Source organism: Kitasatospora sp. NPDC048239 (assembly GCF_043202015.1).
Lineage (GTDB): Bacteria > Actinomycetota > Actinomycetes > Streptomycetales > Streptomycetaceae > Kitasatospora.
Genome location: NZ_JBICZP010000012.1, coordinates 197,240 through 282,977, shown reverse-complemented (window position 1 = coordinate 282,977; position 85,738 = coordinate 197,240). Strand labels below are relative to the sequence as shown.

Below are 85,738 nucleotides of genomic sequence, written 5' to 3'. Positions count from 1 at the left end.
AGGTTTAGGCACGTCAGGGTGCTGTTACCGGTGGTATGGATCAAGTAAATGGCATGATTTGAAGCCAAATGTCCGCTTTTTCAAGATCGAACCGGTCGGGAAAGTGGCCCGGGCCACAGCGGGAGTGCTGTGAGGCCGCGCACATCGTCGACAGCGCGTGACGGCCCCCCTGCCGCGCGTGCCGCAACCGCCTCACGGTCACCCGCTCCCGGGTGGCCCGCACCACAACCCCCACCCACCGTGGCCCGTCCGCTCACCCACCGTGTCGGGCATAGCCTCTGGCCATGAGCAACGAGAGCGATGCAGAGGCCGTCGGCGGTGCCGAGGAGCCCGGGGCGGCGGTCGCGCCGGCGGGGTTCGAGCTGGGGACCGACGGGCCCAAGGTGATCCTGGCGGGGTTGGACGGTTCCGAGTCCTCCTGGCGGGCGACCGCCTACGCGGCGGGTCTCGCCCGGCGGCAGAAGGCGACCCTCGCCGTGGCCTACGTCCAGCCCGTCCTCGGGGCGGCCACCGCGCTCGCGGGCGCGGTCGTCGAGGAGACCACCCAGGAGATCGCCGACGAGCTGCTGGCCGCACTGCGCGAGGCGGAGCAGCGGACGAGCGACGTGTGGCAGCTGGCATGGCGATTCCTGACCGTCCGCGGCGACCCGTACACGGGGCTCGCCAGGATGGCGGACGACCTGCGCGCCGACGCCGTCGTCGTCGGCGCCTCCGAGCAGGCCGGGCACCGGGTCATCGGCTCGGTCGCCGTCCGGCTGGTGAAGGCCGGCCGCTGGCCGGTCACCGTCGTTCCCTAGGCCCTCTCCTTCCCCAGGGCCCTCCTCCAGGCGGAACCGGACCGGGACACGGCGCGGGGCCGGAACGGGACGCCGGCCCCGTGCCCCCGGGACATCCGCCGCCCGATCCTCGGTGTACGGGCCGGGAGCAACGGCCCGCAGCCCGCGGACGAAAGGGACACGCGGATGTACGTGCACTGGGGAACCTTCACCAAGAACGACACCCTCGGCTACTGCCTCGGCCTGGCGCAGACCGCGCTGACGGATCGGGGCTTCCAGGTCTGGGACCTCGCCGGCGACGGCGACTACCAGGTGATCGGCGGGAACAACGACGTGATCACCAACATCGTCTGCGTCCCCCAGGGCGGGAACACCTGGATGACGGTGAGCGCCTACTCGACGGACTCGACGCTCGCCGAGCGCACCCGCAACGAGGTGCGCACCTACATCGTGAACTCGATCCGCATCGACTGAGGCACGAAGGGACGGGGGTCGACCGCCGGCCGGGCCGCGGCCCGTCCGAGGCGCGGCCGCGCGATCCGAAGGCCCCGGGGCAACCGGCACAGCCCGCCCCGGGGCCGCGGCGCGCCCGGCGATAGAGTGCGTGATCATGACGGACTCCCCGGTCGCACAGGCCCGGTCGACCGGCAGCGACCTGCACCTCGAACTGCCCGCCACCGGCGGCCGCCGCGCCGCACTGATGAGCGCCCTGCGTGAGGCGATCCGCAGCGGACGGCTCGCCCCCGGCACCCGGCTGCCGCCCTACCGCTCGCTCGCCACCGACCTGGGCATCGCCCGCAACACCGCCGCCGACGCCTATGCCGAACTCGTGGCCGAGGGCTGGCTCACCGCCCGCCAGGGCTCCGGCACCACCGTCGCCGAACGGGCCCAGCCCGCCGGCCCGGTCCGCTCCCGCCGGCCCTCCGTGCCGCCCCGCCCCGCCCACGACCTGCGCCAGGGCCAGCCCGACGCCGCCTCCTTCCCCCGCACCGCCTGGCTGGCCGCCGGCCGCCGGGCGCTCACCGCCGCGCCCAACGAGGCCTTCGGGCCCGGCGACCCGCAGGGCCGCCGGGAGCTGCGCACCGTCCTCGCCGACTACCTGGCCCGCGCGCGCGGGGTGCGCACCGACCCGGACCGGATCGTCGTCTGCTCCGGCTTCGCGCACGCGCTGCGGCTGCTCTTCGACGGTGCGGCCGCCGTGCTGCCCGGCCCGCTGGCCGTCGAGGGCTACGGGCTGGCCTTCCACCGGTCGCTGCTGGCCCGGGCCGGGGTGCCGACCGTGCCGCTGTCACTGGACGAGGACGGCGCACGGGTCCGGGAGCTGGCCGCCCACCCGGAGGTGCGGACGGTGCTGCTCACCCCGGCCCACCAGTTCCCGACCGGCGGCCCGCTGCACGCCGCCCGGCGCTCGGCCGTGGTCGACTGGGCCCGGGGGAGCGACGGACTGGTCCTGGAGGACGACTACGACGGGGAGTTCCGCTACGACCGGCAGCCCGTCGGGGCCGTGCAGGGCCTGGACCCGGACCGGGTGGTCTACCTCGGCTCCACCAGCAAGAGCCTGACGCCCGCGCTGCGGCTCGGCTGGATGGTCCTGCCGGAGCACCTGGTGGACCGGGTGCTCGCCGTCAAGGGCGAGCGGGAGGCCTGGGCCAGCGTCCTCGACCAGCTCACCCTCGCGGACTTCATCGACTCGGGCGGCTACGACCGGCACCTGCGCCGGATGCGCCGCCGCTACCGGGACCGCCGGGACCAGCTGGTCGCCGCCCTGGAGCAGCGGGCGCCGCACCTCGGGGTGTCGGGCGTCTCGGCCGGCCTGCACGCCGTGCTGCGCCTCCCGTCCGGCACCGAGCGGTCCGTCCTGAAGGCCGCCGCCTACCGGGGCGTGGCCGTGGACGGCCTCGCGGACTACCGGCACCCACTCGCCACCGGGACGGCGATGCCCGCGGCCGACGGCCTGGTGGTCGGCTACGCCACCCCGTCCGACCACGCCTACCCGGCGGCGCTGGCCGCCCTGTGCGACGTCCTGCCCGCACCGGAGTGAGCCCGGGCCCGGCGGCGGGTGGAGCGTAGAGAAGGACGGCGGAGCGTAGGAAGGGTGAAGGGCGCAGCCTAGGACGCCGGGCCGCCCGGCGGGCGGCGGGTGCGGGCACAATGGCCCGCCGCGTCCGCTCCGCTGTCATATGCCAATACCGGTCCAGGCGGAGCCGCGCACCGCGGGCTCGGCCGCCCCCTACGCTCACTGGTCATGCGCAGAACACAGGTGAGCCGTCTCGGCCCGTCCGCGAGCACGGCCCTCGTCGTCGCTCTGCTCTGCTCCGTCGCCCCTGCCCCCGTCCCCGCCGGCGTCCCGCTGCTCACCGCGGGCTCCGGCTGACCCTCCCCCGAACACCCGTCAGGTGCCGGCCGCCCCCGTACCGGCACCTGACGGGCCGAACCGGCGCCCGAACCGGCGCCCGCACCGGCCGGTCAGGTCACCCTGGCCGGGGGTGCGACGCCGGGCATCCCGGCCGGATCGGACCTAGGCTGCTGGGAGACGCCGGGGCACCCCGGCCCACGGCGGCCAAGGCGCGCGGTGCACGGTGGGACGGACATGGCAGCAGAGGGACCCGACGGACCGGAGGCCCCGGTCAGGGAGCTGGTGCGCTCGCTCCGGGCGCGCCCCTCCCGACTGGCCGAGGTGCTCGCCGTCTTCGCGGTCCGCCACCGCGGCCCCCGTGCCGCCCGCCGGATCGCCAGGCTGCGCGAGACACACCCCGAGGCCACCCCCGCCGAGCTGGTGGACCGGGCGGTCGCCCACGCCAAGCGGGTGAGCGAGAGCGAGGGCGCGTTCGTCGGCGGGCCCTTCCTGGTGCTCGTCCCGTTCGCGTTCTGCACCGCGCTGCTGGCGCAGGCGCAGCTCCTGCTCGAACTCGCCGCCCTGTCCGGGAAGGACCCGACCGATCCCGCCCGGGCCGCCGAGCTGATGGTGCTCCAGGGCGCGTACCCCGATGTCGCGAGCGCCGAGCGTGCGATCGGCCGGGCCGCCGCGGCGGGTCCGGTGACGGGCCCCGGGGTGGGCCGCTGGCGCGGCTTCTGGTCGCTGATCTCCCGGATGGCGCGGCTGCTCGGGCTGACCGGGGCGGACGCCGACCCGCCGCCCTCCCGCTGGCGGACGGCCGCCGGGTGGGGGCTGGTGGGCGTCGTCTTCCTGGTCGGGACGGTCGCGCCGCTGGTGTGGCTGCCCTACATGGGGATGTCGTACGCCCGTGCGACCGACCGGATCGCGGCCAGGGCCGCCACCTTCCACTTCGGCGATGCCGCCGACTGGCGGGCCGGGCCGTCCCGGGTCGACCCCGGGATGGCCGCCGGCGGCCTGCGGGCGCTGGTGTCCCTGCTCCTGCCGCTGGTGGCGATCGTCGTTCTGGTGGGCGCCGACGTCAGGCTGGTCGGCAGCCGGTGGCCCGTCCTCGGGCTCGTCCTGATCGGTCTCTCCAGCCTGGTGGGCTGGCGCTGGCACCGCGGCCAAAGCCGGCGCGACCGCTCCCCGGAGCCCGGCCCGGGAGAGCGCGCGGAGTGACTGCGCGGGGCGCCGGCACCCCGTCGACCGCCACTCGAACCCCTTGTTCGATCAGGCGAACACCTGTGCCCACCGGGCAGGGGTGGTGCGCCGGTCCGGCGCACTCCGGTTCGTCGGGTCCGCAGGGGGGTGGGCGTTCCCCCGCGCGGGCTATTCGCATGCGCAGTGATTCGAAGATGTGTCCGGAGGTGGTTGAGGGATGCCAACCACTCCATCGTTGAGATTCACCCTATCGGGGGGCAGGGGGTGCGCTGAGCGGCCCGGTCTGGCGCTGGTGATCTAGGGTTCCGGATGGGCCAACCGAGTGGACGCGTACGCCCCTCGCAAGTTCGTCAAATCCCATGCTGATAAGCCTATCTGACGGTCCGTCATGGCCTCTGCCGAGACGGGTCGGCGTGACCTGACCAGATGAAGGAGAACCCTGCCGATGCCCGTGGACACGAATCCGGAGACGCAGCAGGTACCCCAGCAGTCGAGCCTGACCACGGCCGCTGCCCGCAATCTCGCCACCACCACCAAGTCCGCACCGCAGATGCAGGAGATCACCTCCCGCTGGCTGCTCAAGGTGCTGCCCTGGGTACAGGCCGCCGGTGGTGCCTATCGGGTGAACCGCCGTCTCACGTACACCGTCGGTGACGGCCGGATCGAGTTCATCAAGACCGGTTCGGAGGTCCGGGTCATCCCGCGCGAGCTCGGCGAACTCGCCCTGCTGCGCGGCTTCGACGACGACGACGTGCTCACCGCCCTCGCCGACCGCTGCGAGCAGCGCGACTTCGGCCCGGGTGAGCTGCTGGCCGAGAAGGGCGCCCAGGCGGACCGGATCTTCCTGATCGCCCACGGCAAGATCAACCAGATCGGCACCGGCAAGTACGGCGACGAGACCGTCGTCGGCACCCTCGGTGACGGCGACCGCTTCGGCGAGCAGGCCGTTCTCGACCCGGACGCGGTCTGGGAGTTCACGGCCAAGGCCGTCACCGCCGGTACCGTACTGTCCCTGCCCCGGCGGGACTTCGAGGGCATCCGGGACGGCTCGCCCGCCCTCCAGGCGCACCTGCGCGACTTCCTGGCGCTGCCGCTCCAGCGCCAGAACGAGCGCGGCGAGGCCGAGATCGCGATGTCCGCGGGCCACCACGGCGAGTTCGAGCTGCCCGGTGCCTTCGTGGACTACCAGCTGAAGCCGCGCGAGTACGAGTTGAGCGTCGCGCAGACCGTGCTCAAGGTGCACACCCGGGTCGCCGACCTCTACAACCAGCCGATGAACCAGACCGAGCACCAGCTCCGGCTGACCATCGAGGCGCTGCGCGAGCGCCAGGAGTTCGAGCTGATCAACAACCCGGAGTTCGGCCTGCTCAACAACGCCGACTTCGACCAGCGGATCCAGACCCACTCCGGCCCGCCCACCCCGGACGACCTGGACGAGCTGCTCAGCCGCCGCCGCGACCCCGACTACCTGCTCGCGCACCCGCGCACCATCGCGGCCATCGGCCGTGAGCTGAACGCGCGCGGACTCTACCCCCACCACGTCGACCTCGGCGGGCAGCAGGTGCCGGCGTGGCGCGGAGTGCCGATCCTGCCGTGCAGCAAGATCCCGATCACCAAGGAGAACACCAGCTCGATCCTGGTGATCCGGACGGGCGAGGACAACCAGGGCGTCATCGGCCTGCACCAGACCGGCATCCCGGACGAGTACCAGCCGGGGCTCTCGGTCCGCTTCATGGGGATCAGCGAGAAGGCGATCATCTCCTACCTGGTCAGCGCCTACTACTCGGCGGCGATCCTGGTGCCGGACGCCGTCGGTGTCCTGGAGAACGTCGAGATCGCGCACGGCCGCCACTGATCCCCGGGCGTCGCCGGGTCCCGGGCGTCGCCGAGCCCGGGCCGTCCTGGGGCCCGGGCCGTCGCTCCCGAGCACGGGACCCGGCCGCCACCACTGAGGCCGGTTGCCGAAGGCGTCGCGTCGAGTGCCGCCGGGCCGTAACCGGTCGCCAGCATGATCGTTTCACCTGATGTCGGACGGCCCGCCCCCGCAGGCGGGCCGTCCGCTGTCGGCCCCCACTCCCGGTGTCGACCGCCCCCGACCGGACGACGCGAAAGGTGCGTGACACGCATGCCGCAAGCCCAGCCGATACCGCTGGACGGGCTGTTATGAGGGCAGAGCCGATCATCGCGGGCGGCGGCACCGGCCGTGGGCGCCGGACCAGGCTGGCCGGCGCGGCGGCCGCCGTGGCAGCGCTCTGCGCGCTGCTGGGCGGCGCGGCCGACGCGCCCCTGGCGAAGGCCTCCGGATCGTACGGCGGTCACGGCCATGGCCGCGGGCCGGTGGTGGACACCTGCGTCTGCACCGAGACGGAGGTCTCGGTCTCGGTCGGTCACGGCGGAGTGGACGTCGATGTGGACGTCGACGTCGACGTGGATGTCCTCGTGGACCCGCACCACCCCAAACCCACGCCGACGCCCAAGCCCAGCCACTCGAAACCAGGCCACCCGCCGACCCATCACCCTTGCCCCAGTCCGACCCCGACCCCGACCCCGTCGCCGTCGCCCAAGCCGACTCGGAGTCCGAGTCCGACCCCCAGTCCGACTCCGACCCGGACGCCGACGCCGACGCCGAGTCCGACCCCGGCCCCGAGCCCGAGTCCGACCCCGCCGGTGACCGCGACACCCAAGCCGACACCGGCGCCCACCCCGCCACCGGCCCCCGCGCCGGTGCCGCCTCCGGCGCCCGCTCCGGCACCGCGGCCCACCCCGCCGCCTGCGCCGCCCACGCCGCGGCCCACCCCGCCGCCGCGACCCGCGCCGACCGTGCAGCCCGCGGACCCGCCGTCGCCGGCCGCCGAGCCCTCGCCGCCGGCGCCGACCGTACGGCCCACCCCGGTGAAGCCGGCGCCGAAGCCCGTCCGGCTGCCCGCGGCCCTTCCGCCGCCCGTCGCCCAGCGCCACCACGGCGGTTCGCCCACCACCACGATGCTGCTGGTCACCGTGCCGGCCGTGCTCGCCGCCGCGGCCCTGCGCCCGCGTGGCCGGGCCGGACGCGGTGGTTCCGGGCGCGGTGGCTCCGGACGGTCCTGAACCGGGTCCTACCGGCTCGGTCGCTCTTCACCCCACCCCTAAAACAACTGGAAAGGAGTCCTGATGTCCGAGTGGTTGGCGCTTGCCATCGCCATGTCGGCGGCCTGTGCCGTCGTGGTGGCGGTGGTGGTGCTGAGGCACCGCCGGGTCAGCGAGGACGAGGACACGGACGAGACACCCGACGTCATCGAGTACATGACGATGATGATCGGCGTGGTCTACGCGATCGTGCTCGGCCTCGCCATCGCGGGCGTCTGGGAGGCGCGCGGCGCCGCCCAGGACGATGTGGTGCGCGAGGCGCAGTCGCTGCACGAGGTCAGCGCACGCGCGCAGGTCTACCCCGTCGAGTTCCGCGACAAGATCCGGGCCGACGTCGACGGCTATGTCTCGTACGTGGTCGACGTCGAGTGGGCCTACATGCGCGAGCAGGGTGAGATCTCCGACCGGGGCACCGAACTCCTGGAGAAGCTGCGCCAGGACTTCGCCAACCGCACCCCGGCGAGCGACCTGGAGGCTCAGGCCTACCAGCCGATCATGGATCGGATCAGCAGCGCCGACGACGCCCGCACCGCGCGCGGCCAGAACGTCGGGCCGACCATCCCGGGAGTGGTCTGGTTCGGTCTGATCGTGGGGGCGCTGATCACCGTCGGCATGGTGTTCGCGCTGCAGATCCGCCGCTCCCCAAGGGAGTTGCTGCTGGCAGGCGCGTTCAGCGCGCTGATCGCCTTCCTGCTGTTCCTGATCTGGGACTTCGACGACCCGTTCGGTCGGAGCGTCTCGGTGACCACCCAGCCGTTCCTCGACCTCTTCCCGACGCTGGGTGGCGGCCAGGACTGAGGTCCGCCGGGGCGCTGGAGCTCCTCCGATAGTCTGACCGGACCTCCGGGCGGACCCGGAGGCCGCGTCGAAGGGATCGTCAGCCGTGTCCTACCCGCCGCCCGGCCAGGGCGTCTCGTATCCGCCGCAGCGCCCCCAGCGGGCCTGGTGGTGGCTGCCCGAGCAGGAGCGTCGGCGCCGCCGGGAGCAGCGGCGGGCCTGGGCGGAGCACCAGCGCCGCAACGGCAAGAGGAAGCGCGACAACGACTGCTCCGACGCCTGCGACTGCTGCGACCTGGGTGATCCCTGCCTGATCGCCCTGATCCCGGTGATGATGGCCTCGGGCGTCCGCTTCGCCCTCGGCGCGGGCCGGAGCCGTGCGAACGAACGCGTGCACGGGCGCGGAAGCGGCCACGGCAACGGCAACAGGAACGGGCACCGACACGGGCACGGCCGCGGGGCGGACCCGGCGGCGCCCGTGCCGGGCGGGTTCGCGGCCGGCGTGCTGTACGGCGCGGTGCGGTACTACCGCGCCGAGGTCAGTCCGAAGCGCCCGGCGTGCTGCCCGTACACGCCGACCTGCTCGACCTACGCCGTCCAGGCACTGCACCGGCACGGCGCCCTGCGGGGTGCGCGGTTGACGGTCGGCAGGCTGCTGCGCTGCCGCCCGGGTGTGGCCCGGCGCGGCGGTGTGGACCGGGTGCCGGAGTAGCCGGTCACCGCCGGGGCCTGCCCGGCACGGCGGGGGCCGCGCGGATCACTGTGATCCGCGCGGCCCCTTTCGCTTTTGCTGACGAATCGTCAGTGCAGGCTGCTGTTCATGGCGTTGAGCAGCGTGCCGGAGGCGTCGTCGTTCTCCAGCGAGAAGGCGAACATGCCGGCCAGGCCCTTGCTCTTGACGTACGCCCCGCGCGCCTGGATGGCCTGCGGGGTGTCACCCGTCCAGAAGTTGGTGCCGTCGTAGACCCACGAGGTCTCCGTCACCGGGTCCCAGTGGGTGGTGGCGGCGGTGGCGTTGAGCTCCTTCCAGGCGGCCAGTCCGGCCTCCGCGCTGAGCGGCTTGGCCGGGGTGGGGCCGGTCGCGGTCTGGTACAGGCCGAAGTTGGAACCGGCCGGCACGCCGGTCCAGCCGCGCCAGTAGAACGGGACGCCCAGCACCAGCTTGCTCACCGGGAACCCGCCGGTGATGCCGTACTCCGGCAGGCCGGTGGTGTACGCGGCGAGCGTGGTGTCCACGTTGTACTTGCGGGTGCCCGGGGTGATCGGCGTGGTCGGGTCGGCCGGGCTGTCGTGCAGCGGGTCCTGGTGGTTGGTCGGGCCCTTGGCGTCCCAGGCGCCGTGCATGTCGTACGTCATGATGTCGGCGTAGTCCAGGTAGGCGCCGATCTTGTCGGTCTCCAGCAGCGCGATCTTGTCCTGGCCGCTGGGCAGGGCCGCCGTCAGCAGGAAGCGCTTGCCCTGGGCGTTGCCGAGGGCGTCCAGCTGGGTGCGGAACTCCTTGAGCAGCAGGGTGAAGTTCTGCTTGTCGGCGGGGGAGTAGTGGTTGCCGGTGTGGCCGCCGGCCGAGCCCGGGTACTCCCAGTCGAGGTCGACGCCGTCGAAGAGGCCGGCCGCGGTGGCGGCGCCGCCGGAGGCGTCACCGGCGATCCCGGTCGGCAGGTTCCCCTTGAGGAACATGTCCAGGCAGGAGGAGACGAAGGCCTTGCGGGAGCTGTCCGTGGCGGCCGCGTCCGAGAAGTACTTGGAGTACGTCCAGCCGCCGATGGAGATGGTGTACCGCAGGTTCGGGTACTTGGCCTTGAGCTGGCGCAGCTGGTTGAAGTTGCCCTTGAGCGGCTGCTCCCAGGTGTCGCTGCTGCCGTCCACGCTGGTGGCGCCGTTGTAGTCGGCCTGGTAGTCGGCGTAGGCGTCGCCCGCGCCGTCACCGGCGTTGGGGTTGGACTCGTTGGCCGAGTCGGAGGCCTTCACCGCCTGGAAGCAGGTGTGCGAGGTGGGGTGGATGTTGGCGAAGGCGTAGTTGATGACGTCCAGCTTGCCGGCCGCGCCGCTGGTGTCGACGTTCTTCGCGTTGTAGGCGTTCTCGTAGACGCCCCACTGGTCGAAGTAGGCGGAGCGGAACGGGCTCGCGGCCGGCGCGGCGGAGGTGGTGGTGCCGACCCGTGCCGACTGGGCGGAGCCGTGGCTGCCCGAGTAGCCCTGCACGGTGAAGGAGTAGGCGGTGCTCGGCAGCAGCGAGCTGACGGCCACCGAGGTGCCCATCGAGGTCGCCACCAACTGGTTGCCCGCGTACACCTTGTAGGCGATCGGGCCGTCGCCGCTGGTCAGCGTGGAGGGCTGCCAGGTGAGGACCACGGCGTTGTGGGTGACCTTGCTGACGGTCACCCCGGCGGGCGTGGTGACCTTGCCGTCGCCGGCCGGGCCGGTGGCCGTGGAGGTGGCGGTGGCCGTGGCGGTCGGACTGGTCGACGCCGTGGGGCTGTTGCTGGCGGTCGGGCTGTTGCTCGCGGTGGGGCTGTTGCTCGCCGTCGGGCTGTTGCTGGCGGTCGGGCTGGTCGAGGCCGTCGGACTGCCGGACGCCGTGGGGCTGGTGGAGGCGGTCGGGCTGGTGCTGCTGGTCGGCCCGGCCGGCCCGGTCAGGGTGAGGTCGTCCGCGCGGTAGGTGCCGGTGCCGTACCAGCCGTGCGTGAACACCGTCACCGAGGTGGTGGCCGCGCCGGTGGTGAAGGTGGTGCTCAGCTGGGTCCAGCCGGTCGCGTTCGGCGCCCAGGTCGAGGCGTTGACGCCGGTACCGGTCGCGCCGAGGTAGACGTAGCTGCCCTGGACCCAACCGGCCAGGGTGTACGTGGTGTTCGGCTTGACGACCACCGTCTGCTGGCACTGCGCGGTGTCGGAGGCCGAGGCGGCGCCGCTGAGCGCGTAACCGCCGCCGTGCACCGGGGTGGTGACGACCGAGCCGTTGGCGCAGCTCCAGCCGGCCAGCGAGCCTGCCTCGAAGTCCGCGTTGGTCAGCAGGTTGACCGCCGCCGCGGAGGCCGTGTCGAGCGAGAGGGCGAGGGCGGCGCTGCCGGTGGTGAGTGTGGCCGCCAGGGCCAGTGCGGCTGCCCGTCGGCGTGGCGCGGCGGCCCGGCGCTCGGTGGGGAGCGCGGGCGTGACTCTGTCGTGCATGAGCTGTCCTCCGGATGGGTGGGGGATTCCGGCGGTGCAGTGACCCGGGATTGGGTCGAAGGGAGCCGACCCGAGCGCTGTGGGGGCGCGCGGGCGGTGGGAACCGGTGCGAGCGACGCGGCGGTTCCACTGTCCCGGCCACGTCACGACACCACAGATTGGACTGGACCAATATTCGCCGTCAAGAGTGTCCGGTCACTGGACTGTTGGCACCCGCTCCGACGGGCACCCCGGCGGTACGGTGAAGATCCGCAGAACGGAGGAGACGCGATGGACAGCCAGGACTGGGACGACCGGTACGCCGCGAGCGCGTTGGTCTGGGGCGCCGAACCCAACCGCTGGGTGGTCCGCGAGCTGGCCGGCCTGCGAGGAGCCGCCGAGCCCGCGGACGGCCCCGATGAGGGGCCCGGGGAGGGCCCCGCCCGCGGCCGCGCCCTGGACCTCGCCGCCGGGGAGGGCCGGAACAGCATCTGGCTCGCCCGTCAGGGCTGGCAGGTCACCGGACTCGACTTCTCCGCCGTCGCCCTCGACCGGGCCGCCCGGCTCGCCGAGGCCCTGCCCGCCGCGATCGCCGCCCGACTGACCTGGCGGCAGGCCGACGCCCGGACCTTCGACGCCCCGGCCGGCGGCTACGACCTGATCGTGGTCGCCTACCTCCAGGTCCCGGCCGGGGACCGCCGGGCCGCGCTGCGCCGGGCCGCCGCCGCGCTGGCCCCCGGCGGCACTCTGCTGGTGGTCGGCCACGACTCCACCAACCTGACCGAGGGGGTCGGCGGTCCGCAGGATCCGCGCGTCCTCTTCACCCCCGAGGACGTGCTCGCCGACCTCGTGGACGCCGGTCTGCACACCGTCCGGGCGGAACGGGTCCGCCGTCCGGTCGGCGCGGAGGCCGCGCACAACCGGTCGGGGGACGGCCGGGCGGTCGAGGGCCGGGCGGGGGACGGCCGGGCGGTCGAGGCCGTCGACGCCCTGGTGCGGCTGGAGCGGCGGTAGCCCGGCCCGCCCGCAGCCCCCCGTCTGCTCGGTCCTCTCGCCTCAGTCCGCGGCCGGCTCCAGGGCGCCCGTCAGGTGGTCCCAGGCGACATGGGCGTGCAGCCGCACACCCGTCACCAGGGTGTCGTCGTCGGCGTAGAAGCCGGGGTTGTGGTTGACCGCCACCCCGCGCCCGCCCGGCACCGGGACGACCGTGCCCTCCGCGGTCCGCTCGGTGTCCTGGACGCCCAGCATCACGTAGAGCCCGCCGAAGGCGTTGACGAACTCCGAGACGTCGTCGCACCCGAGTGAGGGCTGCACCTGGTCGACCCGCTGCGCCCCGGCCACCCGTTCGAAGGTCGGCAGCGCGGCGGACACCCACTCCGGCCGGTTGTGCAGGGCCGGAACCGGCTTCAGGTAGTCCACCTTCGCCGTGCAGTTGTACGCCAGCGCGGTGTGCTCCGCCAGGGTGGCCAGGCTGCGTTCCACCTCCGCCATGTCCGCCTCGATCGCGCAGCGGATGGTGCCCCAGAGGGTGACGTGCTCGCCGATGATGTTGAACCGGCCGACGTCCTCCAGATGGCCGATGGAGACGGCGACCGGGTCGAAGGCCGAGCGCTGCCGGTAGAGCTGGCCGATCCCGGTGAGCACGGCACCCGCCGCGGGCATCGGGTCGATACCGCGCCAGGGCGAGGAGCCGTGCGTCTGCTGCCCGGTGATGACGATCCTCACCAGGCGGGAGGCGCTCATCTGGTAGCCCGCGTGGTAGCCGACGTGGCCCTTCGGATCCGGGGTCACGTGCAGGCCGAACACCATGGTCGGCGCCGGGTCCGCGAGCGCGCCCTCGGCGAGCATCTCGCGGGCGCCGCCCGGCTCGTCCACCGGCGGCCCCTCCTCGGCGGGCTGGAAGACGAACAGGACGGTGCCGGGCAGCCGATCCCGCACCCCGGCGAGGACGGTGGCCGCGCCGAGCAGGATCGCCGTGTGGCAGTCGTGGCCGCAGGCGTGCGACACGGCGAACGGACCGCCGGGGTAGTCGGAGTCCACGACCCCCGAGGCGAAGTCGGTGCCGCAGCGGTCCGGCACGGGCAGCGCGTCGGTGTCGGCGCGCAGGGCGACCACCCGCCCGCCGGGGCGCCCGCCGCGCAGGACGCCGACCACACCGTGTCCGGCGATGCCGGTGCGCACCTCGTCCAGGCCGAGTGAGCGGAGGTGGTCGGCGATCAGTGCGGCGGTGCCGGCCTCGCGGTTGGAGAGCTCCGGGTGGGCGTGCAGGTGGCGGCGCCACCGGATGACCTGCTCGGCCACCTCGTCGGCGCGGCGGTCCAGTTCGGCGTGGAGCGTGTCACTCATCGCGTGGCTCTCCCTGTCCTCGGATCATGTGGTGATGATCGTAGAAGCGGGTACGAGCTAGGAGGGGAACACGCTGGACCCGCAATCTTTCTACAGTGCTGTAGATTCAAGGCGCGCCCGCAGCGGCGCCGACGCAAGCACCGGCGTGGCGCCGGCGGAGGGACGAGGAGGACGCGATGAGCGTTTCGCTGGCCAAGGGACAGAAGCTGAGCCTGGAGAAGCCGGGCGGGGGACAGTTGGGCCTGGTGCGGATGGGCCTGGGGTGGCGCGCCGCGCAGCGCAAGGGGTTCCTCGCCAAGTTGCTGGCCTCGCAGGAGATCGACCTGGACGCCTCCGCCGTGCTCTTCGCGGGTGAGCGCCCGGTGGACGTGGTCTTCTTCCAGCACCTCACCAGCAACGACGGCTCGGTGCGGCACAGCGGGGACAACCTGACCGGCGGCGCGGGCGACGCCACCGACGACGAGTCGATCACGGTGGATCTGGCGCGGGTGCCGGCGGAGGTGGACCAGATCCTGTTCACCGTCAACTCCTTCACCGGGCAGACCTTCCAGGAGGTCGAGAACGCGTTCTGCCGACTGGTCGACGCACAGACCGGCGCCGAGCTGGCCCGCTACACACTCACCGGCGGCGGCCCCTACACCGCCCAGATCATGGCCAAGGTGCAGCGCACGGCGGCCGGTTGGCAGATGGCCGCAATCGGCCAGCCGGCCACCGGCCGGACCTTCCAGGACCTGATGCCGGAGCTGGTCAGGCACCTCTAGGACGTGCCCGACCGCCGGAGCCATCACGCGGCGGCACACGAACCCCACGGCCTTCGTCCGATCCCGCGCATCCCTGGCCGGAGCACTGGATCGGACGAAGGCCGTTCTGCTGTACGGAAGTTACCGAAACGAGCGGCCGGGTTCGTTCTGGCCGGTTCCGGCTCCGGCGGCCCTATGGCTTGTCTGACAGTTCCCGCCGCGCGCTGACGCGACGCGAACTGTCAGAAAAGCCCTAGCGGGCGGCCGCCGCGGACGGCGAGGGCGACGGCGAGGCGGCCGCGGACGGGCTCGCCGCCGCGGAGGGCGAGGACGAGGCCGGAGCGGACGGTGCGGCCGACGCGGTGGCACCGGCGGTGGCCGGGGCGCAGCCGGGGCCGGTGGGGGTCGCCGTGGCCGACGGCGTACCGGACGGAGCCGCGCTCGGCGTGCTGCTCGGCGTGCTGCTCGGCGAACCGCTCGGCGTGGCGGCGGCGGTGGCCGTCGCCGTCGGCGAGGGGCAGGCGGTCGGCGTGCCGGTGGGCGTGGCGCTCGGGGTCGGGGTCGCGCTGGGCGTCCCGGTCGGCTCGGCGGAGGGCGACGACGAACCCGTCGGCGTGGGAGCCGCCGTGGGCGCCGCGGTGGCCGTCGCCGTGGGCGACGGACTCGGGCCCGCGGAGGGCGAGGCGGACGGCGAGGCGGACGGCGTGGTCGAGGGCTGCGCGCTCGGCGAGGCCGTGACCGGCTCAGGGGTGACCGGCTCGGGCGTGACCGGCGCCTGGGTGGGCGCCGTCGGCTGGGCGGACGTCGGGGCCGCCGCCGCGCCCGGGGCCGCCGGGCGGTCCGGGGTGGTGGTCGGGGTGCCGCTGCCGAAGTGGGCCATCCAGTTTCTGACGGTCCGCAGGTACTCGCCCGAGTTGTTGTAGCCGAGGACGGCGCGGTCCAGCTGCGCCGGGTCGGACAGGTTGCGGCCGCCCGCGCACAGGTCGCGCCCGGCGCCCTCGGCGGCGTCGAAGATGTTGTTGGGGTCCGCCTGGCCGTCGCCGTTGGCGTCGACGCCCCAGTAGGCCCAGGTCGAGGGGATGAACTGCATCGGTCCGACCGCGCGGTCCCAGACCCGGTCGCCGTCGAAGCGGCCGCCGTCGGTGTCGGCGATGGCCGCGAAGCCCTTGCCGTCCAGGACCGGGCCGAGGATGGCCCGGTAGGTCGTCCCCGCGGTGTCCACCCGGCCCCGGTCGGCCTGGCCGGACTCGACCTCGCCGATCGCGGCCAGCAGCTGCCAGGGCAGGTGGCAGCCGGGCGAGCGCAGGGACAGGGCGGTCTCGGCCTTGCGGTAGGCGGCGAAGACCGTCTCCGGCAGGGCCGGCCCGGTACGGAACGGGGCCGCCGAGGGCTCGCCGGGGAGGGTGCCGGGCGGCTGCGGCAGCGGGAGGGTGCCGCCGCCGTCCACCGGTCCGGCGCCGGGCGCCGCGGGGTCGGGCGTGTTGGGCAGGAGGGCGGCGGTCCGGCGGGGGTCGGGCTGGGTGCCGGAGGCGGTCACCACGGATGCGGTGGTGGCGTTGTCCAGCGCCGCCGGGTCCGCGGCCGCCACCGGGACGAGGCCGAGGCCCGTCACCTGGGATCCGGTCAGCGCAGCCAGCGCGGTGAACGCCGCGGCCGCGCCGGTCACCCGCTTGCCCAGCCGTATCCGCCGACCGCCCTGCCCGGTACCGAACTTCGCGCTCACGCCGTGCCCTCCCCGTCGTCGTCCCGGCCCTCGGGGAACGGACGGGATGTCATGAACGTGCCCGTACTGCCCCCGCAAGAATGTCGTACCGGAATGATTAGTATCACGACGATCTGAGCCGCCTCCGGTGGCCGGAGCCGGACCGGGGCCTCACAACTCGATGAACATCCCGTCGTCGGCGACGGCCGCGCCGGCCGCCGCCAGGGCCCCGGCGAGGGCGGCGGACCCGGGGGAGCCGGGGTGGGCGAGCGGGTTGGTGTTGTTGAGGTGGGTGTAGAGGTAGCGCGGTCCGGGGCGGCGGGCCAGCTCGGGCAGCGAGTCCTCGACGGCCAGGTGCCCCATGCCACGGGAGGTGCGCGAGCCGCCGGTGTGCCCGGCGAGTTCGCCGTCGGTGGCGAACGTGCCGTCCAGGAGCACCAGATCGGCGCCCGCCACCGCCCGGTCGAAGGCGGGCGTCCACGCGGCCAGACCCGGCGCGTACACCGCAGCCGCCCGGCCCGCCGCGTCGGTGAAGCGGTAGCCGGTCACCCAGTCCGTCCGCTCCGCCCCCTCCTCGCCCGCCTGGTCGGCGGCGTAGCGCGGCCGCTTGCCGCCGAGCGCGAGCGGCTCGGCACGCAGCCCGCCGTCCAGTTCGAGCACGGTGCCCGGGACGGCGGTGTGCCAGCGGGCCTTGGTGTACGGCGCGAGCAGCGGGCCCACCGGGAAGGCCTCGTGCAGCGCCCGGCGCACCGGCAGGGCGGCGTGCACGGTCAGCGCGGCGGCCTCCCGCAGGGTCACCAGGCCCAGGGTGTGGTCGAGCTCCCCGCTGGTGAGCAGGACGCCGCGCAGCGGGGTGTCCCGGGTGCCCGGCGCGGGGGCGAGCTCGGAGGCGGCGAGCAGCTGGCCGCGCAGGTCCGGCGAGGCGTTGACCAGGTACCAGGCGGCGCCGTCGGCGCTGATCGCCAGGCAGTCCTGGGTGCGGGCGGCGCCGGTGGCGCGGGCGGTGGCGCAGCCGGGGCAGCCGCAGTTCCACTGCGGCAGGCCGCCCCCGGCGGCGGTGCCGAGGATCCGGATCTTCAGCGCGGCCTCCGGGGGACGGGCGCCGGGGTGTCCGGGAGGGCCGGCGCGGTGAGCAGGTGGTGGTGCGGGGAGAGCCGGCAGGCCGGGTCGGTGGCGCCGGCGTCGCCGGTGAGCTGGAACGCCTGGCACCGGCAGCCGCCGTGGTCCACCTCGCGCAGCTCGCAGCCGCGGCAGGGCTCGGGCATCCAGTCGGTGCCCCGGTAGCGGTTGAACGCCTGCGAGTCGTGCCAGATCGCCGCCAGGCCGTCCCGGCGGGCGTTGGGGACGGCCAGGCCGGGCAGCTGGGCGGCGGCCAGGCAGGGCAGGACGTCGCCGGTGGGGGCGACCACCAGCTGGCGGCTGCCCCAGCCGTCCATACAGGGCTTGGCGGTGCCGCCGTGCAGGTCGGCGGCGACGTGCACGATCTCGATCCGCCCGGCGTGCCGCTCCCGGGCTGCGGCGACGTCCCGTTCGGCCTGCCGGACCTGCTCCTCGTTCGGGGCGAGGTGGGCCCGGTTGCGCCAGGCCCAGCCGTAGAACTGGGTGTGCGCCAGCTCGACCCGGTCGGCGCCGAGTGCCACCGCCAGGTCGGCGAGAGCACCGAGCCGGGCCAGATTGCCCCGGTGCAGGACGGCGTTGACGGTCAGCGGCAGGCCCTGTCCGGTGAGCAGGGCGGCCGCGGCCAGCTTGCGCTCGTGCGCGGCCCGCCCGGCGATGGCGTCCGCGCTGCGCAGGTCGGCGTCCTGGACGGAGAGCTGGACGTGGTCCAGGCCCGCCGCGGCGAGTTCGGCGGCCCGCGGGGCGTCCAGCGGGAGGCCGCTGGTGACCAGGTTGGTGTAGAGGCCCAACCCGTGGGCGTGGCCGATGATCCGGGCCAGGTCGCGGCGCAACAGCGGTTCGCCGCCGGTGAGATGGACCTGGAGGACGCCCAGGCCCCGGGCCTGGTCCAGGATCCGCAGCCAGTGCCCGGTGTCGAGCTCGTCGCGGTAGCGGGCCAGCTCCACCGGGTTGGCGCAGTAGGTGCACTGCAGCGGGCAGCGGTAGGTGAGTTCGGCGATCAGTCCGAGCGGTACCGGCCCCCGTACGGCGGCCGCGGGCAGGCCGCCGGCCCGCAGCGGGCGGACGGGCGATCCGGTGCCGTCCAGGCTGAGCAGCCGGCGCCCGGCCAGTTCGGCGAGCAGTTCGTCCACCTGGGCGCCGTCCACCCCGTCGTACTCGGCGGCGAGTTCGGCGGTCACCAGCGCGCCGTCGCGCCGTCCGTCGCAGTGCCGCAGCACGGCGGCGGCGGTGTCGTTGAGCAGCAGCACGCCCTCCGGGTAGAGCAGCGCGGACCGCTCCCGGACCGGGTCGTAGACCAGCCGGACGCCGGGCCGCAGCCCGGGCACCCGGCCGGCCAGGGCGGTGGTCACCGGTCGCCTCCGTAGTCGACGGCGTCCAGCATCGCCCGCAGGACCTCGCACTTGAAGGCGAGCGCGTCCACGGCGGCCTGCTGCTGGGCGGCGCTCACACAGTGGTCCAGGACCAGCTCCAGGGTGCGGGCGCTGTCCCGGCGGGCGGTCGGGATGCGGTGCTCGAAGTACGCGTACCCGCCCGGGTCGATCCACTCGTAGTGGGTGCGCCAGGCGGTGACCCGCTGGGCCATGTGGTCGGGCGAGAACATCTCGGTGAGGGCCGCCGCGACACCCTCCGTCCACGGCCTGGTCTGGCAGAAGTGCAGGTAGCCGTCCACGGCGAAGCGCACTCCGCGGGCGACGTGCCGCTCGTCGGTGACCTCGGCGCGGTCCAGTCCGACCGCCTCGGCGAGCACCAGCCAGTCGGCCAGCCCGCCCTCGCCGGGCTGCTCGGGGCGGTCCGGGCCGGCGGCGTCCGGGCTCGGCCCGTCCTGGTAGCCGAGCCGTTCTACCCAGGAGCGGCGGACCTCCGGCAGCGGGCAGTTGGCGATGATCGCGGCGTTCTTGCGGGTCAGGCAGAGCTGGTAGTACCAGCGGTTGGCGACCCAGCGCCGCAACTCCGGTGGCGTGCAGCCACCGGAGTGCAGGCGCAGGTGGAACGGGTGGGTGTCCCAGTACCGCTCGCGCAGGTCGTACAGCCTGGCCGCGAACCGCTCGCGGGTCAGCGGTTGAGCCACTGGGCGGCCCGTCCGGCGTACGCGGTGACCTCGGCGCCGGTCTGGTGGCACTCCACGGCGGGGGCGGACCAGGCGGGCTTGGCGCGGGCCGCCGTGCCGGACTCGGGGCGGGCGGGCGCGGCCGCGGGTGCGGCGGCCGGGTGGGTGGGGGCGGTGGTACTCATGGAGGTCCTCCTGATGAGGGATTGCGGGTGTTGCATGGGATTTCTGGGGATTTCGGGGGACTTGCCGGGGCGGGGCCCGCGGGCCCCGTGGTCAGGACGCTACGAGCCATCGGGTCGGGCCGCCGGTCCGAACCGCGCGATGCGCGGACAATCGCGCTCGAACGAGTGACGGACCGGCGCCCGGGCCCCGCGGCGGCGGTCAGGCGCCCGCGCGTCCGAAGGCGACCAGATGGCCGTCCTTGGTGCCGACGAACACCTTGCCGCCGTCCGTCGCCGGGACGGAGAACCTGCTCACCGTGCCCAGCGCGAAGCTGCGGCGCATCTTCAGCGTGCCGTTGACCGGCACCGGGTCGTACACCCGCAGCTCGCCGTTCTGCCCGCCGGGGCCGGTGCCCGAGTAGACGGTCCAGACGAGCGCGGAACCGGAGACCGTGCCGTTGGAGGTCACGACGGGGGAGCCGGAGGCGTAGCCGAAGCCCTCGGCGCTCGTCCCGGCGCTGGTCAGCTGCGGGTTGCCGGAGCCGTTCACCGAGTACTTGAGGGCGCGCAGCGAGCCGTAGTTCTCGACCAGGTACACATAGCCGCCGTCGCCGCCCCAGACCCCCGGGTGGCCCCAGACGCCCTTGTACGGGCCGGTCATGCCGACCGCGGCGTCCGTGCCGTTCGGGCCCTGCCCCATGCCGCCCAGGCTGTCGCGGTCCAGCAGGAAGATCCGTCCGTCCTTGCCGACCTGCACCAGCAGGTGCGGGTGCGCGCTGGTGCCGAAGCCGGCCGGGAGCGCGGCCGGGCCGCCGGAGCCGAGGTCGACGTCGCCGTGGTCCATGTCCCGGTTGTTGGTCGGGCTGAAGAAGTCCTTGGGGGCGAGGCTGCCGTCGCCGTTGACGCCCAGCCGGACGACCGACTCGGCGAAGTGGCCCTGCGGCTTGTCGCCCGGCCCCTTGAGCGGCGAGGAGCCCGAACCCGCGCCGTTGCCGGTGGCGACGATGATCCGCCCGGCGCCGTCCGAGACCAGGCCGCCGCCGCTCATCCAGACGCCCGCGTTCTGCGACGCGGAGCCGGACTCGGTGGACCAGAGGGTCAGCTTGCGGCTGCTGGTGTTCACGCCCGCGACATGGCCGACGTAGGTGCCGACCCCGCAGTCCGAGGCGAAGCCGAAGTACACCGCGCCGTCCAGCAGCAGCAGGCCGGCGCGCTGGGCCGAGGTGGCCGGGTTGAACGGGACGCCGGGGCTGTTCACCGGGTCGCCCTGGACCGGTACCGGCCAGCCGCTGCGCTCGGCGCCGGTGACGGCGTCCAGGGCGTGCACGGAGAACCGGCCCCCGCCGTCGTTGGTCTTGGCCACCAGGTAGACGGTGCCGCCGGCCTTGTCGTACACGGGCGTCGAGGTGATGCCGGTGCCCGGGGAGAGGCAGGCGGTGGAGGACGGCGAGGGGGTGCCCAGGGCGCGCTGCCACAGGATCCGGCCGTCGTTCGCGCCGATGCCGTAGACGTGGTTGGTCTCGGTGGCGACCACCACGGTCGAGCCGGCCACCAGCGGCTGCGCGAACACGGCGCCGTCGACGGCGGTCGACCAGCGTCGGCCGAAGTCCGAGGCGGAGACCTTCGCGGGGCCGAGGTCGGGCTCGGCCGCGTCCCAGGCGGTGCGCAGGTTGTTCACCGAGACGGTCGGGTTGTCGGCCCGGGCGGGTATCGCGGTGGCCAGCGAGCCGGCCGCGGCCGGGACCACCAGGGCCAGGCCGGCGAACAGGGCTGCGGGGCGGCGCCTGCCGCGGCGACGGGGGACGGCCTCGGCCGGGGCGTGCGGGGGTGGGTGAAGTCGGCTCATACGATCCGCCTTGGCTGTGAGGGGAGTACGGGTACGGCGCCGTGGCGTCATTGTGTGAGCGTTCCCGCCGTACCCGCATCCGCCCGCAGCGCCGGGCCCGCCCCCGTTCACGCCCCTGGGGGAACGGGCTGCGCCGCCCGGCGCCCTCCGCCGGCCCCGGACGGCGCCCGCTCAGGCGGTGAGCGCCTTGGCGAGCAGCGTCGCGAGGATTCCCTCGGCCATCACCTCGGCAGGGGCGTTGACGCCGTCGCCCGGTGCACGGGACTTCACCACCTCGACGGAGTAGGTGTGCCCGTCGGCCGTGAAGTACACGACCGGCCGGGTGCTGTCCTTCTTCCACACCGAGAGCACCGCGTCCTGGCCGACCTGGCGCATCGGGGTGACCTCCAGCTCGGGGTTGGCCCGGACCGAGGCGAGGACGGTGGCCGACACCTCGTGGATGGCGGCGTACGACTCGCGGGAGCCCCAGGTGCAGCCCCACACCGGGCTGCCGTCGCTCGCCGGGGAGAGCCGGGTGCCGCGGAACGGGCCGGAGGTGCCGACGATGGTGACGATCTGTTCGGACGTCAGCATCGGGCAGGCCTCGGCGGGCCGCTTGCCGGGCGGGGCGGCGGGCGTTCCGGTGGGGGCGGTTCCGCTGGTCGGCTCGGCGGGCGAGGTCGCGGTGGGTGAGGGCGCGGTGGGTGAGGGCGCGGCGGTGACGGGCGCCGAGGACGGCGGCGCGGCGGTGGGTGCGCCCGCCGCGGCGTTGCCGCCGCCGGACGAGGAGCACCCGGCCAACGCGGCCGCGGTCAGGGCCAGTACGGGCAGCCACCCGTACCGGCGCCCGGTCCGGATCGGCGAATCGACCTGCATGGGGAGCCCCCTCCACTGGTGCCCGCCGGTCGGCGGGCTGCGATGTGGCAGGATCATACGGGGCGCCACCGACGCCTAACCGCTTTATCGGCCACGGGAGTTGCGCGATCGCGCGGCGGACGTGAACCGGGTGTGCCACCGGGGCGAACGGGCGGTTCGGAGCGCGGGGCGGCGCGCCTCCACCGGCCCGGGCTCGCGGCGGCTCCCGGTCGCACCCGCCTGAGCTGGGTCGATGCGCGGCCGGTGGGCGCGGCCGGTAGCAGGACGGGCGGATCGGCGTCCGGGCTGTACACCATCACGTCCCCGGACGGGTGACGTTCTGGTGAAAGTGGTCATGCCAGGAATCGCGGCCCGGCATCCTGGGGCCGTTGCTCAGCGGATAGGGAGGGTGTGGCGTGAGCGCGAACCTGCCGGAGACCATCGCCGAGGCGTCGGTCGTGCTGCCGGCCCCGCCCCGGGTGGTCGATGACCTGGCCCGGGATCTGACCCAGGCCGCGGCCGCCGTCCGGGCGGTGTCGCGCGTCGGACGCGGCGGCGGCGATGTGGCCGTCGCCGCCTACACCGCAGTGGTCTGTACCGGCCGGTCGGCGGCCCGGGCCCTGGAGGAGGCCGCCGCCTGGTGCCGGCAGGCGGCGGAGGCGGAGGTCCACTCGCTCGCCTGGGCGCGGGTGCCGGGCCACCGGGAGGACGTCTTCGAGTACCGGGTCACCCTGGCCGTCAGCTTCCCCGACCACGAGACCGGCGAGCACACCGGGGACACCCACCACGCGCCGCGCTGAGCCCGGCGCGAATCGTCTGGACACGGCTTAGGATCGCTCCCATGGACAGTGGGGGTGCGGACGGTATGGCGTCCGAGGAGCAGAGGATCTCCGGTGCGGTGGCGGTCGTTGTGGCGATCGCGGCCGGGCTGTGTGCGGCGGTGGTCCTGATGGTGGTGGCCCACTGGCTGGGCTGGACGACTCCGGGGGTCGGCTGGCTCCTGGCCAAGGGTGCGGTCAAGGCCGGGGTGGCCGGTGCGGCGGGCCTGGTCGGCGGCGTCGCCTGGTTGCGGCAGCAGCGCGGCCGGCGTGCGAAGCGCGAGGGCGTGCAGCACGCGGGCGTGGACGGGCCGGAGGGCGACTGAGCGGACCGGCCGTGGCCGCCCGGGTGCGGGCGGCCACGGCCGGTCCGACAGGCATGGCTGATGAGCCGTCAGGCTGCCTGCTGTGAAGCGCAGATGATGTCACGCGCCGGGGCGCGACCGGTCAGCAGGTAGTCCTCGACCGCGGTGCGCACGCAGGTGTCGGGACCTGGGTACTGGCCGTGGTCGCCGTTGCCGGTGACGGTCACCAGGCGGGAGCCGCGCAGCGCCCGGTGGGCGCCGAGCGCGGCCTCGTAGTAGGTGGCCGGGTCGTGGACCGAGTTGAGCATCAGGGTGGGCGGCAGGCCGGCGCCGGTCACCCGGACCCGGGGTGCGGTGGGCGCGGGCCAGCTCGCGCAGACCGCGGCGAAGGCGAGTGTGCGGGCGCCGGCCAGGGGCCAGCGCGCCGTGTTCGCGGCACCCCGGGCGATCCAGCCGTCCAGGTTCCTGCTCCACGCCGTGTCGTTGCACGTGACCGCGAAGAACTCGGCGAGGAACTCCGGGCTCAGGTACCGGCCGAAGACCAGGGCGGCCGTCTCACGGGCCTTCGGGTCCGCGTTCGGCCAGTCGTCCACCGCGGTGAGCGCGGTGGCCAGCGCGGGGAAGCCGCCGGCCGCCTGGTAGATCGCCTGGATGGTGCCGTTGTCCAGCTGGTTGGGCCCGATGGTGAGGGCCCCTTCGACCAGCGGGTGGTCGTGCAGCACGGCCCGTCGCGCCTCCCAGCGGGCCTTGGCCTCGGCGGCGGTGGCACCGTAGTGGTACGTGCTGTCGCGTGCGGCGAGCCAGGGCAGGAAGTCCTCCTCGAAGCGCCGCTGGAAGCTCATCGGCTGGCCGAGCTGGAACGCCTCCCAGGTGTCCTCGAAGCCGATGTTGCTGTCCAGCACCATCCGTTCGACCCGCTGCGGGAAGAGCGTCGCGTAGTACGCGCCGATCATGGTGGCGTAGGACGGCCCGTAGTAGCCGATCCTGCGCTCGCCGAGCAGGGAGCGGAACAGGTCGATGTCCCGGGCGGTCTGCTCGGTGGTCAGGTAGGGCAGCAGGCCGCCGCTGCGCTGTTCGCAGTCGGCCGCGAGCCTGCGGGAGTTGTCCACCACCCGGGCGGTCGCGGCGGGGGAGTCGTCCCGGAAGTCCCCGGCGAAGAAGTCCTGGAACTCCTGCGGGGTCTGGCAGTGCGCTTGGGTGCTGTGGCCGACCCCGCGCTGGTCGAAGCCCACGACGTCGTACGCCGCGCCCACGGCGGGCGCGCTCCGGACGAAGTCGGCCGGGCGCAGCAGGCCCTTGCCGCCGGGGCCGCCGGCCGCCATCAGCAGGGTGCCGATCTGCTTGGCGGGGCCGGTGGCGCGGTGGCGGGAGACGGCGATGGTGAGGTCCGGTCCGGCCGCGGGGTGGTGCCAGTCGCGGGGGACGGCCATCGTGGCGCAGTCCAGCGACGGCGCCTCTGCGCAGGCCTGCCAGGCGAGTTGCTGCTGGGCGTAGCGTGCCGGGACGGGGGGCGTGCGGGTCTCGGCGGTGGTGGCGCCGACGGCGGTGGCCGGGAGGGCGACGGCCGCGAGCAGGGCGGAGGTCAGGGCGGCGAGCGGGGCGCGCCGCCGGCGGGTGCTGCGTTCGCATGTGGTCACGGTGGTGATCCTGGCCGCCGGGGCGCCGACGGGTCGATCCAGCACGCACCAGTTACGGGGGTGGTGCTGGGGACACCCCCCGGACGGCGGGGACTGCCCTTGGGGGCCGGTCGTTGGGGCCGGTCGTGGGCGCCGGTCGTGGGGGCCTGTCGAGCAACCGCGCGTGCCCCGGTGGGGGCCGGGGCACTGGGCGGTGAGGGGAGGTCAGTAGGCGGCGGTGAACCGGGTGCGGTGGTGGACCGGGGTCTCGGCCTCGTCGAGCAGGGCGACGGCGAGGTCCTCCATGGAGATGGCCGAGGTGCCGTCGGCGTCGACCAGGAGCTCGTCGCGGCCCAGGCGGTAGCGGCCGGTGCGCTCGCCTGGTTCGAGCAGGGCGGCGGGGCTGAGGTAGGCCCAGTCGACCTCGGTGTCGAGGCGGTGGAGGTCGAGCTGCTCGTTGCAGGCGAGGGCGATGGGGAGCCAGGCGGGCGGGAAGTCCGGGTCGTCGACGACGGTGGCGCCGTCCCCGCCGGGCAGGGTGAGGCTGCCCGCGCCCCCGACGACCAGGAGGCGGACGCCCGTCCCGGCCAGACCGGCCAGCAGGCCCTTGGTGGCCGCGGCCAGTTCGGCCTCGCTGCCGGGTGCCGGGCGGGTCGCGCTGATCACCGCGTCCTGGCCGGCGGCGAGGCGGGCGACGTCCTCCGGGTGGCGGGCGTCGCCGACCGCGATCGCGGCCGCCGCCGGGAGGCCGTGCGGCTTGGCCGGGTTGCGGACCACGGCGGTGACGCGGTGGCCGCGGGCGAGCGCCTCGGCGACCACGCGGCTGCCGACGTTCCCGGTTGCTCCGAAGACGGTGATGTTCATGGTGTTCTCCTTGACGGCTGTGACTGCGGTTGTGACTGCGGTGCGGGTGCGGGTGTGAGGTCAGGAGGCGTGCGGGCGTCCCGCCACCGGGCCCGCGGTCGGCTCGGGCTGGGCGCGTTGGGCGGGCGGTGCGGACGGTGCGGGCTGTACGCCGCGCGGCTTCTGGGTCTGGGCGGCGACCAGCGAGCCGAGCACGATCAGCGCCCCGAGCCCCTGGACGGGCGAGAGGTCCTGGCCGAGGGCGAGCCAGCCGAGGGCGGTGGCGACCACCGGGCTGAGCAGGCCGAGGAAGGCGACGGAGGTCGGCGGCAGCGCGCGGATCCCCCGGAACCAGAGCGCGTACGCGATGGCGGCGCCGATCAGTGCGAGGTAGCCGTAGCCGAGCAGGTTGGCGCCGGTGAGGTGGGACGGCGGGGCGCCCTCGACGAGCAGGGCGACCGGGAGCAGCAGCAGGCCGCCCGCGGTGAGCTGCCAGCCGGTGGTGGCGAGCAGCGGGGCGGGGGAGGCCCAGCGCTTGGAGAGGACGACGCCGGTGGCCATCACCACCGCGCCGCCGAGCGCGGCGGCGACCCCGATGGCGTCCAACTCGGCGTTGGACCGCAGGACCAGGAGGCTGACGCCGGCGATCCCGGCGATGCCGGACAGCACCGTCCGCAGCGTGAGCCGGTCGCCGAGCAGTCCGGCGGAGAGCCCGGCGGCGAGCAGCGGCTGGACGGCGCCGACGGTGGCCGCGACCCCGCCGGGGAGGCGGTAGGCGGCGATGAAGAGCAGGGCGAAGAAGGCACCGATGTTGAGCGCGCCGAGGACGAGCGAGCGCCACCACCAGCTGCCCTGCGGCAGGCGCCGGGTGACGGCGATGAGGAGGAGCCCGGCGGGCAGGGCCCGGATCACCCCGGCGAGCAGCGGGCGGTCGGGCGGGAGCAGTTCCGTGGTGACGAGGTAGGTCGAGCCCCAGATGGCGGGGGCGAGAGCGGTCACCAGCACGATGGCGGTTCGATTCCTTAGCACTAAGCCAATGTATCTCAGCGCTAAGATATCTCGCCCGTTCGAGTGCTGTGATGTATCTCACCGCTAAGTAATCCTCTAGGCTGAAGCGGTGGCAGACCATGTGGACCGACTGGTGAAGCAGTGGGGCGCCGAGCGCCCCGACCTGGACGTCTCCCCGATGGAGGTGATCGGACGCCTCAAGCGGCTCTCCCGGCTGGTCGAGGCCGAGCTGAAGCAGAACTTCGCCGGGCACGACCTGGACGCCCCCTCCTTCGACGTCCTCGCGACCCTGCGCCGCAGCGGCCCGCCCTACCGGCTCACGCCCACCGGGCTGATGCGCTCCGCGATGGTCACCTCCGGTGCCATCACCCAGCGGCTCGACCGGCTGGAGGCGCGGGGGCTGGTCACCCGCACCGCCAGCGGCTCCGACGGCCGCAGCCGGGAGGTAGCCCTCACCCCCGAGGGCTACGCCCTGGTCGACCGCGCCCTGCCCGACCACCTCGCCACCGAACGCCGCCTCCTGGCCGGTATCGACGAGGCGCAGACCGAGGCGCTGGTCGAGGTCCTGCGCACCCTGCTCGCCTCGCTCGGCGACAGCCCGGACTGAGCCCGGACGAGCCCGGCAGCCCGGACGGGTCCGGACTGAGCCCGGACGGCCCGGCAGCCCGGACGGGCCCGGACTGAGCCCGGACAGTCCGGCCGGGCACCGGGTCGGGAAGCGGGCGCCCGCTACGGGTTGACCGCGACCGCCTTGAAGAAGGTGTAGTGGAACGTCCCGCCCTCCTGCGCCGTGCGCCGCAGCTCGTCGATGCCCCGGTCGAACTCGTCCGCCGTGGCGAGCCCGGCGGCGAGCGCGTCCGCGCGCACGGACTCGACCATGGTGATGAAGGTGCGCCGGGTGAAGCCCTCGACCAGCGCAGGGCGGCCGCCGTCCGCGTAGACGGTGCGCGGGCGGACCGCGACGTCCCCGAAGCCGGCCTCCACCAGCAGCGGGTAGAGCCGCCGGCCGACCAGGCTGTCGCCGCCGGCCCCGGCCTGGAGCCGGACCAGGTGGCCGACGGCCGCCCGGGCGGCCGCGCTGTCCGGGTGGAAGAAGGCGGACCCGTGGTCGCCCTCGATCACCGTGATCGTGCCGCCCGGCCGCAGCACCCGCCGCAGGGCGGCCAGCGCCGCCGCGGGGTCCGCCAGGTGCTCCAGCACGAAGCAGACGAAGACGTGGTCGAAGGAGTCGTCGGCGAACGGCAGCTCGTGCAGGTCCCCGTGGTGCCAGACCGGCTGCGCGCCGGGCATCTGCGCCGCGACCCGGGCCCGCGCCTGGGCGAGCGAGTCGGCGGAGATGTCGGCCGCCGTGAGGCGCACCCCGGGACTGGAGGCCAGCAGGTGCACCGTCTGCGCGCCGACACCGCAGCCGGCCTCCAGCACCCGGCTGCCCGCCGGGTAGGAGGTGTCGGCGTGCAGCAGCTCCGCGAGGGTGTCCGCCTGGTCGCCGAGCCGCCGGGCCTCGGTGTCCGAGTAGCCGTGGACGTAGTCGTGGCCGGGGTCGTGCGCGGTCGTGGGAGAAGTGGTCTGCGTGGTGGTCATATCCCCACCCTGGCCCCGACAATGGACCGGTGAACAGGTCCAATCAGCAGCCCGACGACAGGTCCAAAACGGCGGGCGCCGACTTCCTCCAGCTCGACACCGCCGAGGCCCCGCCCGGCGGGCTCGCCGACTGGCTCGCCCGGCGGCTGCGGGAGGCGATCGCGGACGGCCGACTGCCCGCGGGGGGCCGACTGCCCGCCACCCGGGTCCTGGCCGACGAGCTGCGGGTCTCCCGAGGGGTCGTCACCGACGCCTACCGGCGGCTCACCGAGGAGGGCCAGATCGCCGGGCGCGGTCGGGGCGGCACCGTCGTGGTCGCCCAGCCGGCCCAGCCCGTGCAGCCGGTCCAGCCCGAGAGGTCGGCCCAGGAGGCGCAGCAGGCCCAGCAGCCTCGGCCCGCCGCCGCGACCGTCGCGCGGCCACCCCGTCCGGCCGACCGGTCCCTGTTCGACACCGACCCCGTCCCCGAGAGCTTCGACGCACTGCGCGCCGCCCCCGCCCGGATCGACCTCTCCCCCGGCCGGCCCGACCTTGCGGCCTTCCCCCGTGCCGCCTGGCTGCGCGCCGAACGCGCCGTCCTCGACGGCCTGTCCCCGCACGACCTCGGCTACGGGGACCCGCGCGGCACACCCGCGCTGCGCCTGGCCGTCACCCACTGGCTGGCCCGATACCGGGGCATCCGGGTCGACCCGCAGGACGTCCTGATCGTCGCCGGCACCGCCCAGGCCCTCGCCCTGCTCGGCCAGGCGTTCGGCCAGGACGGCATCTCCGAGGTCGCGGTCGAGGACCCGGGCTCGCTCGGGGTCCGCCAGCACCTCGGCCACTGGCTCGCCGCCACCCCGCCCGTCCCGGTCGACGCCGAGGGCATCCGGGTCGACGCGCTGCGCGCCACCGGGGCCCCGGCGGTGCTGCTCACCCCCGCCCACCAGTTCCCGACCGGCGTGGTGCTCGGCGGCGGCCGGCGCCGCGAGCTGCTCCGCTGGGCCGCCGAGGGCGGTCTGGTCATCGAGGACGACTACGACGCCGAACACCGCTACGACCGGCCCCCGGTGCCCGCACTGCACTCCGCCGTCCCCGACCAGGTCTGCTACACGGGCAGCATCTCCAAGCTGCTCGCCCCGGCCCTGCGGACCGGCTGGCTGCTCGTCCCGCCCCGCTACCGGGAGGCCGTCCTCGCGGCCAAGCGCTTCGCCGACCTGGGCAACGCGGTGCTGCCGCAGCTGGTCCTGGCCCGGCTGATGGAGTCCGGAGAGCTGGAGCGGCACCTGCGGCTGCTGCGCCGCCGCCACCGGCGCCGCCGGGACGCGATGATCACCGCGATCGGCGCCGAGCTGCCGGGCGCGGCCGTGCACGGCGCGGCCGCCGGGCTGCACCTGATGGTCACCTTCCCGGGCGGTCTGCGCTGCTCCGACACCGAACTCGCCACGGCCGCACTGGCCGGCGGGGTGAAGGTGCAGCCGCTCTCCTGGCATGCCCGGCTGCCACACCCGCCGGGCCTGGTCCTCGGGTACGCGGCGGGTGCGCCGGGCGAGATCGCCGAGGGGGTGGCGGTGCTCGGCCGACTGGTGCGCGGAGCGGGGTGAGCAGGCCTGGGCCGGCGACGGGGTGAGCAGGGCGGCCGCTGGGACGGGTTTCGGCGGCGGGCCGAGTTGGGCCCTTCGGGCTGCCGGGGAGCGCGGGCCCCGATAGCCTGGCGCAGCGAACCCGACCCCGCCCTCCGGGAGGCCCCGTGCTCTGGCTTCGGCGGATCGCCCCTGTCGCGGCGCTCGGCCTGCTGCTGGCCGCCCTGTGCACGTCGCCGCCCGACGCGGTGCGCACGCCCCTGCAGCCGCCGACCTCCGCGGAGAGGACACCGCCCGTGACCACACCGGAGTCGATACCGGGCGGCACCCCGGACACCGCGCCGGGTACCACCCCGGACACCATCCCGGACTCCCGGCTGCTCGCCGGCCGGCGGATCGTCTACTCCTACCCGGGCCCGACCCCGCCGCCCGAACTGCTCCAGGTCATCCGTGAGGGCCGCGCCGCCGGGGTGATCCTGTTCGGCGAGAACGTCACCGGCCCGGACCAGATCCTGGCCGCCGTGGCGCAGTTGCGCGAGGCGGCGGCGCAGTCCCCGACCGGGGCGCCGCTGCTGCTGATGACCGACCAGGAGGGCGGCAAGGTCCGTCGGCTGCCCGGCGCGCCCGACCTCTCGGCCCGCCGGACCGGCCGGTCCGCGCACCCGGTCGCCGAGGCGGCCCGGTCGGGTGCCGAAGCCGGCCGCACCCTCGCGGACATCGGGCTGAACGTCAACCTCGCTCCCGTCCTCGACGTCTACGACAGCGCCGACAACTTCATCGACCACCACGAGCGCTCCTACGGCCAGGACCCTGCCACCGTCGCCGAGTTGGGCGCCGGCTTCCTCGCCGCGCAGCAGGACCTCCGGGTCGCGGCGACGGCCAAGCACTTCCCCGGTCTCGGCAGCGCCGCCCGCGACCAGAACACCGACGAGCAGCCGGTCACCCTGCCGGTGCCGCTCGCCGAGCTCCGCGCCCGCGGTGAGGAGCCGTACCGGGCCGCGATCGGTGCCGGTGTCCGGCTGGTGATGGCCTCGTGGGCGGTCTACCCGGCGCTCGACGCGGCGAGTCCGGCGGGCCTGTCGCCCGTGGTGGTGCAGGGCGAGCTGCGTGAGCGCCTCGGCTTCCAGGGCGTCACCGTCACCGACGCGCTGGAGGCGAAGGCCCTGGCCTCGTACGGGGGGACGGGACCGCGCGCACTCGCCGCCGCCGCGGCCGGGATGGACCTGCTGCTTTGCTCGGCCCGCGACGTCCAGCAGGGCGAGGAGGCCGCCGCCGCCCTTGCCGAGGCCCTGGACAGCGGCCGCCTGGACCGCGCGGCCTTCACCGAGGCCCTCCAGCGGGTCGACGAACTCCGTGACGGGCTGCGGTAGTTCGCGCCGAAATGCGTCAGAGCACGTCAGAGCACGTCAGAGCGGGTCAGAGCGGGTCAGAGCGGGTCAGGACGGGCCAGGACGTGGCCGGGACCGGGTCAGCGGGCGGTCGCGCCGTCGAGCAGGGTGCGCAGGTCCAGGATCCGGTAGCCGCGGGCGCGCGCGGCGTCGAGGATCAGCGGCAGGGCCTGCGCGTCCAGGCACGGCCCCTCCCGGTCGGACACGCCGACGTGGAGCTGGAGGATCCCGCCGGGGACGAGGGCGGCGAGGGCCCGGTCGACGGCCTTCCGGACGGTCATGCCGCCCTCCTCGCCGAGGTAGCCGTTGGTGTCCGCGGTGAACTCGATGTCGGCGAAGCCCAGGGCGTTGACGTCCGCGATGCCCTGCGGGGTGGTCTCGCTGTACGGGAAGCGGAAGAACGGCAGCGGCTCGGCGCCGGAGGCCGTACGGATCGCCGCGTCCGCGCGCAGCACCTCGGCGCGGGCCTGCTGCGGGCCGAGCCCGTCGAACCGCGGGTGGCTGTAGGAGTGGTTGCCGAGCCCGTGGCCCGCGGCGGCCATCGCCCGCACCGCGTCCGGGTGCTGCTCGGCGTACTGCCCGGTGGGGAAGAAGGTGGCCGGGGCCGACCGCTCCCGCAGCACCGCCAGGACGGTGTCCAGCCCGGTCTCGTCCCAGGCCGCGTTGAAGGTCAGCGCCATCACCCGGTCGTCCGTCGGGATCCGCCGGATCTCGGCGCCGAGCAGGTACGGGGGCGGCGCGGCGGCGGCCAGCAGGGCCAGGACGGCGGCGGCGACGGCGAGGATGCGCTTCACACCGCGTCCAACGCGCCCGCCCGCGCGGCGGATACCGGCCGACCGGGGGAGCGCGGGCCGACCTGGGCGCGAGCCGGGCGGTGGCGGGCGCGGCACCGGGGGTGTCCGCCGGCGGACGGTCGGGGGAGCCGCGTGCTGCTCCGCCGGTATCGAGCGGACAGGACCTAGACTGGCGCCCGGGGAGACCAGGGGGAGTGGTGACGGGTGGGCAGGTTTCAGGACTGGCGTGAGCGGCGGGCGAGGGCAAGGGCCGATCGGGTGCCGTTGGCTCCGTTTCTCGTCGAGGAGCCGGTCGACGGCATCGCCGTGGAGGTCAGAGCGCACCGCGCGGGCGGCCCGGCGCTCGCCACCGCCGAAGGCGTCCGGCTGCTACGGCTGCTGGTGCGGGCCGCGTTCGACGACCACGGGCTGCCGGTGACCGTAACGGGCGACTCCGCCACCGACGGGCAGGGCCGGCAGTACAGCCTGCTCACGGTGATGGAGGCGGCCCGCGCGGCCGATCTCGCGGGCGAGGACTGGGGGGCCGTGGTCACCGCCGAGGTGGCCGAGCTGGTGCGGGAGGTGACCGGCCCGTCGGCGCTGGAGCGGCTCCCGACGGAGGAACTCCTCGGCCGGATCCACCCGTTGGTGGTCGACGCCGCGAACCTGCCGGTTCTGGAGGCCGCCGTCCACGCGCCGTTCGTGGCGCCCGGGTTCCACGAGTTCCTGGCGGTGGAGGCCCCGCAGGGCATGCAGACCCTCTCCCGGGCGGACGAGGAGCGGCTCGGGGATCCGGTCGGGCTGCGCTTCCAGGCGCGCAACAACCTGCGCGGCCTGCTGATCGAGCGCCACGAGGTGGTCCGGGACCAGGACGGCACCCGCTTCGACGTGGTGTCCGGCAGTTCGATGTTCACCGCCGGCCGGATGACCTACCTGGACGACCTGGTCGACGAGTTGACGGGCCTGCCGCTCGGCCCGGAGGGGGCGGTGTTCGCCTTCCCGTCCCGATACGAGCTCGCCTTCCACGCGATCCGCGGCCGCAGCCTCTACCCCAGCCTCGCCGCCCTGGCCCGCTGGGCCCGGACCAGGTACGCCGAGGTCCCGGACGGTCTGAGCCCGCATCTGCACTGGTGGCTGCCCGGCGAGGTGATCCGGTTGACGGACTATCAGGACGGTGAGTACGTGCTGCGGATCGCCCATGAGTTCAAGGCCGTCCTGGAGGGGCTGGAGACCACCCCCGGACGCTGAGGGGCGGCGGGGCAGGGCGTTGACCGGCGCGGGTCGCGGGCCTGGTGGCAGGCCTGTCGGCGGCCGTTTACCTGGTGCGGGTCGGGGACCTGACGGAGGGTCGGATCGCGCCATCGAAGGTCGATTTCCGGTCCGCTGAGGGATTCGGGCGGAGATCGTCGCCTGGGCATTCGAATCGCATGACAGAGTTCGTGGTGCCACATGTGAAATTTCACATGTGGCGTTACATTGACGAGTGAAGGAGTATTCCGATGAACCGAATCGCCCTGATCGCGGCGGGCGCCGCCGGCGCCGCCGCCCTGTTCGCCGTCCCCGTCGAGGCCGGTGCCGCCACCACCACCGCCACCACCACCGTGACCTGCGGTGCCTCCGGCCTGCAGGCCGGCCTGATGACCAAGGTCTGTGCCGAGGTCACCGGTGACAGCGTCCAGCTGTACGGCCAGATCAGCCTGGCCGGCCCGCCGAGCCCGGGCACCCCGTGGCCGCAGACCCAGGAGCTCCTCACCGGCCTCTCCGGCCAGGTGGTCGGTGGCGCCTCGCTCGGTTCGGTCAACGGGCGCACGCTGTTCACGGCCTCGACCGTGCGCGTCGGCGGCGTCGGCGGCACCGTGCCGTGCGGCTCCACCGTGCACGGCAGCTTCAGCGTCGCCACCTACCCGTGGGGCCCGGTGCCGGTGACCGTCGACGTGCCGGTGGTCTGCTGACCTCTGTCCACGGGACCGGCCTGGTCCGGGAGTTGCGCGCGAAACTCCCGGGCCGGCTGAGGCGGCCCGCGCGGCGGCCGCCTGGTCGCCCGCCCTGTCCGTCCCGCCCGGCGTGACCCGGCCGGGACGGGCAGGGCGGTGCGCGTGCCGGCCCGGCCGCCACCGGGGCCGGTGAGGCCGCCCCGGCGCGTCCGCGGCCGGCGCCCCGGGTACGGTTGACCGGCACGCGACCGTACCGGGGGGTAACGATGATCATGCATGTGCGCACCCGCAAGCGCGCCGCCGGGGCCCTGGCCCTGCTGGCGGCCCTGCTGCTCACCGCCTGCGGCAGCCGCGCCGCGCCCTCGGGGGGCGCCGGCAGGCCCGACGGGGACGGCTCCGCGGTCACCGACACCGCCGAGATCCCCTGGACCACCGTCAGCCCCGCGACCATCACCGCGGTCCGCACCACCGACGGCGGCCGCGGCCTGGTCGTGGACTTCCCCGTGGCCTCCGGCGCGCCGAACTGCGCGCGCGGACTGAAGGGCGAGGTCCGGTCGGTCGAGCGCGGCACCGTCTTCGTCCAGATCACCTACGAGACCCGCTCCATGGACCGCCGCTCCGGCTGCACCCAGTCCGAGCCCAGCAACATCGGCGTCCCGCTGCCCGGGCCGCTCGGCGACCAGCTGGTCAGCGTCGACAACAGCCGGGTCTACACCGCCAGGGGCGCCACCCCGCCGGCCCTGCGGGAGTGCGGCCAGGGCGGCTGCGACCCGGCTCCCACCGGCTGTACCGACGAGGCTTACAGCAGGGCCGCGGCCGGCGCCGACACGCCGAAGCACAGCACCTGGCGGGCACGCGGCTGCGACGGGCGCTGGCTCGTCCTGGACATCTCCTTCCCCACCGGGCCGGTCTGCGGCGACGCCGGTCCGGGCTGCGACAGCCACTCGCGCGGCCAGCGCTGGTTCTACCGCTACCAGACCACCGGCTGGTCGGTGATCACCACCTCCGGTGAGCCCGGCTGCGCGGCGGTCCAGCGGGCCGAGCCGCAGTTCCCCACCGCCCTGTGCGGCAGGCTCCCGGCGCCCGGCGCCCCGGACCCGACCTCCTCGGCCGGCCCGAAGCCGTGACGGCCCCCCGGGCGGGGGGTGTGGGCCGGGGCGGGTCGTGACGACTTGAAGAATTCTTCATCTGCATGGATGATGCTCCCCGGCCGCGCGGGCGCGACCACAGGCCGGCAGGTGCGGACGGGCCCGCACCGGAGCGGCGGAGAAACCAGGAAGAGGGCGGATGATGGCGGTCCCGCTGTACCAGGCCAAGGCGGAGTTCTTCCGCACCCTCGGGCACCCGGTGCGGATCCGCGTCCTGGAGCTGCTCCAGGACGGGCCCCGGCCGGTGCGCGAGCTGCTGGCGGCGATCGAGATCGAGCCGTCCAGCCTCTCCCAGCAGCTCGCCGTGCTGCGCCGCACCCGGCTGGTCACCGCCACCCGCGAGGGGAACACCGTGGTGTACGCGCTGAGCACGCCCGACGTCGCCGAGCTGCTGCGCGCCGCCCGCCGCATCCTCACCGAGCTGATCACCGACCAGGGCGCCCTGCTCACCGAGCTGCGGGCGCCCGGTGCCCAGACGGCAAGCGCATGAGCACCGGGCGCCCCGCCGAGCCCGGTTCCACCGAAGGAGTCCCGACCGTGACCGACGGCATCAGCGACGAGAGGAGCAGGCGCAGGGCCATGCTCGTCCGCGCGGGCATCTACATCTTCGCCACGCACCTGTTCGCGGGCTTCGTCATCCTGCTGTTCACCCTCGGGGACCGGCGCTGAGGTAGCGGTTGGTGGTGCTGGTCCACGCCAGGACGCCGTCGACCAGCTCCCTGGTCCCGTCGAGGTACCACTGCCCGGCCGGGTGGTCGAGCAGCAGTCGGCGGCGCAGGGTCCCGCTCTCCTCGCGCAGGCGGGCGATCTGGTCGCGGACCGTCCGGGCCGCCTGGCGGCGGGTGCAGCCGCGGACGCGCTGGACGGTCAGCACGGTGTTGAAGGCCGTCGCGGGCTGCAACTCCTCGCGCTCCAGCGAGTAGAGGTCGTTGATCAGCGTCGCGGCGTCGGCGGTGTGCGCGCGGAGCCGGTGCAGCGCGGGCTCGGCGTGCAGCCGGGCCGGGGCGTCCCCGCCGTGGACCCGCTCCAGTATGTTCATGAACGGGTAGAGGCAGCTGGCGTGGCGCCGCAGCCGCATGGTCTCGGCGAGACCGGGGGTGGTGCCCTCGGCCCGGTGGGTGCTCTCGGTGAGGAAGGTCTCCAGACAGGCGCGCCACTCGCGGGTGGCCCGGGCGCGCCAGGCGGGGGACATCGGTTCGGCCTGGCGGTGCCAGAGCTCCTGCCAGGCGTCGAGCAGGCCGGGGGCGGGCGGGGCCTGCGCCGGTAGGGCCCTCGGGACCGTCGGGGAGTGCGGGGCCTGCCGGTCCAGGACGGCGAGCAGCGGGTCGACGATGGCGCGGGCCTGGGCGGGGCGGTGTCCGGGCGGGCCGTCGAAGCGGTCGTCGAGGATGGTGAACCAGCCCAGGACGTCGACCAGCAGGTCGAGTTCGGCACCACGGGCCCGGGGGTAGGCGTGGCCGATCAGCTTGGGCAGGGCGTAGGCCTGGTAGCGGGGCAGCTCGGCGGCGGTGAGCAGGTCGTGACCGAGGACCCAGCCGGCGTGCCGGGCGGTGGCGGTGCGCAGTTCGTCCGGCCGGCGGGCGGCCGTCGGGGCCGGCGGTACGGACCCGGGCGCGGCGGCTCCGCCCGGCACTGGGCAGGCAGGCCGGGCGGTGGCGGTGGCGCGGTTCGTCGCGGTGGCGCGGACGGGCGCGGGGGAGGTCGGCGGCCTGGTGTCGCTCCCGCGCGGGGCGAGCCGCACGTGCAGGCCCTGGGCCTGCACGGTGGTCCAGACCACCTCGCGGGCTCGGGCGCCGCGGACGGCCGTCGGCCGCCAGCGGCGCAGGATCGCGGCGGCCGCCACGGTCAGCTCCGCCCAGGCGAAGGCCTCGCCGATGCACTTGTGCTTGCCCGCCCCGAAGGGCAGGAACGACTGCCGCCCGGCGGTGGCCGCCTCGCCGTCCTCGCGCCAGCGGTCGGGGTCGAAGCGCAGCGGTTCGGGGTGCAGCGCCGGGTCGCGGTGCAGCGCGGTGAGGCTGTACAGCAGCTCGGTGCCGGCCGGGATCCGGTACCGGCCGAGCTCGACGGGCACGCTCGCGGTCCGCATCAGGAAGGCGTTCGGCGCGTGTAGCCGCAGCACCTCCCGGGTGACGCTGCGGGTGTAGCCGAGCCTGGCGAGAGCCTCCGGGGTGGGCACCGTCCCGGCCGGGAGGTGCTCGTCCAGTTCGGCGAGGATGCGGGCCTCCACCTGCGGGTGGCGCAGCAGCTCGTCGAACAGCCAGGTGAGGGTGGTGGAGACGGTCTCGGTGCCGGCGCCGAACATGGTGATCGCCTCGGAGCGGACGTCCGCCGCGTTCAGCGCCCGTCCGGTGGCCGGGTCGGTGGCGGCGCGCAGCAGCGCGGGCAGGGTGCCGGTGGAGGCGCCCGACCGGGCGCCGCCCCTGACCGCCTGGTCGACCACCCGGTTGAGCACCCGGACGGCGGCGTCGAAGCGCCGGTTGACCGGGAGGGGCAGCCGGGCGAGCGCGGGGTGCGGGTAGAGCGACTGGACGATCTGGCCCTTCACCAGGTCGGGAAGGGCCCGGTGGAAGGCCAGGGCGGCGTCCTCGCCGAGCCGGGCGTCGAACAGTGCGCGGGTGACGATCTCCAGCGCGAGGTGGTTCATCTCCTTGGCCACGTCGAGGACCTGACCGGGCCGCCAGTGCCCGGCGCGCTCCTCGGTGACCTGGTGCATCACCGCGAGGTACTCGGCCATCCGGTCCGGGCCGAAGGCGGGTTGGAGGATCCGGCGGCGGTCGCGGTGGGCCACGCCCTCGGACATCAGCAGGCCGTCGCCGAACGCCGTCTTCAGGGTGTCCTGGACGGCGCCGCGCGGGCAGTCGTGGGCGAGCGCGACGAGCAGGGTGTGCACCAGGGCCGGGTCCGTCACCACGCAGACGGTGCGGGGCCCGAGCCGGATCCGTACCACGCCGCCGTACCGGGCGAGCGAGCCGAGGAAGCCCAGCGGGTCGCGCAGCAGTGCGGGGGCGTGGCCGAGGCCGGGCAGTGCCCCCGGCGCGAGCGGGGGGACGGCGGACGGGGTGCCCGGGGAGGGGGCCCCGGGCGGGGTGCTTCGCGGCGCGGCGGTTCTCGGCGCAGCGGCTTTCGGAGGAGTGGTTCTCGGCAGTGCGGTTCTGGGCATGGCGCTTCTCGGCGGGGCGGTTCTGGGTGGAGTGGTTCCGGGTGGAGTGGCTCGGGGGCAGACGGTGCCCGGGGAAACGGTTGGTCTACGCGTCTCGGTCGTCAGGACCATGACATCACCTCTCACCAGATGGGACGGCGCGGCGGTACCGCCGGATGCGCCGTCGCGGCAGCCGGAAGGCGGTACTCCGTCAGCGCGGAGCCCCGCGCGCGCCGCTGCCGGAGGGCGCACGCCTTGGGAAACGCGCCGGTCCGGCGAGCGTTCCGCCGCACTCGGACGGATCACCCCATCGGTGGATCGGTCGCGGGCGGGTGGCGGTAGCGCGGGTGGCGGTAAGGGCGCGGGTGGCGGTCGGCGGGGTGGTGGGCAGGGCGGCCGGGGTGGCGGCGGGTCAGGCGCTCTGACGGGTCGGAGGGTCTTTCGGCCCTCGGCCGCAAGGCCCGACCGGGTCCAGCATGGTGCGGAACCAAGGAGGATCCCGATGCCCCGTCCGCAGTACCGGTCCGCCCCCGAGCCGCGCGCGGCCACGAGCCGGCGCCGGTGCGGGCGGACCCTCGTGCGGTCCGGCGCCGGTGCGGCCCGGGCCGGTTCGCGGCCACCGGGCCGGTGGCCACTACGGCTTGATCACGCCGGTAGCCGAAGCCCGTTGATGGGCAGGAATCGAGCAGCGGCACCGGACGGGGGACACCACCCGTGCACGACCTGTTCACGACCTGACGACGGGCACACGCACAAGACGGGAACTGGGACCATGGACTGCGAAGAAGTCATGCTGACCGTCCGGATCACCGCCGCCGAGCGGGCGCTGCTGCGCGCACTGGCGCGTGGTCACAACAGCGACGTGTCCGACGTGGCGGCGGACGGCCTGCTGGACGTGATCCCCGCGCTGTACGCCGACGCGGGCGCGCTGCGCCTGTCGCGGGTCCTCGCCCGGCCGGCGCCGTGCGCCGTCACGCTGTGGCTGCCCGAGCCGGTGGCCGAACTGCTGCCGCTGGTCGGCGATCGGGTCACCCGGACGAGCGGCCTGCCGACCGGTCCCGCCAGTGGTGCGCTCGCCGCCGCACTGCGGCTCTGGCTGGCCGGGGACCCTGCTCGGCTGGCGGCCTCGCTCGCGCGGCTGCACGGCCCGCTCGCCGGGGCGGGTGCCGCGGTGGCCCAGACCGCCCCGGCCGTCGGGGTGGCGGCCTGACACCGGCGGTCGCCGGCGGTCCCAGTGGTCGCCGGCGGTCCCGTTGGTCCTGTTGGTCCGTGGACCAACGGCCGCGGCAGGGCGGGTGACGCGGCGTCGCCCACCGGCGGTAGGGGCCTGAGTCGCCGTGTCATGGCCCGGGGGGAGCGGGCTGCGGGCCGTGCCCGCGACGGTGCCGACGGAGGCGTCCACGGACCCGGCCGCCGGCGCGCTGCGCACACCGCCACGAGCGCGCCGGGAACGCCGTCACGAGCAAGCTGACGATTTTCGCAAGAGGTTTCTGTTATTGCCTCCGGTCGGATTCGGTCTCCGGGGTGTCGGAAGGCCTGGCCGCCACGCTGTGTGGCGCTCGGGCCGTCGCACTCGGAGAGGAATAGCGCATGGGACACCGGAGTGCAGAGCGCCGAAAGCGGCGCGGGAGGACGGGACGCCGGACGGCGCTCCTGGCGGTCGCCGTGGCGGCCGGACTGGTCGCCGGTGCGCTGGGCATCGAGACGGCGCTCGACCCGGCCGCCGACCGGACCAGTTCCACGGCGGCGGTGGCCGGTTCGGCCGACCGGGCGGAGGCGGGCACGGTCGGAGCGGCCACCGATGACGGCGATCCCGGTGAGACCGGGACGGCCGAGGGTGCGACGAGGGCGCCCGCGCCGCAGCGGGAGAAGAAGGCCGCGCCGCTGAAGGAGATACCCAAGGACCAGCCGGAGCGCGGCCTGGTCTACGCCGGTCTGACGCTGCCGACCGGCGACCGCTGCGCGGGTTCGCTGGAGGTGCCGGGCGGGGAGCTGTGCAGCCACGGCCCGGACGCGCCGCCCAAGGACGTGGACATCCACAAGGACGTTGCACCGGTGGCGGCCGCGGCCGCCCAGGTGCCCGCTCTGACGCCTCCCGCCGACGCCCAACCGCCCGCCGCCGCCGACCTGTTGAAGGGTGCGGCGCCGGTCCTGGACGCGGCGCAGAAGGCGCTGCTCGGGGACGCCGGGGCAGCCGCCGGATCGCCCGCGGCGCCCGCCGCCGCGCCCGCCGCCGGGTCCGGGGTGGTCTGCGAGGGCGACGGCACCAGCGGGAACCGGGTCCAGGTGGTGTACGTCCACGGGCCCGGCAACGACCGGTTCGCCCAGTACCTCGCCTCGTTCAAGAAGTGGGCGGCGGACGTCGACGTCATCTACAACGCCAGCGCCCAGGAGACCGGCGGCGTCCGGCACGTCCGGTTCGTGACCGAACCCGACTGCTCCGCCTCCGTGTTGAACGTGCAGGTCTCCGACTCCGAGATCCAGGACTTCAACGCGAGCAACCGCGCGGTGGCCGCCCAGGGGTTCAACCGCAAGGACCGCAAGTACATGATGTTCACCGATGCCAAGGTGTACTGCGGCATCGGGACCTTCGCCGGTGACGAGCGGCCCGGCCAGGACAACCTGAGCAACTTCGGCCCCTCGTACGGCCGTACCGACTCCGGCTGCTGGGGCGGGCACACCGCCGCGCACGAACTCGGCCACAACCTGGGCGCGGTGAGCAACAGCGCGCCCAACTCCAGCAAGGGCGGCCACTGCGTCGACGAGTGGGACCTGATGTGCTACTCGGACACCCCCTACTACCCGGCGATGAAGACGGTCTGCCCGGACAACGCGAGTGACGCCCGGCTCGACTGCCACCACGACGACTACTACAACACCTCGCCCGCGGCCGGTAGTTACCTGGCCACGCACTGGAACGTCGCCAGCAACCGCTTCCTGATCGCGGGCGGCGGCACCGGGCCGAACCCGAGCCCCACGCCGACCGCGAGCCCGACGCCGACGAACACCCCCTCGCCGACGGCCTCGCCCACCCGCACCCCGTCGCCGACCGCCTCGCCGACGGCCTCCCCCAGCCCGACCGCGACCTCCAGCGCCTCGCCGACGGCCTCGCCGACCGCCTCGCCCACCGCGACGACGAGCCCGACCGCGACCCCCACCGGCTCGCCGAGCCCCACCTCCGGCACCGGGACCACCGGACCTGATGTGACGGCCAGTCAGGTCACCCCGAACTCCGTCGTGCTGAGCTGGCCGGCCGTCCCCGCGGCCACCGGCTACGACGTGCTGCTGAACGGCCAGGCCATCGGGACGGTGCGCGCCACCACCGTCGGCGTGGTCCGGCTGGCCCCCGGCACCGCCTACACCGTCGCGATCGCCGTCCGTGACGCCGCCGGCGCGGTGTCCAAGCCCGGCCGCCCGGCGACCTTCCACACCCTGGCCGACGCGGGCCGCCCGCAGGCCGGCTCCCGCTACACGATGGTGAACGGCCTCACCGGCCAGGCCGCCGACCTGTGGGGCAGCTCGCTCAACAACGGCACCGTGGCGATCGCCTACCAGCGCACCGGGTACGCCAACCAGAAGTGGAGCTTCGAGGACGCGGGCAACGGCGCGCTGCGGATCAAGTCCGTGCGCTCCGACAAGTGCCTCCAGCTGGGCGGCGACCCGGTGGCCGGCCAGTACGTCGCGCAGCAGCCCTGCTCCGGTTCGGCCGCCCAGAAGTGGCAGCTGACCTCGTCGGGCGGCGGGTTCACCGTCACCGCCGAGGGCTCGACCCTGGTCCTGGGCGCCAGCAGCCGCTGGTACTACGGCGGTTGGCTGCTGGAGCTGCAGAAGCCCAACGGCCAGGCCTACCAGTCCTGGTCGCTGCAGAAGACCTCCTGACCCACCGCGGCACCCGAAGGTGCGGGCCGCCGTCGCATACTGCGGCGGCGGCCCGCACCCGCTGACCCCCCACGAGGAGCCCCCACCATGCGTACCCGTCCGTTCGGCACCCTGGCCGTCCTCGCTCTGGCGGGGGCGGCCGTCCTGGCGCCCGTCGTGCCCGCCGCCGCCCACGGCGACACCGTCCACCTGGAGGTGGCCGGCCAGGACGGCGGGCACATCACCACCGTGGCCACCTGGGAGAACGACCACGACCCCGTCACCGAGGAGTTCGCCGGGACGCTCGCCGCCGCCTCCGCGGACGGTCGCTCGGCCGGCCCGTGGCGACTGGTCGCCGTCCCCGGCCGACCCGGGGCGTACACCACCCGGGAGATCCTGCCGGCCGGTCACTGGCGGATCACGGTGGACTGCGCGTTCCCCTCGCTGGGCCACGGCGAGCGCGAACTCGACGTCGAGGCGACCGCGATCTCGGACCCGACGCTGCCGGTGCCCGGCTCGGCCGCCACACCGACCCTCGGCCCGACCCTCGCCCCGACGCCGGCGCCGTCCGCCACGCCTGCCGCCTCGCCGTCCGCGTCCCTGTCCACCTCACCGTCCGTGGCCGCCGCCGGAAAGCCCTCGGGGCCGTCGGCCGGGCCCGCCACGGCGACGCTCGCGGGCGGGCCCGCCGACGGGTCCGACAGCGGGTCCGACGCGGCCACCTGGGCCGCCGTCGCCACCGCGGTCGCAGCCGTGCTCCTGGTCGCCGCCGGCTACTGGCTCCGCCGCGGCACCCGCCCCCGCACCGGCGCCCGCCTGCGCTGATTCGCCCCGGGGGGGAACCGTCGGGCCCGAACCACCGTCCCCACTGTCACCGGACGCCACCCGGGCGTCCGGCCGACCGCAAGGGAGCACGCGCGTATGAAGAAGGTCCTGATCACCGGTGGCGCGGGATTCATCGGCAGCACCGTCGCGTCGGCACTGCTGGACCAGGGCATCACGCCGGTCGTCCTCGACGACCTCTCCAAGGGCCGTGCCGAGTTCGTCGAGGACCGGATCTTCTACCAGGGCGACATCGCCGACCCGGCGCTCCTCGACCGCGTCTTCGCCGAACACCCCGACATCGACGCCACCGTGCACTGCGCCGCGAAGATCGTCGTACCGGAGTCCGTCGCCAGGCCGCTGTACTACTACCGCGAGAACGTGGCCAAGACCGTCGACCTGCTGGACTCCCTCCAGCGCAACGGCTGCACCCGCGTCGTCTTCAGCAGCTCCGCCTCCATCTACGCCCCCACCCCGGACGCCCGGGTCGACGAGACCTGCCCGGTCGACGCCAACAGCCCCTACGCCCGCACCAAGCAGATGATGGAGCAGGTCCTCCAGGACTGGACCCGCGCCGAGGGCGCCGAGGCGATCCGCGTCATCGCGCTGCGCTACTTCAACCCCATCGGCGCCGACCCGCAGCTGCGCACCGGCCTCCAGGACCTCAACCCCACCCACGCCCTGGGCAAGCTGATCGAGGCCCACACCACCGGTACGCCGTTCACCGTCACCGGCGTCGACTGGGCGACCCGGGACGGCTCCGGCATCCGCGACTACATCCACGTCCAGGACCTCGCCGAGGCGCACGTCGCCGCGCTGACCCGCTTCGACCAGGTCGTCGAGCCCGCCGCCGAGGACCGCTACCGCGTGATCAACGTCGGCACCGGCGAGGGCACCACCGTCCGCGAACTCGTCGCCGCCTTCGAACAGGCCGTCGGCGCCCGCCTCGACGTCCGCGAGGCCGCCCCTCGCCCGGGCGACGTCATCGGCTGCTACACCTCCGTCGACACCGCCCGCGACCTCCTCGGCTGGACCGCCCGCCGCACCATCGCCGAAGGCGTCACCGACGCCCTCACCTGGCGCGCCAAGTGGGCCGCCCACCTCGGCGCCACCATCTGACCCCCCGGCCCCACCCCACCCCGGTGGGCCCGCGAGCCCCGCACTCGCAGACCCACCGGGGTGGGACCGGCCCGGGGTGGTCAGTCGCAGACCATCCGGTTCATCGAGCGGCCGGGCACCATGCCGAAGCCGGTGCCGCGTTCGCGCTGGCGCCGGACCACATAGCGGCCGGGAGCGATGCCGGTGGCGCCGTGTTCGGGGTGGATCAGATAGGCGACGGCGGTCGCGTCGATCAGGCCGAGCGCCAGGCCGGTCGGATCGTGGATGGCGTCGGTCCACCGGCAGGCGCCCGGATCGGCGACCAGCGAGTGGGGGTTGCCGCCCCCGGCGCTGCGCAGCAGTTCGAGGCCGGCGGCGGGCACGTCGAGCCAGCGGCTGTAGCCGAACGGGGTGGGGGTGACGGTCTCCAGGAAGGACTGCGGGACGACGATCAGATCGCCCTGGGCCTGGAGCCCGGCCACCACGGGGACGGCCACCTCGCGTTCCAGGTGATCGAGGACGTCCAGCCCGGTGAGGGCGGTGAGGTCGGCGAGGGTCAGGACGGCGTCGGTGCTGATGGGCATGCGAATCACCTCGGGATGTGAAGGGCCGGAAGGGCCGGAAGGCGTGAAGGAAGGAGCGGCACGGGCGCTCAGGTGCGACGGACCAGTTGCGCGTACTGCCGGCCGCTCAGGCCGTAGGACCAGCCGGCCGCCGCCAGCGGGTCGTCGAGGTACGGGGGCACGCTCAGGCCGTAGCGCCGCCGCCGCCCGTCTGGCTCGACCGAGCCGTTGACGGCCAGCAGGACCCGCGCGGGCACGCCCCAGGACTGCTGCGGCAGGTGGTAGAGCCGCAGCTCGGACCCGGGGTTGCCCGGATCGGGCGCGGTGGAGACCAACTCCAGCCCGGCCTGCTCGATGTACGCCTCCCAGCCGACGCGCTCGATGGCGCAGCGGCGCACCTCGATGTTCGGCTCGGCGTGGATGCGTTCCACCGTGGGGTCGTTCACCACCCAGGCCGGGACGAGCGTCCCGTGCAGGGAGTGGACCTCGGCGCCGTCGGCGAAGCGGACCGCGGGGCCGTCCTCCCGGTGCAGCCGCCGCTGACCGTGGTGGCCGTGCGGGAGCGCCTCGGTGTGGAGGGCGACCGGCCGTTCGGCCAGGATGCAGCGACCCTCGGCGGGCCACCACCAGCCGGTCGACCGGGCCAGCGCCGCCCAGAGGGCGAGTTGGCGGTCGTCCTCGCGCCCGTAGACCGCCAGGCCGGCCCGGCGGCGGGTGTCGTAGTGGCCGACCCAGTCCGCGTCCTGCTGGCCGTACCAGGTCAGGCCGAGTGCGCTGCCGGCGCCGGCGAGGAGGGCGGTGCGCACGGGAGCACAGAGCGCGTCGCGCAGGGTGCCCGCGAGCGAGGCCTCCACGGTGATGTCGGTGATGGCGTCGATGGGGAGCCCGGCCGCGAGCGCCGTCTGGGGCGGCAGGGTGTGGGCGTCCCGGTGGATGTGGCCCGGCCGGTTCCAGGAGAACGGGTGCGACCTGGCGATCCGGTGGTCCAGGCGGGCGCGGAGGTCGGACAGCAGCGAGGCCAGCCGGGCCGCGACCGGCCAGGCCCCACCCCGGGTCGGGAGGGTGCCGCCGACCCGCCAGGTGGGTGCGTCGGTCCGCCGTGCGGCGATCAACTCCCGTGCAGCGGCGGGTGAGTCGACCCAGTGGAAGTGCGGCGGCGGTTCGCCGATCAGCCCGTACAGCCGGGAGACGGCCTCCTCGGCCACCGCCCGGTCGGCGGGGAGTGTGCAGAGCCCGTGCCGGAGCCATTCGTCGCGCAGCGCGCAGATCAGCGCGAGCTGCTCGCGGGGCCCGGCATTGGAGTCGGAGAATGGTGCGTCGGATACCCGCCCTGCGGGTGGCGTCGCTCCGCTCATCGCATGATGGCGGAGACCGCCTCTCGGTTCGTCATGTGCCGCAGATTGGCAGGCCCCGCGCATCGCCCGCAAGCGAATATCCGCCGCGGGTGCGGACGACCGGTGTGCGCTCCTTCGGGGCCCGGAGGAGCCGGTGGGTGTGGTGGCACGTGTTCTCCCGGAGTCGAGGACGGAAGTGGCGGGTGGGGGAGGGCAGGCCGCAGCGGGTGGACGTGCCGGCCGTCGGGGAGCACGCCGCACCCGGCGCCGGCCACCGTGGGGTGGTCGCCGAACTCGCCGCCACCGGTTGAGGGTCGGGGCGTCGGGCGCGCGGTAGCGTTGCGCAGCGCAAGCTGTGGACTCGAAGGCCGCCCGCACAGCCCGGTCGGTGAGAGGTGGGACCAGTGCCGAAGCGCACCACGCACGAGGACTCGGTCTGTCCGCTCGCCCGCCCGCTCGACGTGGTCGGTGACGGCTGGACACTGTTGATCGTCCGGGACGCCTTCGACGGGCTGCGCCGGTTCGGGCAGTTCCAGCGGAACCTCGGCCTGGCGAAGAACATCCTCTCCGCACGGCTCGCCAACCTCGTCGCGACGGGGGTGTTCGAACCGGTGCCGGCCGCCGACGGCAGCCCGTACCAGGAGTACGTGCTCACCGAGAAGGGACGCGCGCTCTTCCCCGTCGTCACGGCGCTGCGCCAGTGGGGCGACGCCTGGTTCTTCGAGGACGGCGAGCCGCGCGCGCGGCTGGTGGACCGGTCGGCCGGGGAGCCGGTCGCGGCGCTGGAGGTCCGCTCCTCGGACGGACGGGTGCTCGCACCGGAGGACGCCGAGGTGCTGCTGCCCTGAAGGGCTGCGCCGCGGGCCGGGAAGCAGCGGGGTGGTCGCCGCCCCCAGCCCCCAGCCGCCGGTGGGCGGCGGGTGGTGGCGGCGACCGTTCAGTGCCGTACGGGGTCGGGCGCCGAGAGCGTCGGCGCGTCCGCGCGTTCGGCGGGTGCGGGGAGGTGGGGCGCCGGGGTGGGCGGGCGGCGGCGGGCGAGGGCCAGCAGGCCTGTGGCCGCCGCCGTTGCGGCGAGCAGGGCCACCGTGCCGACCGAGGCCGCGTGGCCGACGGACTCCGTGAAGGCCTGGGCGACGTCCTGGGGGCGCGGTCGGCCGAGCCCGCCGAGGTGCTCCTCGAACCGGGTGGTCGTCAGGGTGCCGAGGATGCTGGTGCCGAGCACCGCCCCCACCTGGCGGGCGGCGTTGACCGTGCCGGCCGCCGCGCCCTCCTTGCCGCGCGGCACGTGTCCGACGGCGAGGGCCGTGGACGGGGCGTTTGCCAGGCCGCAGCCGAACCCGAAGACCACCAGCGAGAGGGCGTAGCCGGCGAAGGCGTCCGTGGGCTCGACGGTGGCGAACAGCGCGGCGCCCGCCGCGGCCAGCAGCAGCCCGGTGACGATCAGCGGCGCGGCGCCGAACCGCCGCCCGAGCAGCCCGGCCGCCACCGAGGCGAGGATGAAGGTGCCGAACTCCGCGAGGAGTTGGAAGCCGACCTGGAGGGCGGTCAGCCCGCGGACCTGTTGCAGCCAGAGCACCTGGAGCAGCGACAGGCCGACGAAGCCGAACAGTACGGTCGCGGCCAGCAGCAGCGCGGCGCTGTACGACGGGTCGCGCATCAGCCGCAGGTCCAACAGGGGTCGGTGCACCCGTAGTTCGACCACGGCGAAGGCGGCCAGCAGGACGGCGGCGGCCACCGCGGCGGCGAGCGGGCGGCCGTCGAGGTAGCCGTGCCGGCCGCCGTCGATCAGCCAGTAGACGAGCAGTGCGAGCCCTGTGGTGGCGAGGAGTTGGCCGGGCCAGTCCAGTCGGCCGCCCTCGGCCCGGGACTCGGTGACGCCGAGCAGTGCGGCGGTGGCGGCGAGGGCGGCGACCGCGGGGCCGAGCCAGAAGGCGGTCTGCCAGGTCGACCAGCGCAGTGCGAGCCCGGCGGTGATCGGGCCGATGGCCAGGCCGAGGCCGGAGGCGGCGGCCCAGGCGGAGATCGCACCGGCCCGGCGGCGCGGATCGGGGAAGGCGTTGGTGATCAGCGCGAGGGAGCTGGGGGTGATCAGCGCGCCGCCGAGGCCGGCGACCGCCTGGCCCGCGAGGACGGCCGGCAGGGCGTCGGCGCACACCAGGACCAGGCCGCCGGCGGCCATCGCGAGGGTGCCGGCCAGGAAGATCCGCCGCCGCCCCCAGCGGTCGGCGAAGGCGCCCGCGCCGAGCACGAAGGAGGCCACCACGAGGGTGTACATGCTCGGCACCCAGACCAGGTCCGCGGAGTCGAGGCCGAGGTCCGCACGGACCGCGCCGAGGGTGCCGATGGTCTGCGTGGTCTGCACGAACACCGTGAACAGGCCGAGGCAGGCGGCGAGCAGGACGAGCCCGGCGCGGTCAGCGCGCTGCATCGGGTACCTCCGGGGACGGGTGGTTCACGGCGCTCTCCAGGGTGAGTTGGAATGTGGGACTCACCCTAGCGGTGTGAGTTTGATAATCCAACTCACAGGGTGGGGCGGCGCCGACACGCCTCGGCCCCGCCGAAGCGGGGCCGAGACGGGGCCGAGACGGGGCCGAGAGAAGCGGCGGGGGAGCGGCCGCGGTCAGGTCACTCGGAGGACCCGGCCGAGACGGTCGGGCAGGGCGGGAGCGTTGACGGGGCGGTGGTGGCACAGGTCGCCGTGGCGATGCTCTGGGAGGGCGGCGGCGAGGACGTCGTCGTCGTGGTGGTCGTGGTCGCCGCCGCGGCGGTCGTCTTGGTCGTGGTGGTCGTGCTCGCGGTCGTGGCCACGCTGGTGGTGGGCTTGGCCGCGGTGGTCGTCGGCCCTGACGATCCGGTGGCCGTCGACGCGGAGGTCGTGGGGCCGCCCGAGGAGGTGGTGGAGCCCGAGGACGGCCCGGACGGCGAACCCGAGGTGGTCGAGGCGGAGGCGGACCCGGAGGTCGGACCGCCGGAGGAGGTGGTCGCGCCGGAGGTCGAGGGCGAGCCGGAGCCCGAGGTCGAGCCGGACGCGGAGGTGGAGCGGGAGACGGAGGCCGACGGCGAGATCGGCGTCATCGGAGCGGGCGCCGGAATACCGGGCGCGAGCGGCCCCTTGGGCGCCGGCACGGTCTTGTCGATCACCTCGATCCGCCCGGTCACCCGGACGAAGAAGCCGCCGGTGACCACGTTCACCAGCACGAGCTCCTTCACCGGCGCGGGCGCCGGCGTCACGACGACCAGCGAGGTCGGCTGGAAGCCCTGCCAGTGCTTGCCGGTGTACTTGGCGTTCGAGACCAGCGCCGGGGGCTTCAGCGGGTTGCCGCAGCTGCACCGCACACGCGGCACGCCCTGCGAGTCGACCAGGACGGCGGTGCCGGCCTGCAGAACGGACTGGTAGGCGACCGCGGCGCCGCCCTTGTAGCCGTGGTTGGTCACCCGGGTGTCGACCCGCAGGTAGGTGGAGGTGAGCGAGCGCAGGTAGCTCGGGATGGCCGACTGCTGGATGCCCTGGGCGGAGGCCCAGGCCCGGCCGTTGTCCCCGGCGGACACCATGCCGATCAGCCGTTCGGTGTCACAGCTCGGCTTGGACATCTCGCCCGCGTAGAGCCCGCTGCTCGTCCCCTCCACGGCGTGCAGGCCCGACGGCGAGGTCGTCCCGGCGGTGGCGGTCGTGCCCGTCGTCCCCCCGCCCGGAGTCCCGGTGGGCTGGGCGGACGACGGCGCCGGGGCCGACACGGCGGTCGTCTCCACCGACTCGGTGAACGGTGCCGCACCCGGGTCGGAGGGGGTCTGCAGGGCGACCTCGTTGGCCGCCGGGATGGCGTCGCTGGGCTTGCTGCCGTTGTTGTTGACGATCAGAACCGTCGCCACGACCGCCAGCACCGCGGTGCCGGCGGCCAGCGCCAGCTTCTTCCCCGACCGCCACCAGGGCGTCGGGCGCCCGCCGGGACCGCCAGGACCGGAGGGCCCGCCGGGCCCGCTGGCCGGCCCGCTCGGCGGTCCGCCGGGGCCGGAGGGCGGCGGGGGCGTGGAATTCGGTCCCGAGCCGCCGCCCGACGGCGGCCCGGCGAGCGGGCCCGAGGGAGGGCCGGACGGCGGGCCGAACGGGGGACCGGAAGGGGGCGGTTGGGAACTCATCGGGGCTCCGTTTCGCAGGCGGTCGGCGAAAGCCGCCGACGCGAGAGGCTCCTGCCACTGGCTTTCTATTTCTGCCCCGGCTTTCCGGAACCCGCAACAGCAGGTGACCCGGCCGTCGCCGTGCGCAGCGCGCGGGCGGCCGACCTGGGTGAACCTGGAGGCAGACCCGAGGGGGGCACCCGAGTCGAACCAGGAGCCCGCATGCACCAGGAGCCCCTCAGCACGGCGGCCCGGCCGGCCGGCCCGCCCGGCGCCCTGCGCGGCTGGCTGGACGCCCTGGCGGTGGTGCTCGCCGGGGTCGCCGCGATGGCGGCGGTGGCCGCCCTCGGCCTCTGGCTGGCCGGCGCCGACGACCTCCCGGGCGGCGGCTTCCCGTCCGTCCTGGCCGCCACCCTGGCCCTCGCCGTCGGCGGGACGGTCCGGATGGACGGCGGCGCCGGCTTCTTCGCCCAGGTGGACGCCGGGATCACCGCGATGCCGCTCTCCGTCAGCCTGGTCGGCGCCCTGGTGACGGCCGAGGTGTTCCTGCGGCAGCTGCGCTTCCGCGCGGTGGCCGGCGGCGGAGAGCTGCTGGGCCGGGTGGCCCGGACCGTGGTGGTCTGGCTGGCGGCCCTGGCGCTGCTCACCGTCGGCGCCCGGCACACCTTCGTCGTCCCGCTCGGCGGGGACCTCGTGCAGGAGCTCTCCGGCGCCCTCGGGCTGACCCCGGAGATCGGCTTCCACGCGGACGCGGTGAGCACGCTCGGGTTCGGCCTGCTCTGGCTGCTGGTGGTGCTGGCGGTGCTGTTCGCCGTCTCCCGCCGGGCGCCGCTGCCGCGCGGCCTGGTGCCGTTCCAACGGGTGGTGCGGCCCGCCGCCTTCGCCATGCTGCTGGTGCTGCTGGTGTACGTGGTCATCGGGGTGGCGGCCGGGGTCGTCACCGCCCTGGTGCACGGCAACGGCCGCGAGACGATGGCGGTCGTGCTGCTGGCCATGCCCAACCTGGCCTGGCTGGGGTTCGGGGTGGGGCTCGGCGGGCGGTGGCAGGGCCACCTGGAGGGCGGGATCGGGCTGCCGATGCCGCCCGTCCTCGCCGATGTGCTGCGGGCGCCGGACGGCCAGGAGGCCACCGTGGACCTGGGCGCGCTGGCCGACTACGACGCCCGGGCCTGGTGGCTGCTGCCGGTGGCCGCGGTGCTGATGCTCGCGGCCGGGGTGCTGGCCGCCTACCGCTCACCGCGCGGCGTCCGGCTCTGGCAGCACGCCGTCCGGCTCGGTGTGGCGGCGGCGGTCACCATGCTGCTGGTGGGCGTCTGGTCGCGGGTGTCGGCCGCCTACGGCCTCTCGGTGCTCGGCGTCGGCGTCGGCCAGGGCGGGCTGGGCGACCTGCTCGGCTCCGTGCTGGGCGACAACCCGGTCGCCGACCTGGGCGGCGGCAAGCTGGTGCTGGACCCGGTGCTGTGGGTGACCGTGCCGCTGGCGGCGGCCTGGGGACTGGTCGCGGGGTGGCTGGGCGGCCTGCTGGCCGCCCGCTTCGGGCGGCGCGGCGAGGTGCCGGTGGAGGGGGCCGCGGCCGGACCGCCCCCGGCGGCGCCTCCTGCCGCCGGTCCGCCGCCCGCCGGTCCGCCCCCGGCAGGACCGCCGCCCGCGCGGCGGTAGCCGGAGGTTCACCCGGTGGCATACCGCCGGACGGGTGGCAGCGGCGGAGTCGGAGGGGGCCGGCGCCCCGGTCAGAGCGGCGCAGGCCGGGCCGGGTAGACCACCGGGGTGGCCCAGGCGGGCGGCTGCGGGACTTCGGTCGGCACCGGCGTGCCGAAGGCCGGGACCACCTGGGTGGGCGGTCCGGCGGACTCCCAGGGCCCGGGGACGGGCGTGGCGGCGGCGCGCAGCTCGGCGACGAACTGCAGGCAGCTGGCCCAGCGGTCCTCCGGCGCCTTGGCGAGGGAGCGGGCCACCACGGCGTCCACCGCCTCGGACAGGTCGGGACGCAGGGCCCGCAGGGTGGGCGGCGGATCGTTGAGCTGCGCCCAGAGCAGCGCGAGGTCGCTCTCCCGGCGGAACGGCGGCGCCCCGGCCAGCATCTCGAAGACCACGCAGCCCAGGCTGTACTGGTCGCAGCGGCCGTCCAGCGGCCGCCCGGAGATCTGCTCGGGCGCCGCGTAGTCCAGGGTGCCGACGATCTGGCCGACGCTGGTCAGCCCGCTCAGCGAGAGCGACTTCTTGGTGAGGCCGAAGTCGGCCAGGTAGAGGTGCTCGGGGTGCTCGTCGTCCGTCCCGGCGGCGACCAGGATGTTGCCGGGCTTGACGTCCCGGTGGACCAGGTCGCGGTCGTGCGCGGCGTCCAGCGCGGAGCCGATCTGCAGGGCGAGCCGGGCGGCGCGGTCGACCGGGAACGGCCCGCTGCGGGTGATCAGGCCGCGCAGGTCGCCGCCCTCGACGAAGCGCATCGCGATGAACAGGATGCCGTCCGTCTCGCCGGCCTCGAACACCGGGATGATGTGCGGGTGGTCGATCGCGGCGGCGGCCTCGGACTCGCGGCTGAAGCGCTGGCGGAACATCTCGTTGCGGGCCAGTTCGGGCGCCAGCAGCTTGACCGCGACCGTCCTGCGGAGCCGCAGGTCCTTGGCCCGGTAGACGACCGCCATGCCGCCCCGCCCGATCTCCGCCTCCAGCCGGTAGCCGGCCACCTGCCGTCCCACCATGCCGGAGGGCAGGCTCGGCGAGGCCCGGGTGGCGGCCTCCTCGGCCGGCTCCCCGCCGCCCTGCCGCTCCGGGGGGATCACGGTTCACCCGCCCGGGTGGGCTCGTACTCGCCGGGCGGCTCCGGCGGCACCCGCGGCACCGGGGTGGAGGGTGTCGCGGGCGGGGTGTCGGTCGGCCGTACGGCGGCGGCGTAGGTCTGCAGCTGGAGCCCGTCGCAGTAGCACCAGCGGTCGTGCACCGGGTCGAAGACCCAGAGCGCGTCGCCGTCGATGACCAGGCCGGTCCGCAGCCCCCGGGTGCGCTGCTGGAAGGTCTCCAGGTCGGCGCCCCCGGCGGCGAGGTCCTCCAGCAGCGACCGGTAGCGGGCCAGTGCGCCCTCCGCCTGGGCGAGCACCGGCCGGGGGTCGGCGGTCCGGCTGGGCGGGCCGGTGGCGGCGGGCGGCGCGTCCGGGAGGCTGATCAGCAGCCGGCCGTCCACCCAGGTGGCCCACCCGTTGGAGCACAGGACGTGTCCCCAGTCGCCCTCGCGGCCGATCAGCTGGACCGGCAGCAGCGGGTCCAGCCGGGTCGAGGGCCGGGCCGGGTCGGGCGCGGTCCAGGTGGCCATGCCGTCCGGCGGGGCGACGTGGGTCGGGTGGAAGGCGAATTCGTCCATGGGCTCCGTGGGCTCCGTCCATCGGCGGCCGCTTCACTTGCGCATGATCGCGGGCTCCTGGCGGCGCAGCAGCGCGAGCACGGCGAGCCCGAACACCGCCGACAGCCCCACCAGCAGGGCCATCGCGCGCAGCCACACGCTCCGGTCGGGGCGGAACAGCGGGTCGGCCGTGATGGCGGTGGGCAGGATCGCGTGCAGGTCGATGGTCTGGGCCATCGCGGCCAGGCCCCAGCGGGAGGGGATGAACCAGGCGAACTGTTCGAGGCCCGGAACCCCGTGCAGCTTCAGCATGGCCCCGCTGAACACGATCTGCACCACCGAGAGCAGGACGAGCAGCGGCATTGTGGCCTCCTCCTTGCGGACCAGCGCGGAGACCAGCAGGCCCAGCATCATCGCGGAGAAGGACAGCAGCGCCACGGCCAGGATGAGTTCGGCCAGCGGTGGCAGCACCACCCCGGTGGGGACCTGGCCGCCGCCCGGCAGCGGCGGGCTGAGGTCCACCCCGCCCAGGCCGACGACCGTCAGCACGGCGGCCTGGACGACCGTGATCGTGCCGAGCACCACCACCTTGGAGACCAGGTACGCGGATCTGGACAGCCCGACCACCCGTTCGCGCTGGTAGATCGGCCGTTCCTTGACGATCTCGCGCACCGCGTTCGCGGAGCCGGTGAGCAGGCCGCCGATGCAGAGGGTGAGCAGGCAGTTGAGGGCGTTGTCCGAGCTCAGCCGGGATCCGGCCATGGCCCGGCACATGATGCCGATGATGAACGGCAGCGCGATCATCACGGTGAGGAAGAGCCGGTCGGCGGCCAGCACGGAGGTGTAGCGGCGGATCAGGGTGCTGAGCTGGGAGGCCCAGCTCTGCGGCTTCTCCGGTCCGATCGGGGAGGCGGGGGGCGGCGCCCGCAGCGCCGGGGGCAGCGCGTTGGCGGCCACGTACCGGTCGTACTGCGGGGACTCGCGGAAGCGGCGCTGCCAGGCGGCGTGGTCCTCGTTCTCGAAGGCCTCGAAGGCCTCCGGCCACTCGGTGAAGCCGAAGAACGGCAGGGCCTCGTCGGGCGGGCCGTAGTAGGCGGTGCGGCCGCCGGGGGCGAGCACCAGGAGGCGGTCGCAGACGTCCAGGCTCAGCACGCTGTGGGTGACCACCACGACCGTGCGGCCGTCGTCGGCCAGGCTGCGCAGCATCTGCATCACCGAGCGCTCCATCCCGGGGTCGAGGCCGGAGGTCGGCTCGTCCAGGAAGAGCAGCGAGGGCTTGGTGAGGAGCTCCAGGGCGACGCTGACGCGCTTGCGCTGGCCGCCGGAGAGGCTGGAGATGACCAGGTCGGCGCGGCTGTCCAGGCCGAGCTCGTGGATCACCTCGTCGACCCGGGCCTGGCGTTCGTGGCGCTCGGTGTCGCCGGGGAAGCGTAATTCGGCCGCGTAGGACAGCGCGCGGCGGACGGTGAGCTGGGTGTGCAGGATGTCGTCCTGCGGGACGAGGCCGATCCGGCGGCGCAGCTCGGCGTAGTCGCGGTAGAGGTCGCGGCCGTCGTACAGGACGGTTCCCTCGTCGGCGGGGCGCAGGCCGGTGAGGGCGTTGAGCAGGGTGGACTTGCCCGCGCCGGAGGGTCCGGCCACGGCGAGCAGGGCCTTCTCGGCGAGCGGGAAGCTGACGCCGTCCAGCAGCACCCGGTGGTCCGAGCCGACCCGGACCACCAGGCCCTGCACGTTCAGCGAGATCTCGCCGGTGTCGGTGTACTCGACCAGCTCGCCGTCGGCCAGGCAGAGCGCCGCGTGGCCGATGCCGATGATGTCGGTGGGGCCCACGGCCGCCTGCTGGATCGCCCGGCCGTTGAGGTAGGTGCCGTTGTGGCTGGACAGGTCGACGATCTCGTGGCCGCCGTCGGGCAGGGTGCGCAGTTCGGCGTGGTGGCGGGAGACCACCAGGTCGTTCAGGACGAGGTCGTTGTCGCCGGCCCGGCCGATCCGGACGGTGCGGCCGGGCAGCCGCAGCACCGAGGTCGGCTGCCGGAAGATGCCGGAGGCCTGTGGGGCGACCAGCGAGGGCCGCTCCCCGGCGGGCGGCTGGGGCAGGCCCGCGAAGGTGGCGGAGGGGCCGTCGGCGGCGTTGCCGAAGCGCAGCCGGGTGCCCGGGCCGATGTCCTCCTGTTGGATCCGGCGGCCGTCGGTGAAGGTGCCGTTGGTGCTGCCGACGTCCTCCAGCAGCCAGTGCCCGGCGCTCGCCCGCAGCACGGCGTGGTGCCAGGACACCCGGGGGTCGTCCAGCACGATCTCGCTCGTCGGGTCGCGGCCGACGTGGTACGCCCGGCTCGGGTCGATCAGCTGCGAGTCGGTGTCGGTGACGAGCATCAGTGGCGGCGCGGCGGGCGCGCCTGCGCGCTCTCCCATACCGGGGATTCTATCGCCGGTGGGCCGGATCGCGTCCTGCGGGAGTCCGCCGGACGGCGGCCCGGAGCGGCTCGCGGAGCGTCCCCGGGCTGGTCGAGACCCTGTCAATTGGACTGGACCACTGGATCCGTACCGGGCGCCTGCCCTATGGTTCGGAGTGATCCGCACGACTCCGCGCGAGCCCCCGGGATGGAACATGAGTGTCTGGCCGCAGCTGCGGGAGTCCCGGGTCGTCCGGGCGGGCCGGGCGCAGGGGGCCGTGCTCCGTTGCGGGTTGATGGACACCATGCTCGCCGACCTGTCGGTGTCGGTGGTCTTCTTCTTCGAACAGGCCCTGGACGAGGACCGGTTGGCCGCCGGACTGGCGATCGCCCTGGAGCGGGTACCGGTGTTCGCCGGGCGGCTGCGCACGGTGGGCGACGTGCTGGAGGTGGTCTGCGACGACTCCGGCGTGCCGCTGGACGGCTACGAGGTCGACGGCACGCTCGTCGAGGCGATGGGCCGGGTCACCGCGGCCGGCGCGCAGCTCGTGGACCCGGTGGACGCCCCCGCCGCCCGGCTGGGCGGGGTGCCGCTGCTGACCGTCCGGGTCACCCGGCCGTCCGGCGGCGGCACGGTGCTGGGCTGCTCCTGGCACCATGCGATCGGCGACCTGCAGAGCTTCGCGCTGCTGATGCGCGCCTGGTCCGCGGCGGTGGAGGGGGAGGAGCTCCCCGAGGCCGAACTCGTCGAGGACCAGGACGTGTTGCTGGACAAGGTGCTGCCCGAGGAGGACTGCGGGCGGCCCGGCTTCCGGCTTCCCGAGGCGGCCGAGGCGGCACTGCTGGCCCGCGAGGTCGCGCTCGGGCCGCGGGCCAACCGGACCGTGCAGATGTACCTCGGCGACGCCGAACTCGCCCGGATGCGTGAGGAGTTCGAGGCGACGGCCGGGAGGCGGCTCTCCTCGGGCGATGTGTTCTGCGCCCATCTGGTGAGCGTGCTGCGGGAGTTGGACGGCGACGCGGAGACCCGCATGGTCACCGTGCCGGTCAACGTGCGCCGCTCGCTCGGCCTGCCGGCCTCCCTGGTGGGCAACCTGCTGAGCGACATCCACCTGCCGTACGCACCGCAGGACGGCCCGGCGGCGCTCGCCGCCGGCCTGCGGGAGGCGCTGGAGGGATTCGCCGACGACCACCTCAACATGCGGGCCAACCTCGGCTTCCTGGAGGCGATCGGGCGCTCCCGGCTGCGGGACTGCGTGCCGCTCGGCTTCGACCCGGAGCGGCGGCGGTTCAGCTTCTCCAACTGGAGCCGCTTCGGCCTGTACGAGCTGCGGTTCCAGGGGCAGCGCCCGGTGTTCTTCAGTCCGGCCGCCAACTACCCGCTGCCGTGGGTGTCCTGGACGGTCGAGGGCTTCCACGGCACGGGGCTGCTGAGCACGGTGGTCCTCCCGGCGAGGGTCGTCGCCCGCCTGCGCGGCGCCGAGGGCCGGGCACTGCTGCACCGCTTCCGCGACCCGGCCGACGTGCTGCCGGCGCTGGCCTCCGCCGTGTCCAAGGTCCTCTGACTCCCGAGGTTCGCTGATCCCTGGGGCCGGCGCGGTCGGGCCGAATGCGGGCCGGACCGCGCCGCTTCTCGCTTGCACCGTGCCCGCCGTCGCCTGCGCCTGCACCGTGCCCGCCGTCGCCTGCACCGTGCCCGCCGTTGCGTGGATCGTGCCCGCCGTTGCGTGGATCGGAGCCGACCCGCCGTGCGCCCGGCGGGCGGGTCCCGAGGCGTGCCCGCTCCGCCTTCCCCCTGTGCGCCGGCGGATGTGCACCGGCAGACCTCCCCGGTGGGCTGTCGAGCCGTGAGCTGACGAGCCGTGCGCCGATGAACCGTACGCAGATCAACCGTGTGCGCCCCGTTTGAAACGGGCTGTTGAGGTGCAGTTACGGGAGTGGCGGTTGATGTGTCTGTGTCAGGAGACCCCTTGGCATGACATGGCGCATGTGACATTGTATTCCCGCCCCCGTGATCAACCTCACGCCGGACGGGACCCACCGGACCCGCTCGGCGATCTCCGCACACCCCGCCCCACCGGGCGCCTTCAGCGAGAGGTGACGGCCTTGCCGGTTCGTGGTACCCCAGCGGTCCTCTTCTGCATCCCCCACGCCGGCGGGACGGTGGCGGCCTTCCAGGAGTGGCAGCAACTGCTCGGCGGCGAACTGCTGGTCCGCCCGGTCGAGTCCGCCGGCCGCGGCACCCGCTCGGCCGAGCGCGGATACCAGGGCATCCCGGAGGCCGCCGAGGACCTCGCCCGGGTGATCGCCGCCGAGGCGGACGGCGCCGACTGGGTGCTGCTCGGCCACAGCATGGGCGCCCTGATCGCCTACGAGGCCGCCCGCCTGCTCCAGGAGCGCGGCTTCCCGCCCGCCCGGCGCCTGGTGGTCTCCGCCTGCCCGCCGCCACAGCGCGGCTTCGGCCCGAAGTGGGACGCCGACACCCCGGACTCCGAGGTCGAGGCCTTCCTGCTCCGGCTCGGCAGCGTCCCCGCCGAGATCGCCCGGGACCGCGACGCGATGGCCTACTACGCCGGCCTGGTCCGCGAGGACGCCAGGCTGACCGACGCCTACCACTACCGCCCCCCGCGCCGACCCCTGAACAGCCCGGTCACCGTCCTGTGGGGCGACGCCGACCCGGTCACCGCGCCGTACCGGGCGCAGGACTGGCAGGAGGCGGTCGGCCGGCCCGTCGAGATCCGCACCGCGACCGGGGCGGGGCACTTCCTCCTCACCGAACAGGCCTCCCGGGCCGTCGCCCTGCTCCGGGGCGACCTGCTCGGCGACCCCCCGACCGGCACCCCGCCCGGCGGTGCGACCGGAGTCACCACAGCCGGCACACCGGGCGGTACGACAGGAAAGGCGGCTGCCGTGGACACCGGCACCGAGCTGTATCTGGACCTGCTGAAGAAGACCCTCACCAACGTCATCTACGAGGACCCGCCACTGCCCAGCGACTGGGCCCCCGACAGCTCCTACGACCCGATCAGCCGCCACGCCGGGCTCGACTGGCCGAGCAAGGCGCACACCATGGTCGGCCTGCGCCGCCTGGACAACGTCCAGTACTGCGTCGAGCGGATCCTGCGCGACGGCGTCCCCGGCGACTTCATCGAGACCGGGGTCTGGCGCGGCGGCACCTCCATCTTCCTGCGCGCCCTGCTGCGCGCCCACGGGGTGACGGACCGCCGGGTCTGGGCCGCCGACTCCTTCCGCGGCATGCCCGAGGTCGGCGCCGAGGGCCACCCCGGCGACGCCGAGTTGGAGACCCACCTGCTCAACGACGTGATGGGCGTCCCGCTGGAGCAGGTCCGCAGCAACTTCGAGGCGTACGGGCTGCTGGACGACCAGGTGCGCTTCCTGCCGGGCTGGTTCAAGGACACCCTGCCCAAGGCCCCGATCCGCAGCCTGGCCCTGATGCGGCTCGACGGCGACCTCTACGAGTCGACCATGGACGCGCTCACCAACCTCTACCCGAAGCTCTCCGTCGGGGGCTTCGTGATCGTGGACGACTACCTGATCACGGTGTGCCAGGAGGCCGTCCACGACTTCCGCCGCAGCCACGGCATCGACGACGAGATCAAGGACATCGACGGCTACGGCGCCTACTGGCGCCGGACCCGCTGACCGGGGGGACGGACGGATGACCCAGCAGGACGAGCGCACACCGCAGCGGCCGGAACCCGCGATCTGCCACGGGCCGGACGTGCTCCGGGCGGCGGACGAACCGGCCACCCTGGCCGCCGTACTGGCCCGGGCGGCCGCCGACCGGCCGGACCAGGGCGTCGTGGTGATCGACGCGGCCGGCCAGGCCACCCGGATGCCCTACCCGGACCTGCTCGCCCAGGCCCGTACGGTCCTCGCCGGACTGCGCCGCGGCGGCTGCCGGCCCGGTGACGTGCTCGTCCTGTACGGCCTCGAACTCGCCGACTACTTCCCGGCGTTCTGGGCCTGCGTGCTCGGCGGGATCGTCCCGCTGCCGGTCGACGTGCGCCGCGACGCCTCGGCCCGGCAGCGCTCGGTGGAACGGCTCGCGGGCGCCTGCTCGCTGCTCGACGGCCCCCGCGTGCTGACCGACGCCGCCGGCACCGCCGACCTGGCGGGACACCCGGAGGGCGCTGCGCTGGAGGCACTGGACATCGCCGACTGCCGCGCGGGCGGCGGCGAGCACGGCCAGGACGGCCAAGAGGGTCAGGACGGTCAGGACGGCGAGCACGGCCAGGACGGCCAGGGGGAGTTCGTCCCCGCCGGGAGCGACCCGGCCCTGCTGATGCTCTCCTCCGGCAGCACCGGTCTGCCCAAGGTCATCCCGCTCACCCACGAGGCGCTGCTGGACTTCCTCCCCGGCAGCCGGCAGGCGCTCGGCTGGGGCGAGGACGACTCCACCCTCAGCTGGCTGCCCGTCGACGCCAGCGCCGCGCTGCTGCTCTACCACGTACTGCCGGTCTACCTGGGCAGCGACAACGTGCAGGTCCCGACCGAGCTGGTGCTCGCCGAGCCGCTGCGCTGGTTCGACCTGGTCACCGAGCACCGCTCCCGGCACACCTGGGCGCCGTCCTTCGGCTTCCGCATGGTCTGGTCCGCACTCCAGGACGCCCCCGCCCCCGACTGGGACCTCGCCCACGTCCGCACCCTGGTCAGCGGCGGCGAGCAGATCCCCCCGCGGGTGGTGGACGGCTTCCTCGCCGCCACCGCCCCCTACGGCGTCGACCCCGACTGCTTCGTGCCCTGCTGGGGCATGACCGAGACCACCACGGCGATCAGCTGGAGCCGCTACCGGGCCCCCGGCAGCCTGCACCGGCTGCGCACCGACAGCCTCGGCGGCGCCACCGTCGCCGCCGGCGCGGACGTGCCGGACGAACTGTGCACCACCTTCGTCGCCGTCGGCGCCCCCGCCCCCGGCGCCGGCCTGCGGGTGGTCGACGAGGACGGCGCGGTGGTGCCGGTGGGGACGGTCGGGCGCCTGCAGGTCCGCTCGATCCGCAACACCCCCGGCTACCTCGCCAACCCCGAGGCCAACGCGAAGACCTTCGTCGACGTCGGCGAGGAGCTGCCCTGGCTGGACACCGGGGACCTGGCGTTCATCCGGGACGGCCAGGCCGTGATGATCGGCCGCCAGAAGGACATCGTCATCATCAACGGCGAGAACCACCCCTGCCACGCCGTCGAGACGGTGGTCGAGTCCGTGCCGGGCGTGGCCGCCGGCGGCGCGGCGGCCTGCGGGGTGCCGGACGAGGAGCTCGGCAGCGAGACCCTCGCCCTGTTCTTCGCCCCCACGGGCGACCGGCCGGTGGAGGAGACCCGGGCCGAGATCGGCCGCGTGGTGCTGCGCAGGCTCGGACTGTTCCCCCGGCACGTCGTGCCGCTGGCCGCCGAGGACTTCCCCAGGACCTCCAGCGGCAAGGTCCGCCGCGGCGAACTGGTGAAGCTGCTCGCGCCGGCGCCGGCCCCCGCGCCCGACGCGGAGCAGGACGCCCCGCGTGGCGGCGGGCTGGGCGGGGCGGAACTGCGCGTCCTGCTGCGCGCCGAGGTGGCGGCCCTGTCCGGCACCCGGGTCGACCGGGACGGCGGTGACGACCGGGCCCCCTTCTACGAGCTCGGCCTCGGCTCGGTCACCATGGTCCGGCTGCACCGCGCCCTCGCTCTGCGGTTCGGCGCCGAACTGGCCGTCTCCGCGCTCTTCGAGCACCCCTCGATCGCCGAACTCGCCGACCACCTCGGCTCCCTGGGGGTGCGGGAGGTCAGGAAGCCCCGGCCGGAGTCGGAGCCGGTGCCGGTGCCGGTGCCGGAGCCTGTCGTCCAAGCCGATGTCCCGGTGCCGGTGTCGATCCCGGTCGAGGTCCCGGTGCCAGCACCTGTGCCTGTGCCTGTGGCCGTGGACGCGCCGATCGCCGTGATCGGCCTGGGCCTGCGCTTCCCCGGCGCCGAAACGCCCGAGGAGTACTGGGAGAACCTCCGCACCGGCCGCGACTGCCTCACCGCCTTCACCCCGGCCGACCTCCAGGCCGCCGGACTCTCCGAGGCGCAACGTGCCGCACCCGACCGGGTGCCGGTCGGCGGCGTCCTGACCGGCGTCGACACGTTCGACCCCGGCTTCTTCGGCATGAGCCCGCGCGAGGCCGAACTCACCCACCCCGCCCACCGGTTGTTCCTGCAGACCAGCTACCACGCGCTGGAGACGGCCGGCTACGCGAACCCCGCCCCCGGCCTGCGGATCGGCGTCTACGCGGGCGAGGGAGCCAATCTGACGGGCTATCAGTCCGACAGCTCCGCACCCGACCCGGACCTCGCCGACGGCATGCAGGCCGCCCTCGGCAGCCTGCCCGACTACCTGGCCTCCCGGGTCTCCTACCGGCTCGGCCTCTCCGGGCCCGCGATCGGCATCCGCACCGCCTGCTCCACCTCCCTGGTCGCCGTGCACCTCGCCGTCCAGGCGCTGCGCAACGGCGAGGCCGACCTCGCGCTGGCCGGCGCGGCCGCCCTCCAGCTGCCGCAGGGCGCCGGCTACCGCTACCACCCGGAGTCCGTCCTCTCGCCCACTGGCGGCTGCCGCCCCTTCGACGCGGCCGCCGACGGCACCGTCGGCGGCAACGGCATCGGCGTGGTGCTGCTCAAGCCCCTCGACCGGGCGCTCGCCGACGGCGACCCCGTCCTCGCCGTCATCACCGGCACGGCCGTCAACAACGACGGCGCCCGCAAGGTCGGCTTCACCGCCCCCAGCGTGCAGGGCCAGGTCGACGTGGTCCGCGAGGCTCTGCGCCGGGCCGGCGTGCGCGGCGAGGACCTCAGCTACGTCGAGGCCCACGGGACGGGCACGCCGATCGGCGACCCGGTCGAGTTCAAGGCCCTGAGCCTGGGCCTCGGCTCACCGGACGGCCCGGAGGGTTTCTGCGCCGTCGGCTCGGCGAAGGCCGCCATCGGCCACCTCGACAGCTGTGCCGGCATGGCCGGGCTGATCAAGGTGGTGCTGATGCTCCAGCACCGCGAGCTCGTACCGACCCGCAACCTGAACCGCCCCAATCCCGAACTCTCCCTGAACGGAAGTCCGTTGACCCTGGCGACCAAGCACGGCCCGATGCCGCAGGCGCCCGGCGGCTCGCCGGTGCTGCGGGCCGGCGTCAACGCGCTGGGCGTCGGCGGCACCAACGCCTTCGCCGTCCTGGAGGAGGCCCCGCCGCGCCCGGCCGCCACCGCGGCGGCGGCCGGGGGCGCCCGCCTCGTCCCGCTGAGCGGGCGCGACGAGGCGGCGGTGCGCGAACTGGCCGCCGAACTCGCCGACCGGCTGCGCCGCGACCCGGACACGGCCGTGGCGGATGTCGCCGCAAGCCTGGCCACCCGGCCGGGGCTGGCCGTGCGGGCCGCCGTCGTCGGCAGCGACACCGACGAACTCGCCCGCGAACTGGACCGGTTGGCCTCCGGAGCCGAGCCCGACGCGGCCACCGCGTTCCGGCTGGGCACTCCCCGCCCGGGCACCCCGGAGGCGGCCGCCTTCGCGTACAGCGGGCAGGGCTCGGCGTCCCGGGGCATGGCGAGTGAGCTGTACCCGGCGCTGCCGGTGGTCCGGGACGTCCTCGACCGCTGCGAACAGGCCTACCGGGAGGCCGTCGGCACCCCCGGCCTGCTGGCCGCGCTGCTGGACTCCGGCCGGTCGGGCGAACCGCTGGCCACCGGCCTCGCCCAGCCCGCGCTGTTCGCACTCCAGGCGGCGCTGACCGCCCAGTGGCGCGCCTGGGGGATCGAGCCCGGCCAGGTCCTCGGCCACAGCCTCGGCGAGCTCTCCGCACTCTGCGCGGCCGGCGCGCTCTCCCTGGAGGACGGGATCCGGCTGACCGCACGGCGCGGCGAGCTGATGGAGACGGCGATGGCGGAGGGCGGAATGCTCTCGCTGCGCACCGACCCGGCCATCGCCGAGCGGGTCGCGCGGGAGAGCGGACTGGAGATCGCCGCCCGCAACGGCGCCGGGACCTTCGTGCTCTCCGGCACCCCGCTGGCCCTGCGGACGGCGGAGGAACTGCTCGACGGGATGGGGATCGAGGCGCGCCGGCTGCCGGTCGACCGCGCCTTCCACAGCGGGATGCTGGACGTCGTCCTGCAGCCGCTGGCGCAGGCCGTCGAGGCCTGCGTGCTGGCCCCGCTGCGGGTGCCGCTGATCACCGCCGCGGACGGCATGGCACTGCCGGCCGGCGAGGTGCCGCCCGCCGACTACCTGGTGCGCCAGGCCCGCCGCCCGGTCCGCTTCGACCTGGCGCTGGCCGCGCTGCACGCGACCGGCTGCGAGACGGTGGTGGAGATCGGCCCCCGCGAGGAGCTGACGCTGCTCGGCCGGCGGGCCGTGCCCGACCTCGCCTGGACCGCCTCCCAGCTGCGCGACGGCGGTCAGTCGGCGGCGCTGCAGCTGGCCGCGGGCGAGCTGTACTGCGCCGGGTTCGCGCTGGACTGGGACCGGCTGACGGATGGCGGGCACCGGGTGCCGCTGCCCGGGTACCCGTTCCGGCGGACCGTCCTCGGGCGGCGGGTGCCGTCCGGCGGTGGGGGCCCGGCGGCGGGTGCGCTCCCGGCGAGTGCGATCCCGGCGAGTGCGGTACCGGTGCGTGCGGTACCGGTGGCCGGCGGGGCTCCGGCTGCGGCGCCGCGGGCGGTCGGGGCGGCGGACGGTCTGCTCGACCTGGTCCGCTCGCTGACGGCGGAGCGGTTCGGCCTCGCGCCCGGGCTGCTCGATGTGGACGAGACCTTCATCGCCCTTGGTGGCGACTCACTGTCGCTGGTGGGGCTGGCCCGGCGACTCGACCGGGAGTGCGGGGTGCGGGTGCCGATGCGGGCGTTCTTCGACGAGGCGGACACTCCGCGCAGGCTGGCGGGCCTGCTGGGCGCGCAGGGGGCCGACGGCCCGGTGGCTGCGGCTCCGGCTCCGGCTCCGGAGGTTGGGCCGGTCCAGGCGGCTGCCCCGGCCCCCGTTCAGACCCCGGCCCCGGCGCCGGTTCAGGCCTCGGCGGCTGCCGGGGTGGCCGACTCCGCGGTCAGCCCGTCGCCGACCGGGACCATGGCGGCCGCGCCCGCCCCGGCACCGGCCGCGCCCGCCCCGGCACCGGCCGCGCCCGCCCCGGCACCGTCCGAGCCCGCCCCGGCACCGGCCGACGCCGTGCCGACGGCCGCTGCACCGCCGACGGCCGTTCCCGGCAGCGAGCTGGCGCAGCTGTGCGCCTCACAGCTGCGGGTCGCGGAGGACATGATGGCCAAGGTCACCGGCCTGATGACGCGCCAGCTGGACTTGTGGGGCGATGTGAACGGCGCTGGTCCGACCACCCCCGCCTCCGCACCCGCCGCCGCGGTCGGTGGCGCAGCGGCCGCTGCGGTACCGAGGCCGACGACTGCGGCCCCCGTACCCGCCGCCCCGCCGGTCCCGGCGCCCGCGCCGGTACCCGCCGCCAGGTCGATACCCGCGCCCACCCCGGTCGCAGCCGCTCCTGCTCCCGCGCCCGTGCCCGCGAGCCGGCCCCCGGCCGGCCGGGCCGCCTGCGACTACAGCCTCTACTTCTTCGGCGACTACCCCGACCAGTCCGCGACCGACAAGTACGGCCACGTCCTCGCGGCCGCCGAGTTCGCCGACCGCAGCGGCCTCCACGCCGTCTGGCTGCCGGAACGCCACTTCGACTCCTTCGGCGGGATCTTCCCCAACCCGTCCGTCCTCGCGGCGGCCGTGGCGGCCCGCACCACCCGGATCAGGATCCACGCCGGCTCCGTGGTGCTGCCGCTGCACGACCCGATCCGGGTCGCCGAGGAGTGGTCCGTGGTGGACAACCTCTCGCACGGGCGGGCCGGGCTCTGTGTCGCGTCCGGCTGGCACGCCAACGACTTCGTCCTGGCCCCCGGGAACTACGGCCGGCACCGCGAGCTCATGTACGAGCAGCTCGGCACCGTCCGCCGGCTCTGGGCCGGTGAGCAGGTGGCCGCGGTCTCCGGCACCGGGGCCAAGGTCGAGGTGGGCCTCTTCCCCCGGCCGGTGCAGCCGCAGCCGCCGCTGTTCGTCGCGGTGGTCGCCAACCCCGACAGCTACCGCCGCGCCGCCGAGAACGACCTGGGCGTGGTCACCAACCTGATGACCCAGAGCGTGGCCGACCTCGCGGCGAACATCGCGCTCTACCGCCGCACCCGGGCCGAGTGCGGCCTGGACCCGGCGGCCGGGCGGGTGGTCGTGCTGATGCACACCTACCTGGGCGCCGACCGGGAGCAGGCGCGCCGGGAGGCCGCCGGGCCGTTCCGGTCCTACCTGCGCTCCTCGCTCTCGCTGCTCGGCGGCTTCGCCGAGAGCCTGGGCCTGGGTACCGAGCTGGAGAAGGCGGACCCGGAGGACGTCGACTTCCTGCTCGACCGGGCGTTCCACCGCTACTGCGAGGACCGCGCCCTGATCGGCAGCCCGGACAGCGCCCGGCCCGTCGCCGAGGCGGTGGTCGCGGCCGGCGCCGACGAGATCGCCTGCTTTGTGGACTTCGGCGTGCCCGGCGAGCAGCTGCTGGCCGCGCTGCCCCTGGTCACCGAGCTCCGCGACGCCCACCGGCCGGTACCCCGATCGCAGCCGCAGGCGGCCCCGGCCACGCCCGCCGCCCCGGCCACGCCCGCCGTCCAGGTCGCCCCTGCCACGCCCGCCCAGCGCCGGCTCTGGCTGGTCGACCGGATGTACCCGGGGCGCACCGACTACCACGAGCCGAAGGGCATCGTGCTGACCGGTCCGCTGGACCTCACCGCCCTGCACGGCGCGCTGGACCGGGTCGCCGCCCGCCACCCGCAGCTGCGCACGGTGTTCCACGAGGCCGACGGCGGGCTCCGCCAGGTCGTCCTGCCCCCCGCCCCGCTGCCCTGCCCGGTCACCGACCTCACCGGCACGCCCGTGGAGGAGGCGCTCGCCGCCCTGGTCGACGCCGAGCGGGACACCGTCCTGGACCTGGCCACCGGTCCGCTGGTGCGGCTGCGCCTGGCCCGGCTCGGCCCGGACCGGCACGTGCTGTTCCTGCTCGCGCACCACATCGTCTTCGACTCGCTCTCCACCCAGGTCTTCTGCCTCGACCTTGCCGCGTACTACCGCGCCTGGCCCGCGCTGCCCACCGACCTGCCGGAGCTCGGCGACCCGCCGGCCGCACCGGCCGGACCGGCCGCACGCAGCCTGGAGTTCTGGACCGGGGAGCTGGCCGGCGCGCCCGTCCTCGCCCTGCCCGCCGACCGCCCGGCGGCAGCCGCCGCCGCAACGAGCCGCGGCCGCAGCCTCGTCCACGACTACGACGCCGAACTCACCGACCACGTCGCGCGGTTCGCCCGCTCCGCCGGGGCGACGCCGTTCATGGTGCTGCTCGCCGCACTGGGCGCCGTCCTCGGACGGCTGAGCGGCCAGGACGACTTCATGCTCGGCACCGCGGTCGCCAACCGGCCCGAGGGCGCCGAGGACCACATCGGCATGTTCATCGACACCGTCGTCCTGCGGATGGACCTCTCCGGAGACCCGGGCTTCGACGAACTCGTCCGACGGGTCCGCGAACGCAGCACCCGCGCCTACGAGCACCAGGACGTGGCGTTCGACGAACTCGTGGACGCCCTCAACCCCGAACGCGTCCCCGGCGCCAACCCGCTGTTCGGCGTGATGGTCGAGTACGAGAACCACACCCCGCTGGAGTTCGACCCGCCGCGGATCGGCGTCGAACTGGTCGACCTGCCCAGCGACCGGGCGCCGTTCGACCTGACCTTCTACCTCACCCGGCACGCGGCCGGACTGCGCTGCGCGGTCGAGTACAACGCCGCGCGGTTCGAGGAGTCCACCGTCCGGCGGATCCTCGACTACCTGGAGCAGGTACTGCGCCAGGCCGGCCCCGCAGCGCTCTCCGAGCTCACCGCCCTGACCGGCGGCGACCGGGCGGCGGTCGAGGCCCGGCACGGCGAGCCCACCGGGACCTCCCCGGACTGCCTGCACCAGCTGGTCGAGCGGCAGGCCGACGCCACGCCCGACGCCCCGGCCCTGCTGGGCGACGACATCGCCGTCAGCTACCGGGAGCTGGACCGCGCCGCCAACCGGCTCGCACACGCCCTGGCGGCCCGGGGCGCCGGTCCGGGCCGCATCGTCGGGGTCGGCCTGCCCGCCGGCGCCGACCTGGTCACCGCGCTGCTCGCCGTCCTCAAGACCGGCGCGGCCTACCTCCCGCTGGACCGCTCGCTGCCCGCCGAACGGGTCGCCGACTGCCTCGCCGACAGCGGCGCCGTCCTACTGCTCACCGACCGCCGGGAGACGGCGGACGTCCCCGTCCTCCTGCTCGACGACGCCCGCGACGGGCTCCCCGACACCCGGCCCGATCCGGCCGTCGGCCCGGACGACCCGGCGTACTGCATCTACACCTCCGGCTCCACCGGCCGGCCCAAGGGCGTCCTGGTGCCCCACCGCGGCCCGGTCAACCTGGTCCGCTGGCAGCTGCGGACCGGCCCGGCGCTGCGCACCCTCCAGTGGACCTCCACCGGGTTCGACGTCAGCGTGCAGGAGATCTTCGCGACCCTGGCCGCCGGCGCCACCCTCGTCCTCGTCCCCGAGGCGCTGCGCGGCGACCCGGCCGAGCTTGCCGCCGCGATGCGCCGCCACCGGGTCGAACGGCTGCACATGGCCGGCACCCCGTTCAAGTACCTGGTGGAGCACGGCCTTTCCGTACCGACCCTGCGCGAGGTCCGGCTCGCGGGGGAGCAGCTGGTCGCCACCCCGGCACTGCGCCGCTTCCTCGCCGCCCACCCCGAGGCGCGGTTGTTCAACGAGTACGGCCCGACCGAGGCCTCGGTGATCGCCCTCTCGCACCTGGTCACCGACCTGGACGAGGCACGGATCCCGATCGGGCGGCCGGTGGACAACGTCCGGGTGCACGTCCTGGACCGCGCGGGCCGGCCCGTTCCGGTCGGCGCCACCGGCGAACTCGCCCTGGCCGGACCAGGGCTGGCCACCGGCTACCTCGGGGACGAGGCGCGGACGGCGGAGCGCTTCCCGGCCGGCCCGGCCGGCCCCGACGAGCGGGTCTACCTGACCGGCGACCTCGTGCGGCTGCGCGCCGACGGCACGCTGGAGTACCTGGGCCGGACCGACGAGCAGGTGAAGATCCGCGGCCACCGGGTGGAGCCCGGCGAGGTGCAGTGGGCGCTCGGGCGGCTGCCCGGGGTCCGCGACGCCGCCGTACTCGCCCGCCGGGACGCGGACGGCGAGGCCCAGCTGGTCGCCTACGTGGTCGCGCCCGAGGCGGACGGCGGCGCCGAGTGGAGCGCCGCGCTGCGCACCGGCCTCGCCGCGACACTGCCGCCCTATCTGGTCCCGGACCACTGGGTGCGGCTGGACCGGCTGCCGGTCAACGCCAGCGGCAAGCTGCGGGCACAGGACCTGCCGGATCCGGTGGGGAGGCCGGGCGCACTCCCGGCCCAGGTGCCGGACACGGCCGCGGCCGCCACGGCCGGGGACACCCCCGCCACCCCGGCGGAGCAGGCCCTGCACCTGATGTGGTGCGCCGAACTGCGGCTGGAATCCGTACCGTTGGACCGCTCCTTCTTCGACCTCGGCGGCAACTCGCTGAAGGCCGTGCGGATCCTCAGCCGGATCCGGGACCGGTTCGGCTACCAGTACCCGCTGGGCGAGTTCATGCGCGAACCCACCGTCCGGGCCGTGGCGCGCGCGGTGGCCGAGCGGACCGCCTGACCGCCGCACCGCCGCACCCGAACCACCCGCCCTGAAGCCGCCCGAGGCCGCCCGAGGCCGCCCGAGGCCGCTCGAAGCCGCTGGAAGCCGCCCGTTGGGAGCCCCCGCCCGCCCCGTCCCGGCGGGCGGGGGCCCGGCACCGTCCACCCGCCCCACGACCAAGGGAGGTCCACCCCCGTGCGACCCACCGCAGCAGGATCCGCCCGAACCGGCGAGCCGCCCGCCCCGCCCGGCGCCGCCGGGGGTCGACGCGCCGCCGTGCCCGCGCTCGCGCTGGGCGGGTTCACCGCGGCACTGGTCAACACCGTGCCGATCCCACTGCTGCCCTCCCTCCCGCAGCTGCTGCACACCTCGCCGGCCAACGCCGCCTGGACCGTCACGGCGACGCTGCTGGTCGCCGCCGTCTGCACCCCGGTCAGCGGTCGGCTGGGCGACATGCTGGGCAAACGCCGGGTGCTGCTCTGGTGCCTGGCGCTGATGGTCGCCGGATCGATGCTGTGCGCGGTCGCCGACTCGATCTCCGTCCTGATCGCCGGCCGCGCCCTCCAGGGCTGCGGCGCCGGGGCACTGCCACTGGGCCTGAGCATCATGCGCGACGAAGTCCCGCGCGAACGCCTCGGCCGGGCCCTCGCGGTGATGAGCTCCACCGTCGGCGTCGGCTCCACCATCGGCTTCCCGTTCTCCGCATTCCTCTCCCAACACGCCGACTGGCACGTGCTGTTCTGGGCGGTCGCCGCCCTAGGCGCGGGCAACCTGCTGCTCGCCGCGCGCTACATCCCCGCCACCGGGGTGCGCTTCGGCGGACGCTTCGACTGGCCGGGCGCGGCCGGACTCTGCGTCGCCCTGGTCTGCCTGCTGCTCGCCCTGTCCAAGGGGCGCGGCTGGGGCTGGACCAGCGGGCCGACGCTCGGGGCGCTCGCCCTCGGAGTGGCCGCGGCGCTCTGGTGGGTCCGCTTCGAACTGCGCACCGCACAGCCGCTGGTGGACCTGCGCACCTCGGCGAGCCGCCCGGTGCTGGCGACCAACGCGGCGACGCTGCTGGTCGGCTTCGCGATGTTCGTGATCTCCCTGGTGCTGCCGCACATCCTCCAGGCCCCGCCGAGCACCGGCTACGGCGCGGGCTTCTCGATGGTGGAGACCGGGCTCCTGCAGTCCGTCGCCGGCGTGGTGATGATGGCCGTCGCGCTGCTCTCCCCGGCGGTGTCCACCCGGTGGGGCGCCCGGGCCACGCTCGTCCTCGGCGCCCTGGTGATCGCGGTCGGCTACGCGACCGGCATCCCGCTGCTCGGCGGCGGCTGGTGGCTGTCGGTCCTGGCCGTGATCGTCGGCGCCGGCCTGGCGCTGGCCTTCGCCGCGATGCCCGCGCTGATCGTCGCCGCCACCCCGCACTCCCAGACGGCGGCCGCCAACGGCCTGAACACCCTGGTCCGTTCGATCGGCGCCTCGGTGGCCAGCGCGGTCGTGAGCGCCGTACTGGCCGCACTGACCACCACCGCCTCGGCGGCGGACGGCGGCGCAGTCCACCCGTCCGCCGCCGGGCTGCGGATCGCGTTGATCGCCGCCGTGCTGGCGGGGCTCGGCGCGGCGCTGGCCGCCCTGTTCGTCCCCAAGCCCGTCAAGTCCGAGTAGCCGTACGATCCCTGAGGGGGAGCCGAGTGAACACGCCCGACGAGTGGGCGAAGCGGGCCCGGAGCTATGGCCCGGCGGCGTCGCTGTACGAGGTGGCCCGGCCGTCCTACCCGGAGCCCGCGATCCGGGAGATCGTCTCCCGACTGCCCGGGCCGACCCTGGTCGAACCCGGTGCGGGTACCGGCAAGGCGACCCGCCTGTTCGCCGCCCGGGGTGTCCAGGTCACCTGCGTGGAGCCGGACCTGGGCATGGCGACGGTGCTGCTGCGCGCGAACGCCGACGCCGGGGTGCGCGGCGTCGGCGTCCACGTCGAGTCCTTCGAGGACTGGCGCCCGCCGTACCGCAGTTCGGGCCTGGTCTGCGCCCAGGCCTGGCACTGGTTCGACCAGGAGCGGTGCTGGGCCAAGGCCGCCGAGACGGTCGCACCGGGCGGCCTGCTCGCGCTGCTCTGGAACGTCGAGCGGTGGGACGTCGAGCAGTGGGGCGAGACGCCCGCCCGGTCGGTGATCGAGCGGGTCTTCGCCCGGCACGGGCAGGAGGCCCGGGACGACGGAGGCCTCGGCCCGGCGGTCTGGCCGACCGAGCCGACGGCGCGGCGGCACGGGTTCCAGGAGCTCGAACTGCTCACCTACGACTGGGAGCAGGACTGGGAGGCGGCGGATTTCGCGGCCTACCGCGCCACCACCTCCCAGCTGCTGGTGCTCCCGGACGGGGTCCGCGACGACCTGGTGAAGGACCTGGAGAGCGCCCTGCTCCGGGAGCTCGGCGGGTCCTTCACCCTGCCCTGGCGGACCTACCTCTTCCTGGCCCGGCGGAGCGCGGCGGACAGCACCGCTGCGGCGGCGGGGCCGCAGCGGTGCGATCCGGAAAGGGGCTAGGACGGGGGGGGGGGGGGGGCTAGGCCGGGAAGGCCTCCTCGATCGCCGTCCAGAGCCGGACCCGGGCCTGCAGGGCGGTGCGGACGGTCTCGGCGCAGGCATCCCACTTGGCCTGGTCGTCGCCGTTGAGGTCGATCAGCATCTGCATGGCCATCGGGGTGTGCTGCTCGCCGTCCACCTCGATGTGCCGGGCGAGGTAGTCCTTGAAGACGGTCAGCACACCCTCCGGGTCGTCGATCTTGATGACCTGGGCGAACATGTCCGGGATCAGGTCCTCGCGGCCGAACGCGAAGGCGGCGGCGCGGCAGTGCACCGGCGCGTTCTCGATGATCTCCCAGGTGGTGGTGGTGAAGTCGACGGCGGCCTGCGGCACCCCGGCGGCCTTCAGCGCCTGCGGCACCGGCGTGCCGGAGCGCAGCAGCTCCAGGAAGTCCTCGACGGGCCCGGGGTCGGTGCCGGCCTGGCGCATGCCCTCGACGTACAGCTCGAAGTGGCTGGTGAAGCCCTCGCCGAGCTCGTCGCTCTCCTCGACCAGCACGATCTCGTTGATCAGCCGCCGGCTGGCGGTCGGACCGTTCGGGACCCAGGGCACGTCGACGCTGGTGAGCTCGCGCTGGAGGCTCTTCAGCAGCGACATGAAGTCCCAGACGGCGAAGACGTGGCTGTCCAGGAAGGTGCGGACCCGCTCGATGCTGTTCAGGCCGCCGTAGACGGTGTGGCCGACGACCTCGCGGCGCAGCGGATCGATGGCCTGCTGGAGACTGGACAGGCCCGGGTGCGAACGGTCCCAGTGGTAGCGGTTGGTGGACATGGGCGGACTCCTCGGGGGATCGGCTACTTCATGACGGTGTGGAGGGCGTGCCGCAGCTGCTCGCGGCCCGGCTGCAGGGCCCGGTCGAGCTGTGGGGCGAAGGGCAGGACGGTGCCGTCCGGGCGGGTGATCCGCCGGGGCGGGGCGATCAGGCGCATCTGCTCGGCGGCGGTGGCCAGCACCTCGCCGCCGATGCCGCAGCTGCGGTTGGAGTCGTCGATGACGACCAGCCGGCCGGTGCGCTCCAGCGAGGCGGCGAGCGCCTCCCAGTCGAAGGGGTGGAGCGTGCGCGGGTCGAGGACCTCCACGGAGATCTCGTCGGCGACCTCCTGGGCGACCGCGAGCGCGTCGTGCACCAGGTGGCCGACGGCCACGACGGTGACGTCCGTCCCCTCCCGGTGCACCCGGGCCGAGCCCAGCGGGATCGGCGCCAACTCCCAGGTGACGGTCTCCCGGACGGGCAGGGCGGCGGCCGGGGCGAACACCACGACCGGGTCCGGGTCGCGGATGGCCGACCGCATCAGCCCGTAGGCGTCGGTGGGGGTGGCGGGCACCACCGTCTTGATCCCGGCGTGCGCGAACAGGCTGTACGGGTGGTCGGAGTGCTGGCCCGCCCAGCCGTCGCGGGAGCCGGATCCGGGCACCAGGCAGGTCAGCGGCACACCGGCCTGGCCGCCGGTCATCAGCGAGAACTTGTGTGCCTGGTTGACGAGTTGCTCGAAGACCAGGAACAGCAGCGAGGGGATCTGGAACTCCAGCACCGGTCGCCGGCCGGACAGCGCCGCACCGATCGCCATCGAGGTGAAGGCCTGCTCGGACAGCGGGGTGTCGACCACCCGCCCCGGGCCGAAGCGGTCCAGCAGCCCGAGCGTCGGACCGGCCATGCCGGCCCCGATGTCCTCGCCGAACACGCAGACCGCCGGGTCCTCGGCGAGTTCGTCGGCCAGCGCCCGGTTGAGGGCCTTGGTGTACGAGAGCCTCATCCCGAAGCCCCCGCCCTGGGCCGCAGCCCGTCGGCGTACAGGTGGTCCAACGCGCCTTCCGGGTCCGGGTGTTCGGAGGCGAGCGCGAACCGCTCGGCCGCCGCCAGCTCGGCCGCGACCTCCTCGTCCAGGGCGGCCCGGCGCGCCTCGCCGATGAGTGCGGCGGCGCGCGGCAGCGGGTCGCGGGTCCGCCAGGCGTCGACCTCCTCGGCGGCGCGGTAGTGCAGCTTCATCCGGTGCTCCATGGTGTGGTGGGCCTCGAACCGGTACGTCCGGCACTCCAGGAAGCCCGGTCCGCCGCCCGAGCGCGCCCGCTCGACGGCCTCCGCGGCGGCCGCGCGGACGGCCTCGGTGTCCATTCCGTCGACCTCGACGGCGGGGATCCCGAAGGCCTGGGCCCGGCCTAGGGCGCTGCCCGCCACCGCGGTGGCGGCGGGCAGCGTGGTGGCGTAGCCGTTGTTCTCGCAGACGAAGACCACCGGCAGCCGCCACATCGCGGCGAGGTTGAACGCCTCCAGCAGCACGCCCTGGTTGAGCGCGCCGTCGCCGAAGAACGCGACCGCCACCCGGCCGTCGCCGGCCTGCTGGGCGGCCCAGGCGGCGCCGACCGCGATCGGTGCCCCGGCGCCGACCATGCCGTTGGCGCCCAGGATGCCCAGGGAGAGATCGGCGGCGTGCATCGAGCCGCCCCGCCCCCGGTTCAACCCGTCGACCCGCCCGGCGAGTTCGGCGAGCAGCCGGTGCGGGTCGACGCCCCGGGCGAGGACGTGGCCGTGGCCGCGGTGGGTGCTGGTGAGCCGGTCGCCCGGGCCCAGTGCGGCGCAGACGCCGACGGCGACGGCCTCCTGGCCGATGTACGGGTGGACGCCGCCGATGATCACCTTGGCGCGGACCAGGTCGAGCGCCAGCTCCTCGAAGCCGCGGATCAGCCGGAGCATCCGGTAGCGCTGTTCGGGCGTGCCGAGCGGCGCGGTCACGGCGCTGCCCGCCGTGACGGCGCCGTCGGTCGTTTCGGTACCGCCGGCCGGGTGGGTACCGTCGGCCGGCCCCGAACTCCGGTCGGTGGCCGGGTGGTCGATCGTCACAGCGCTCCCCGCCACACGGCCGGGCAGATGTCCGGGTCGGCGTAGTCGGGCCGGCCGTCGGCGGTGCGCCGGACCACCACGTCGTGGTTGTAGACGACCGTCCCGCCGTCCGCCCGGGTGTGGTGGCGGTACTCGTTGCCGCCGTCCTGCAGGTGCAGGGAGACGGCGCGGCGCGGGGCGTCCGAGAGGTTGGCGCCGCTGCCGTGGTAGGTGCGGCAGTGGTGGAAGCTGACGTGCCCGCGCGGGATCACCATCGGGACCTTGCGCACCTCCTGCCCGTTGAAGCGGGCGTTCTCGGCGAGGATCCCCTCCAGCTCGGAGCGGTCGCGCTGGGCGAAATGCCGGGTGGAGTCCTCACCGGAGTCCAGCTCCCGCCAGCGGTGGCTGCCGTCGATCATGGTGATGGTGCCGTTCTCCTCGCCGCAGTCGTGGAAGGGGAGGAAGGCGGTGAGCATCCGGTCGGAGCTGGAGGTCTGCCAGTAGTGCTTGTCGAAGTGCCAGGGCACCTGGTTGGTGGGCTCCTCGGGCACCGGCGGCTTGAAGATCAGCGTGGCCTGGAAGACCCGGATCTCCTCGGCCTCGGCGAGCAGCGCGGCGACGGCGCCCAGCAGCGGCTTGCGCAGGATCGCGCCGATCGCGTCGCTCTCGTAGTGGACGTAGTCGTTGTGCCGCTGGATCGGGCCGTGCGAGGGCTCCCAGGAGGCGAGGTTGGGCGGCCGCACGGCGAGGGTGCGGTCGCGGTGGCCCTCGTAGTACTTCTCGGTGGCGGCCTGGAGGGTGTCCAGCTCCTCGTCGCTGAAGAGCCGGCGGGAGAGGTACCAGCCGTGCTCCAGGTAGCCGGCCACCTCCTCGGGGGTGGGCAGCAGGGCGCGTTCGGCGTCGGTGAGGTGGAACTCGGGTGCGGTCGTCATGGCGGGGCGGTCTCCTCGGGGGGTGGGTCAGACGGACGCGGTGGAGCTCTGCCGCTCGACGGCCTCGTACAGGGCCTTGATGTTGGCGGTGCCGAAGGTGCCCGCGCCCTGGCGCTCGATCAGCTCCAGGAAGTACGTCCGTCGGGGGTGGGTCGAGCGGACGAAGATCTGGAACAGCTGTCCGCCGTGGTCCTGGTCCACCAGCACGTCCAGCTCGCGCAGGGTGTCGACCGGGATGGCGGTCGCCCCGAGCCGCTCGGCGAGGGCGTCGTAGTAGGCGCCGGGGGTGCTCAGGAACTCGACGCCGGCCGCGCGGGCCGTGCGGACGGCGGTGGCGATGTCCTCCGTGCGGAACGCCAGGTGCTGGACGCCGGCGCCCTCGTTGGCGTCCAGGAAGGTGTCGATCTGGCCGGGCTGGCGGGTGGTGTCGGGCTCGATCAGGGTGAAGGTGACCTCGCCGGAGGCGCTCTGCACCACGCTGGAGTCCATGGCCTGCGCGCCGACCTCGATGTACTCGCCGAAGATCCGGTGGAAGCCGAGCGCGGCCTCGCAGAACTTGACGGCGGGGGCGAGCTCGCCGGCGGGCACGCAGATCGCGGCGTGGTCGAGGGCCTCCAGCAGGCCGACGGGCGCGGCCTGGGCCGGGGCGTCGGGGACGAACCGCAGGGCCACGTCGCCGAAGCCGGCGACCAGGCCGCCGGCCCGGTCCAGGACCCGGGCGCCGTGCCGCTCGGCGCGCTCCAGCGAGGCCTGCGGGTCGGTGCAGCCGAGCGCGATCACGGCCACTCCGTCGCCGTGCCGCGCCACGAAGCGGGCCACCGGGTGGGCGGGGTCCTCGGCCGAGGAGACGTGGATCCGGATCGTGCCCTGGTGCAGCCGGACGGTGCGTATCCCGGGCTGGGGCGGGGCCTGGTCGTCATGCAGGAAGCCGTAGTCCGAGCAGAGCCCGGCGGCGGTCAGGTCGGCGTCGGCGCAGTGGTACTCGACATGGGTGATGGACTGGACGGACATCGGTTCTCCCCGGGCGTGAGGCAAGGGCGGTTTGCGGAGCGCTACTTGGCGGCACGGGTGGACGCCGGGCCGAAGATCAGGCTGAGGTTGTGGCCGCCGAAGGCGAAGGCGTTGCTCAGGGCGGCGCCCGGCGCCGCGGTGCGCGCGGCGCCCCGGACGTGGTCGAGCGCGCACGCCGGGTCGGGGTCGGTGAGGTTCACGGTCGGCGGCAGCGTCCCGCGGGCCACCGCGAGTGCCGTCACGGCGGCCTCCAACGCCCCTGCGGCGCCCAGCAGGTGGCCGGTCGCGCCCTTGGTGGAGCTGACCGCGGGCCCCTGCTCGCCGAAGACGGCCCGCAGGGCCGCCGTCTCGGCGATGTCGCCGAGCTTGGTGCCGGTGCCGTGCGCGTTGACGTAGCCGATGTCGGCGGGCGACAGGCCGGCGTTGGCGATGGCGGCGCGCATCGCGTCGGCGGCGCCCTCGCCGTCCGGGCGCGGCATGGTCGGGTGGTGGGCGTCGGTGGAGGCGCCCCAGCCGGTCAGGTCGGCGTACCCGGCGGCGCCGCGGGCGTCCGCGTGCTCGGCGCGCTCCAGCACCAGGACGGCGCTGCCCTCGCCGAGCACGAAGCCGGTGCGGCGGGCGTCGAACGGCCGGCTGGCCTGCTCCGGGTCCTCCCAACCGTGCGACAGGGCACGGGCGTTGGTGAAGGCGGCGGCGATCGTCGGGTGCAGCGAGGACTCACTGCCGCCGCACACCACCACGTCGGCGTCCCCGGCGCGGATCAGCCGCAGGCCCTCGGCGACGGCCTGGGCGCCGGCCGCACAGGCCGTCACGATCGCCGAACTGTAGCCCCGGATCCCGTGCTTGATGGCGATCCGGGCGGTGGCCATGTTGGAGAGCATGCCGGGCAGCAGGTACGGGCTGACCCCGGGCCGGCCGCGCTCCAGGCGCCGGTGCGACTGCTGCTCGAAGGTCTCCAGGCCGCCGCCGCCGGTGGCCAGGACGACGGCGGTGCGGTGGGCGTCGACGTCCCGGCCGACGACCAGTCCGGCGTCGGCGAGCGCGTCGTCGGCGGCGGCGAGGGCGAGCAGGACGAAGCGGTCCACACAGCGGGTCTCGGTGGGCGGCAGCACCTCGCGGCCCTCCACCGCGGGGGCGATGCCGGCGGCGGTGAGCCAGCCGTGCGCGGCGTGGCCCTCCGGTACGGCGGTGATGCCGCTCCGGCCGGTGGTGAGCGCCTCGAAGACCTCGGAGGGCTTGCGGCCGAGGGGCGTGACCAGGCCGAGGCCGGTGATGGTGGCGGCCGGGCGGGGGGCGCTCATCGGCCCGCCGCCGAGTCCAGGTAGCGCTGGCGCAGCAGCACCTTGCGGACCTTGCCGGTCGGGCCGAGCGGGATGTCCTCGCCGGAGACCACCAGGACCTTGCGGACGGTCGCCGCGCTGTGCTCGTCGAGCGCCGCCGTCACCTCCTTGGTGCGGTCCGTCTCCGGGTCGGCGCCGGCGGCCAGGAGGAGCAGCACGTCGGTGACGACCCGGTCGCCGTCGCGGACGGCGACGACGGTGCAGTCCGCGACGTCCGGGCAGCCGGCCAGTACGCGCTCCTCCGACATCGCGGTGAACAGCCGCTTGCCGTCGCCGAGTTCGACGGAGTCGACGGCCCGGTCGACGTGGTAGTAGTAGCCCTCCTCGTCCCGGTACATCAGGTCGCCGGTGAGGAACCGCCCGCGGATCCGGGTGCGGAAGGTGGTGGCCGAGTCGTTCCAGTAGCCGAGTGCCAGGGTGGGGGAGGTGGTGGCGAGTTCGCCGACCTCGCCGGGGCCGAGCGGCTCGCCGTCCGGGCCGACCACCTCGCAGTCGACGAAGGCGTGCGGGCGGCCGACGCAGCGGCCGTAGCGCTCGGTGCCGGGGCCGTGCGTGATGAAGAAGTGCGAGTGGCCCATCTCGGTGGAGCCGAGGCCGTCCACGAACAGCGATCCGGGCGCCCGGACCCGGCCTTCGCGGGTGACGGTCTCCCGGCTGCCGGCGGCGATCAGGTGGCGGATGTGCACCTCGTGCGCGCAGTCGCCGGTGTTCCACCAGAGTGCGACCGAGTCCGTCCGGCGTGCGCTCAGGTCGTGGTGGGCGAGCTCGGCCCAGGTCGCGGCGAAGCCGATGACGCCGCTGGGCTCCCAGCGCTCGATCGCGTCCAGCACGCCCGAACCCGACTGCCTTGAGAGCAGGGCGATTCGGGTGTGCGAGCTGAGCGCCAGGTTGACCGCGATCAGCGTGGCGGCGTGCGGGGCGGGCAGTGCGCTGAGCATCCGGTCCTGGCCCTGCGGGCGGGGCATCCGAAGGCGGTGGCGGATCGCCGCGTACAGGCTCGCGTGCGAGTGGACCACGGCCTTGGGCAGACCGGTGGTGCCGGAGGAGTGGGTGATCGCGACCGGGTCGCCGGACCAGTGCCGGTAGGGCGCGGGAGCGGCGTCGGGGTCGCCCGCGCCGAGGGTGGAGATCTCGGGCAGGTGGGGGGTGCCGGTGTCGTGGCCGGCCAGCGCGGCCAGGTGCGGGGCGTCGGCGAGGATGCCGACGGCGCCGAGGCGGTGGATGTAGCGGGCGGCCCGCTCACCGTCCACGTTGGGGTTGAGCAGGGCGGGGATCGCGCCGAGCCGGGCGAGTGCGAGGAAGGCCAGCACGTGGTCGGCGGCGTCGCTCGTGTAGACCACCACCGGGTCGCGGCGGGTCACTCCGAGGGCGTGCAGCGCGGCGGCCCGGGCCCGGACGGCGCGGTCGAGCTCGCGCAGGGTGAAGGGCTGCCAGGCGGCGTGGTCGTCCACCGCGGTGTCGAAGGTCAGCAGCGGCTCGTCCAGGCCGAGGCCGAGGGCCAGCCGGCTGGTCAGGACGTTGCCGGCGCCGACGTCCGGGTCGTCCGCCAGAAGGGTGCGGATACTGCGGATGCTCACGGTGGTGGATCCCTCCCATGGTGCGGGGCGTGCTGCGGCGGGCCGGCGTGTGGGGCCGCTCGCTCGGTGGTGGCGGTGCTGCGGGTGGTGCGGATTGCGGAAAGGGGCGCGGTCGGGGCCGGCCCGGTCAGGCGGTGGTGACCAGGAGGGCGACCGCGTGGTCCGCCCCCTGGCCGGCGTCGGCCTGCTCGGCCGCGATGACGAGGACCTGGTCGGCGTCGCCGTCCGCGAGGATCAGCTCCGCCAGGTCGAGCGCGTCCTGCGGCACCCGGCCCGGGCGGGTCGCGGCGGGGCTGATCGCCACGACCGGTCCGGTCAGGCCCCAGCGTGCGGCGATGTGGCCGAGGACGGCGTTCGGGTTGGACTGGAAGAACAGCAGGGGTGGGACCCTCCGGTCGGAGGCGGCGGCCTCCTCGATGGCCCGGGCGGTGGCGCGGTCGCCGCCGGCGCTGGCCAGCAGCAGGGCGGTGCGGCCGGGGGCCGGTGCGGCGCCGTGGTGGGCGCGCAGACAGCGCTCGGCGGTCTCGGCCACCAGGGGGTTGAAGGAGGAGGCGGTGAAGCCGGGGATCGGGGGGAGGGGCTCGCGGACGTCCGGGTCGGGCCAGCCGGCCTGGGCGAGGATGCGCAGTCCGGTCATCGGGCGGCCACCAGGAGTGCGGTGTTGGCGCCGCCGAACGCGGAGTTGAGCGTCAGCGCGTAGCGCGGCCGGGCGGCGCGCGGTCCGTCGAGCACCAGGTCCACCGCGACGTCCGGGTCCGGGCCGAGCCAGCCGGCGTTCACCGGGAGTCGGCCGTCGCGCAACGCCGCGATGGTGACGGCGAGTTCGAGCAGCGCGGAGGCCTCCAGGGCGTGGCCGTGGACGGACTTGCTGGAGCTCACCGGCAGCCGCTCGGCGTGCGGGCCGAAGACCCGGCGCAGTGCGCTCGCCTCGGCCCGGTCGGCCAGCGGTGAGCCGGTCCCGTTGGCGTTGACGTAGCCGATCTCGGCCGGGGCGACGCCGGCCCGGGCGAGCGCGGCCTCGACGGCGCGGGCCGCGCCTTCGCCGTCCGGCTCGGGGCGGCAGACGTGGTGGGCGTCCCCGGTCCGGCCCCAGCCGGCCAGCCGGGCCAGCACGGGCGCGCCGCGCCGCTCGGCGGCCGGTTCGGCCTCGACGACCACGGCGGCGGCCGCGTCGCCGAGCAGGGTGCCGCTGCGGCCGGCGCTGAACGGGCGCAGCTCGCCGTCGCGGGCCAGCGCCCGGCCGGCGTCGAAGGCGGCGAACACCCCCGGCTCGACCAGGTGGCCTGCCGCGACCAGCACCCGGGGGTGCCGGCCGGTGGCGACCATGGCGGCGGCGTCGGCCACGGCGGTGCCGGCCGCGACGCAGGCCCCGGTGTAGACCCTGGTCACCCCGGCGAGACCCCAGGCCCCGGCGGCCCCGGCGGCGACGGCCTCGGTGACCTCCCTGGTCCGCAGGTCGCTGTGCAGGGCGAGCAGGACGGGCGTGGCGCCCGCGCCGGGCGCGGACGCGGGCCCGTCGGCGCCGTCCGCGGCGGGCAGGCCGGCCTGGCGGCAGGCCTGCTCCACGGCGGCGAGGACGGCGTCGGCGAGTGCCACCGGTTCGGGCAGCAGCGCGGCCCGGGTGGTCCGGCGCGCGGAGACGTCGAACCGGGTGACGGTGGCGAAGGCGGCCTTGCCGTGGGCGGTCGCCTCGGCGAGCGCGTCGAGCCCGGAGCCGACCGCGCTGAGCACGCCGACGCCGGTCACCACGGGCCGGACGGCGGGCGGGGCGTTGCCGGTCATGACTGCGCGGCCCCGGCGGTGCGGTCGTCCCCGGCGGCGGCCAGCACGGCCGCGGACAGCACCGCGGTGGCGTCGTCCACCGTCCGGACGGCCTCGAACTGCTCGTCGTCGAGGTCCAGCTCGACCCCGTAGCGTTGCTCGAACTCGGCGATCAGCCAGGTGAGTTCCAGCGACCCGACGGTCTCCGGGACGCTCTCGGCGGCGCGCTGCCCGAACGCCGCCAGCATCTCCAGGACCTCGGCCCGGCCGGGGAGGCGGGTGTCCGTCACGCCGGGCTGCCCGAGGTGCTCGGGACGGCGGCGATCCGCTTGGCGACGTCGGCGGTGAACTGGTCGAGCGTCATCAGCGCGGTGCTCTCCATCTCGTCCAGGTCGAACTTGATCCCGTACTCGTCCTCGACCTGGACGGAGAGGTCGGCCAGCGCGAGCGACTCCAGGTCGAGGCCGGCCGGTCCGAGGTCGGTGTCGCCGGTGACCTCCGACACGTCGTACTGCATCTCGGCCAGGGCGGCGAGGACGAACTCGCGGATGCGGTCCTGCATGGTGTGCTCCTTGTGCTTGCGCACCTGTGGTGGCGCGCGGGGTCGGGGAGGAGTCGGGTACGGCGGGGAAATCGGGCGGACCCGATCGGGAAGGCCGTCCGGGGCCGCCGGGTAAGGCGGTGCGGCCCAATCGGGAAAGCCGTTCGGACACAGCGGGAAAGCCGGTGCTTCCCCATCGGGAAGTGTGTTTTGCCTGATCGGGAAATCGGTTCGGGTGCGGCGGGGAATTCAGCGGGCGGCCGCGCGCAGGGCGGCCGGATCACGCAGCAGCTTGCCGGTGGCGGTGCGGGGGAGCGCGGGGAGGAAGGCCAGGGTGCGGGGCCGCTTGTAGGCGGCCAACTGCCGGGCCAGTCCGCTCTCGACGAGCGCGGGCTCCGCGCCCTCCTCGGTGGAGAGGTAGGCCTCGATGGTGCCCTGGTCGAACACCACGACGGCCTCACGGACCCCCGGCAGTGCGGCCAGGGTCTGCTCCACCTCGGTGAGGTCGACCTTCAGACCGCCGATCGAGACCTGGGAGTCCCGGCGGCCCAGGACGGTGACGCACCCGGTCGCGGCGTCGAGCACGGCGGCGTCCCTGGTGTGCAGCCAGCCCTCGGCCCACCGGGTCGGATCGTCCAGCCCCGGGTACGGGGAGGCGGTCATGCCGATCTGCAACTCGCCATTGACCAGACGGAGTTCGGTGCCGTGAACGGGTTGCGCCCGAGGGTGCAGCCGACCGCTGAGATCGGTCGCGATGACCCCGAGCTCGGTCATCCCGTACATGGTGCCGAGCGGCACGCCGTACTTGGCGGTGAACGCGGCGGGCAGTCCGGGGCGGACCAGCTCGCCGGCCACGACCATCCGGCGAAGTCCGGGCAGCGGCGGGGGTGTTGCCGCTCCGGCCAGCAGCTCGGCGTGGAAGGGCACCCCGACCACCGTGGTCGGCCGGGTGTCGGCGCCGACGGTGGCGAGGATGCCCGCCGCCGTCATCCGCTCCGGCACGGTCAGCGGCGCCCGGGCATGCAGGCTGTTCAGCAGCCCGCCGACCAGTCCGAGGACGTGCACCACCGAGGAGAGCAGAACCACCCGCTCGCCCTCGCCGGGGAACTCCTCCAGCCGCTGGTAGCAGCCGAGTTCGCGGATCAGGTCACCGGCCGTGCGGGCGATGACCTTGGCCGGACCGGTGGAGCCGGAGCTGAGCTGGACCAGCGCGTGGCCGGTGCGGGCCGGGCGGCCCGCCGGCAGCCGGACGGCCACCGGATCCACCTCGTGGAAGCCGCGCAGCGCCGGCGCCGACCGGTGTGCCGAGCCTACCAACAGTTGGGGGGCCAGCCGTTCGACGGCCGCGTCGACCTCATGGTCCGTCAACCGGTGGTCGAGCAGCGCGACCTGGGCGCCGCTCTGCCAGGAGGCGAGCAGGGCCACGACGAAGCCGAGCGAGGGCGGCAGCCGCAACGCCACCGTCCCGCCTGGCTCCAGGCCCGCGAGGGCGAGCCGTTGGGCCTGCTCGCCGACCAGCCGGCGCAGGGTGTCGCGATCGACGGGGGTGCCGAAGCGTAGGCATTCCTCGCTTCCGGGGCCGGCCAGCAGCAGCCGGTCCACCCAGTGTTCGGGGGCGTCGGCGTGCGGGGCCGCGGAAGGCGGAGGTGATGAGAGGGAAATGGCGGTCAACGCCGCTCCACGCAGTGAGGAGATTTGACATGGACGCTGTTCAGAACCAATACGGTCAATTCCGTTGCCAGACGATTGCACAGACGATTGGTCAAATCAAGGTCTATACCAATGTGGTCCGAACCTCCTACGCTGCAGATCCGGGACTGGTCCGAGCGCGGCCGTCCGGGAACGAGGATGCCCCGTGGGACCACTCACGCTGGCCGGGATCGAGCGCGCGGCGCACGACCGACTTCTCCCAGAAATCTGGGACTTCATTGAAGGCGGAAGTGGCACGGAACGAACCCTGGCGGCGAACGGAAAGCAGTTCGGCCGGTACGCCCTGCGACCCCGCGCGCTCGTCGACGTCTCGGCCTGCTCACCCGCACTGACCCTGCTCGGCTCCGAACTCCGGCTGCCGGTGGGCATCGCACCGATGGCCTACCACCGGCTGATCGACCCCGAGGGCGAGACCGCGACCGCCCGCGCGGCCGGGCAGGCCGGCGCGCTGCTGGTCGCCGGCATCTTCGCCAGCCGCACCCTGGAGGACATCGCCGCCGCCGCCACCGGCCCGCTCTGGCTCCAGCTCTACTGGCTGCGCCGCCGCGACGCCCTGGCCGCACTGATCGAACGGGCCGAGGCCGCCGGGTTCGCCGCCCTGATGCTGACCGTGGACGCGCCCCGGATCGGACGCCGGCTGCGCGACCTGCGCAACGGCTTCGCCGTCCCGCCGGACATCCGCGCCGTCAACCTCGACCAGCGGCTGATGGCCGCCAGCCACCGCGCCACCACCGGCTCCTCCGGCATCGCCGACCACGCCGCGGAACAGTTCGACCCCACGGTGACCTGGGCCGACCTCGCCTGGATCCGCGAGCGCAGCAGCCTGCCGCTGGTCCTCAAGGGCATCCTGACCGCCGAGGACGCCCGCCGGGCCGCCGACCACGGCGTCGACGCCGTCGTGGTCTCCAACCACGGCGGACGCCAACTGGACGGCGCCCTGCCCAGCCTGGCCGTCCTCCCCGAGGTGGTCGACGCCCTGCCCCCGCACTACCCGGTCCTGCTCGACGGAGGCGTCCGCAGCGGGACGGACATCGCGATCGCCCTCGCCCTCGGCGCCCGGGCCGTCCTGGTCGGCCGCCCCGTCCTGTGGGGCCTGGCCACCGAAGGCGAGGCCGGCGTGGCCCGGGTCCTCGGCCTGCTCCGCGACGAACTGGAGCACACCATGGCCCTGTTGGGCCGCCCCCGACTCGCCGACCTGGACCGCGGCGCCCTCGCACCCTGGCCGGCCGCCGACACCGCCCGGGCCTGACACCGCCCGGGCCTGACACCGCACCCGGCCCCCTGCCCCGCACCGCAGGCCCGCAAGCCCGCCGGGCCCCCGACACCCCAACCCACCAGAAAGACCAGCGACATGACGAACGCCTTCCCCGGCTGGGACTGGGACGACCCGGACGGCCTCGCCGTCCACCTCGACGGCTTCAGCGAGCGGGTCGCCACCTGCAAGAGCCTCGAACCCGCCCCCGCCGGCCTCCCGCGCGACCACCAGGGCTTCCGCGAACTCGGCCTCACCGGAATCGAGTTCGCAGCCTTCCGGACCGCCCACCCGGAAGGCCTCGGCACCGACCTCGCCGCCCTGACCAGCCCCGACGCCACCACCGAGCCCGGCACCCTCTACCGCGTCGACGGCGACCGCTGGTTCACCCGGCTCGACATCTCCCAGCCGCTGCCCTTCGCCGACGCCAGCGTCGACTGGGTCTACGCCGAGCACCTGATCGAGCACGTCACCATGCCCGTGGCCGTCGGCTGGCTGCGCGAGGCCAGACGGGTGCTGAGACCCGGCGGCGTCCTGCGGATCACCACCCCCGACCTGGCCCGCTACCTGGTGGGCTACGCCACCAGCGACGGCTTCCTCGCCAAGCACCGCCGCCGGCTCTCCACCCTCGGCTTCGGCCCGCCGATGCCGCAGCGCCCGGCCTTCCTGGTCAACCAGATCTTCCGCCACTTCGGCCACCAGTGGATCTACGACCT

General features: G+C 74.9%; 68 protein-coding genes (1 of these 68 only partly in view). 33 read left to right on the top strand and 35 right to left on the bottom strand.

Features of this window, described 5'->3' with window-relative positions:
• The first annotated feature begins 284 nt into the window (after positions 1-284).
• From ACGFZP_RS28790 to ACGFZP_RS28765, 6 genes are all read left to right on the top strand, one after another.
• Complete coding sequence (locus tag ACGFZP_RS28790; protein ID WP_392938691.1) at positions 285-797, top strand: universal stress protein; 513 nt, start codon at positions 285-287, stop codon at positions 795-797.
• A 165-nt stretch (positions 798-962) separates the two neighbouring features.
• Entirely contained in the window at positions 963-1,250 is a 288-nt protein-coding gene (locus ACGFZP_RS28785; protein WP_392938688.1) for a hypothetical protein, read from the top strand.
• Positions 1,251-1,386: 136 nt separating this feature from the next.
• Positions 1,387-2,817, top strand: a complete 1,431-nt coding sequence (locus ACGFZP_RS28780; RefSeq protein ID WP_392938685.1) for a PLP-dependent aminotransferase family protein — start codon at positions 1,387-1,389, stop codon at positions 2,815-2,817.
• A gap of 204 nt (positions 2,818-3,021) precedes the next feature.
• Positions 3,022-3,150: a hypothetical protein gene (locus ACGFZP_RS28775; RefSeq protein WP_392938683.1), complete on the top strand. Its 129-nt coding sequence runs from the start codon at positions 3,022-3,024 to the stop codon at positions 3,148-3,150.
• Between the two features lie 216 nt (positions 3,151-3,366).
• Positions 3,367-4,332 carry a hypothetical protein gene (locus tag ACGFZP_RS28770; protein ID WP_392938680.1) on the top strand — a complete coding sequence of 322 codons (966 nt, stop codon included), beginning with the start codon at positions 3,367-3,369 and terminating at the stop codon, positions 4,330-4,332.
• A gap of 427 nt (positions 4,333-4,759) precedes the next feature.
• Positions 4,760-6,169 (top strand): family 2B encapsulin nanocompartment shell protein, encoded by a 1,410-nt coding sequence (locus ACGFZP_RS28765; protein WP_392938678.1) that lies wholly within the window; start codon positions 4,760-4,762, stop codon positions 6,167-6,169.
• A gap of 658 nt (positions 6,170-6,827) precedes the next feature.
• Here the strand turns inward: ACGFZP_RS28765 and ACGFZP_RS28760 are convergent.
• Positions 6,828-7,310 (bottom strand): hypothetical protein, encoded by a 483-nt coding sequence (locus tag ACGFZP_RS28760; protein ID WP_392938676.1) that lies wholly within the window; start codon positions 7,308-7,310, stop codon positions 6,828-6,830.
• A gap of 154 nt (positions 7,311-7,464) precedes the next feature.
• On the opposite strand from ACGFZP_RS28760, the gene ACGFZP_RS28755 reads away from it, so the two are divergent.
• A complete protein-coding gene (locus ACGFZP_RS28755; RefSeq protein ID WP_392938673.1) occupies positions 7,465-8,238 on the top strand; it encodes a hypothetical protein in 774 nt (257 codons plus the stop codon).
• Positions 8,239-8,323: 85 nt separating this feature from the next.
• Positions 8,324-8,929: a membrane protein insertion efficiency factor YidD gene (gene yidD / locus ACGFZP_RS28750; RefSeq protein WP_392938671.1), complete on the top strand. Its 606-nt coding sequence runs from the start codon at positions 8,324-8,326 to the stop codon at positions 8,927-8,929.
• Positions 8,930-9,018: 89 nt separating this feature from the next.
• On the opposite strand, the gene ACGFZP_RS28745 is transcribed toward yidD, so the two are convergent.
• Positions 9,019-11,382 carry a glycosyl hydrolase family 18 protein gene (locus ACGFZP_RS28745; protein WP_392938669.1) on the bottom strand — a complete coding sequence of 788 codons (2,364 nt, stop codon included), beginning with the start codon at positions 11,380-11,382 and terminating at the stop codon, positions 9,019-9,021.
• 270 nt (positions 11,383-11,652) lie between these two features.
• On the opposite strand from ACGFZP_RS28745, the gene ACGFZP_RS28740 reads away from it, so the two are divergent.
• Entirely contained in the window at positions 11,653-12,375 is a 723-nt protein-coding gene (locus ACGFZP_RS28740; protein ID WP_392938666.1) for a class I SAM-dependent methyltransferase, read from the top strand.
• Positions 12,376-12,417: 42 nt separating this feature from the next.
• On the opposite strand, the gene ACGFZP_RS28735 is transcribed toward ACGFZP_RS28740, so the two are convergent.
• Entirely contained in the window at positions 12,418-13,707 is a 1,290-nt protein-coding gene (locus ACGFZP_RS28735; RefSeq protein WP_392938663.1) for a M20 family metallopeptidase, read from the bottom strand.
• 176 nt (positions 13,708-13,883) lie between these two features.
• Between ACGFZP_RS28735 and ACGFZP_RS28730 the strand changes: the two genes are divergently transcribed.
• On the top strand, positions 13,884-14,468 hold the full coding sequence (locus ACGFZP_RS28730) for a TerD family protein (protein ID WP_392938661.1): 585 nt from the start codon (positions 13,884-13,886) through the stop codon (positions 14,466-14,468).
• Positions 14,469-14,700: 232 nt separating this feature from the next.
• On the opposite strand, the gene ACGFZP_RS28725 is transcribed toward ACGFZP_RS28730, so the two are convergent.
• The 7 genes from ACGFZP_RS28725 to ACGFZP_RS28695 form a co-directional block, all read right to left on the bottom strand.
• A complete protein-coding gene (locus ACGFZP_RS28725; protein WP_392938658.1) occupies positions 14,701-16,170 on the bottom strand; it encodes a hypothetical protein in 1,470 nt (489 codons plus the stop codon).
• Positions 16,171-16,320: 150 nt separating this feature from the next.
• Positions 16,321-17,217, bottom strand: coding sequence for a pyrroloquinoline quinone biosynthesis protein PqqB (gene pqqB, locus ACGFZP_RS28720; RefSeq protein WP_392938707.1), 897 nt, complete (start codon positions 17,215-17,217; stop codon positions 16,321-16,323).
• A gap of 8 nt (positions 17,218-17,225) precedes the next feature.
• Positions 17,226-18,617 (bottom strand): pyrroloquinoline quinone biosynthesis protein PqqE, encoded by a 1,392-nt coding sequence (gene pqqE / locus ACGFZP_RS28715; protein WP_392938656.1) that lies wholly within the window; start codon positions 18,615-18,617, stop codon positions 17,226-17,228.
• Positions 18,614-19,336 (bottom strand): pyrroloquinoline-quinone synthase PqqC, encoded by a 723-nt coding sequence (gene pqqC / locus ACGFZP_RS28710; RefSeq protein WP_392938653.1) that lies wholly within the window; start codon positions 19,334-19,336, stop codon positions 18,614-18,616. The genes pqqE and pqqC overlap by 4 nt, the downstream gene beginning before the upstream one ends.
• Positions 19,321-19,500: a hypothetical protein gene (locus tag ACGFZP_RS28705; RefSeq protein WP_392938651.1), complete on the bottom strand. Its 180-nt coding sequence runs from the start codon at positions 19,498-19,500 to the stop codon at positions 19,321-19,323. The genes pqqC and ACGFZP_RS28705 overlap by 16 nt, the downstream gene beginning before the upstream one ends.
• Positions 19,501-19,699: 199 nt before the next feature.
• Positions 19,700-21,325, bottom strand: coding sequence for a PQQ-binding-like beta-propeller repeat protein (locus ACGFZP_RS28700; RefSeq protein WP_392938648.1), 1,626 nt, complete (start codon positions 21,323-21,325; stop codon positions 19,700-19,702).
• Between the two features lie 171 nt (positions 21,326-21,496).
• The gene (locus ACGFZP_RS28695) at positions 21,497-22,180 is read right to left on the bottom strand and encodes a hypothetical protein (RefSeq protein WP_392938647.1); all 684 of its coding nucleotides are present in this window, start codon (positions 22,178-22,180) and stop codon (positions 21,497-21,499) included.
• Between the two features lie 395 nt (positions 22,181-22,575).
• Between ACGFZP_RS28695 and ACGFZP_RS28690 the strand changes: the two genes are divergently transcribed.
• Positions 22,576-22,959, top strand: a complete 384-nt coding sequence (locus tag ACGFZP_RS28690; protein ID WP_392938645.1) for a hypothetical protein — start codon at positions 22,576-22,578, stop codon at positions 22,957-22,959.
• A 41-nt stretch (positions 22,960-23,000) separates the two neighbouring features.
• Positions 23,001-23,303 carry a hypothetical protein gene (locus tag ACGFZP_RS28685; protein WP_392938642.1) on the top strand — a complete coding sequence of 101 codons (303 nt, stop codon included), beginning with the start codon at positions 23,001-23,003 and terminating at the stop codon, positions 23,301-23,303.
• Positions 23,304-23,371: 68 nt separating this feature from the next.
• On the opposite strand, the gene ACGFZP_RS28680 is transcribed toward ACGFZP_RS28685, so the two are convergent.
• The 3 genes from ACGFZP_RS28680 to ACGFZP_RS28670 form a co-directional block, all read right to left on the bottom strand.
• Positions 23,372-24,919 (bottom strand): alpha/beta hydrolase, encoded by a 1,548-nt coding sequence (locus tag ACGFZP_RS28680; protein WP_392938640.1) that lies wholly within the window; start codon positions 24,917-24,919, stop codon positions 23,372-23,374.
• Between the two features lie 204 nt (positions 24,920-25,123).
• The gene (locus ACGFZP_RS28675) at positions 25,124-25,762 is read right to left on the bottom strand and encodes an NAD(P)-dependent oxidoreductase (protein WP_392938638.1); all 639 of its coding nucleotides are present in this window, start codon (positions 25,760-25,762) and stop codon (positions 25,124-25,126) included.
• Between the two features lie 60 nt (positions 25,763-25,822).
• A complete protein-coding gene (locus ACGFZP_RS28670) occupies positions 25,823-26,770 on the bottom strand; it encodes an EamA family transporter (RefSeq protein WP_392938637.1) in 948 nt (315 codons plus the stop codon).
• Between the two features lie 88 nt (positions 26,771-26,858).
• Between ACGFZP_RS28670 and ACGFZP_RS28665 the strand changes: the two genes are divergently transcribed.
• Positions 26,859-27,356 carry a MarR family winged helix-turn-helix transcriptional regulator gene (locus ACGFZP_RS28665; protein ID WP_392938634.1) on the top strand — a complete coding sequence of 166 codons (498 nt, stop codon included), beginning with the start codon at positions 26,859-26,861 and terminating at the stop codon, positions 27,354-27,356.
• A gap of 122 nt (positions 27,357-27,478) precedes the next feature.
• Here ACGFZP_RS28665 and ACGFZP_RS28660 read toward each other — a convergent pair whose 3' ends face one another.
• The gene (locus ACGFZP_RS28660; protein ID WP_392938632.1) at positions 27,479-28,330 is read right to left on the bottom strand and encodes a methyltransferase domain-containing protein; all 852 of its coding nucleotides are present in this window, start codon (positions 28,328-28,330) and stop codon (positions 27,479-27,481) included.
• A 29-nt stretch (positions 28,331-28,359) separates the two neighbouring features.
• On the opposite strand from ACGFZP_RS28660, the gene ACGFZP_RS28655 reads away from it, so the two are divergent.
• Positions 28,360-29,913, top strand: coding sequence for a PLP-dependent aminotransferase family protein (locus ACGFZP_RS28655; RefSeq protein WP_392938629.1), 1,554 nt, complete (start codon positions 28,360-28,362; stop codon positions 29,911-29,913).
• Positions 29,914-30,059: 146 nt separating this feature from the next.
• A complete protein-coding gene (locus ACGFZP_RS28650) occupies positions 30,060-31,262 on the top strand; it encodes a glycoside hydrolase family 3 N-terminal domain-containing protein (protein WP_392938627.1) in 1,203 nt (400 codons plus the stop codon).
• A 98-nt stretch (positions 31,263-31,360) separates the two neighbouring features.
• Here ACGFZP_RS28650 and ACGFZP_RS28645 read toward each other — a convergent pair whose 3' ends face one another.
• Entirely contained in the window at positions 31,361-32,074 is a 714-nt protein-coding gene (locus tag ACGFZP_RS28645; protein ID WP_392938624.1) for a polysaccharide deacetylase family protein, read from the bottom strand.
• 264 nt (positions 32,075-32,338) lie between these two features.
• Here ACGFZP_RS28645 and ACGFZP_RS28640 point away from each other — a divergent pair, with 264 nt between their 5' ends.
• The 5 genes from ACGFZP_RS28640 (at position 32,339) to ACGFZP_RS28620 (ending at position 35,804) form a co-directional block, all read left to right on the top strand.
• Entirely contained in the window at positions 32,339-33,301 is a 963-nt protein-coding gene (locus tag ACGFZP_RS28640) for a hypothetical protein (RefSeq protein WP_392938622.1), read from the top strand.
• Positions 33,302-33,552: 251 nt separating this feature from the next.
• Positions 33,553-34,005, top strand: coding sequence for a hypothetical protein (locus ACGFZP_RS28635; protein WP_392938619.1), 453 nt, complete (start codon positions 33,553-33,555; stop codon positions 34,003-34,005).
• Positions 34,006-34,265: 260 nt separating this feature from the next.
• The gene (locus ACGFZP_RS28630; protein WP_392938617.1) at positions 34,266-35,114 is read left to right on the top strand and encodes a hypothetical protein; all 849 of its coding nucleotides are present in this window, start codon (positions 34,266-34,268) and stop codon (positions 35,112-35,114) included.
• Positions 35,115-35,277: 163 nt separating this feature from the next.
• The gene (locus ACGFZP_RS28625; protein WP_392938704.1) at positions 35,278-35,625 is read left to right on the top strand and encodes an ArsR/SmtB family transcription factor; all 348 of its coding nucleotides are present in this window, start codon (positions 35,278-35,280) and stop codon (positions 35,623-35,625) included.
• A gap of 47 nt (positions 35,626-35,672) precedes the next feature.
• Entirely contained in the window at positions 35,673-35,804 is a 132-nt protein-coding gene (locus ACGFZP_RS28620; protein WP_392938614.1) for a DUF6126 family protein, read from the top strand.
• Here ACGFZP_RS28620 and ACGFZP_RS28615 read toward each other — a convergent pair.
• Complete coding sequence (locus ACGFZP_RS28615) at positions 35,782-38,295, bottom strand: cytochrome P450 (protein ID WP_392938612.1); 2,514 nt, start codon at positions 38,293-38,295, stop codon at positions 35,782-35,784. The two genes, ACGFZP_RS28620 and ACGFZP_RS28615, sit on opposite strands and share 23 nt — an antisense overlap.
• Before the next feature lie 751 nt (positions 38,296-39,046).
• Here ACGFZP_RS28615 and ACGFZP_RS28610 point away from each other — a divergent pair.
• The 4 genes from ACGFZP_RS28610 (at position 39,047) to galE (ending at position 44,073) form a co-directional block, all read left to right on the top strand.
• Positions 39,047-39,484: a hypothetical protein gene (locus ACGFZP_RS28610; protein ID WP_392938609.1), complete on the top strand. Its 438-nt coding sequence runs from the start codon at positions 39,047-39,049 to the stop codon at positions 39,482-39,484.
• Positions 39,485-39,864: 380 nt separating this feature from the next.
• Positions 39,865-42,153 carry an RICIN domain-containing protein gene (locus ACGFZP_RS28605; RefSeq protein WP_392938606.1) on the top strand — a complete coding sequence of 763 codons (2,289 nt, stop codon included), beginning with the start codon at positions 39,865-39,867 and terminating at the stop codon, positions 42,151-42,153.
• A gap of 87 nt (positions 42,154-42,240) precedes the next feature.
• Positions 42,241-42,957, top strand: a complete 717-nt coding sequence (locus ACGFZP_RS28600) for a hypothetical protein (RefSeq protein WP_392938604.1) — start codon at positions 42,241-42,243, stop codon at positions 42,955-42,957.
• A gap of 96 nt (positions 42,958-43,053) precedes the next feature.
• The gene (gene galE, locus ACGFZP_RS28595; protein WP_392938601.1) at positions 43,054-44,073 is read left to right on the top strand and encodes a UDP-glucose 4-epimerase GalE; all 1,020 of its coding nucleotides are present in this window, start codon (positions 43,054-43,056) and stop codon (positions 44,071-44,073) included.
• An 80-nt stretch (positions 44,074-44,153) separates the two neighbouring features.
• Here the strand turns inward: galE and ACGFZP_RS28590 are convergent, their stop codons facing one another.
• Both ACGFZP_RS28590 and ACGFZP_RS28585 read right to left on the bottom strand, forming a co-directional pair.
• Positions 44,154-44,636, bottom strand: a complete 483-nt coding sequence (locus ACGFZP_RS28590) for a hypothetical protein (RefSeq protein ID WP_392938598.1) — start codon at positions 44,634-44,636, stop codon at positions 44,154-44,156.
• A 68-nt stretch (positions 44,637-44,704) separates the two neighbouring features.
• Positions 44,705-45,970 (bottom strand): DUF6745 domain-containing protein, encoded by a 1,266-nt coding sequence (locus tag ACGFZP_RS28585; RefSeq protein ID WP_392938595.1) that lies wholly within the window; start codon positions 45,968-45,970, stop codon positions 44,705-44,707.
• 383 nt (positions 45,971-46,353) lie between these two features.
• Between ACGFZP_RS28585 and ACGFZP_RS28580 the strand changes: the two genes are divergently transcribed.
• A complete protein-coding gene (locus ACGFZP_RS28580) occupies positions 46,354-46,797 on the top strand; it encodes a winged helix-turn-helix transcriptional regulator (protein WP_392938593.1) in 444 nt (147 codons plus the stop codon).
• 89 nt (positions 46,798-46,886) lie between these two features.
• On the opposite strand, the gene ACGFZP_RS28575 is transcribed toward ACGFZP_RS28580, so the two are convergent.
• On the bottom strand, positions 46,887-48,377 hold the full coding sequence (locus ACGFZP_RS28575; RefSeq protein ID WP_392938590.1) for an MFS transporter: 1,491 nt from the start codon (positions 48,375-48,377) through the stop codon (positions 46,887-46,889).
• Positions 48,378-48,574: 197 nt separating this feature from the next.
• A complete protein-coding gene (locus ACGFZP_RS28570) occupies positions 48,575-49,819 on the bottom strand; it encodes a DUF6777 domain-containing protein (RefSeq protein ID WP_392938588.1) in 1,245 nt (414 codons plus the stop codon).
• A gap of 468 nt (positions 49,820-50,287) precedes the next feature.
• Between ACGFZP_RS28570 and ACGFZP_RS28565 the strand changes: the two genes are divergently transcribed.
• On the top strand, positions 50,288-51,724 hold the full coding sequence (locus tag ACGFZP_RS28565) for a streptophobe family protein (RefSeq protein ID WP_392938587.1): 1,437 nt from the start codon (positions 50,288-50,290) through the stop codon (positions 51,722-51,724).
• A gap of 71 nt (positions 51,725-51,795) precedes the next feature.
• Here the strand turns inward: ACGFZP_RS28565 and ACGFZP_RS28560 are convergent, their stop codons facing one another.
• The 3 genes from ACGFZP_RS28560 to ACGFZP_RS28550 all read right to left on the bottom strand — a co-directional run bounded on the left by ACGFZP_RS28560 (position 51,796) and on the right by ACGFZP_RS28550 (position 55,814).
• On the bottom strand, positions 51,796-52,767 hold the full coding sequence (locus ACGFZP_RS28560; RefSeq protein ID WP_392938702.1) for a serine/threonine-protein kinase: 972 nt from the start codon (positions 52,765-52,767) through the stop codon (positions 51,796-51,798).
• A gap of 77 nt (positions 52,768-52,844) precedes the next feature.
• On the bottom strand, positions 52,845-53,423 hold the full coding sequence (locus ACGFZP_RS28555; RefSeq protein ID WP_392938584.1) for a hypothetical protein: 579 nt from the start codon (positions 53,421-53,423) through the stop codon (positions 52,845-52,847).
• Between the two features lie 33 nt (positions 53,424-53,456).
• Positions 53,457-55,814, bottom strand: a complete 2,358-nt coding sequence (locus ACGFZP_RS28550; protein WP_392938581.1) for an FHA domain-containing protein — start codon at positions 55,812-55,814, stop codon at positions 53,457-53,459.
• Between the two features lie 196 nt (positions 55,815-56,010).
• Here ACGFZP_RS28550 and ACGFZP_RS28545 point away from each other — a divergent pair, with 196 nt between their 5' ends.
• From ACGFZP_RS28545 to ACGFZP_RS28525, 5 genes are all read left to right on the top strand, one after another.
• Entirely contained in the window at positions 56,011-57,360 is a 1,350-nt protein-coding gene (locus ACGFZP_RS28545; RefSeq protein WP_392938579.1) for an acyltransferase, read from the top strand.
• 541 nt (positions 57,361-57,901) lie between these two features.
• Positions 57,902-59,458 (top strand): alpha/beta fold hydrolase, encoded by a 1,557-nt coding sequence (locus ACGFZP_RS28540; protein WP_392938577.1) that lies wholly within the window; start codon positions 57,902-57,904, stop codon positions 59,456-59,458.
• A gap of 16 nt (positions 59,459-59,474) precedes the next feature.
• Positions 59,475-69,533, top strand: a complete 10,059-nt coding sequence (locus ACGFZP_RS28535) for an amino acid adenylation domain-containing protein (RefSeq protein ID WP_392938574.1) — start codon at positions 59,475-59,477, stop codon at positions 69,531-69,533.
• A 177-nt stretch (positions 69,534-69,710) separates the two neighbouring features.
• On the top strand, positions 69,711-71,162 hold the full coding sequence (locus tag ACGFZP_RS28530) for an MFS transporter (protein WP_392938571.1): 1,452 nt from the start codon (positions 69,711-69,713) through the stop codon (positions 71,160-71,162).
• Positions 71,163-71,188: 26 nt separating this feature from the next.
• The gene (locus ACGFZP_RS28525; RefSeq protein ID WP_392938570.1) at positions 71,189-72,040 is read left to right on the top strand and encodes a class I SAM-dependent methyltransferase; all 852 of its coding nucleotides are present in this window, start codon (positions 71,189-71,191) and stop codon (positions 72,038-72,040) included.
• 19 nt (positions 72,041-72,059) lie between these two features.
• On the opposite strand, the gene ACGFZP_RS28520 is transcribed toward ACGFZP_RS28525, so the two are convergent.
• The 12 genes from ACGFZP_RS28520 to ACGFZP_RS28465 form a co-directional block, all read right to left on the bottom strand.
• Complete coding sequence (locus ACGFZP_RS28520; protein WP_392938567.1) at positions 72,060-72,851, bottom strand: DUF3050 domain-containing protein; 792 nt, start codon at positions 72,849-72,851, stop codon at positions 72,060-72,062.
• Between the two features lie 23 nt (positions 72,852-72,874).
• Complete coding sequence (locus ACGFZP_RS28515) at positions 72,875-73,834, bottom strand: alpha-ketoacid dehydrogenase subunit beta (protein WP_392938565.1); 960 nt, start codon at positions 73,832-73,834, stop codon at positions 72,875-72,877.
• Entirely contained in the window at positions 73,831-74,919 is a 1,089-nt protein-coding gene (locus ACGFZP_RS28510; RefSeq protein WP_392938563.1) for a thiamine pyrophosphate-dependent dehydrogenase E1 component subunit alpha, read from the bottom strand. The genes ACGFZP_RS28515 and ACGFZP_RS28510 overlap by 4 nt, the downstream gene beginning before the upstream one ends.
• Positions 74,916-75,830, bottom strand: coding sequence for a phytanoyl-CoA dioxygenase family protein (locus ACGFZP_RS28505; RefSeq protein WP_392938560.1), 915 nt, complete (start codon positions 75,828-75,830; stop codon positions 74,916-74,918). Before ACGFZP_RS28505 ends, ACGFZP_RS28510 begins: the two co-directional genes overlap by 4 nt.
• A 27-nt stretch (positions 75,831-75,857) precedes the next feature.
• Entirely contained in the window at positions 75,858-76,841 is a 984-nt protein-coding gene (gene hppD, locus ACGFZP_RS28500) for a 4-hydroxyphenylpyruvate dioxygenase (RefSeq protein ID WP_392938558.1), read from the bottom strand.
• A 41-nt stretch (positions 76,842-76,882) separates the two neighbouring features.
• Positions 76,883-78,142: a beta-ketoacyl-[acyl-carrier-protein] synthase family protein gene (locus ACGFZP_RS28495; protein ID WP_392938556.1), complete on the bottom strand. Its 1,260-nt coding sequence runs from the start codon at positions 78,140-78,142 to the stop codon at positions 76,883-76,885.
• The gene (locus ACGFZP_RS28490) at positions 78,139-79,758 is read right to left on the bottom strand and encodes a class I adenylate-forming enzyme family protein (protein ID WP_392938553.1); all 1,620 of its coding nucleotides are present in this window, start codon (positions 79,756-79,758) and stop codon (positions 78,139-78,141) included. The genes ACGFZP_RS28495 and ACGFZP_RS28490 overlap by 4 nt, the downstream gene beginning before the upstream one ends.
• 127 nt (positions 79,759-79,885) lie before the next feature.
• Complete coding sequence (locus ACGFZP_RS28485; protein ID WP_392938550.1) at positions 79,886-80,395, bottom strand: hypothetical protein; 510 nt, start codon at positions 80,393-80,395, stop codon at positions 79,886-79,888.
• A complete protein-coding gene (locus tag ACGFZP_RS28480; RefSeq protein WP_392938547.1) occupies positions 80,392-81,540 on the bottom strand; it encodes a beta-ketoacyl synthase N-terminal-like domain-containing protein in 1,149 nt (382 codons plus the stop codon). The genes ACGFZP_RS28485 and ACGFZP_RS28480 overlap by 4 nt, the downstream gene beginning before the upstream one ends.
• Complete coding sequence (locus tag ACGFZP_RS28475) at positions 81,537-81,809, bottom strand: acyl carrier protein (RefSeq protein WP_392938544.1); 273 nt, start codon at positions 81,807-81,809, stop codon at positions 81,537-81,539. The genes ACGFZP_RS28480 and ACGFZP_RS28475 overlap by 4 nt, the downstream gene beginning before the upstream one ends.
• A complete protein-coding gene (locus tag ACGFZP_RS28470) occupies positions 81,806-82,081 on the bottom strand; it encodes an acyl carrier protein (RefSeq protein WP_392938542.1) in 276 nt (91 codons plus the stop codon). The genes ACGFZP_RS28475 and ACGFZP_RS28470 overlap by 4 nt, the downstream gene beginning before the upstream one ends.
• A 228-nt stretch (positions 82,082-82,309) precedes the next feature.
• The gene (locus ACGFZP_RS28465; RefSeq protein ID WP_392938540.1) at positions 82,310-83,731 is read right to left on the bottom strand and encodes a class I adenylate-forming enzyme family protein; all 1,422 of its coding nucleotides are present in this window, start codon (positions 83,729-83,731) and stop codon (positions 82,310-82,312) included.
• Positions 83,732-83,915: 184 nt separating this feature from the next.
• On the opposite strand from ACGFZP_RS28465, the gene ACGFZP_RS28460 reads away from it, so the two are divergent.
• Together ACGFZP_RS28460 and ACGFZP_RS28455 are read left to right on the top strand one after the other, a co-directional pair.
• Positions 83,916-85,019 (top strand): alpha-hydroxy acid oxidase, encoded by a 1,104-nt coding sequence (locus tag ACGFZP_RS28460; protein WP_392938537.1) that lies wholly within the window; start codon positions 83,916-83,918, stop codon positions 85,017-85,019.
• Positions 85,020-85,121: 102 nt separating this feature from the next.
• A protein-coding gene (locus ACGFZP_RS28455; RefSeq protein WP_392938534.1) for a class I SAM-dependent methyltransferase crosses the window boundary here: on the top strand, positions 85,122-85,738 show its 5' portion. It continues 151 nt past the right edge of the window; 617 of the gene's 768 nt are visible here — the first part of the coding sequence; its start codon is at positions 85,122-85,124; its stop codon lies beyond the right edge, outside the window.

What these genes read in the sequence shown, in the direction of transcription:
- ACGFZP_RS28615 (WP_392938612.1), bottom strand. Translation starts at nt 38,295, where the DNA reads ATGCCCAGAACCGCACTGCCGAGAACCACTCCTCCGAAAGCCGCTGCG.
- ACGFZP_RS28775 (WP_392938683.1), top strand. Translation starts at nt 3,022, where the DNA reads ATGCGCAGAACACAGGTGAGCCGTCTCGGCCCGTCCGCGAGCACGGCC.
- ACGFZP_RS28635 (WP_392938619.1), top strand. Translation starts at nt 33,553, where the DNA reads ATGAACCGAATCGCCCTGATCGCGGCGGGCGCCGCCGGCGCCGCCGCC.
- ACGFZP_RS28590 (WP_392938598.1), bottom strand. Translation starts at nt 44,636, where the DNA reads ATGCCCATCAGCACCGACGCCGTCCTGACCCTCGCCGACCTCACCGCC.
- ACGFZP_RS28660 (WP_392938632.1), bottom strand. Translation starts at nt 28,330, where the DNA reads ATGACCACCACGCAGACCACTTCTCCCACGACCGCGCACGACCCCGGC.
- ACGFZP_RS28520 (WP_392938567.1), bottom strand. Translation starts at nt 72,851, where the DNA reads ATGTCCACCAACCGCTACCACTGGGACCGTTCGCACCCGGGCCTGTCC.
- ACGFZP_RS28790 (WP_392938691.1), top strand. Translation starts at nt 285, where the DNA reads ATGAGCAACGAGAGCGATGCAGAGGCCGTCGGCGGTGCCGAGGAGCCC.
- ACGFZP_RS28585 (WP_392938595.1), bottom strand. Translation starts at nt 45,970, where the DNA reads ATGAGCGGAGCGACGCCACCCGCAGGGCGGGTATCCGACGCACCATTC.
- ACGFZP_RS28605 (WP_392938606.1), top strand. Translation starts at nt 39,865, where the DNA reads ATGGGACACCGGAGTGCAGAGCGCCGAAAGCGGCGCGGGAGGACGGGA.
- hppD (WP_392938558.1), bottom strand. Translation starts at nt 76,841, where the DNA reads ATGTCCGTCCAGTCCATCACCCATGTCGAGTACCACTGCGCCGACGCC.
- ACGFZP_RS28505 (WP_392938560.1), bottom strand. Translation starts at nt 75,830, where the DNA reads ATGACGACCGCACCCGAGTTCCACCTCACCGACGCCGAACGCGCCCTG.
- ACGFZP_RS28550 (WP_392938581.1), bottom strand. Translation starts at nt 55,814, where the DNA reads ATGGGAGAGCGCGCAGGCGCGCCCGCCGCGCCGCCACTGATGCTCGTC.
- ACGFZP_RS28700 (WP_392938648.1), bottom strand. Translation starts at nt 21,325, where the DNA reads ATGAGCCGACTTCACCCACCCCCGCACGCCCCGGCCGAGGCCGTCCCC.
- ACGFZP_RS28705 (WP_392938651.1), bottom strand. Translation starts at nt 19,500, where the DNA reads ATGAGTACCACCGCCCCCACCCACCCGGCCGCCGCACCCGCGGCCGCG.
- ACGFZP_RS28745 (WP_392938669.1), bottom strand. Translation starts at nt 11,382, where the DNA reads ATGCACGACAGAGTCACGCCCGCGCTCCCCACCGAGCGCCGGGCCGCC.
- ACGFZP_RS28600 (WP_392938604.1), top strand. Translation starts at nt 42,241, where the DNA reads ATGCGTACCCGTCCGTTCGGCACCCTGGCCGTCCTCGCTCTGGCGGGG.
- ACGFZP_RS28785 (WP_392938688.1), top strand. Translation starts at nt 963, where the DNA reads ATGTACGTGCACTGGGGAACCTTCACCAAGAACGACACCCTCGGCTAC.
- ACGFZP_RS28730 (WP_392938661.1), top strand. Translation starts at nt 13,884, where the DNA reads ATGAGCGTTTCGCTGGCCAAGGGACAGAAGCTGAGCCTGGAGAAGCCG.
- ACGFZP_RS28515 (WP_392938565.1), bottom strand. Translation starts at nt 73,834, where the DNA reads ATGAGGCTCTCGTACACCAAGGCCCTCAACCGGGCGCTGGCCGACGAA.
- ACGFZP_RS28560 (WP_392938702.1), bottom strand. Translation starts at nt 52,767, where the DNA reads ATGGTGGGACGGCAGGTGGCCGGCTACCGGCTGGAGGCGGAGATCGGG.
- ACGFZP_RS28575 (WP_392938590.1), bottom strand. Translation starts at nt 48,377, where the DNA reads ATGCAGCGCGCTGACCGCGCCGGGCTCGTCCTGCTCGCCGCCTGCCTC.
- ACGFZP_RS28485 (WP_392938550.1), bottom strand. Translation starts at nt 80,395, where the DNA reads ATGACCGGACTGCGCATCCTCGCCCAGGCCGGCTGGCCCGACCCGGAC.
- galE (WP_392938601.1), top strand. Translation starts at nt 43,054, where the DNA reads ATGAAGAAGGTCCTGATCACCGGTGGCGCGGGATTCATCGGCAGCACC.
- ACGFZP_RS28555 (WP_392938584.1), bottom strand. Translation starts at nt 53,423, where the DNA reads ATGGACGAATTCGCCTTCCACCCGACCCACGTCGCCCCGCCGGACGGC.
- ACGFZP_RS28765 (WP_392938678.1), top strand. Translation starts at nt 4,760, where the DNA reads ATGCCCGTGGACACGAATCCGGAGACGCAGCAGGTACCCCAGCAGTCG.
- ACGFZP_RS28470 (WP_392938542.1), bottom strand. Translation starts at nt 82,081, where the DNA reads ATGCAGGACCGCATCCGCGAGTTCGTCCTCGCCGCCCTGGCCGAGATG.
- ACGFZP_RS28780 (WP_392938685.1), top strand. Translation starts at nt 1,387, where the DNA reads ATGACGGACTCCCCGGTCGCACAGGCCCGGTCGACCGGCAGCGACCTG.
- ACGFZP_RS28545 (WP_392938579.1), top strand. Translation starts at nt 56,011, where the DNA reads ATGAGTGTCTGGCCGCAGCTGCGGGAGTCCCGGGTCGTCCGGGCGGGC.
- ACGFZP_RS28685 (WP_392938642.1), top strand. Translation starts at nt 23,001, where the DNA reads ATGGACAGTGGGGGTGCGGACGGTATGGCGTCCGAGGAGCAGAGGATC.
- ACGFZP_RS28625 (WP_392938704.1), top strand. Translation starts at nt 35,278, where the DNA reads ATGGCGGTCCCGCTGTACCAGGCCAAGGCGGAGTTCTTCCGCACCCTC.
- ACGFZP_RS28755 (WP_392938673.1), top strand. Translation starts at nt 7,465, where the DNA reads ATGTCCGAGTGGTTGGCGCTTGCCATCGCCATGTCGGCGGCCTGTGCC.
- ACGFZP_RS28535 (WP_392938574.1), top strand. Translation starts at nt 59,475, where the DNA reads ATGACCCAGCAGGACGAGCGCACACCGCAGCGGCCGGAACCCGCGATC.
- ACGFZP_RS28740 (WP_392938666.1), top strand. Translation starts at nt 11,653, where the DNA reads ATGGACAGCCAGGACTGGGACGACCGGTACGCCGCGAGCGCGTTGGTC.
- ACGFZP_RS28565 (WP_392938587.1), top strand. Translation starts at nt 50,288, where the DNA reads ATGCACCAGGAGCCCCTCAGCACGGCGGCCCGGCCGGCCGGCCCGCCC.
- ACGFZP_RS28610 (WP_392938609.1), top strand. Translation starts at nt 39,047, where the DNA reads ATGGACTGCGAAGAAGTCATGCTGACCGTCCGGATCACCGCCGCCGAG.
- ACGFZP_RS28770 (WP_392938680.1), top strand. Translation starts at nt 3,367, where the DNA reads ATGGCAGCAGAGGGACCCGACGGACCGGAGGCCCCGGTCAGGGAGCTG.
- ACGFZP_RS28675 (WP_392938638.1), bottom strand. Translation starts at nt 25,762, where the DNA reads ATGAACATCACCGTCTTCGGAGCAACCGGGAACGTCGGCAGCCGCGTG.
- ACGFZP_RS28735 (WP_392938663.1), bottom strand. Translation starts at nt 13,707, where the DNA reads ATGAGTGACACGCTCCACGCCGAACTGGACCGCCGCGCCGACGAGGTG.
- ACGFZP_RS28695 (WP_392938647.1), bottom strand. Translation starts at nt 22,180, where the DNA reads ATGCAGGTCGATTCGCCGATCCGGACCGGGCGCCGGTACGGGTGGCTG.
- ACGFZP_RS28495 (WP_392938556.1), bottom strand. Translation starts at nt 78,142, where the DNA reads ATGAGCGCCCCCCGCCCGGCCGCCACCATCACCGGCCTCGGCCTGGTC.
- ACGFZP_RS28480 (WP_392938547.1), bottom strand. Translation starts at nt 81,540, where the DNA reads ATGACCGGCAACGCCCCGCCCGCCGTCCGGCCCGTGGTGACCGGCGTC.